Below are 115,343 nucleotides of genomic sequence, written 5' to 3'. Positions count from 1 at the left end.
CTCTTCCTGCGGGCCGCCCGCGCCTGGCTGGCCCGCGAGGGCGGCGGCCACGTCGTGATGTGCGGCGCCGGCATGACCGACACCAACTCCGCCCTCTGGGCCGACATGGAGTTCGCCTTCGGCGCCGACCGGGCCGCCCTCGGCGACCGCGTCCATCTGCTCGGCGTACGGCAGGACATGGAGAGCGTCTACGCCGGCTCCGACGTCGTCGCCCTCACCTCGTCCTCCGGCGAGGCGGCGCCGCTGTGCCTCATCGAGGGCATGATGTGCGGCGCGGTCCCGGTCACCACCGACGTCGGCGACAGCGCGTCCATCGTCGCCGGACACGGCTTCGTGACCCCCTTCGACCCCGACGCGATCGCCTTCGCCTGGTCCGCCGCCGTCACCGACCGCGCGGCCCTCTCCGACGCCCTCGCCGCGGGCCGTGAACGCTTCAGCCGTACCCGCATGATCGCCGCGTACGCCGACCTGCTCGATCACGTGGTCAACGACGTACACGACGAACTCAGCCCGGAACTCGGCTGACCGACCGGCCGGCACCGCGCACGCGAGGAGGGACCGCCGGTCCCCCAAGGCCCGGCGGCCCCTCCTCTCCCCTCCTGGTGCGGCCCCGGTCCGTCACTACCGGGGCAGCACCACGACATAAGCGGCGGGGTCACGGTCGCCCGCGGCCATCAGGGCCGTGCGGACCACCGCCGCCTGCTGCTCCATCGCGTCGCGCAGCTTCTTGGGCGTGACGTAGACGACCGTGATGCCCAGCCGCTCCAGGTGCTCGCGCTTGCGGGCGTACTCCGACCACAGCGCGTCCTCGTCCTGGCGCGGCGCCCGGGTGTCGAGCTCCACGGCGACCGCCTGCTCGGGCCAGTACGCGTCCAGGCCGCCGAGGTGGGGGCCACCCGGGAGGCGCAGGTCCACGTTCCAGACCGGGTCGGGCAGGCCGTACTCGCTCACCATCCGGTACAGCCGGTCCTCCGCGATCGCCCGCCCCTCGGCCACCAGCGAGTCCACCGCGTCCACCACGTGCGGCCGGCTCAGCAGTTTCGCCGCGTTCAACTCCCGTACCACCGCCGCCGGTTCGCAGTGCCCCGAGCGCACCGCCTCGGTCAGCAGCCGGCGCACCACGTCCGGGTCCGCGAGCTGGGACACCGCGTCGGCCAGCGCACGCGCCACCGGCGCGACCGGAACTCCCAGCCTCGGCTCGGGAGTCGGCAGCGCGGCGGTGCGCACGATCCTGGCGCAGCCCGTCGAGCGCAGCCGGCGCAGCCGGGGCACCAGGACGTCGATGCGGTCCAGGGACGGCAGCGGCGGCGCGGCGGAGAAGCCGTGCAGGGCCAGCGCGGCCAGGCCCGTGACCATCACCTCCGCGTACACCGGGCGGTGCGGCTCCTGCGGGCTCGACTGGGTGGGCACCCCGGGTGCCGACTCGCGGGCCGCGTACATCAGCACCGCGTGCAGCCGCTCCTCGCCGGTCGACGGGCCCGGGTGCAGCAGCACGACACCCGGCAGGAGCTGCTGCCAGGGGCCGTCGGGTCGGCACTGTTCGTTCGTCTCCGCGGCGGACACACCGTGCGAGCGGAGCTGGGCCGCCGTCATGACCCGACGGTGGACCTCGGCGAGGTGGTGGAGCGGGCGGGGGGAGAGCGGGGTGTTGTGGTTCATGACTGGGGGTTTCCCGCGCCGGAACCGCCTTTTAACCGCTGTTACACGCTCGTCGACAAATGCGGACAAGGCGGCACTAAAGGACGGGTGTTCGGATGCCGATAAGGCCCCGAAAACCCCTGGTCCGAACGGGTTGGACCAGGGGTTACGGGTGTGATTGACCGGATTCCGTAACGGTGACCGGCGGTCTAATAGTTGGCCAAAGCCTGGGCCTGCAGCGCCCGCGCCAGATCGTCCCGCGCCTCAAGGACCAGCCGCCGCAGCGCCGGCGCCGCCCCCTCGTGCGCCGCCAGCCACGCGTCCGTCGCGTCCAGCGTCGACTGCGCGTCCTCGGCCGTCGGGTACGCCGGGAACAGCCCCCGCACCACGTCCATCCCGATCTGGATCGACCGCTGCGCCCACACCCGCTCGATCGCCGCGAAGTACTTCTCCGTGTACGGTGCCGTCAGCTCTCGCTGCGAGGGCTGCGCGAAGCCCGCGATCGTCGCCTCCACCAGCGCGTTGGACAGCGCGTCCGACTCGACCACCTGGGCCCACGCCTGCGCCTTGACGGCCGCCGAGGGCCGGGCGGCGAGACAGCGCACCTGGTGCCGCTTGCCGGACGCCGTGTCGTCCCGGGCCAGTTCGGCGGCGAGCACCGACTCGTCCACGACCCCGTGCGAGGTCAGCGGCTCAAGGAACGCCCAGCGCAGCTCCTGGTCGACCGCGAGTCCGTCGACCGTCTCGGTGCCGTCCAACAGGCCCCGCAGCAACGCCAGATCATCCGGCTCCGACGCCACCGACGCGAAGAACCGCGCCCACGCCAGCTGCTGCTCACTGCCCGCCTCGGCCCCCCGCAGATCCCGCAGCGCGATGTCCGCCAGGATCTCCCCGCCGGTCCTGCGCCACCACGGCGGCGAGTAGTTCACCAGCGCCGAGTTCGCCCACGCGTGCAGCATCTGCAGCACGCCGATGTCGGTCTCCCGGCGCCCGAACCGCGCCACCAGGTCGATGAAGTCCGGCGCGGGCAGCAGCGCGTCCCGGGTCATGTTCCACAGCGCCGACCAGCACAGGGCACGGGCCATCGGGTCGGTGAGCGCGCCCAGGTGCTCGCGCAGGGTGTCCAGCGAGGTCGCGTCGAAGCGGGTCTTGCAGAACGTGAGGTCGTCGTCGTTGACGAGGATCAGCTCCGGGGCGTCCGCACCGGCCAGTTCCACCACGACCGTCCGCGGACCGTCGACGTCCACCTCGGCCCGCTCGTACCGCACGAGACGGTTGTCCTCCATCCGGTAGAGCCCCACCGCCACCCGGTGCGGCCGCAGCTCGGGGTGGGACTCGGCCGCGTCCTGGAGGACGGTCAGCTCGGCGATGCGGCCACCCTCGACGTCCAACACCGCTTGCGGGGTGAGGGAGTTGACCCCGGCGGTCTGCAGCCAGGACCGCGCCCAGGACGCCATGTCCCGACCGCTCGTCTCCTCAAGCACCGACAGCAGGTCACCGAGGCGCGTGTTGCCGTACGCGTTCCGCTTGAAGTAGCGTCGCGCGCCCTCCAGGAACGCGTCCTGGCCGACGTACGCGACCAACTGCTTCAGTACGGAAGCCCCCTTGGCGTACGTGATGCCGTCGAAGTTGAGCTTGGCGTCCTGGAGGTCGCGGATGTCGGCGGTGACGGGGTGCGTGGAGGGGAGCTGGTCGGCGCGGTAGGCCCACGCCTTGCGGCGGTTGGCGAAGCTGATCCAGGCGTCGGTGAAGCGGGTCGCGCCGACGCTCGCGAAGACGCCCATGAAGTCGGCGAAGGACTCCTTCAGCCACAGGTCGTCCCACCACTCCATGGTGACGAGGTCGCCGAACCACATGTGCGCCATCTCGTGCAGGATCGTGTTGGCCCGGCCCGCGTACGAGGCCTGCGTCACCTTGCCCCGGAAGATGTACTCCTCGCGGAAGGTGACCAGCCCCGGGTTCTCCATCGCGCCGAGGTTGTACTCGGGCACGAACGCCTGATCGTACTTCCCGAAGGGGTACGGGTAGTCGACGTGGTCGTGGAAGAAGTCCAGGCCCTGCTTGGTGATCAGGAAGATGTCGTCCGCGTCGAAGTAGGGCGCGAGTCCCTTGCGGCACAGGGCGCCGAGCGGGATCTCCAGCTTCGTACCGTCCTCGAAGACCCGCTCGTAGGAGTCGGTCACGTAGTGGTACGGGCCCGCCGTCACGCAGGTGATGTACGTCGAGATCGGCTTCGTCTCCGCGAACCGCCACACGCCGTCGGTCAGTGTGCCGGCTCCGTTGGACCACACCGTCCAGCCCTCCGGCGCCCGCACCTCGAAGCGGTAGGGGGCCTTGAGGTCCGGCTGCTCGAAGTTGGCGAAGACGCGGCGGGCGTCGGCCGGCTCGTACTGCGTGTAGAGGTAGACCTCGCCGTCCTCGGGGTCGACGAAGCGGTGCATGCCCTCGCCGGTGCGGGAGTAGGCGCAGCGGGCGTCGACGATCAGCTCGTTGTCGGCGGCCAGGTCCTCCAGCTGGATCCGTACGCCGTCGAAGACCGCGCCGGGGTCGAGATCCCTGCCGTTGAGGGACAGGGCCGTCACGCTCGGCGCGATCAGGTCGGCGAAGCTGGTGGCGCCCGGCTCGTTGCAGCGGAACCGGATCGTGGTCACCGACCGGAAGGTGCGCGGGTCGCCGTCCCCCTCGCCGACGGCGGAACGCAGGTCGAGCGACACCTCGTACCCGTCGACGGACAGCAGGGCGGCCCGCTCCCGGGCCTCGTCACGGGACAGATTCTCACCGGGCACGGAGGCACTCCCTCGGATGGTGTTCGCTATGTGGTCAGGACCGATCCTGTCATGCGCCCCTGACCGGGGGCACCCGGGAATGAGGTGGTCCGGGCCGGTGTTGCGAGGGGGAAACGGCCGTATTCCGAGGAGACTCATGTCCGAGACCACGACCACGCCCGCCAAGACCCCCGTGGACTTCTGGTTCGACCCGCTGTGCCCCTGGGCCTGGATGACCTCCCGGTGGGTGCTGGAAGTGGAGAAGGTCCGGGACATCGAGGTCCGCTGGCACATCATGAGCCTGGCGGTGCTCAACGAGCCCAAGCTGGACGAGCTGCCCGAGGAGTACCGCGAGCTGCTGTCCACCAAGGCCTGGGCCCCGATCCGCGTGGTCACCGCGGCCTGGCAGAAGCACGGCGCCGACATCCTCGGCCCGCTCTACACCGCACTCGGCACCCGCATCCACAACCAGGGCGAGGGCCCCACCCGTGAGGCGATCGCCGGCGCGCTCGCCGACGTCGGCCTGCCCGCCGACCTGATCGACTACGCCGACCAGGAGGACTTCGAGTTCGACGCCGAGCTGCGCGCCTCCCACAAGGAGGGCATCGACAAGGTCGGCCAGGACGTCGGCACCCCCGTCATCGCCGTCCCCGGCCCCGACGGCGAGCAGATCGCCTTCTTCGGCCCGGTCGTCACCCCCGCCCCCAAGGGCGAGGAAGCGGCCCGCCTCTGGGACGGCACGGTCGCGGTCGCCTCGGTCCCCGGCTTCTACGAGATCAAGCGCAGCCGCTCGGCGGGCCCGGACTTCAGCAACCTGTAGACGTCATTCAGGGGTGGTGACCTCCTCCTCGCGGAACTTCTCGGGGAGCTGGCCACCACCCTTGGCGTGGTGCACCGGCTGATACCAGAGACAGCCCTTTGCGGTGCAGCGCCAAAGATCCCCCACGTAGTGCCGCGCCCCCTTCTCCTCCCGGACGGCGCCCTTCTCGGCGGCATTCAACATGCGGAAGTCATGCCACCCACGACAGGTCGGGCACCATTTTCGGAATGTTCGGATCACGAACTCCTCCTCGCCACGCAAGGCCAGGCCGGTAGTACACCGCGAATCGCAGGCCCCCGCCCCCGAAATCACCGGCTCCGGTCGCGTGCCGCCGTCAGCCGACCGAGGTGGTCCTCGAAACCGACGGAGTAGTACGCCGCCCGGTCCGCGTCCGGCTCCACGATGCGCGTCGGGCGGGTCCAGGCGGCCGTGTCCAGGGGGATGCCGTGGCGCTCGGCCGCCGCCATGACCGCGCCGCGGGCGCCCACCTCGCCCTCGACCACCCGGAGCGGGCGGCCCAGGACGTCGGCCAGCAGGCGCATCCACGCGGAGCTGCGCGTGCCGCCGCCGCAGACGGCGAGGGTGCCGGTCAGGCCGGCCGCCGTCAGACAGTGCCGGGCCGCGTAGCCGATGCCCTCGCAGGTGGCGCGGATCAGGTCGCCCTTCGTGGACTCCAGGCTGACGCCGGTGAGTTCGGCGCGCAGCCGCGGCTCGACGAAGGGGGCGCGTTCGCCGGACGGCGCGAAGTACGGCAGCACCCGCACGCCGTGCGCCCCGGGCGGTGTCTCGGCGAGCAGCGCGTCGACCTCCTCGTGCCGGACGCCCGTCGTCGACAGCACCCAGTCCAGGGCCGCCGTGCCGACCATCGCCGGCATGGCGCGCAGCCGGTGCCCCGGCCGGTCGGTCGAGATGTACAGCCCGGCCGGCTCACCGGTCAGGTCCAGGTCGGTGGTGGCGACCAGCGCGGCCAGACAGGTACCGACGATGAGCAGACCGTCGCCGGGGGAGGTGACACCGGCACCGAGCGCGCAGGCCGGCAGGTCGTACGGGCCGTTCGCCAGCCGCGTCCCGGCCGGCAGGCCCTCGCCGCGCGCCTCGGCGGTCGTGATCGGGTCGCCGACGGGGGCGAGCAGACCGCGCCGGTGACCCAGGCCGAGCAGCTCGACGACCCCGTCGTCGTAGGTCCGCGTGCGCGGGTCGAGGAACGGCATCGAGGCGTCGGAGACATCCGTGCCGGCAGGCGCGCCGGTCAGCCGCCGGAACACCATGTCCTTGCAGTACAGGGCGGTGGCGGCGGCGTCGAGGGACTTGGGCTCGTGCCGGTCCAGCCAGGCCAGCAGGGGGCCGGGGCAGCCCGGGAACATGGCGCTCCCGGTGCGGCGGAACACCGTCTCGAAGGTGCCGTCCGCGAACCACCGGTCGAGCAGTTCGTGGGCCCGTCCGTCCATCCAGGAGAGGGCGGACCGGACGGGCAGACCCTGCTCGTCGACCAGCCAGACACCGTCGCCCTGCCCGGTGAGCCCCGCCAAGTCGACCGGCCCCGGCACCCGCACGGTCAGCCGCCCCAGCACTCCGACGACCGCCGAGTACACCTCGTACATGTCCTGCTCGACCCGGCCCTCGTGCAGCGCGAGGCCCACGGGGCTTGCCTCGACGGCCAGTTCACGACCGGCGTGGTCGAAGGCGGCGGCCTTCACGGCGGACGTGCCCACATCGATGCCGATGTACATGCCGGGGCCTCCTCGGGGCCGGGACGGTTCACGTCGTAAGTCGGCGGCCGTTCAGGTCAGTCGGTACGCCGACGGCCACTCACGTCAGTTGATGCGCCAACGGCTTCCCCCGCACCCACCGCCCCACCTCCTCCGCCGCGATGCGCGCGGCCTTCTCCGCCACGGCGCGCGCGGCCCCGCCCAGATGCGGCGTCATCACCACCCGATCGCCGAGCCCGAACAGCCGTGACCCCTCGGGCACCGGCTCCCGTTCGTACGTGTCGAGCCCGGCGGCCGACAACTGCCCGCTCTCCAGGGCGTCGCACAGCGCGCCCTCGTCCAGCAGCGGACCCCGCGCCGCGTTCACGACCACGGAACCCCGCGGCAGCAGGGCGAGTTCGCGGGAGCCGATCAGGCCGCGGGTCTCGGGGGTGAGACGGGCGTGCAGGGTGATCACCCGGGAGCGGCGCAGGAGTTCGTCGAGGGAGGAGACCCGCAGCCCGTGGATCTCACCGCGGACATACGGGTCGTACACCATCACCTGCGCCCCGAACGCGCACAGCACCCGGGCCACCCGGCTGCCGACGGCGCCGTAGCCGACCAGTCCGACGGGGAGGTCCTCCAGCTCCAGGCCGCTGTGTTCGTAGGTGTAGTAGGTCGCGCCCTGCCAACTGCCCTGCCCGGCAAGGAGGTTGTGCGCCTGCGGGATCCGGCGCAGGGTCGAGAGCAGCAGGCCGACGGCGAACTCGGCGGTGGCGGCGGCGTTGCGGCCGGGCGCGTAGGAGACGCGGACGTCGTGGATCCTGGCCGCGTCTAGGTTGACGTTGACCGGGCCGCCCCGGCACACGACGACCAGCCGCAGCCGCGGGGCGGACTCCAGGACGCGTTCGGTGACCGGCGCCATCTGGGTGACCAGCACCTCGCGGTCGTCGGCGAGCGCCTCGATCAGTCCGTCCTCGCTGCCGCTCGCCTCCTCGACCTCGGCGACCGGCCCGAACGCTTCGAGGGGCCACGGCAGCGTCAACTCCCGTACCGACACCTCCCGTTCGCGCACCTCGTCGGCCAGGGCGCGGCTGATCAGCGGTGGTACGACGAAGTGGTCACCGGCGGCCAGGACACGAACGGGGTTGTTCGTCTCGGGGACGGGGTTGTTCATGGCGGTGGCTCTCCCGTCGGGCAGACCTCGTAACGGACCTGGTGCTCGTCCAGCTCCCGCAGGGCCTCGGCCGGCGCCCCCTCGTCGACCAGGAGCAGGTCGAAGCGGGAGAGCGGGGCGACCCGGTGCAGGGCGGTCCGGGCGAGCTTGGTGTGGTCGATCAACAGGACGTTGCGGGCGGCCGAGTCGAGCATCGCCCGCTTCACCGACACGATGTGCTGCTCCTGGTGGTACGCGTAACCCCCGTGCACGGCCGACGTCGACGCGAAGCAGACGTCCACCCGCAGCGCCTGGACCGCCTCGACGCAGGAGACGCCGAGGAAGGAGGAGTGCAGGGGGTCGTAGTCGCCGCCGAGGGCCATCAGGTGGATACCGGGCTGGTCGGCGAGGAGGGTGATGGCCTCCAGGAAGTTGGTGACCACGGTCAGCGGGGTGATCTCGCCGAGACGGAGTCTGCGGGCCAGCTCCAGGGCGGTCGTGGAGTCGTCCAGCATGATCGCCATACCGGGTTCGAGGTGCTTCACCGCGCGGTCGGCGATCGCGGCCTTCTCGGCGTGCATGGTCTTCAGGCGGTACTGCACGTTCGACTCGAAGACACCGGACGGCTGCGCGGTCACCCCGCCCCTGAACTTCCGTACGATCCCCTGCCGTTCGAGCTCGTCGAGGTCACGGTGGATCGTCATCAGGCTCACGCCGAAGCGCTCGGCGAGGTCGGCGGCGGTCGCGGAACCCTCGGCGAGAACGAGTTCGGCCAGGGCCGTGCGGCGGACGGCGGGGCCCTGCTGTGCGCTGCCGGTCATGGCCCCCCGATTCGTGGTCATCCGTCGCCGTCATCCGTCGTACTGGACCGCCAACCGAGCGTGTAACGGCGAAAGTCGGCCGTCAATCCCTCGCGCGAGCGAAAAACTGGGGTCAATATCGATGATGGGTGTGAAGTTCACAGAGTCGGTCGTGACGCGTGGGAGGTCCGGATGGCGGCGGATGCGAGCGAGGCGTGGCTGGGCGTCGACCTGGGCACGCAGAGCGTCCGCGTGCTGCTGGTCACGGCCGACGGGACGGTCCTCGGCCGGGGCTCGGCACCGCTCGCCGGACGCCGGGACGGGGTGCGGCACGAGCAGGATCCGGAGGAGTGGTGGCAGGCGCTGCGCAGGGCGTCCCGGGCCGCACTCGCCGACCGGCTGCACGTACGCGTCGGCGGCCTCGCGGTGTGCGGGACCTCGGGCACGGTCCTCCTGACGGACGGCACCGGCCGCCCGGTGAGCCCCGCGCTCATGTACGACGACAGCCGCGCCACGACCCAGGCGGCACGGGCCCGGCGGGCAGGACTGGCGGTGCAGGACACGTGGGCGCTGCCGAAGGTGTTGTGGCTGGTGGGGGAGTACGGGGGTGAGATGGGCGGCGGTGCGAGGACAGGCGGTGCGGGGGCGGCCGGCGAGACCTCACCGAGCCGCCGTCCCCACCCTCGCCCTCATCTCCACTCCCGTCCCCATCCCCACCTCCGCCTGGTCCACCCGCCCCGCCCGCCCCGCCTCCGTCTGGCCCACCAGCCCGACCTGGTCGTCGCCCGGCTCATCGGCGAGCCGCCGCCCGCCGACTCCAGTCACGCCCTCAAGACCGGCTACGACCTGGAGGCCGGCACCTGGCCGGAGGCCGCGCTCGCCGAACTGGGCCTGCCCGACGAGCTGTTCCCCGATGTCGTACGCCCCGGTACGCGGCTCGGCGAGGTCACGTCGGCCGCCGCCGAGGCGACCGGCATCCCCGCCGGTACGCCCGTGATCGCCGGGATGACCGACGGCTGCGCGGCGCAGATCGCGGCGGGCGCGCTGCGGCCCGGCTCCTGGAACTCGGTGCTCGGCACCACGCTGGTCCTCAAGGGCGCGTCCGTCACGCCGGTCCGGGACGAGACCGGAGTGGTCTACAACCACCGTGCGCCGGACGGGACTTGGCTGCCGGGCGGGGCGTCGAGCGTGGGCGCGGGCGTGCTGACCGCGGCCTTCTCGGGCGCCGACCCGGCCGCGATGGACGCACGGGCGGCGGCTTACGAGCCGTCCGGCGCGGTGACGTACCCGCTGGTGTCGCCGGGCGAACGGTTCCCGTTCCTGGCGCCGGCCGCCTCGGCGATCGTGCTGGGCGAGCCCGCCGACACGGCCGACCTGTGGGCGTCCCTGCTGCAGGGCGTCGCCTTCGCGGAGCGGCTCTGCCTGGACTACCTGGACCATCTCGGCGCCCCGCTGGACGGCCCTCTCACCTTCACCGGGGGTGCCGCCCGCAGCGCGTACTGGAACCAACTGCGCGTCGACGTCCTGGGCCGCCCCGCCCGCGTGCCCCACCAGACCGAACCGGCCCTGGGCATGGCCGCGTTGGCCGCCCACGGCACCGGCCAGGGCCCCCTGCCGGAGGTCGCCGAACGCATGGTCCGCATCCACACGGTCCTCGAACCCGACCCCGCCCGCACGGCCCTGTTCGCCGGGCCGTACGCCCGCCTGATCAACGAACTGACGGCAAGGGGCTGGCTCCCGGCGCCGGTTGCGGCACACGCCCATGCCCGACTCAAGGGGACGGCGCCGGACTGACCCCTCGCCGCGAGCGGTCGTGGCCGGCCTCGGCCCGCAGCCCCCCCGCCCCATTTCTCCGCACGCGCCGCGTACGCGTACTCGCCCCGACCCTGGATACTCCGAAGCCATGAGCACCACCCTTCTGCTGGCCAGGCACGGGCAGACCGTCTGGCACGACGAGAACCGTTACGCCGGTGTCAGTGACATCCCGTTGACCCCCGTCGGGCGGGCACAGGCCGAGGCGTTGGGGCAGTGGGTCGCCACTCGTCCGGTCGACGCGGTGTGGACCTCCCCGCTGTCCCGGGCCGTGGCCACGGCCGAACCAGCCTGCCGTGCCCTCGGCTTGGTCCCGTCCCTCGACCCCGACCTGCGGGAGTGCGACTTCGGGGTGGTGGAGGGGCGCACGCTCGCGGAGTTCGCGGCGGCCTACCCGACGCGGGCCGAGGCCTTCCGCGTCGATCCGGCCGCCAACCCCTTCCCCGGCGCCGAGGACCCACGGGCCGCCGCCACACGCGGAGCGGCGGCCCTGCGCCGAATCGCCGCCGCGCACTACGGCGAACGTGTCCTGGTGGTCGCCCACAACACCCTGTTCCGCCTGGTCCTGTGCACTCTGCTGTCCATCCCGGCCAGGGAGTACCGCAGGGTCTTCCCGCGCCTGCGCAACGCGGCGATCACCGAACTCCGGGTCGGCATCACGGGATCGACGGCACTGCTCTCCCTCAACGTGCCCTGCGAACCGGACCAGCCGTAGATCCGCACGACCGTCGGTCCGGACACGGGAAGCCCCTGGGAGTCACGTCCTCCCAGGGGCTTCCGTCATTCCGCCTGCCGGGTGAAGGTTGAGAAGACGATCACGAGGCAGGACGCTCAAGGTGCCCTCAGGGGGCGAGCAGCAGCACGTCCGCGCGGGACCTGGCGGCCTCGTAACGCCGGGCCACGTCCTGCCAGTTGACGACCTGCCACATGGCCTCGATGAAGTCGACCTTCTGGTTGCGGTACTGGAGATAGAAGGCGTGCTCCCAGGCGTCGAAGACGAGGATCGGGGTCGCGCCCTGCCCGACGTTGCCCTGGTGGTCGTAGACCTGCTCGACGATCAGCCGCCCGCTGAGCGGCTCGTAGGCGAGGACACCCCAGCCCGAACCCTGCGTGGTCGCCGCCGCCTTGGAGAGCTGCGCCTTGAAGTGGGCGTACGACCCGAAGGACTCGGCGACCGCGTCCGCCAACTCGCCCACACCGTCCGCCGCCAGCGGCTCCCCGCCGCCGTCGCCGGTCATGTTGTGCCAGTAGATCGAGTGCAGGATGTGCCCGGAGAGATGGAAGGCCAGGTTCTTCTCCAGCCCGTTGATCGCCCCCCACGACTCCTTGTCCCGCGCCTCCGCGAGCTGCTCCAGCGTGTCGTTGGCACCCTTCACATAGGCCGCGTGGTGCTTGTCGTGGTGCAGCTCGACGATCTCGGGGCTGATCACGGGGGCGAGCGCGGAGTAGTCGTACGGCAGGTCGGGAAGCGTGTAGACGGGCATGGGTGGGTTCCCCTCCGAACCTCTTATTGCATATGATTTGCAACTACACGCTATCAGCAAGAGTGCCGGGTGGGGTGTCGGGGCGCGCGGCGCTGCCGGACGTACCCCACCCCCGCCAGCACCACCGTCATCACCCCGGTCGCATACAACTGCACCTGAGTCCCGGGCTCCCGGAGCATGAGGACGAAGATCGCCGCCATCCCGGCCATCGCGACCCACGTCAGCACCGGGAACGCCCACATGCGGACGGCCAGTTGATCGGGGGCCTCTCGGTTCAGCCGGGCGCGGAGGCGGAGTTGGGAGACGGCGATCAGGGTCCAGACGACCAGGATCACCGCGCCGATCATGTTGAGGAGCCAGGAGAAGACGTTGTCCGGGCGCCAGTAGCTGAGGACCACGCAGCCGAAGCCGAAGGCGGAGGAGGTGAGTACGGCGGTCCGCGGGACGCCGGCCGAGACGCGGCCCAGGGACTTCGGGCCGTGGCCCCGGGCCACCAGGGAGTAGGCGATGCGCGAGGAGCCGTAGACATTGGCGTTCATCGCGGAGAGCAGGGCGACCAGCATGACGACGTTCATGACCTGGGCGGCACCGGGGATGCCCAGCTGCTCAAGCGCGGCGACGTACGGGCCGTCCTCGACGAGCGACTTGGCGTCCCAGGGGACGAGGGTGACGATGACCGCCATCGAGCCGATGTAGAAGAGCGCGATGCGCCACATCGCCGTACGGACCGCGCTCGCCACACCCCGCACCGGGTCCTGCGACTCGGCCGCCGCGATGGTGACCGTCTCCAGACCGCCGTACGCGAAGAGCGAGGCGAGGACGCCGACGACCAGGCCCTCGCTGCCGTGCGGGAGGAAGTCGGTGAGGTGCGAGGTGCCGGGGGAGTCCGTGCCGGGGAGTGCGCCGGCGACGGCCAGTACGCCCAGGACCAGGAATAGGACGATCGCGCCCACCTTCAGGGCCGCGAACCAGAACTCGAACTCGCCGAAGTTCTTCACGGCGGCCAGGTTCGTGGCGCAGAAGACCGCCATGAACAGGGCGTCCCAGGCCCACTCCGGCGTCCCCGGCAGCCAGCCCGTGACGATCTTCGCGGCGCCGATGCCCTCCAGACCCACGGCCGTGCAGAGCAGCACCCAGTACGACCAGCCCGCGGTGAAACCCGCCCAGGGCCCGATCGCCCGCTCGGCGTGCGCCGAGAAGGAACCCGACGACGGATACGCCGCCGACATCTCCCCGAGCATCCGCATCACCAGCATCACGAGGAGGCCGGAGAGCGTGTACGCGACGACGATCGACGGACCGGCGGCGGCGATCCCGGCGCCGGAGCCCACGAACAGGCCCGCGCCGATCACCCCGCCGAGGGCGATCATCGACAGATGGCGCTGCTTCAGGCCATGCGAGAGGGGTGCGTCTGCGGGCCGGTCGGGGGGTGTGCGCGGGGCGGTGCTGCTGGGCGTGGGCGTGGGCGTGGACATGGGCGCGGTTCGTCCAAGGAGTGAGACGGCAAAAACGCCCACAGTCTGGGCGGCCTCCCCTCTCGGAAGGGGAGGCCGCCCACTATCCGGACGTGTGCGCCACGTGGTGTGACGGACTGCTTACACGGACCGCTTACGCGGCCAGTGGGATCGCTACGGGGGTGTAGTGCGAGGCGTCGCCCTCGATCGCGTAGCTCTCCTTGCCCTCGATGCCGACGGGCACGTCACCGGCGACGGTCACGCGGTTCAGGCGGCGCGGGAGACCGTCGTAGTTGTCGACGGCGCAGTGCTGGGTGATGCGGTTGTCGAAGAGGACGAGCTGGTTCGGGGACCAGCGGTGGCGCAGGATGTTCTCCGGGCGGGTGACGTACGACTGGAGCAGGTCGAGGATCTTGCGGGACTCGCCGACCGACAGGCCCACGATCCGCTGCGCGAACCCGCCGATGAACAGGCCGCGTTCACCGGTCAGCGGGTGGACGCGGACCACCGGGTGGGCCGTACGGAACTTGATGGACGTGAACTGGGCGCGCTGGGCGGCCTTGTCCTCGTCGATGTCCTCCACCGGCACCGCGTAGTCGTAGTCGTTGGTGTGCTCGGCCCACAGGGTGTCGGCCAACTCGCGCAGCGGCTGCGGCAGTTGGCGGTAGGCGGCGGCCGAGCTGGTGATCAGGGTCTCGCCGCCGTACGGCGGGAGCGTGATGCTGCGCAGGGTGCTGGCCTGCGGCGGGTTGAGGACGAAGGTGACGTCGGTGTGCCAGTGGTTGGCGCGGCCCTGCTCGCTGTCGACGGGCAGCACGTTCGGGGCACCGGCGACGGACGGCACGGTCGGGTGGGCGGTGGTGAGGTCGCCGAAGTGCCGGGCGAACGCCTCCTGGCCGGCGTCGTCGAGGTGGACGTCGTCGAAGACCAGGGCCTTGTGGGCGTTGAGGGCCTCGCGGAGGGCGGCGACCGTGTCCTGCGCCAACGGCTGGGAGATGTCGACGCCGGAGACGCGGGCGCCGATGTGGGCGGTGACCTTCTGGATGTCGAGTGTCATGACCTGGGCCTTTCAGACGAGAGCGGGTGTCTGGACGTACTGGTTGGCGGGGCGGGGGAGGCCGTAGCGCTCCCGGAGGGTCCGGCGGGGGCCGTACTCCTGGCGGAGCAGCCCGCGGGTGCGCAGGATCGGGACGACCTGGTCGACGAAGGCGTCGAGGCCCGAAGGCAGCACCGCCGGCATGATGTTGAAGCCGTCGGCCGCGCCCTGTGTGAACCAGGTCTCGATGGCGTCGGCGACCTGTTCGGGTGTGCCCGCGAAGGTGAGGTGCCCGCGCCCGCCGCCGAGCCGCCCGATCAGCTCCCGCACGGTGAGGCGGTCGCGCCGGGCGAGTTCCACCACGAGGGTGTAGCGGCTCTTGGCGCCCTCGACGGCGTCCTCGGAGGGCAGGTCGGCCGGCAACCGGGCATCCAACTCCAGCGAGCCGGCGGGCAGTTGCAGCAGCCGCTCCAGCCGGTCCACCCCGTGCTCGTACACGATGTGGTCCTCCAGCAGCCGCTCGTTCGCCCGCGCCTCCGCCTCCGTGGAACCGAGCACCGGCACGATCCCGGGCAGCACCTTGATGTGATCGGGGTCCCGACCGGCCGCCGCGGTACGGGACTTGAGGTCGGCGTAGAACGCCCGCGCGTCCTCGACGGTCTGCTGCGCGGTGAACACCGCCTCCGCGTACCGCGCGGCGAACGCCTTCCCGTCCTCGGACGAGCCCGCCTGCACGAGCAGCGGGTAACCCTGGGGCGAACGCGGCACGTTGAGCGCGCCCTCGACGCTGAAGTACGCCCCCCGATGCCGAGGCGGATGGATCTTCGCGTCGTCGCCCCACACCCCGGCGGCCTTGTCCGCGAGGATCGTGTCGTCCTCCCAGCTGTCCCAGAGCTTGAGCGCCACATCGAGGAACTCGGCGGCCCGCGCGTACCGTTCCGCGTGCGCGGGCTCGGCATCCAGCCCGAAGTTCCGAGCGGCCTCCGCCCCGGCCGTGGTGACGATGTTCCACCCCGCCCTTCCACCGCTGATGATGTCCAGCGAGGCGAACTTCCGGGCCAGGTTGTAGGGCGAGTTGTAGGACGTCGACGCGGTGGCGATCAGCCCGATGTGCTCGGTCGCCGTCGCGAGCGCGGTGAGCAGCGTGAGCGGTTCCAGCGCGCCGGCCGGCCGCTGCGCGAGGTTGTTCCAGAGCTGCGGCCCGTCGGCGAGGAAGAGTGAGTCGAAGGTCCCGCGTTCGGCGGTCCGGGCCAGCCGCACGTAGTGGTCGAGGCGGACGTGCGCGTAGGGGTCGCTCTCGGGGAGCCGCCAGGAGGCTTCGTGGTGGCCGGTGTTCATGAGGAAGGCGTTGAGGTGGAGTTGACGGGTCATCAGTGGACCTCCGTGACACCGAGTGCGGCGAGCAGTCGCTCTCGGTATTCGCTGAGCAGGGGATCGCGGTAGGAGCGGGGATGGGGACGGTCGATGGCCAGGTCGAGACCGACCCGCCCCGCATCAAGCACCAGCACCCGGTCCGCGAGGACGATCGCCTCGTCCACGTCGTGCGTGACCAGCAGGACCGAGGGGCGATGCCGTTCCCACAACTCCCTCAGCAGTGCGTGCATCTTGATCCGCGTAAGGGCGTCCAGCGCCCCGAACGGCTCGTCGGCCAGCAGGAGTTCGGGCTCCCGGACCAGCGAGCGGGCGAGTGCGGCGCGTTGTGCCTCGCCACCGGACAGTTCACCCGGCCAGGCCCGCTCCCGGCCGGCGAGACCGACCTCGGCGAGAGCGGCCCGGCCCCTCTCCTCGCCGCCCGTCCCCAGCAGTACGTTGTCCAGCACCCGCCGCCACGGCAGCAGCCGCGAGTCCTGGAAGACGACCGACACCCTTTCCGGGGCGGTGAGCCGCCCGCTCCCGGCGACCTCGTGGTCGAGGCCCGCGACGGCCCGCAGCAGCGTGGACTTGCCGGAGCCGCTGTGCCCGAGGAGGGCCACGAACTGTCCGGCGGGGATGTCGAGATCGAGGCCGTCGAGGACCGTACGCCCCTCGAACGACCGGGTGAGGCCGCGCAGTCGGACGGCGGTGGGACGGGTCAGTTGCTCAGTGTGCGGCGCCACGACAGCACCCTCCGTTCGATGAGACGGACCGCGCTGTCGGAGATCAGACCGAAGACCCCGTAGATGAGGAGGCCGACGAGGATGACGTCGGACTGGCCGTAGTTGGTGGCCTGGAACATCATGTAGCCGAGGCCGCTGGTGGCGTTGATCTGCTCCAGGACCACCAGGCCAAGCCAGGAGCCGGTGACACCGAGCCGGAGTCCCACGAAGAATCCGGGCAGCGCGCCGGGGATCACGATCTGCCGGACGAACTGGATCCTCGACAGGCCCTGGACCTCGGCGAGTTCGACGTAGCGGCTGTCGATGCCGGACAGCGCGGCGTGCGTGTTCAGGTAGATCGGGATGTAGACGACGATCGCGATGATGGCGACCTTGAAGGTCTCGCCGATGCCCAGCCAGAGGATGAACAGCGGGATCAGACCGAGGGTCGGGATCGCCCGGTTGAGCTGCACGGTCCCGTCGATCAGTGCCTCCCCGACCCGGCTGAGCCCCGACGCGAGGGCCAACAGCACCCCGGCGGTCAGCCCGATCGCGAAGCCGTACGCGGCCCGTTCCAGCGAGGTCAGCACATCGGTCGGCAGCGTGCCGTCGGTCCACAGCCGCCCGGCGGTCCGCGCCACCGTCCAGGGCGCCGGGATCGCCCCGGGGTCCAACTGCCCGGCCGCGGAGGCGATCGCCCACAGGCCGATGAACAGGGCGGGCCCGATCAGCCGGGCGGCGGGCAGCCGTCTGCCGGGGGAGAGCCGGCGCCGCCTGCGCACCCGGTGGACCGTGTCCTCGACGGCCACGGCGTCGGCGCTCACGGTGGTGGTGCTCACGGCGCTCACTTGCGGTACTCCGCCGGTACGGCCCGCGCGGCGATGGCCTCGAAGCGGCGGTCGAAGAGCGAGTCGACCTTGAAGCTCTTCACGAAGCCGCCCTCGGCGAGCAGATCGGCGGTCTCCTGCTCCCACTTCACCGACTCGTCCCAACTCGGCGGGAACAGGGGCTTGTTGGCGAGCTTGGTGATGCCCTCGGCCTGGGGGAGGGTCAGGTTCTGCGTCTTGACGTAGAACTCCTCGTTCCAGGTGTCGGGGTGCTCGTACTGCCACACCTGGCCCTGCGCCCACTGCGGGATGTATGCGGCGACCGCGGCCGCCTTCGCCGGGTCGGCCAGCACGGAGGCCGGCGCCCACAGCAGGTTGAGCAGGTCGACGACGTCCGTGTCGATGGTGCGGGCGCCCTTGGACCCGTACTGCTGGAGATAGGCGGGCGCCTGGCTGTTGCCGAGCGGGGCGACGTCCACCTGGCCCGACTGCAGGGCGGTGAAGAACTGGTTGCTGGTCAGCGGGACCAGCTTCACCTCGTCGTACTTGAGCCCCGCCTGCTTCAACGCCCGCAGCAGCACGACGCCTTGGGCCTGGCCCTGCGAGAAGGCGAGCTTGCGGCCCTTGAAGTCGGCGACCGTGCGGATGTCGCTGCCGGGTTTGGTGGCGAAGAGGTAGTTGGGCTTCCGGGTCACATTGATCGCGACGATTTTCGCGTCGAAGCCCTGATAGTGCGCCTGGATCGGTGGAATACCGGCGTTGTTGGCCAGGTCGAGGGACTTGGCGCGGAATGCGTTGATGACATCGGGACCGGCCCCGATGTTCAGCCAACTCGACACCGTGAACGGCAGCTTGGGCAGTTTCGCCAGCTTGAACTGCAGTTGCTGGGTGTTCAGATATGAGGAGATCTTCAGGCTGGTACCGGCCGGGACCTTCTCGGCGAGCGGGGCGGAGAGGTCGGCCGCCGACTTGGCGGAGGCCGTGGTGCCGCCCGCGCAGCCGGTCAGCCCGACCGCCGCGACACCGAGCGCGGAGGCCAGAAAGAGGCGTCGATCGACACCGGAAACAGTTGGAGAAGGCATGGGAGGGCTCCCTGAGCGCATAGACGTGTGCATAGACGTGTGCATAGGTGAGTGCATAGGCAGGAAGGCAGGCGGAATTCCGGGCACAGAAAGCCCGAGCAAGGGGAATTCACGCAGGAAGAGATACGCGCTCCGGGCGCGTCACCGCGTCAGCAACAAAGGGTGCGACAGGTCATGAGAACGATGCTCCTGGTCACCGGCGTTCCCTGTCAACATTCGGAGTTTCTGAATTAAGTAGCCTCAGGTCAGGCACTCAGCGGATCCCGGTACAGCACGTCGAGCACCACCGAACCGCCCGCCACCGCGAGCACGGAGTCCGGGAAACTCGTCGGCACGACGGACCCGGCACGCTCGTCGCCGACCCCTTCGCGCAGTGCGGCGAGGCAGTCCTCCCGGTGCATGACCCCGACCTCGGTCACCACCACCGTCTCCGGGTTGAGCACGTCGAGGAGCAGCCGTACCGCCCGGCCGACCGCGCCCGCCCGCTCCACCAGCAGCCGGACCGCTCGCGCGTCACCGGCCGCCGCCGCGGCGAGCACGTGCATCGGGTTCACCCCGTCGACGACACCGGCACGCCGGGCCCGCAGGCACAGTGTCCGTTCGCTCAACTCGGCCTGGAGGCAGCCCGTTCGGCCGCACTCGCACGGCTCCGTGCCGCCCGGCACCGGCAGATGCGCGATGACACCGGCCTGTGAACGCGGCCCGTGGTGCACCTCGTCGCCCGCCGCGAACGCCGAGTCGACGACGTTGCCGACGAACAGGTGCAGCACGCTCCGGCTGCCCCGCACCCGCCCGAACAGCCGCTCCCCGTTCACCAACGCCCGTGCGTGCCCGTCGACATGGACCGGCAGCCCGGTGCGCGCGCCGAGCATCTCCCGCACCGGGACGTCCCGCCAGCCCAGCAGGCCGTGCTCGACGACGGTCCCCGAATCGCGGTCCACCCAGCCGCCGACGGCCACCCCGACACCCAGCGGCCGGCTGCCGCGCGCCTCGGCGAGCAGCGCGTCCAGCCCCTCGGCGGCCCGCGCCAGCACCCACGCCGGATCGGTCCGCTCGTGCTTCAACTCCCGCCGGGCGACCACCTGTCCACGCAGATCCAGCAGCGCGACCGTGGTGTACGGCACCGCCACATGCACCCCGCCGACCACGAACCGCGAGTCGTCCAGGTCGACCGGCACATGCGGCCGCCCCACCCCCTTGGAGCGCCGGGGCGCCGACGCCTCGCGGATCAGGCCGAGTTCGGTGAACCGGGCGCAGTAGTCCGTCACCGACGCCGGCGACAGACCCGTGAGCCGGGCGATGGTGCTGCGCGCCACCGGCCCGTGCTCCAGCACGGACCGCAGCACGACACTCGCACTCGTCCGCCGCCGGTCGGGATCGGCGGCGCGTGGCAGGGAGGGCGTGGAAGAAGACGATGTGGAAGAAGACGATGTGGAAGAAGGGGGACTGGTGAGCATGGAGGCCATGGCGTTTTCATCCTCGGGAACGGGTCCGACAGTGCGCCGTCAGTCGATTCGAGGCGCACCGGATCCGCTCCGCCCGCCCCGCTAACTCCGGCGACAGCCGGACGCGCCGACGCGCCGCAGGTCGACATGGCGACGCGACGAGAAGTTCCGGGCCTGGGCATGCATGGGGGAAGGGTAGGCCAGAGAAGGTGAATCCGACCAGACCACTAGGATTCGTTTGGCGGGACCCGACAGCTCGGCTCACGGCCCCGGAGTGAGCGAAACGCCCCTGCCTCAGTGACGGGTATCACGCCGAACCCGGTGTAGTCGGCACTCTTTGTCCGAAGCCCACCAACACCCCGCACCCCCCTTTGTCGGGCGCGGACGGTGATCGGCCCCCGCGCCCCGGGTTAGCGTCACCCTGTCCCCGTCTGCCCCGAACCGCGGAGTCCCCATGAGCACCGCCACAGCCGCCCCCGTCGCCACCGGCAAGGTCATCGCCGACCTGCTCCCGGCCTCCCGCGTCCGCGACCTCGCGCTGGTGCTCGGCGGCGCCGCGCTCACCGGCCTCGCCGCCCAGATCGCGGTCCCCGTGCCGGGCTCCCCGGTGCCGGTGACCGGCCAGACCTTCGCCGCGCTGCTCGTCGGCACCAGCCTCGGCGCCCGCCGCGGGGTCGCCGCCCTCGCCGTGTACGCGCTGGCCGGTCTGGCGGGCATGCCGTGGTTCGCCGGCGGCACCTCCGGCGTCTCCGTCTCCTTCGGCTACATCCTCGGCATGATCCTCGCGTCCGCCGCCGTCGGCGCCCTGGCCCGCCGCGGCGCCGACCGCTCGGTGCTGCGCATGGCGGGCACGATGCTGCTGGGCGAGGCGATCATCTACGCCGTCGGCGTGCCGTACCTGGCCGTCGCCGCCGGGATGTCCGCGTCCGCCGCGATCGCGGCCGGCCTCACCCCGTTCCTGCTCGGCGACGCCCTGAAGGCGGCCCTGGCGATGGGCCTGCTGCCCACCGCCTGGACGTTCGCCAACAAGCGCTGACGTTCTGGCGGACGTTGTAGTCGTCAGCCGACGTTGTAGTTGTCGCGGAAGAGGTTCGCCGGGTCGTGGATCGCCTTCAGCCCGGCGAGCCTCTTCCGCGTCTCCGGGTCGTAGAGCCCTTCGGTCCGGTCCCCGGCGCCGAAGGCGAAGTTGAGCGCCCGGCCGAGGGTCGTGTCCGCCAGTGACGCGAACGCCGGGTCCAGCAGCGCCCGCCCGGTCTCCCGGTCGCCGACCGCCAACAGCCGTACCAGGAACCGCCCTTCGCGATACGGCACCGAGTTCGGCGCGGGCCGGGCGAGCGCCCCGCCCAGATGGTTGAGCTGCACGACGCACATCGGACCACCGGCGTCGGGCCCGGTACGGGCGAGCACTTCGGCGACCCGGTCCACGTCCACCTCGCTCAACACCGCGCTGTCCCCGTAGTACGCGTGCGGAAAGTCCGGGTCGCTGTGGATGGAGTGGCTCTCGGCGTACGGGAGTTCACGCAGCGAGTCGGCGAGTGTGGGCCCCAACTCCCGCAGCGGCGCGACGAGTTCCTCGCCGTCGGCCCCGGTGTGCGCCACCCGCACGGAGACCGCGTACCGGCCGCGCAGGTGCGGAGGCAGCGCCGGCAGATCCGGATACGGTACGGCGGCCAGGGACGAGGTCAGCGTGTCCGGCACCGACCGCGTCCACTCCTCGTACGCCCGCAGCACGGCCGCCGGATCGACCTCGCGGCCGTCGAACGCGAGCGAGCCGCCGTAGAGGGTGCGCACGGGGACGAGGTCGATCTCCAGGCCGGTGACGATCCCGAAGTTGTGGCCGGCGCCGAGCAGGGCCCAGTACAGGTCGGGGTCCGTCTCCCGGGTCACGTGCCGCGGTCGCCCGTCGGCGGTCACGACGTCCAGGGACCGCACATGGTCGGCCGCGTACCCGAACTCCCGGGCCAGCAGCGGGAGTCCGCCGCTCAGCGTGTACCCGACGGCACCCACGCCCGGCGCGGAGCCGTTGAGCGGGGCCAGCCCATAAGGCGCGGCGGCCTCGACCACCTGCTTCCAGCGCACGCCCGCCTCGACGCGGACGGTACGGGCCTCGGGGTCCACGCTCACCCCGTCCATGCGCCGGGTCGTGACCAGCACCTCGCCCTCGGACGCGCCGGGCAGCCCGTGGCCGGTGGCCTGTACGCCGATCGGCAGCTCCCGATCCGCCGCGTACCGCACGGCGGTGATCACGTCGTCGGCCGAGGCGGCACCGAAGACCACGGCCGGGCGGCGGGTGAACCCGGTCTGGAAACCGGCGAGTTCCTCGTCGTAGCCGGGCTCACCGGGGTGCAGGACGAGCGGGTCGGAGGTGTTCTCGACGATGTTCATGACGCCGATCGTGCCGGGAAAACCTGACAACGGCCGTCAGCTTTTCCGGCCGTACGCAGGAAAGTCGAGACAGTCAGGAGAAGGCCGGGGCAGCCAGGTGAAGGCCGGGGCACTCGCGCGCCCCGGCCCTGAACCGCTCGCTCAGGCGCGCCGCGCCGACGGCCGCCTCGTGGACCACCATAGACCGGCCGCGCCGGCCGCCAGCAGGGTCGCGCCCGCCGCCCCCAGCGGCAGCACGTCACTGTCGGGACCGGTCTTCGGCAGCTCGTCGCCGCCCGGTGCCACCGGCTTGTTGTCGGTGCCGAGGAGCAGTGGGGTGGCCGGGGCGTTCGGCGACGGGTTCGTCGTACCGAACGGGACCGGGCCCTGCTGCCAGTACGTCTTCTTGCCGTCGCCGGTCTGCACCGGCAGACAGATCTTGCCGGTCTTGCTCAGGTCGTACGTGGCGTCCACCGCGTACGACTTCGACTTTCCGGCCGCGAGATTGTCAATGGGACAGGCGAAACCGCTGTTCGAACCCTCCGGAAGATTTGCTTTGTCGATCTGGGAACAGCCTTGAACGTTTTTGACCGTGAGGCCGTCGAAACCGACGACCAATAGCTGGATCTTTCCGCTGTCCTTGGTCCCCTCGTTCTTCACCGCGGCGGTGATCGCCGTCTTTTGTGAGCCGTTGTCGACCGAGATCTTCGAGGGCAGGGTAGTGGTCAGCTTTACACCTGCGGGTGCCTCGTCGACGGCCTTTCCGCCCTTGCCGCTGCCGGGACCCTGATCGTCCGCACTGGCAGAGAAGGAAAGGATCATCACCGTCGAGAAAGATGCCGCGACCAGCGATCCCACGATGGTCGTCGCGCGACGAGAACTCATGTTCACATCCCCCTTGGCTGCGCCTGAATTCGCAGTACTTGAAGAGCTACCACAAGATTTCTCACCACTATGCTGGTACGGCATGAAGTGTGACCATTGTGTATCCGTGGACGAACGGTGGGGATAGCTGAGGGGGTGCAGCGGATTGCCGGGGAATACGGGAAACACGAGAAGCGGTGGTGTTCCAGGGTTGCTGGTGACGGGGCGCTATCGCCTGGTCGAAAGTATCGGCCAGGGGGGAATGGGGCGTGTGTGGCGAGCCGCCGACAAAATACTCGACCGCCCGGTCGCCGTCAAGGAGATGCGCATAGACGGCCTGGACGCGGAGGACACCAGGACCCGGCGCGAGCGCACCCTGCGCGAGGCCCGGGCCACCGCCCGGATCGACCATCCCAACGTCGTGCGCGTGTACGACGTGGTGGACGAGGGCGAACGCCTGTGGATCGTCATGGAGTTGGTCGTCGGCCGCTCCCTGGAACAGATGACCGCGCAGGACGGTCCCCTCAACCCGCGCCGGGCCGCCCGCATCGGCGTCGGCCTGGTCACCGCGCTGCGCCAGGTGCACGAACGCGGCGTCCTGCACCGGGACATCAAGCCGGGCAACGTCCTGGTCGAGGACGCCGGACAGCGCGTCGTCCTCACCGACTTCGGCATCGCCGCGATGCAGGACGCCAAGGCACTGACCATGGTCGGCATGCTCGTCGGCTCGCCCGACTACATGGCCCCCGAGCGAATATCCGGTCGCCCCCAGGGCCCGCCGTCCGACGTCTGGTCCCTCGGCGCGACGCTGTGCGCGGCACTCGGCGACCGCTCACCCTTCTCCCGCGACACCACCCTGGCCACACTCCACGCGGTCCTCTACGAGGAGCCCGTACTGCCCGCCTCGGCGGGCCCGTTGCGAGACGTCCTGGCCGCGCTTCTGGAGAAGGACCCCTCGACCCGCCCGGGCCTGGACGAACTGGAAGCGGCCCTGCGCCCGGTGGCGTTCCCGACGACCATGCCGACGATGCCTGTTGGCGGGGGAGAGGAGCCGGCGGGAGAAAGGGAGGCGGAGGAGGTAGGGGAGGCGGAGGAAGTACGAGAGGCAGAGGAGGTACGAGAGGAGGCTGAGGGAGGGGAAGAGGAACCGGCGCGCGCGGAGGAGCCTGACGAGCCGCAGCCGACCCCGGAGCCCGCGCCGGCCACCCCGGCCCACGTCCGGACCCGGGTCCTCCGCCAACTGCGCGACCCACGGCTGCCCGGACCCATCGAGGACGCCCCGCCGACCCAGCGCCCCGCAATCGCCCCCTCCGCCGCCGAGAACCGGGCGGACACCCACGACTTCCGGGTCTCCAACGCCTCCACCGAAGTCCCGTCCGAACTCCGCTCGGAACCACCCGCGGGCCCGATCACCCCACAGGCCACAAGCGTCTCCCTGACCCGAGCCCATGCACCGACCCAGCGCCGCCCAGCCTCCGCCGCCCGTACCGCCGCGCCCCGCCCCGACCTGGGCCCCCACCCTCTCCGCACACCCGCGGCCGACCTTCCCGACCCCGCGGTCCCGGCTACCCCAAGTCGCGGCCGTCGCCGTGCAGTTGTCGTGGCCGCCGTCGGAGTGGTCACCGCCGGCACCATCGTCGCGGCAGTCCTCCTGGCCAACTCCGGCTCACCGGGCGGCGATCAGGCGGACTCCTCCACGTCCCCGCAAGCCTCCGCCTCGTCCTCCCTCTCCGCATCCACCTCTCCCAGCGTTCCCGCCGGCCCGACGCCCACCGTCGAAGGCACCGCCCGCCCCCAGAGCCTCCCGCCCGGCGCACACCGCGAAGCCGGTGGGTTCGCGTGGGCGACACCCACCGGCTGGCGGCGAGATCTGAAGACGGGGGCGGAGGTGCACTACACCTCGCCGGACGGCGGGCAGGAGCTGGTGGGCAAGTCGGCCATCGCCCGCGGCGATCTGATGCGGAGCTGGGAGACCTCGGAGCAGAACGCCCACCAGGGCCAGGGCTACCAGAAGATCCGGCTGGAGAAGACGACGTTCCGCGGCAACCCGGCGGTCGTGTGGGAGTACACCTTCACACTCAAGGGCGTGCAGTGGCACGCCCGGTTGCTGGGCTTCGACCAGGAGGGAAGGTCGTACCAGATCAACACCTGGTACCAACCGCCGATCGAAGCCCAGGCCTTGGAGACCTACAACCGGGTCAGGGACAGCTTCACGGTGCTTTGACCTTGGCCGGCGTCTCGGCGGGCACGCCCTCGGCGGCCGTCGGGGCGCCTCGCCGCACCCTCTCCTTGATGAAGGCGATGGCGAGCACGACCGCGGCGACCAGCAGCGACAGCAGCACGGTCTCGCGTCCGTCGTGCTCGGTGTCCGCGAGCATGTAGCCGAGCACGAACACGATCAACGCGGCGGTCGCCCAGGTCAGATACGGGTACAGCCACATCTTCACGACCAGCTTCTCCGGCGCCTCGGCCTGGATGATCCGCCGCATCCGCAGCTGCGAGAAGCAGATGACCAGCCAGACGAACAGAGCCACCGCGCCACTGGAGTTGACCAGGAAGAGGAAGACCGAGTCCGGGAACTTGTAGTTGAAGAACACGGCGACGAAGCCGAAGACGACGGAGCAGACGATCGCGGTCAGCGGCACACCGCGCGAGGTCGTCTTCGCGAACGCCTTCGGCGCGTCCCCGCGCTCACCGAGCGAGAAGGCCATGCGGGAGGCCGTGTAGAGGCCGGAGTTGAGACAGGACAGTACCGACGTCAGCACGATGAAGTTCATGATCTGGCCGGCGTGCGCGATACCGAGCGAGTCGAGCGCGGCGACGTACGAGCCCTGCTCCTTGATCGACGCGTCGTCCCAGGGGAGCAGGGTCACGACGATGAAGATCGAGCCCAGGTAGAAGACGCCGATGCGCCAGATGATGCTGTTGGTCGACTTGGTGACCGCGCGCTGCGGGTCCTCGGACTCGCCGGCGGCCAGGGTGGCGATCTCGCTGCCCATGAAGGAGAAGACGACGAGCAGTACGCCGGTCAGGATGGCGCCGGGGCCGTGCGGCAGGAAGCCGCCGTGGTCGGTGAGGTTGCCGAGGCCCGCCTTGTCGCTGTCCACGCCCGGCAGCACGCCGAACACCGCGAGCGCGCCGACGATGATGAACGCGCCGATCGCGACGACCTTGATCCCGGCGAACCAGAACTCGAACTCGCCGTAGGAGCCGACCGAGACCAGGTTGGTGGCCGTCAGCACCACCATCACGATGAGCGCCCAGCCCCACTGGGGCACGGCCGGGATCCAGCCCTCCAGGATCTTGGCACCGGCGGTGGCCTCCACCGCGAGCACCACGACCCAGAAGAACCAGTACAGCCAGCCGATGGAGAACCCGGCCCAGCGGCCGAGCGCCCGGTCGGCGTGGGCCGAGAAGGAGCCGGAGGTGGGGTTCGCGGCGGACATCTCGCCGAGCATCCGCATCACGAGGACGACGAGCGTGCCGACGAGGGCGTACGACAGCAGGATGCCGGGGCCCGCGGTCGCGATGCCGGAGCTGGAACCGACGAAGAGGCCGGCGCCGATGACGCCACCGATGGCGATCATCGACAGATGCCGGTTCTTGAGTCCGGCCTGCAGACCAGTCATGGGGGGAATTCCTTTGCGCCGGGTGAGCGGTCTCCCGTACCGGGGGGTGTACGGGTCGGTCCAGTGAATCGGAGGTGAATGGATTCGTGAACCTCTGAATCCAGATCGTTACTTGAGGTTTTCTTGAGGTTCCGTGGTGGGGGGTGTATTTTTCCGACTGGACACCCGGCGCTGCTTCCCTGAAACAGCCGTGTCACACTCGGACCATGCGTGTGTATCTCGGTTCCGACCATGCCGGCTTCGAACTCAAGAACCACCTCGTGGAGTGGCTCAAGGCGGCAGGGCACGAGCCCGTCGACTGCGGCCCGCACATCTTCGACGCCGAGGACGACTACCCGCCGTTCTGCCTGCGCGCCGCGGAGCGCACGGCGGCCGACCCCGAGGCCCTCGGCATCGTGATCGGCGGCTCGGGCAACGGCGAGCAGATCGCCGCGAACAAGGTGAAGGGCGTCCGTGCGGCCCTGGCCTGGAGCGAGGAGACCGCCTCGCTCGGCCGGCAGCACAACAACGCGAACGTCGTCGCCGTGGGCGCCCGTATGCACACCGCGGACGAGGCCACGAAGTTCGTCGAGACCTTCCTGGGCACCCCGTTCTCCGAGGGCGAGCGGCACATCCGCCGGATCGAGATGCTCAACGCGTACGAGACGACGGGCGAACTGCCCCCGATCCCGGCGCACCACCCGCAGCAGGGCTGAGTCGCACTATCGGGCCGCCCCCGGGGACCGGGTCCCCGGGGCTGGAAAGGAACAGGCACCGTGCCAGAGGGGCACACGATCCACCGGCTGGCGTCGGACTACGCCAACCGCTTCTCCGGCACGGCACCGCGCGTGACCAGCCCCCAGGGCAAGTTCTCGGACGCCGCCGCACTCCTCGACGGCGCCGCACTCACCCGCACCGAGGCCCACGGCAAGCACCTCTTCCTGGGCTTCCGCGACAGCGACTGGGTCCACATCCACCTCGGCCTGTTCGGCAAGGTGAACTTCGGCGACGCGCCCGCTCCGCCGGCCACCGACACGGTCCGGCTGCGGCTCGCGAACACCACGTCGTACGTCGATCTGCGCGGCCCCACCACCTGCGCGCTGATCACGGACACCGAGAAGCACGCGATACACGAGCGCCTGGGCCCCGACCCGCTGCGCGCCGACGCCGACCCGAAGGCGGCGTACCGCCGGATCTCCCGCAGCCGTACGACGATCGCCGCACTGCTCATGGACCAGAAGGTGATCGCGGGCGTCGGCAACGTCTACCGCGCCGAGGTCCTCTTCCGGCACGGCATCGACCCCTACCGCGTCGGCAAGGACGTCACCCCGGCCGAATGGGACGCCGTCTGGGGCGACTTGGCCGACCTCATGCGCGAGGGCGTCCGCAACAACCGCATCGACACCGTCCGCCCGGCACACCTGCCGGAGGCGATGGGCCGCCCGCCGCGCGTCGACGACCACGGCGGCGAGGTGTACGTCTACCGCAGGGCGAACCTGCCCTGCCACATCTGCGGCGGCGAGATCAGCACCGCCGACCTCGCCGCCCGCAACCTGTTCTGGTGCCCCGACTGCCAGCAGAAGTGAGCCTGTTGCGGTGAGCCGCGCGTCCTGGACGTGACGTCATGGAGACCGCCGTCTAGAACCCGTGCGGCAGCCACGGCGTCACCGTGGACGCGAACGCGAGCGACGCCTCCGCCAGCGCGCCGGGCCGCAGCTCCCGCACCCGGCCGGCCCCGGCGAGTGCGCCCAGGGTGACGCCGCCGAGGTAGGTGGCCCCCAACTCCCGTACGGACAGCGCGAGATCGGCCCGGTCCTCGGTGCGTGTGCAGGACGCGCCCTTCGGGTCGCCGGACAGCCGCCAACGGCCCGTGTTCCAGGGGCAGAAGGCGTCCTCGACGTCCAACACCACGTCCACCGGCGCCTGGTAGGTGCGCGCCTCCAGCGCCGCCCCGACGTCGACCAGCCGCACGTGCAGCGAGTCACGGATGCGCAGCCCGCAGCGGCGGATGTCGGACACCATGTACAGCCACGGCTCGTCCAGCGGGCGCCCGCGCGCGACCAGCGACGACGTGAGATCGATCTCGAACAGGAACCGCCACAGCGCGGCGTGCGCCGCCGGGTCGAGGGCCTCCGCGTCCTGCACACCCACCGTGCCCTTGGGGCCTGCGGTCTCCCAGTCCGGCTTCACCCGGAACCGCGCGTACCCGACGACCTCGCCGTCCCGCTCCGCGAGCACGCACTGCAGCGGTGACGCGCCCGCCCGCTCGCGCTCCGGGTCGAGCAGCCAGAGCCGGTCCCAGCCCGGCAGCCGGGCGAGCATGCCGGGCCGCCCGGACACCGTGCGCGCGTACACGGCCTCGCAGGCTTCGAGGGCGTCGGCCGGAGCGGCGTACCGCAGGCGCACCTCGTCGGTGCCGGGCGGCACGGTCAGCCGGACCCGACTGGTTTCCACCTCGACGTTGGCGTGGTGCGTGCCGATGTCGTACCCGAACCGCCCGTAGATCGCGGGCTCGGAGGCCGTCAGCACGGCCAACGGCTCGCCCCAGGACCGTACGTCGTCCAGCTGGCGCCGCATCATCGACGTCAGCACTCCGCGCCGCCGGTGCGTGGCGGCCACGGAGACCATGGTGACGCCGGCCGCCGGCACCGGGGCGCCGCCCGGCACGGTCAGCCGGAAGCTGAAGGCACCCGCCGTGCCGACGCACGCGTCACCGTCCCAGGCGCCGAGGGAACGGTCCGTCTCGGTGCGCTCGCGCCACAGCGCCCGTTCCTCCGGTGATTCCTGCACCCCGCCGAAGGCGCGGATGAGGTTCTCGTACCACTTGTCCCAGTCGTCCTGCCGCAGCACTCGCAAGTCAGTCCCCATGAACCATCCCTATCAGGGCATTGAGTGACGAGCCAGGGAATTTCTCCTTGGCGGCGACGGATCGCCTTCTGGTGAAGTTCACTGTGAAGTTGAGCCTCGGACGGGGGACAAGTGGGACCTCCCGTGCCAAGCGGCTGGTCCGATGGATAGGGTCCCGAACTAATGGCAGCAGGACGAGAGCGGCGCGCGGAAGCCGACACGTTCACGGCCCGGTTGAAGATGCAGTGGCACCGGGCTCGCGTCGGCATGCGCAGAAGCGCCGTGGACTACTTCCGCGGCGACGGCTCCGACTGGGTCGCGCTGGCCGGACTGCTGCTCACCGTCCCGATCATCGCGGCCACGACCCTCGCCAACTCGGTGTGGTGCTCGCCGGCCGCGCTGGTCCTGCCGATCGTCGCGGGCGGTCTGCTGCTGCGCCCGGCGAGCCTGCTCGCGCTGTACGCCGCGGCGGCCACCGCGCTGATCGTGGAGTCCGTGCAGCTCGGTCCGTACACCGAAGGGCCGTCCCGGGTCACGCCGGGTGTGGTGCTGGTGGTCGCCGCGTGCGGGTTCTTCGGGCTGCTGGTCGCGCAGTTCCGCAGCCGGGTGGGCGTGCCGTGGCGGCGTGGCGGGACGATGCTGTTCGACCTGCGTGAACGGATCCGGGTGCAGAGCAAGCTGCCCACGCTGCCGGACGGATGGCACCGGGAGATGGCCCTGCGGCCCGCGGGCGGTCAGTCCTTCTCGGGCGACTTCGTGGTCGCGGCCCGGACGAACGGCGGCCGCACGATGGAGGTCGTCCTCACCGACGTCTCCGGCAAGGGCATGGACGCAGGCTCGCGCGCCCTGTTGCTGTCGGGCGCGTTCGGCGGCCTGCTCGGCTCGCTGCCCCCGCACGCCTTCCTTCCGGCCGCGAACGGCTACCTCCTGCGCCAGGACTGGGACGAGGGCTTCGCGACCTCCATCCACCTGGTCCTGGACCTCGACTCCGGCGACTACGAGCTCTACTCCGCGGGCCACCCGCCGGGGCTCCAGCTCAGCGCGGGCAGCGGACGCTGGGAGGAGAAGGCCGCCGACGGGCCGCTCCTGGGTGTGTACGACGGTGCCCAGTTCGACCCTGTGAAGGGGTCGCTGCGCCCCGGGGACGTGTTGATGCTGTTCACAGACGGTCTGGTGGAGACCTCCGAGCGCGACATCGTCGAGGGCATAGACCGCCTCACCGGCGAGGCCGACCGCTATGTCGCGGGCGGCTTCCACGGCGCGGCCTGGCACCTCATCGAGGCGGTGGCGAAGGACGTGAACGACGACCGGGCGCTGCTGCTGGTGTGCAGGGAAGGTCCGACGGCGGCAGCGAGGCCTGCCTAGCCTCCAGGCGGCACCCCGTCAGCGCCGGGCCGCGCGACCCACCCCTGCCCGAGCACCACCACCGGACACCTGCCAAAAAGCCGCACGGTGGGGTTTTCCCCCGCCCGGATCCGCCAGCCGCCCTCATCGTCCCGACCCTCCTCCGCTCCGTACGTTCGAGACATGTCATCGGACCGGAAGAAATCAGGCATGCCAGATATCTCGGGCGAGTGGGCCGTGGAACTGCACGGAGTGACCCGCCGCTACGGCCGAGGCGGCACCGCCGTCCACGCCCTGCGCGGCATCGACCTCACCCTCCCGCGCCGCAGCTTCACCGCCGTGATGGGCCCCTCCGGCTCCGGCAAGTCCACGTTCCTGCAGTGCGCGGCAGGCCTCGACCGCCCGACCCGGGGCACCGTCCGCCTGGGCGGCACGGAGATCACCGGCATGAAGGAGAACAAGCTCACCGCGCTGCGCCGCACCCGCCTCGGCTTCGTCTTCCAGGCCTTCAACCTGCTCCCGTCCCTCACGGTCGAGCAGAACGTCGTCCTGCCGACCCGACTGGCAGGCCACCGCCCTGACCGCCGCCGCGCCGCCGAGGTGCTCGCCCAGGTCGGCCTGGCCGACAAGGCCCGCCGCCGCCCCGGCCAGCTCTCTGGCGGACAGCAGCAGCGCGTCGCGATCGCCCGCGCCCTGGTCACCCGCCCCGACGTGGTCTTCGCCGACGAGCCCACCGGCGCCCTGGACACCACGACGGCCGCCGAGATCCTCGCCCTGCTCCGCGACGCCGTCGACACCCACGGCGCCACCGTCGTCATGGTCACCCACGACCCGACGGCCGCCGCCTGGGCCGACCGTGTCCTGTTCCTGGCGGACGGCGAGATAGCCGACCACCTGGACCGCGCCCCGGCCACCACGATCGCGTCCCGCATGACAGCCCTCACCACCCGCCCGACGTACGCACCGGCGGCGGCGTGATGTTCGCCCCCAACGGCCTCGCCCGCGCGGCCCTCCGTTTCCGGCCCTCGGCCTTCGTGGGGACGTTCATCGCGCTCGCGATGGCCGCGATGATCGCGTCGGGCTGCGGCATCCTCTTGGAAACCGGCGTACGGGCCAAGGTCCCCGCCGGCCGGTACGCCGACGCGCCCGTCGTGGTCGCCGCCGACCAGCGCGCCCACTACGGGCACGGTGACGACGCGGACAGCGAACCGATCACCGACCGCGCCCGCCTCGACGACTCGCTCGTGGCAGCGGCGGCCTCGGCGCCCGGCGCCCGTACCGCCGTCGCCGACGTCACCTTCTCCGTCGGCGGTCCCAACGGCCCGCTCACCGCCCACAATTGGGCCTCGACCACCTTCACCGGCGAGCAGCTCGCCGCCGGCCGCGCGCCGCACTCCGGCGAGGTCGTCCTGGGCGGGAAGACGGCCTCCGTCGGCGAGCGCGTCAGCCTCAACACCCCTGACGGCACCCGCACTTACCGCGTCTCCGGCACCACCGGCACCCGGGACGCCACCGCCTGGCTCGCCGACTCCGACGCGCTGCGGGTCTCCGGTCACCCCGGCCGGATCGACGCCGTGGCGGTGCTGCCGAAGCCCGGGGTCAGTACGGGGACCCTCAAGTCCCAGGTGGCGCACGCCCTCGGCGGGCGGGCCGAGGTGCACACCGGCAACGACCGCGGCGGCGTCCAGGACCCGACGCTGGCCGAGGCCAAGGAGACCCTCATGGGCATCGGCGGCTCCTTCGGCGGCGTCGCCACGATGGTCGGCGTCTTCACCGCGGCCGGCACCGTCGCGCTCGCCGTGGGCCAACGCGCCCGCGAGTTCGCCCTGTTGCGCGCCCTCGGTACCACCCCGCGCCAGATCCGCCGCACGATCGCCACCGAGACCCTGCTGATCGCCCCGCTCGCCGGCGCCCTCGGCTGTCTGCCCGGAATCGCCCTGGCCACCTGGTGGTTCGGGCAGTTGAAGGCCAAGGGCGCGGTTCCGGATGCCGTCGACCTGTCCGTCTCCTGGATCCCGCTCGTCTCCGCGACCGGCGCGGTCCTGCTCACCGCCCTCGGCGCCGGATACATGGCCGCGCACCGCAGTTCCCGCATCAAGCCGGGCCAGGCGCTGACCGAGGCGTCCGTGGAGCGGCTGCGGCCCGGCTGGATCCGCACACCGCTCGGCATCGCCGCCGCGGCCGGCGGCTGCGTCTGCGCGGGCCTGTCCGCCTCCCTCACGGGCGAGGACGCGGCCAACGCGGCCCTGGGCATCGTCTGCCTCTTCATGCTCGCGGTGGCGCTGCTGGGCCCCTTCGTGGCCCGCGCCTGCGCCGCCCTGTTCGGCCTCCCGCTGCGCGGCGCCGGCGCCCCCGCAGCGCTGGCCGCCGCCAACTCCCGTACCAACGCCCGCCGGTTGGCCTCCGCGATCACCCCGATCGTGCTCGCGATGGCCTTCTCCTCGGTGCTGGTCTTCATGCACACCAGCGAGGAACGCGTCACCGCCGACCAGCAGCACGCCGGCCTCCTCGCCGACCACGTCGTCACCGCCGACCCGGGCCTTACCCCCGCCGCCGTACGCCAGGCCGGGCGCACCCCCGAAGTCACCGCCGCCGTCGGCCTGTTGAAGACCTCCGTGCTCGTCCCGATCACCGGCGGTCTGGACTCGGCCACCGCACAGGGCGTCACCGGCTCCGTCCGCGACCTGGCCGCCGTACAGGATCTGGACGTCGAGCACGGCCGACTCTCCCTGGAACCGGGGGAGATCGCCGTCGACGCCTCCCTCGCCGACAGCGCCGACGTCAAGGTCGGCGACCGGCTCGCCCTGCGCCTGCCCGACGGCACCAAGGCCTCGCCGGTGGTCGTGGCGACGTACGGACGCGGCATGGGGCTGTCCCAGGTCACCATGGCCCGCGCCGACCTCGCCACCCACGTCAGCTCCGCCTTCGACACCGAACTGTGGACCAAGGGCGGTACGGAGCAGGGCCTGAAGGCGTACGGCACGGTCCTGGACCGCGGCGACTACACCACCGCCCAGTCCGTGGACCGTGAGCTCAACGCGTGGGCGAACGGAGTGATGGCCGGCGTCCTCGGCGGCTTCGCGGCCGTCGCCGCCGTCAACACCCTGGTGATGACCGTCCTCGACCGCCGCGACGAACTCGGCACGCTCCGCCTCATCGGCTCCACCCACCGCCAAGTGCTGCGGATGATCCGCTGGGAGGCCCTCCTGGTCGCCCTCGCGGGCATCGCCCTGGGCACGGCCATCGCCCTCGCCACGCTGGTCCCGATGATGAACGGCCTGACCGGGCAAGGGCCTTACATACCCCCGCTGATCTACGGCTCGTTCGCCGGCGCGATCGTCGTCCTCGGCCTGACCGCCGCGACCCTTCCCGCCCGCGCGGCCCTGCGCAAGGGGACACTGGACGGGTGACCAGCACCGATCCGATGACCCTGGCCGAGGTCGAGGCCACCGCCCGCGCCGCCCACGAGGGCCAGACCGACAAGGCGGGACGGCCCTACGCCGAGCACCTGCGGGCCGTCGCCGAGGGCGTACGCGCGCGTGGTGGCGACGACGACCAGATCGCGGCGGCCTGGCTGCACGACGCCGTCGAGGACGACGCGCGCTCCGCGCACTGGCTGGAGGGGGCCGCGCTGAGCCGGCGTACGAAGGACATCGTGCGCGCGGTCACCAAGCGGGCGGGGGAGGCCCCGGAGGCGTACGCCCGGCGCATCCTCGACACCCCGGGCGCCCTGCTGGTGAAGCGGGCCGACCTGGCGCACAACGCGGACCCGGCCCGCCTCGCCCGCCTGGACGACGAGGCGACCCGGACACGACTGACCGAGAAGTACGCACGCATGCGCGCACTTCTCGGTCTGGAGGGTGACTGAACCGGGGGACCGGCTACGCGGAGACCTTCTCGCGCTGCTCCCGCTGTTCCCGCGTCTCGCGGTCGCGTGCCGCCTCCGCCGGGTCGGGCCTGAAGGCCCACTTCATCTCGGGCTCCATCGCGAACTTGAAGACCTTTCGCACCGGCGCGGTGCACAGCGCGGTGACGACGGCGCCCGCGACGAGCGTCGCGAAGATCTCGCCGAGCGGCCGGTGCAGCCACTTCGGGTCGAACCAGCCGTAGTACTCACCGGCCTTGATGACGAAGCCGTGCAGCAGATAGCCGTAGAGCGTGCCCGCGCCGAGCGTCGTGAACCACATCCGGCGGCCCGGCACCCAGGCGAAGAAGCAGGCGGTCAGCAGCACCGAGCAGCCGAACAGGGCGAGCACCATGACCGGGCCCGACCACCAGGGCGCCACCAACTCCTGTGCGGCGTCGCGGTGGTAGAACCACGCGGTGTTCATGCGCGGCACCGCCCACCAGCCCACGGCCAGCGCGACGACGAAGACCGGCACGGCCACGATCCGCATCGTCCGCGTGCGCACCATCCGGAAGTGCTCCGGCTTCAGGCACAGCCCCAGCACGAAGAACGGCAGGAACTGCAACACCCGCTGCAGGTCCAGGTCGTCGCCGATCTCCGGCGAGACGGACGCGAACATCGCGACGCCGAGCGCGACCGGCAGCGGCCAGCGGATGCTCTTCCACAGCGGGGTGGTCAGCCGCCAGATGAACAGCGCGACCAGGAACCAGGTCAGGAACCACGGGTCGAGCAGCGTGACCTTCATGCCCGGGTCGTCATTGCCGTAGCGCTGGAAGAGGCTGTACGCCGTCTCGAAGATCACGTACGGGACCAGGACGCCGGTGACCAGCCGCCGGAGGCGGTCGGGGCGCATGTCGAAACTGCGGGAGAAGAAGCCGGAGATGATGATGAACGCCGGCATGTGGAAGGCGTACACGACGGTGTAGGCACCCTCGAGGATGCGGCTGCCGCCCTTCAGCGGCTCCCACGAGTGGCCCATGGCGACCAACACGATCGCCAGGTACTTGGCGTTGTCGAAGAACGCGTCGCGCTGTTTGTCGGGTGTGCGCCGTGTCGCCTCTTGGAACATCTGAGGCACCTTAGCGGCGACCCCGGCTATTCGTAAAACTCGCCGCGTTATTCCTGGTTAAGGCCTTGGATGCCCTCCCGCCGCCCGTCTTGTCACGTTTAATCCCGACGAAATGACGCATAGAGGCCACGGTCAACTCCCGTGAAATACCTGCTCGAAATGCCTGCGAACACACTGTGTGGGTATGGAAACCATGCTGCCGAATTCCCAGTTGGGGCGCGCCGGGGCTCATGGTCAAGGCAAAGGTCAGGCACAGGAGTGGCCGACGATGCCTCACGCGCCGCATACCTGGGCCGGGTTGGTGGCACGATGGTCCTGGCGGGGTGCGCGAGGTCGCGTCCCCCGGGCCGGGTGAGCGGACCGACCGAGGGTGTGATGAGTTGTGGCCATTTCGCTGTCAGTGGTGTTGCTGTTGGCGATCATCCTGGTGGTGTTGCTCAGGGGGGGATCGATCAAGGCGGGCCCGGCGGTAGTCGCCGTGCTGTTCGGCTTCTTCCTCGCCTCGACCGGCATGGCCGACGACATCCAACGGTTCCTGAACTCCATAGCGGAGACCATCAACTCGATCCAGTTCTAGGTCTCCGGTTCCAGCTCTCTCGTTCCGGGTCCGCCCGGAACTCGGCTCTGTGCTGCCCTCGGTGACGGGCCGAGGGCGAGGTCCACGCGCGCGAAAACACCTCAGGGCCCGGTTCGGGTGAACCGGGCCCTGAGGTCGTATGGAGCGGGCGACGGGAATCGAACCCGCGTAGCCAGTTTGGAAGACTGGTGCTCTACCATTGAGCTACGCCCGCGCAACGCGCGCCGCAGGTCGGAGCGACCGCGGCACACAAGGCATCGTAGCGGGTCACCACGCCTCGTCGCACACCCCGTTTCCCGTCCGTACCGGTTAGTGACCGGCGCTGGTGAAATGCGGCGGTCCCATGGCCTGCGGGCATGTACCCTACGTGTCGCACCAGACGGGGTGTGGCGCAGCTTGGTAGCGCGTCCGCTTTGGGAGCGGAAGGCCGTGGGTTCAAATCCCGCCACCCCGACCAGCTGCCGGTCGACACCGGCGCACTCACGCGATCACGTCCGGTGATCGAGTCCCTTGATCGCCTTTGGGGCGTGTCGCCGCTGCCGTTACTATGCAAGCTGCATGCCCGTGTGTCTCTGCAGCCGGGCACGATCCCTAAAGTCAGCCCCAAGGAGACCCAACCGTGAAGAGCGCCGTCGAGACCCTGAACCCGACTCGGGTTCGGCTCAGCATTGAGGTGCCCTTCGAGGAGCTCAAGGACAGCCTCGACGCGGCGTACAAGAAGATCAACCAGCAGGTCACGGTGAAGGGCTTCCGGAAGGGCAAGATCCCGGCGCGCGTCATCGACCAGCGGTTCGGCCGCGGTGCGGTCCTGGAGGAGGCGGTCAACGACGCCCTCCCGAAGTTCTACACGGAGGCGGTCAACGAGGCCGAGCTCAATGTCCTGGGCCAGCCCGAGGTCGACATCACCGACCTGAAGGACGGCGAGACGCTGAACTTCACCGCCGAGGTCGACATCCGCCCGGCCCTCGAGATCCCGGACTACTCCGGCATCGAGGTCGAGGTGGACGCCGTCGAGGTCACCGAGGAGGACATCGACCAGTCGGTCGAGCAGCTCCGCGAGCGCTTCGCGTCGACCTCCCCGGTCGAGCGGGCCGCCGAGGACGGCGACGTCGTCACCATCGACCTGGAGGCCAAGGTCGGCGGCGAGGTGCTGGAGGACGGCATCGCCAGCGGCGTCTCCTACACCATCGGCTCGGGCGAGCTGCTGGAGGGCATCGACGACGCCGTCAAGGGCCTGGAGGCCGGTGGCGAGGCCACCTTCGCCTCCGAGCTCAAGGGCGGCTCCGCGGCCGGCCAGGAGGCTGAGGTCACCGTCAAGGTCACCCAGGTCGCCGCCCGTGAACTGCCCGAGCTGGACGACGAGTTCGCGCAGCTCGCCTCGGAGTTCGACACCCTGGAGGAGCTGCGGGCGGACAGCCGCAAGCGCCTCGAGAACATGAAGCAGTACGACCAGGCCACCCAGGCCCAGGAGCGCGTGCTCGACAAGCTCCTGGAGCTCGTCGAGGTGCCCGTCCCCGAGAAGCTGCTCGAGGACGAGATCAACACCCGCAAGCACAACCTGGAGCACCACCAGCTCGGTCAGATGGGCCTCGACCTCCCGAAGTACCTGGAGATCCAGGGCAAGACGGAGGAGGAGTTCGAGACCGAGACCAGTGAGGCCGCGGTCAAGGGCATCAAGACCCAGTTCGTCCTCGACGAGCTGGTCAAGCAGGAGAAGCTGAACGTCAACCAGGAGGAGCTCACCGAGCACCTCATGCGTCGCGCGGCCTCCTCCGGCATGTCCCCCGACCAGTTCGCCCAGGCCGTCGTCGAGGGCGGCCAGGTGCCCCTCCTCGTCGGCGAGGTCGCCCGCGGCAAGGCCCTGGCCATCGTGGTCGAGGCCGCCACGGTCAAGGACACCAACGGCGAGGTCATCGACCTCGACGACGAGGACGAGACCGCCGAGACGGTCGAGGCCCCCGAGACGGCCGAGGCCGCCACCGAGGAGACCCCGGCCGAGGAGAAGACCGAGGGCTGAGCCCACGGCGCCTTGTAGGGCGTAGGACGGGCCCTGGGGAGCTTTGACCCCGGGGCCCGTTCGCCTACCCGGAGCCGACCGTCCGCCGTGGACAGCTACGCCCCCGGCGAACACCACCCTTCCCGGGATTCACCGGACGGGCCTGCGCGTTAGGGTCCATGAGTACGGGGGCCGGAGAGTCCCTTTTGCAGCCCCCCGGACGGGAACACGTGAAGACGGCCCGGCGCCGTCGTAAGACGAGCAGGTGGATACGTGACGAATCTGATGCCCTCCGCCGCCGGCGAGCCTTCCATCGGTGGTGGCCTCGGCGACCAGGTCTACAACCGGCTGCTCGGCGAGCGGATCATCTTCCTCGGCCAGCCGGTCGACGACGACATTGCCAACAAGATCACCGCGCAGCTGCTGCTTCTCGCCGCTGACCCGGACAAGGACATCTACCTCTACATCAACAGCCCCGGCGGCTCGATCACGGCCGGCATGGCGATCTACGACACCATGCAGTACATCAAGAACGACGTGGTGACGATCGCCATGGGCCTCGCCGCCTCCATGGGCCAGTTCCTGCTCAGCGCGGGCACGCCCGGCAAGCGCTTCGCGCTGCCGAACGCCGAGATCCTGATCCACCAGCCGTCCGCCGGCCTGGCCGGCTCGGCCTCCGACATCAAGATCCACGCCGAGCGCCTGCTGCACACCAAGAAGCGCATGGCGGAGCTGACCTCCCAGCACACCGGTCAGTCGTTCGCGGAGATCACCCGCGCTTCGGACCGCGACCGCTGGTTCGACGCCGACGAGGCCAAGGATTACGGCCTCATCGACGAGGTCATCACGACGGCAGCCAACATGCCGGGCGGCGGCGGCACCGGGGCCTGAGGCCCCCTGCAAGCCCACAGCCGACCGCCTCAGCCCCTAGGAGAGAGACAGTGAACGACTTCCCCGGCAGCGGCCTGTTCGACCGCACGCGCGCCGAGTACACGGGTCCCACGGCGGAGTCCCGTTACGTCATCCCGCGCTTCGTGGAGCGCACCTCGCAGGGCGTGCGCGAGTACGACCCTTACGCGAAGCTCTTCGAGGAGCGCGTGATCTTCCTCGGCGTCCAGATCGACGACGCCTCCGCCAACGACGTCATGGCGCAGCTGCTGTGCCTGGAGTCGATGGACCCCGACCGGGACATCTCGGTCTACATCAACAGCCCCGGTGGCTCCTTCACGGCGCTCACGGCCATCTACGACACGATGCAGTTCGTGAAGCCCGATGTCCAGACGGTCTGCATGGGTCAGGCGGCCTCCGCCGCCGCGATCCTGCTCGCAGCCGGTACGCCGGGCAAGCGCATGGCGCTGCCGAACGCGCGCGTGCTGATCCACCAGCCCTACAGCGAGACCGGCCGCGGACAGGTCTCCGACCTGGAGATCGCCGCCAACGAGATCCTGCGGATGCGCGCGCAGCTGGAGGAGATGCTGGCCAAGCACTCCACCACGCCGATCGACAAGATCCGCGAGGACATCGAGCGCGACAAGATCCTGACCGCCGAGGAGGCGCTCTCCTACGGTCTGATCGACCAGATCATCTCCACCCGGAAGATGAACAACGCCGCCGTCTCCTAGACGGAAGGCTGTATCGTCTGCCGCCCCTTGGCATGGTTGATGTGCTTTGACACGCTGCACGTCAAAGTGAACCGCGCCAAGGGGGGCCCGAACGGGGGGCCCGGCAAGGTACCGTCGGATTAAGGCAGCACCAGGAGCCGCTGGATCTAGGCGTCTCCCAGGCGAAGGGGAAGCACACCGTGGCACGCATCGGTGACGGCGGCGATCTGCTCAAGTGCTCGTTCTGCGGCAAGAGCCAGAAGCAGGTCAAGAAGCTCATCGCAGGGCCTGGTGTGTACATCTGCGACGAGTGCATCGATCTCTGCAACGAGATCATCGAGGAAGAACTCGCGGAGACCAGTGAGGTCCGCTGGGAGGAACTCCCCAAGCCGCGGGAGATCTACGAGTTCCTGGAGGGCTACGTCGTGGGCCAGGAGCCCGCGAAGAAGGCCCTGTCCGTCGCGGTCTACAACCACTACAAGCGCGTCCAGGCCGGCGAGAACGGTGGCGCCAACGGCCGTGACGACGCGATCGAGTTGGCGAAGTCCAACATCCTTCTGCTCGGTCCCACGGGCTCCGGCAAGACCCTGCTCGCCCAGACCCTGGCCCGCATGCTGAACGTGCCGTTCGCCATCGCGGACGCCACGGCGCTGACGGAGGCGGGTTACGTCGGCGAGGACGTCGAGAACATCCTCCTGAAGCTGATCCAGGCGGCGGACTACGACGTCAAGAAGGCCGAGACCGGGATCATCTACATCGACGAGATCGACAAGGTCGCCCGTAAGAGCGAAAACCCGTCGATCACCCGCGATGTCTCCGGCGAGGGCGTTCAGCAGGCCCTCCTGAAGATCCTTGAGGGCACCACGGCCTCGGTGCCGCCGCAGGGCGGACGCAAGCACCCGCACCAGGAGTTCATCCAGATCGACACGACGAACGTGCTGTTCATCGTGGGCGGTGCCTTCGCCGGTCTGGAGAAGATCATCGAGTCGCGGGCCGGCGCCAAGGGCATCGGCTTCGGCGCGACGATCCACTCGAAGCGGGAGCTGCAGGCCAAGGACCAGTTCGAGGACGTCATGCCGGAGGACCTGGTCAAGTTCGGCATGATCCCCGAGTTCATCGGCCGCCTCCCCGTCATCACCTCGGTCCACAACCTGGACCGCGAGGCGCTGCTCCAGATCCTGATCGAGCCGCGCAACGCGCTGATGAAGCAGTACCAGCGTCTCTTCGAACTCGACGGCGTGGAACTGGACTTCGAGCGCGAGGCCCTGGAGGCCATCGCCGACCAGGCCATCCTCCGCCAGACCGGCGCCCGCGGCCTGCGCGCCATCATGGAGGAAGTCCTCATGTCCGTGATGTACGAGGTTCCGTCCCGCAAGGACGTGGCCCGAGTCGTCATCACGGCGGACGTCGTCCACTCCAACGTGAACCCGACCCTCATTCCGCGGGACGCGCGGAACGGACGGGGTCCGGGGGAGCAGAAGACGGCGTAACCGCCGCGCGGCACAGCACGCATCGAAGGGGCCCCGGTCAACTGACCGGGGCCCCTTCGATGTTGATACCTACCGCGTCAGGCCTTCACGCGGACGTCGTTGCGGAGCTTCGCCGTCAGGGAGGCCACGTCGGTGACCGAACCGCCGTCGCCGCTGGCGAGTTCGGCGAGGCCGAAGGACGTGACCGCGGCGACCGTGCTGTGGTCACCCCAGATGCACATGGGCATCTTGATGGTCTTGGCCGCACCGGCGCTCGTGCTCGACGAGTCGTTGTTCGTGATCTCGGCGACCTGGCACTTCATGATGCCGTTCTCGAACCCGGCCGGCGTGACCTTCGCCGGGCTGCCGACCAGCTTGCCGGTGCTGTCGCCGCTGCCGTCGTCCTTCTCGGACTCGGTCTTCAGCTTCGCGAACATGGCGTCGACGACGGCCTCGGGGTCGTCGATGGTGCCGTAGACGCCGCTGAAGGAGAGGTTCTTGGCGCTGAGCCCCGTGCCCTTCGCGTAGCCCGCGCTCGCGTCCTTGGGGTCCTTGACCCCCCACTTCTCGAAGTCCGCCTTGTCCTTGGCGGTCATCTCGTCAGCGGAGTCTGCGTCCGACTTCTTGTACTCGCCGTTCAGCACGGTCGCCGGCGTCGTCAACTTGTGCGCCCCGTCGTCCTTGACGCCTCCCGAGCCGCTGCCGCCACCCCCGCCGATCACGAAGTACGCCCCGACCGCGATCGCCGCCACGACCGCCACCGCGCCGATGATCAGGCCCGTCTTCTTGCCGCCGCCACCGGAGGCCGGCGGCTGCGGCGGGTAGGGCTGCTGGCCGTACGGGTTGGGCTGCGGGGGTACGCCCTGCGGGGGCTGCTGCGGGTAGCCGTAACCGGGCTGCGGCTGGGCGGGCGGCTGCTGGGGGTAGCCGTAGCCGGGCTGGGGCGCCTGCGGCTGCTGCTGGCCGTAAGGGCCCTGCTGACCGTACGGACCGGGCTGCTGGGGCTGCCCGCCGTACGGGCCCGGCTGGTTGTGACTCATTCCTGGGTTCCCCTCCAGATGTTTATGTGGCCCTGACATCCTGGCGCAGGCACCGGGACCGCACTGCATCGGGGGCCGCACCGTTACAGAACAAAGGCGTTTCGGGACACGCCCGCGACACCCCTAAACTGGGCCCGTGACCGAGAATGCTCAGCAGCAGCCCACAGCGCCCGACACCGAACTGCCGACCCAGTACGCGCCGGCCGACGTAGAGGGACCGCTGTACGAGCGCTGGGTAGAACGGGGTTACTTCGCCGCCGACGCGAAGAGCGAGAAGCCGCCGTACACCATCGTCATCCCGCCGCCGAACGTCACCGGCTCCCTCCACCTGGGCCACGCCTTCCAGCACACGCTCATGGACGCCCTCACCCGCCGCAAGCGCATGCAGGGCTTCGAGGCGCTGTGGCTGCCCGGCATGGACCACGCCGGCATCGCCACCCAGAACAAGGTCGAGCAGCAGCTCGCCGAGGAGGGCAAGTCCCGCCAGGACCTGGGCCGCGAGGAGTTCGTCGAGCGCGTCTGGCAGTGGAAGGAGGAGTACGGCGGCAAGATCCTCGGCCAGATGCGCCGCCTCGGTGACGGCGTCGACTGGAGCCGCGAGCGCTTCACCATGGACGAGGGCCTCTCCCAGGCCGTCCAGACCATCTTCAAGCGGCTGTACGACGACGAGTTGATCTACCGCGCCGAGCGCATCATCAACTGGTGTCCGCGCTGTCTGACGGCCATCTCCGACATCGAGGTGGAGTACCAGGAGGACGACGGCGAGCTGGTCTCCATCAAGTACGGCGAGGGGGACGAGACGCTGGTCGTCGCGACCACCCGCGCGGAGACGATGCTCGGTGACACCGCCGTCGCCGCCCACCCCGACGACGAGCGCTACAAGCACCTCGTCGGCAAGAGGATCAAGCTGCCGCTGACCGACCGTACGATCCCCGTCGTCGCGGACACGCATGTCGACCCCGAGTTCGGCACGGGCGCCGTCAAGGTCACCCCGGCCCACGACCCCAACGACTTCGCGATCGGCCAGCGCCACGGCCTGGAGTCGATCACGGTCATGGACGAGCGCGCGGTCATCACGGTCCATGGTCCCTTCGCGGGCCTGGACCGCTTCGAGGCGCGCAGCGCCATCGTCGCCGCGCTGCGCTCACAGGGCCGGATCGTCGCCGAGAAGCGCCCCTACGCCCACTCCGTCGGCCACTGCTCGCGCTGCCGGACCACGATCGAGCCGCGCCTGTCCATGCAGTGGTGGGTCAAGGTCGGCCCGCTCGCCCAGGCCGCCGGTGACGCGGTCCGCGACGGCCGGGTCAAGATCCACCCCGAGGACATGTCGAAGCGGTACTTCGACTGGGTCGACAACATGCACGACTGGTGCATCTCACGCCAGTTGTGGTGGGGCCACCGCATCCCCGTCTGGTACGGCCCCGAGGGCGAGGTCGTCTGCGTCGGCCCCGACGAGGAGCCGCCGACCGGCGAGGGCTGGCGCCAGGACACGGACGTCCTGGACACCTGGTTCTCGTCCGGCCTGTGGCCCTTCTCCACCCTCGGCTGGCCCGAACAGACCGCGGATCTGCGGAAGTTCTACCCGACCGACGTCCTGCTGACCGGCCACGACATCATCTTCTTCTGGGTCGCCCGGATGATGATGTTCGGCCTCTACGCGATGGACGGCGAGGTCCCCTTCAAGACGATCGCGCTGACCGGCCTGGTCCGCGACGAGCGCGGCAAGAAGATGTCGAAGTCCTTCGGCAACGTCGTCGACCCGCTCGACTGGATGGACAAGTACGGCTCCGACGCCGTCCGCTTCACCCTGGCCCGCGGCGCCAACCCCGGCACCGACGTGCCGATCGGCGAGGACTGGGTCCAGGCGTCCCGGAACTTCGCGAACAAGATCTGGAACGCCACGCGCTTCGCGCTGATGAACGGCGCGACGATCGAGGGCCCGCTGCCGGCTCCTTCGGAGATGTCGGCGACGGACCGCTGGATCCTGTCCCGCCTGAACAAGACGGTGGCCGAAGTCGACGCGTTCTACGACGACTTCCAGTTCGCCAAGCTCTCCGACGCGCTGTACCACTTCGCGTGGGACGAGGTCTTCGACTGGTACGTCGAGCTGTCCAAGACGACGTTCCAGGCGGGCGGCGAGGCGGCGGAGGTCTCGAAGCGGGTCCTGGGCGAGGTCCTCGACGTCACCCTCAAGCTGCTCCACCCGGTCGTCCCCTTCGTCACGGACACCCTGTGGACGACCCTCACGGGCGGCGAGTCGGTCGTGATCGCGGACTGGCCGGGCGACAGCGGCTTCCGTGACGAGGCCGCCGAGCGCGAGATCGAGACCCTCCAGGCCGTCATCACCGAGGTCCGCCGCTTCCGCGCCGACCAGGGCCTCCAGCCCGGCCAGCGCGTCCCGGCCCGCCTCACCCTCGACGGCACGGACCTCGCCCCGCACGAGGCGGCCATCCGTCAGCTCCTGCGCCTCCAGCCGGAGGGCGACGCCTTCACGGCCACGGCGACGCTCCCGATCTCCGGTGCCGAGGTGGCCCTCGACCTCTCCGGCACGATCGATGTCGCCGCGGAACGCAAGCGCCTCGCGAAGGACCTCGCGGCCGCCGAGAAGGAGAAGGCCCAGGCCACCGCCAAGCTCGGCAACGAGGCCTTCCTGGCCAAGGCCCCGGACAACGTGGTCGACAAGATCCGAGGCCGCCTGACCAAGGCGGACGAGGACATCGCCCGCATCAAGTCCCAGCTGGACAGGCTGCCCCAGGCGTAAGCAGGCTTGTACGGCAGTGAAGGCCCCGGTACCGAAAGGCGCCGGGGCCTTCATGCCGTCTGCTTTAGGGGCGCGGGGAACTGCGCGACCAGCCACAACGCACCCGCACCCGCCGACCAAGCCCACCCACCCCACTCCCTGGGCGCACTGTCGGTCCGCCTCCGTAGACTGGCCCCGTGAGCGACACCGACCCCTTCGACGAGATCATCGCCAACGAAACCGACCGCGACCCCGACCTCGCGGTCATCGAGGCCGGCAGCCGCACCCTGCGTACCCAGGGCGCACCGCCGGAGGCAGACGTGCCGGCGCGTCCCGAGGACCCCGAGGTCGACAAGGCCCTGCGCGCGGTCGAGGCGGACCTCGCGACCCGGTGGGGCGAGACCAAGCTGGAGCCGTCGGTCACCCGCATCGCCGCGCTCATGGATCTCCTGGGCGACCCCCAGCGCTCGTACCCCTCGATCCACATCACCGGTACGAACGGCAAGACGTCCACGGCCCGCATGATCGAAGCCCTCCTCGGCGCCTTCGAGCTGCGCACCGGCCGTTACACGTCCCCGCACGTCCAGTCCGTCACCGAGCGGATCAGCCTGGACGGCGCCCCGATCTCCGCCGAGCGCTTCATCGAGACGTATGAGGACATCAAGCCGTACGTCGAGATGGTCGACGCGCAGCAGGAGTTCCGCCTGTCCTTCTTCGAGGTGCTCACGGGCATGGCGTACGCCGCCTTCGCGGACGCGCCGGTCGACGTGGCCGTCGTCGAGGTCGGCATGGGCGGCACGTGGGACGCGACGAACGTGATCGACGGTGACGTCGCCGTCGTCACCCCCATCGACCTGGACCACACCGACCGGCTCGGCGAGACGCCCGGCGCGATCGCGCAGGAGAAGTCCGGTGTCATCAAGCAGGACGCGACGGTCATCCTGGCCCAGCAGCCGGTGGACGCGGCCCAGGTGCTGCTGAAGAAGGCGGTCGACGTCGACGCCACCGTGGCCCGCGAGGGCCTGGAGTTCGGCGTCGTCGCCCGCCAGGTCGCCGTCGGCGGCCAGTTGGTCACCCTGCGCGGTCTGGGCGGTGAGTACGGCGAGGTGTACCTCCCGCTGCACGGCGCCTACCAGGCGCACAACGCGGCGGTCGCCCTCGCCGCCGTGGAGGCGTTCTTCGGCGTCGGCTCCCAGCGCCCCGAGCCGCTCGACCTCGAAACGGTCCGCAAGGCCTTCGCGGCGGTGTCCTCGCCGGGCCGCATGGAGGTCGTACGCCGCTCGCCCACCGTCGTACTGGACGCGGCCCACAACCCGGCCGGCGCGCGCGCCACCGCCGAGGCGGTCGGCGAGGCCTTCGACTTCAGCCGGCTGATCGGCGTGGTCGGGGCGAGTGGCGACAAGAACGTGCGGGGGCTGCTGGAAGCCTTCGAGCCGATCTTCGCCGAGGTCGTCGTCACGCAGAACTCCAGCCATCGCGCGATGGACACCGACGAGCTGGCGGGCATCGCCGTCGAGGTGTTCGGCGAGGACCGCGTCCAGGTCGAGCCGAGGCTGCCGGACGCGCTGGAGGCGGCGATCACGCTGGCCGAGGAGGACGGCGAGTTCGCGGGCGGCGGCGTGCTCGTGACCGGCTCCGTCATCACCGTGGGCGAGGCCCGACTGCTCCTGGGGAGGGGCTGACAACCCGTGCGTACGCTCTGTTCCTCCACCCTGATCGGCGAGTTCTTCGTGATCGGCTTCGCCGGTCTGGTGGCCATGAAGGACCCCGACCTGTCCATGTCGGCCGTGTGGACGGTCAGCGGCATCGCGATGCTCCTGTCCGTCCTGCTGTGCGCCGTGGTGACCCGCCCCGGCGGGATTGCCATGGGCTGGGCGCTGCAGATCGCCCTGATCGCGTCCGGCTTCATCGTGCCGTCGATGTTCGTCCTCGGGGCGATCTTCGCGGCCCTGTGGTGGGCGTCGGTGCACTACGGCAGGAAGATCGACGAGGCGAAGGCGAGATTCGCCGCGCAGGCGGGCTCCTCTACACCTGACGCTGTGTGACAACGGCCCCGACACGCCCTGTAATCTTCGAACACCCCGCACGATTCTTGATCCATAGGAGCCCGCCGTGACTCAGCGCACCCTCGTCCTGCTCAAGCCCGACGCGGTCCGCCGTGGCCTGACCGGCGAGATCATCGGCCGCATCGAGCGCAAGGCCGGCTGGCAGATCACCGCGCTGGAGCTGCGCACCCTGGACCAGGAGACGCTGGAGCAGCACTACGGCGAGCACAAGGGCAAGCCGTTCTACGAGCCGCTGGTGGAGTTCATGGCCTCCGGTCCGGTCGTCGCGCTGATCGTCGAGGGTGACCGGGTCATCGAGGGTGTGCGCGCCCTGGCAGGACCGACCGACCCGATCGCCGCCGCCCCCGGTTCCATCCGCGGCGACTTCGGCGTGATCGTGCGGGAGAACCTGATCCACGCCTCCGACTCGGAGGAGTCCGCCGAGCGCGAGGTGAAGATCTTCTTCCCGGGCCGTGGATAGGGATTCTTTTGGATCAGGTCGGCATGGGCGCTGGCGATCGGGGGAACGCGTGCCCCCGAACGCCCGTCTCCACAAGCGGAGCCGCGCATCATCTGCTGACAATGGCGAAGACCCTAACGCAGTGTTCGCGAAGGCGCGTCTACGATGGAAGCCTTCACGTCACTGCACCCACTTCGCCGACCTGAAAAGCCCTCAAAAGCTCCCAGGAAGGCCAGACGAATCCTGATGGGGAACTCAATGTCGTTCATCGGCCGTGACATGGCTGTCGACCTCGGGACCGCCAACACGCTGGTGTACGTCAGGGGTCGCGGGATCGTACTCAACGAGCCGTCCGTGGTCGCGATCAACACCAACACCGGTGGAATTCTTGCGGTCGGCTCCGAAGCCAAGAAGATGATCGGGCGGACACCGGGCAACATCGTTGCCGTGCGTCCGCTGAAGGACGGTGTCATCGCCGACTTCGAGATCACCGAGCGCATGCTCCGCTACTTCATCCTGAAGATCCACAAGCGGCGCTATCTCGCCCGTCCCCGTGTCGTCGTCTGTGTGCCCTCGGGCATCACGGGCGTCGAGCGCCGTGCCGTCATCGAGGCGTCGTCCCAGGCCGGCGCCCGCCAGGTGCACATCATCGAGGAGCCCATGGCCGCGGCCATCGGTTCCGGCCTGCCGGTCCACGAGGCCACGGGCAACATGGTGGTGGACATCGGCGGCGGCACCACGGAGGTCGCGGTCATCTCGCTCGGTGGCATCGTCACCGCCCAGTCCATCCGCGTCGCGGGCGACGAGTTGGACAACGCGATCATCCAGCACATCAAGAAGGAGTACTCGCTCCTTCTGGGTGAGCGGACGGCTGAGCAGATCAAGATCACGATTGGTTCCGCGTACGACCTCGACGACGACCAGCACACCGAAATCCGCGGCCGGGACCTGGTCTCCGGCCTGCCCAAGACCGTTGTCATCTCGGCGGCCGAAGTCCGCAAGGCGATCGAAGAGCCCGTCAACGCGATCGTCGACGCGGTGAAGACGACCCTCGACAAGTGCCCGCCGGAGCTGTCCGGCGACATCATGGACCGCGGGATCGTCCTGACCGGCGGCGGAGCCCTGCTGCGCGGCCTGGACGAGCGGCTGCGCCGGGAGACCGGCATGCCGATCCACATCGCCGAGGACCCGCTGGACAGCGTGGCGCTCGGTTCCGGCAAGTGCGTCGAGGAGTTCGAGGCACTTCAGCAGGTTCTCGACGCCTCCCCGCGCAGATGACGTAACTCTTCGATTCCGCCGTACGAGACGATCTCCTCTCGTGCGGCGGATCGTTGATATAGAGGCATAAGCTCGCGCATAAACAACCACCTGCATGGCACACACACCCCCTGCACATTCCTACGAGGAAGGCACGGCCGCCGCACGTGAGGGACACACGAGAGAGCCGGCTGCTCCTGGTGCTGCTGATCGCCGTCGCGTTCGCGCTGATCACGGTGGACATCCGCGGTGGAGAGGATTCGCCGGTCGACGGTGCCCGCCAGGCCGCGGCCACGGTCTTCGGCCCGATCGAGAACGGTGTGTCGTCAGCCGTCGACCCGGTCGGCAACGCGGTCTCCGCGATCCGTGACTCCGGCGACCGGCACGACCGGCTCGCCCGTCTGGAGCAGGAGAACGCGGCCCTCAAGGCGAAGCTCGGCAGCGACGACCGCAACGCCAGCCGCCTCAAACAGCTCGACAAGATGCTGAAGGTCGCCGGCGAGGGCCAGTACGGCATCAAGGGCGCCCAGGTCATCGGCATAGGAGCGGCCCAGGGCTTCTCCTGGACCGTCTCCATCGACATCGGTGCCAACGACGGCATCAAGCGCGACATGACCGTCCTCAACGGCGACGGTCTGGTCGGCCGCGTGACGACCGTCGGCCCCAACACCTCCACCGTGCTGCTCGCCAACGACCCCGACTTCACCGTCGGCACCCGCATGGAGGACAGCGACGAACTCGGCTTCGCCTCCGGACAGGGCGACCGCCCGCTGCGCGTCGAACTCCTCAACGGCAAGGCCGAGGTGAAGAAGGGCGACCGGCTGGTCACCTTCGGCTCCCAGGCCGACAAGCCCTTCGTGCCGGGCGTCCCGGTCGGCATCGTCTCCCGCGTCGAACCCTCCGCGGGCGGCCTGACCCGCACCATCTACGTCACGCCGTACGTCGCCTTCACCAAACTCGACGTCATCGGCGTCGTCGTGGAGGCCCCCAAGCAGGACCCGCGTGACGCGGTGCTCCCGAAGAAGCCCAAGCCGACCCCCACCCCGACGGTCACCGTCACGGTCACCCCGTCCGCAGGCGCACCCGTCGACGGTCAACAGCAAGAGCAGCAGTAGGAGCTGAGTCACCCCCATGCGCGTCAACCGGATCCTGCTCTCCTCGGCCCTGGTCGTCGTCGCCCTGGTGCTCCAGGTGAGCGTCCTCGCCCGCCTCCACCTCCCGGGTGCCGTCCCCGACCTGCTGCTCCTGACCGTCCTCGGCCTCGCCATGGTCTACGGCCATGTCGGCGGCGCCCTCGTCGGCTTCGGCGCCGGCCTGCTCGCCGACCTCGCGCCACCCGCCGACCACGCGGCCGGCCGCTACGCCCTGGTGCTGTGCGTCGTCGGCTATCTCGCCGGGCTCGCCAGACCGGAGAACGGCCGGCTCAAGTCGGCGACCGGCCCCATGGTCGTCGTGGTCGCCGCCGCGGTCGGCTCGACCCTGCTGTACGCGGGCGTGGGCGCTCTGGTCGGCGACACCGCCGCCCGCCATGTCGGCCTGCCCAGCCTGCTGTTCTCGGCCGCCCTGTACGACCTGCTGCTGGCCCCGTTCGTCGTGCCCGGCATCATGGCGCTGGCCCGGAAGGCGGAGAACGACCCGCTCGCCGAGACCAACTCCGCGGCGAACAAGGCCACCGACATCTCCTCCGGCTGGCTGTCGGCCGGCACCGGCCTGAAGATCGGCGGCCAGCGCGGCGGCCTCGGCGGCCTGAAGACCAAGGCGCGTGCCCGCACCACCCGCGTGGGCCGCATCAAGGGGGTCAAGCGGCTGTGAGGGCGCGGGAGTTGGCGGCCTTTCACAGGTACGTCGGATATGACACAGACACACACTGAGAGGGGGAGGCAGCCGCAGTGACCAATATCCCCGAGACCGGTCGGACCCCACGCGTCCAGATCAGGCTCGTCGTCATCCAGATCCTCGTCCTCTCCCTGCTCGGCACCCTCGGCGGACGCCTGTGGTACCTGCAGATCCGCGAGGGCAACGAGTACGCCAAGGAGGCGTCGGGCAACCACGTCCAGCAGGTCGTCGAGCCGGCCGTACGCGGCTCGATCCTGGACGCGCGCGGTGTGCCGCTCGCCGACAACGAGACCCGGCTGGTGGTCTCCGCCTCCCGCACCGACCTGCTGAAGATGAAGGACGACGGCAGGGCCGTCCTCACCAAGCTGGCCGGCGTCCTCGGGATGAAGCCCGAAGAGGTCATCCAGAAGGTGCGGCTGTGCGACGCGCAGACGCCCAAGCCGTGCTGGAACGGCTCGCCCTACCAGCCGATCCCGATCACCGACGAGGCCACCGCCAAGCAGGCCCTGCAGATCCGCGAGCGCGCCGAGGACTTCCCCGGCATCACCGCCGAGCCGGAGGCCGTGCGCCGCTACGCGAGCCCCGGCAAGTCCAACACCGCCCAGGTCCTCGGCTATCTCTCGCCGGTCACCGACGACGAGATCACCAAGGCCCAGGACACCGACTCGCCCTACCTGCGCTCCGACCAGGTCGGCCGCTCGGGCCTGGAGCGCCAGTACGACAAGGAACTGCGCGGCAAGGCCGGCGTCACCCGCTACGAGGTCGACAACCTCGGGCGCGTCATCGGCAAGGCCGAGGCGGACGCCGCCGAGCCCGGCGCCAACCTCGTCACCAGCATCGACGCCCGCGTCCAGCGGGTCGCCGAGTACGAGCTGGACAACGCGATGAAGATCGCCCGCGGCCAGTTCGACAAGATCACCGGCGAGAACTACAAGGCCGACTCCGGTGCCGTGGTCGTCATGGAGGCCAAGACCGGCCGGGTCGTCGCCATGGCGTCCGCGCCGACCTACGACCCGAACGTCTGGGTCGGCGGCATCTCCGCCAAGGACTACAAGAAGCTCACCGGCAAGAACTCCGACTACCCGCTGCTGAACCGCGCCATACAGGGTCAGTCCGCGCCCGGTTCGACCTTCAAGGTGGTCTCCACGGCCGCCGCGGTCGAGGCCGGCTACGAGTGGGACGGCGGCTACCCCTGCACCAGTTCGTACTCGGTCGGCGGCCAGGTCTTCAAGAACTTCGAGGGCGAGAGCTTCGGCCCCATCTCGCTGGGCCGCGCCCTGGAGGTGTCCTGCGACACCGTCTTCTACGGCCTCGCGGACCGCGAGTGGAAGAAGGACGGCGGCATCAACCCGAAGAAGGGTGAGCCCAAGGACTACTTCTACAAGGCGGCCCACCAGTTCGGCCTCGGCAAGGAGACCGGCATCGACCTCCCGAACGAGGTCACCGGCCGCGTCCCGGACCGCCAGTGGAAGCTCGACTACTGGAAGGCCAACAAGGTCGGCTGGTGCAAGTCCGGTAAGAAGGACGGCAGTTACGTCGAGAAGATCGCGTACGAGAACTGCCTCGAAGGCAACAAGATGCGCGAGGGCGACTCGATCAACTACTCCATCGGCCAGGGCGACACCCTCGTCACGCCGATCCAGGAGGCCGCGATCTACGGCGCCCTCGCCAACGGCGGCACCATGTACCAGCCCACCATCGGCAAGGCGATCGTCAGCCCCGACGGCAAGACCGTCCAGGAGATCAAGCCGAAGTCCGTGGGCAAGCTGCCGGTCAACCAGGCCACCATCAAGGGCATGGACAGCGCCCTTGCCGGCGTGGTCACCCGCGGTACCGCCGCGTGGAAGTTCGGCGGCTGGCCGCAGGACAAGATCCCGCTGCACGCCAAGACCGGTACCGCCGAGGTCTACGGCAAGCAGACCACGTCCTGGCTCGCCACGTACTCCAAGGACTACACGGTCATCATGACCATCGCCCAGGCCGGTACCGGTTCGGGCGCCTCCGGTGAGGCCGTGCGCGGGATCTACAACGCCCTCTACGGCGTCCAGGCCGACGGCACGATCGACAAGAAGAAGGCGATGCTGTCGACCCCGCAGAAGGGGCTGCCGAAGGTCAGGACGGACGGCACGATCGACTCCCCGAAGATCGCCAAGGACCCGGTCAAGGAGCTCAAGGCGACCGACGGGGGCACGGCCGCGCCGGACGAGACACAGCCCGGCGCGACCACCAACACGCCGACGACGAACCAGAACACGCGAAGGCGACCCCGTAAGCGAGGCAGCCGGAGGATGCTCACATGACCGGCAACAGCTTCTCCGTCTCCGGCTACGGCCCCGAGCGCGCCGGCTGGACCCGGCTCCTGGCCCGCGACTCGCTGGCCCGCCGGCTCGACTGGCCGATACTGCTGGCCGCGCTCGCCCTGTCGATGATGGGCGCGATCCTCGTCTTCTCGGCGACCCGCAACCGCACCGAGATCAACCAGGGCGACCAGTACTACTTCCTCATCCGGCACCTCATGAACACCGGCATCGGCTTCTGCCTGATGATCGGCACCGTCTGGCTCGGCCACCGCACCCTGCGCACCGCCGTCCCGATCCTCTACGGCGCCTCGGTCTTCCTGATCCTGCTGGTGCTCACCCCGCTTGGTTCCACGGTCAACGGCGCGCACTCCTGGATCGTGCTCGGCGGCGGCTTCTCGCTCCAGCCCTCGGAGTTCGTGAAGATCACGATCATCCTCGGCATGGCGATGCTGCTGTCCGCGCGGGTCGACGCCGGCGACAAGAAGTACCCCGACCCCCGTACGGTCCTGCAGGCCCTGGGCCTGGCCGCCGTACCGATCCTGGTCGTGCTGCTCATGCCCGACCTCGGCTCGGTCATGGTCATGGTGATCATCATCCTCGGCGTGCTGCTCGCCTCCGGCGCCTCCAACCGCTGGGTGTTCGGGCTGATCTCCACGGGTGCGCTGGGCGCGATCACGGTCTGGCAGCTGCACATCCTGGACGACTACCAGATCAACCGCTTCGCCGCCTTCGCCAACCCCGACCTCGACCCGGCGGGCGTCGGCTACAACACCAACCAGGCGCGCATCGCGATCGGCTCGGGCGGGCTGACCGGCTCCGGGCTGTTCCACGGCTCGCAGACCACCGGCCAGTTCGTGCCCGAGCAGCAGACCGACTTCGTCTTCACGGTCGCGGGGGAGGAGCTCGGCTTCGTCGGCGCGGGCCTGATCATCGTCCTGCTCGGCGTCGTGCTGTGGCGGGCCTGCCGCATCGCCCGGGAGACGACCGAGCTGTACGGCACGATCGTGGCCGCCGGGATCGTGGCCTGGTTCGCCTTCCAGGCCTTCGAGAACATCGGCATGACCCTCGGCATCATGCCGGTCACCGGCCTGCCACTGCCCTTCGTCTCGTACGGCGGCACCTCGATGTTCGCGGTGTGGGTGGCGGTGGGGCTGTTGCAGTCGATCAGGGTGCAGCGACCGATGTCGGCGTAGGCAATCGCCCGTTGACCCTGAGTTTCCCCGGGATTCACCCATGATGGGCCCTGACGCTCGGCAGGGAATCCCATTACATTCAGGTCATGGCGGACACAAAGCGTGAGATCGAGCGGAAGTACGAATCCGACGACAGCGGGTTGCCCGACCTGACCGGCGTCGCCGGTGTCGCGGCCGTCCTCGACAAGGGCGTCGCCCACCTGGACGCCACCTACTACGACACCGCCGACCAGCGCCTGGCCGCCGCCGGAATCACCCTCCGCCGCCGCACCGGCGGCTCGGACGCCGGCTGGCACCTCAAGTTCCCGGTCGCCCCCGACATCCGCGACGAGATCCACGCCCCGCTCGCCGACACCCTCCCGCGCAGCCTCGAAGGACTGGTCCGCGCCCGCGTCCGGGACGCCGAGCTGATCCCGGTCGTCCGGCTGCGCTCCGACCGCGACCTGCGCCACCTCGTCGACGCCGACGGCCGCCTCCTCGCCGAGGTCAGCGTGGACGCCGTACACGCCGAGGGGCTCGCGCCCGGCGCCGGCACCGCGCAGTGGACCGAGCTGGAGGTCGAGCTCGCCGACGGCGGCGACCCGGCCTTCCTCGACAAGGTCGACAAGCGGCTGCGCAAGGCGGGCGTACGACCCTCCAAGTCCTCCTCCAAGCTGGCCCGGGCGCTGGCCGAGACCGGACCGAAGAAGAAGCGCGGCAAGAAGCAGCAGCCGTCGCAGCCCTCGCCCGCGGAGCCCGTGACCGCCGGCGACCACGTCCTCGCGTACGTCCGCGAGCAGCGGGACGCGATCCTCGACCTCGACCCGGCCGTACGACAGGACGCACCCGACTCCGTGCACCGCATGCGCGTCGCCACCCGCCGGACACGCAGCGCCTTCCGCTCGTACGGGAAGGTCCTCGACCGCACCGTCACCGACCCGATCGGCGAGGAACTGAAGTGGCTGGCCGGCGAACTCGGCGTCGACCGGGACCGCGAGGTGATGACCGAGCGCCTCTCCGCCGCCGTCGGCGCCCTGCCCCGCACCCTCGTCTACGGCCCCCTCCGCACCCGCCTGCGCACCTGGGCCAACGCCCGCCGCGGCGGATCGCGCCGCCGCCTGACCGGCGTACTGGACTCCAAGCGCTACCTGGCCCTGCTCGACGCGCTGGACGCCCTGGTCGCGGACCCGCCGCTGCTGGCGGACGCCGCCGGGAAACCGGAGAAGGTGATCGCCAAGGCCGTGCGCAAGGACTTCGGGAAGCTGTCGGTCCTGGTGGAGCAGGCCCTCGACCTGGAACCCGGCGCCGAGCGCGACGTGGCGATCCACGAGGCGCGCAAGAAAGCCAAGCGCGCCCGGTATTCGGCCGAGGCCGCCGCGCCCGCCCTCGGATCTCCCGCGTCCGCCCTGGTCAAGTCGATGAAGTCGGTGCAGAGCCTGCTCGGCGACCACCAGGACAGCGTGATGACCCGCCAGACCCTGCGCGAGCTGGCCGCCGTGGCGCACGCCGCGGGGGAGAACACCTTCACGTACGGGCTGCTGCACGGGCGCGAGGAGCAGGTCGCGGCGAGCGTCGAGGCGCGGCTGCCGGAGGCGTGGGCGGGGATCAAGGCGTCCGCGGCGTTCTGATCGGTGAAGAGGCCCTGGGCGCTCCTGGGCGCTCTTGGCGGTCGGGGAGGTCCCGAGGTCGCGTTAGGCTGGATGGTCACCCCAGTCCTTTCAGTCCAGCCCACGAAGGTGCGCGAGATGCCTGCCGAAGTCGCTGCGGCCGCAGAGTCCGTGTTTCCGCAGCTCGAAGCCCTGCTCCCGCATGTGCAGAAGCCGATCCAGTACGTCGGCGGTGAGCTCAACTCCACGGTCAAGCCGTGGGAGTCCTGCGATGTCCGCTGGGCGCTCATGTACCCGGACGCGTACGAGGTCGGGCTGCCCAACCAGGGCGTCATGATCCTCTACGAGGTCCTGAACGAGCAGCAGGGCACCCTCGCCGAGCGCACGTACAGCGTGTGGCCGGACCTGGAGGCTCTGATGCGGGAGCACGGCGTCCCGCAGTTCACGGTGGACAGCCACCGCCCGGTGGGCGCCTTCGACGTGTTCGGGCTCAGCTTCTCCACGGAACTGGGCTACACGAACATGCTCACGGCCCTGGACCTGGCCGGGATCCCCCTGGAGTCCAAGAACCGTACCCTCGACGACCCGATCGTCCTGGCCGGCGGCCACGCGGCCTTCAACCCCGAGCCGATCGCGGAGTTCATCGACGCGGCGATCATCGGCGACGGCGAGCAGGCGGTCCTCGACATGACGAGGATCATCCGCGAGTGGAAGGCGGAGGGCCGCCCCGGCGGCCGCGAGGAAGTCCTCCTCCGCCTCGCGAAGACGGGTTCGGTCTACATCCCCGCGTTCTACGACGTCGAGTACCTCGCCGACGGCCGTATCGCCCGCGTGGTCCCCAACCGGTCGGGCGTCCCGTGGCGCGTCTCCAAGCACACGGTCATGGACCTGGACGAGTGGCCGTACCCCAAGCAGCCGTTGGTCCCCCTGGCGGAGACCGTCCACGAGCGCATGTCCGTCGAGATCTTCCGCGGCTGCACCCGCGGCTGCCGCTTCTGCCAGGCCGGCATGATCACCCGCCCGGTCCGCGAGCGCTCGATCACGGGCATCGGCGAGATGGTGGAGAAGGGCCTCAAGGCGACGGGCTTCGAGGAGGTGGGCCTGCTGTCGCTGTCGTCGGCCGACCACTCGGAGATCGGCGACATCGCGAAGGGCCTGGCGGACCGGTACACGGAGGACAAGATCGGCCTGTCCCTCCCGTCCACCCGCGTCGACGCCTTCAACGTGGACCTGGCGAACGAGCTGACGCGCAACGGGCGGAGGTCCGGGCTCACCTTCGCCCCGGAGGGCGGCTCGGAGCGCATGCGCAAGGTCATCAACAAGATGGTCACGGAGGAGGACCTCATCCGGACCGTCTCCACGGCGTACGGCAACGGCTGGCGCCAGGTGAAGCTGTACTTCATGTGCGGCCTGCCGACGGAGACCGACGAGGACGTCCTCCAGATCGCCGACATGGCGATGAACGTGATCGCCGAGGGCCGCAAGGTCTCCGGCCAGAACGACATCCGCTGCACGGTCTCGATCGGCGGCTTCGTCCCCAAGCCCCACACCCCCTTCCAGTGGGCCCCGCAGCTCTCGGCGCAGGAGACGGACGCCCGCCTGGGGAAGCTCCGCGACAAGATCCGCGGCGACAAGAAATACGGCCGCTCGATCGGCTTCCGCTACCACGACGGCAAGCCGGGCATCGTGGAAGGCCTCCTGTCGCGCGGCGACCGCCGCATCGGCGCGGTCATCCGCGCGGTCTACGAGGACGGCGGCCGCTTCGACGGCTGGCGCGAACACTTCTCCTACGACCGCTGGATGCGCTGCGCGGACAAGACGCTGCCCGCCTTCGGCGTCGACGTCGACTGGTACACGACCCGCGAGAAGACCTACGAGGAGGTCCTCCCCTGGGACCACCTGGACTCGGGCTTGGACAAGGACTGGCTCTGGGAGGACTGGCAGGACGCCCTCGACGAGACGGAGGTCGAGGACTGCCGGTGGACGCCTTGCTTTGACTGTGGGGTGTGTCCGCAGATGGACACTTGGCCACAAGTAAGTAACAGCGGGAAGAAGTTGCTGCCGCTGACGGTCAAGAAGGACGGTCCGACCAGCGGACACACGCACTGACGTGAGTGAGGCGTTGGGGCGGATCGCGGAGGTGTTGGGGGACGGCGGCGAGGACGAGGTTGCTGCCGTCCTGGGGGCGCTCAGTGCTCAGCGTGGGCGGCAGGGGATCGTGCGCGAGACGCCGAGAACGCCGTTGCCGCTCTCTGGGGGCTGTTCGACCGTCCACTCCGAGGTGGAGTGGGTCTAGGGCTGACAAGCCTTGAGGAGCGCGATCTGCGTCGGCAGCCGCCCGCCCAAATGGCTGCCTCCAACTCGCGAGGTGATCTCAGGTGAGGCGTCTGCGACGAGTGGTGGTTCAGGGCACTGCTTGGTCGGCTCGCCCCGACCTCTGTGCGCAACTGGCCGGCCCCCTTGGACGTCTCTTCTTGGTATGACGTCCCTGCCCGCCGCGCCGCCCTGGCCGCACTGCGCACAGGGCGTCGGAATGGATGATCCGGTCGGCTGCCGCGGTCTCCGGATCGAGCCGCTCGGGCGGTGCCTGCGCCATCTCACCGATCGCGAACGCGCCGCTTACTTCAGCGGCCTTGGCCCCGGCAGCGCAGTGGATCACCGAGGCACTGAGCTGGACGCGCTCCTGCTCACGCAGCTGCTAGACGCCTTACGTGATCCTGTCACTAGAGCTGTCCGACTCGGTCATGCCGACTTCCGGTCAGCGACTTTCGAGGGCACCGCCGATTTCCGGTCGGCGATCTTCGAGACCAACGCCGACTTCCGGTCAGCGACTTTCATGGGCACGGCCAACTTCGTGTCCGTGACCTTCAAGAGCAATGCCTGGTTCGGGTCGGCGGCCTTTGCGGGCGTCACCTGGTTCGAGTTGACGAGGTTCGCGGCCGTTGCCGGATTCGCAGCGGTGACCTTTAAGCACGATGTTGCGTTCGTGTCGCCGACCTTCGAGGGTGCTGCCCGGTTCGAATCGGCGACCTTTGAGGGTTACACCGACTTCCGGACGGCGACTTTCAAGGATCATGCCCGGTTCAGGTCGGCAGTCTTCAAGAGTGACGCTCGGTTCACAGAAGTGTTCTTTAAGGACGCTGCCTTCAAGTCGGCTGTCTTCGAGTGCAACGCCTGGTTCAGATCGGCGACCTTCGAGGGCGACGCTCGATTTGGGTTGGCGATCTTCGAGGGCGACGCCGACTTCCGGTCGGCAGTCTTCAAGGGCAACGTCCGGTTCACGTCAGCGGTTTTCAAGCGATCGGCTGGTCTGGGACCGTTGGTGTGGGCAGGGGAGGTGACTCTGTCCGGGGCGGTGTTCAGCTGCCCCGTAACCATTGCGATCGCCGCGCGACGTCTGGAGTGTTGGCGGACGCGTTGGTCGTCAACGGCTGCGTTGCAGCTGCGGTACGCCACAGTCGACTTCGCCCACTCTGTCTTCGAACACCCGCTCACGATCATTGCGGAGCCCGATCTCTTCCGCCTATCTGACGGAACGTTGGTGGACGAACAAGTTCTCTCCAGGGCTCCCGAAGCCACAGTTTGGGTGGCTTCGCTTCGAGGCGTGGATGCTGCCCACCTGGTCCTCGCCGACGTCAACCTGTCGCGTTGCCTGTTTACAGGGACTGTTCATCTGGACCAGCTGCGGCTGGAGGGTACTTGCTCCTTCGAGGTGGTCCCACCCCGTACGCACTGGTGGAACGGGCGCCCTGTGTGGTTCACGCAGCGCCGCACCCTCGCCGAAGAACATCACTGGCGTTCCGGTCGACCGGGGGCGATCCGGGGGTGGAACACGGCTGTGTTTGGTACTGGGCACGTCGGGCCGGCGCAGCTAGCTCCGGTGTACCGGGCTTTGCGTAAGTCTTTCGAGGATGGGAAGAACGAGCCGGGGGCTGCCGACTTTTATTACGGTGAGATGGAGATGCGGCGCCATGACTCCAGCACCTCCCGTGCCGAACGCCGCCTGCTCACCGCCTACTGGGCGCTCTCTGGCTACGGGCTGCGAGCCACTCGGGCTCTGGTTTGGCTGTTGTTGGCCATGACTGCAACGTTGCTGGCGATGATGCTGTGGGGCCTGGCCGTCGACGATCCGAAGCCGGTCTCTACGGGGAAGGTGACCGGTCAGGACATCCGGCTCACCACCGACACCCCCAACCCGGCCAACCCCATCGGCCCACTACAGGAACGGATATCGAGCGGGCGGTTCGAGAAGGGCCTCCGCGTGGTGATCAACGCGGTGGTCTTCCGCTCATCCGACCAGGATGTCACCTCCGCCGGGACCTACATCGAAATGCTCTCCCGTCTGACGGAGCCAGTCCTCCTGGGTCTGGCCGTCCTCGCGGTCCGCAATCGAGTGAAGCGGTAGCAACCGGCGCCACTGTCGAGTGCAAGGCCGCCAGTGGATTTCCCTAGCCCCGTGCCTGCAGATGGATACTTGGCCACAACTGAGCGACAGCGGGAAGAAGCTGCTGCCCCTGACGGCCAAGAAGGACGCTCCGACCAGCGGACATAACCACTGAGGTGAGTGAGCCTCTGGAGCGGATTGTTGATGCCCTGGCGGCGGCGAGCGAGGACGATGTAGCCGCCGCGCTCCGTCATCTCGGGGTCCTGGAGGCGCGGCACGTCCCTCAGGAGGCCCCGAGAACGCCACTGCCGGGGCCTGGGAGCCGTGTGGGCATCCACTCCGAGGTGGAGTGGGTTTAGCGCGGCGTGCGCTGCTTGCGGCAGCGCTCAGAGGCCGCCGTTGGATCTGAGGTCTTGAGTCACCTGCTTCCAGTGGTCCGGGCAGTAGACGTTCACGGCCGTTACGAGTAGCTCGTTGGCGTCCGCCTGCTTCAAGCCCCAGTGCTGGCCGGCTGGGTACAGGTCGTCCCCGTGCAGATCAAAGAGATCTCCCACGCTGTGCCCTTGAGTCAGGCCGTTGCACCACTTCGGCGGGAAGTCGAGAAGCTCCTGATCCGTTGGCTTGCCCTCGGCGTACGGCATGTCTCGGGCTGCCTTGAGATAGCGGTCTTCTTTGCTGGCGGTTGGCGTGCCCTTCGGGTGTGCGTCGTGGTGTCTGGCGTCGTCTCTGCTTCCGCAGGCGGTGAGACTGGCGAGTAGCGCGACGGCGAGCAGCATGGCGGTGCGAGTCATAGGTCCCCCCAGATCTATTGATGCTGACGAGGATCATGCCGTGGCTGTGTCCCCTGACGCGAGTGAGGAGAATGCTGCGCTGTGTGAAGGCACTCCGGATCGAATGCTGACGGCGTGTGTTGACGCTTCCGCGATGCTTCCGCGCGCCGGTGAATTTCCCTAACGCCGTGCCTGCAGATGGATACTTGGCAACAACTGATCGACAGCGGGACGAAGTTGCTGCCGCTGACGGTCAGGAAGGACGCTTCGGCCAGCGGACACGTGCACTGACGTGCTGTCGTCCGCCTCGACGGCCCGGCCGGCCCCGACGACGAACCTCCGGCTTGGGGGAGTGCGGAACTGCTCATCGACGCCGTGCAGGCTTCGGCTGGTCGAATTTCGGTCCGCACTCCCTACAGCCCGGCCGTTGGTGAGTTGGCGTTGCGCTGGGGCGCACAACTCGACGCTCGGCCCCTGCGAGTCGGCGGTAGCGGGCCAGACGATGACGCAGTTGCCGCGTACGTGGCCAAGTACGTCACCAAGGGAGCGAGCGAGACAGGCGCTGGCACTGACCACACGGTCACTCACTGGGCTGACATCGAGTCGGCGCCCGTCAGCGAACACGTCCGCACTCTCATGAGGGCTTGTTGGCACCTCGGCAGCCTCCCTGAGTACGAACCCCTCCGTCTCCGCGCCTGGACCCACACTCTCGGCTACCGGGGCCACATCCTCACCAAATCTCGTACGTACTCGACGACATACGCGGCGCTCCGGGCCGGGCGCGCCCAACACGTCGGCCATCCCGACATCCCCGACGCGACGACGGATAGGAGCTGGCGTTATATCGGCTCAGGACACACCTCTGGTGCCGCGCTGATTGCAGCTGGGGTCGCCGAAGATCTCGAACTTTCCCGACGTCTCGCCGTCGAGGCGGGCGTAGAGGGGAGGTGGGGGCGATAGCTGATGCATTCGAGCATGATGTCCGGCTTTCGAGCGCGGCGTCCCCGCGAGACTCTTCTGTTCTTGAAATGAAGAGCATGGTCGAGAGCGAGATCGTCATTGTGGATGACGACGGTAATGAGGAACCATTTGATCCCTCAACATGGTTCGAGTGAGGCTGCGGAAACGCCAGACGCGATAAGAGGCTGCATGTTCAATTGAGCCTGGAGTTTATTGACGCCCTCAATTCTCATCCCGTCTTTGTGGGTTGCAAGGGGAGCCAGGCGGGCAGGGTTTTCCCGTCCTCGGCATCTCAGCCCGAAGTCATAGCCGCGAATGGTACCGACCAGACGGTTCAACCAAACAGATGCTCGGAGGTTCTCCAGGTGAGCGCTGACGGTGGCGGACCAGGAACGGGCGATTCCTTGCCTCCTTCAAGTGGTGAGGCAGTTGATGCGGAGTACGTTCGGCGCGTGTACGAACGTGCGATGGACTGGTACAAGGTTGCTGAATCGAAGGCCCAATTTGTTCTCACCGTGAACGGCCTATTGGTGACCGCGATTTTCAGCATCACCGCCGGACATATCTCGGACGGGCGGGAGATGGCTAAAGTGGCAGGAATCGAAACGTGGTGCTTCTTTCTTTTCTCCACTGGTGCGCTTCTCGGAGCAGTGGCATGCGCGGCAGCGTGCCTGTGGTCGCGCCACGGGTCTAACTATAAGGGGACCTTTGCTCTCCTTGGTATGAACCCGGAGGACCCTACTTCTTATCGTCCGGAGGTGCTTTGGTATTTTGGGGATCTGGCCCATCTGGAGATGGAGCCGGCCGCTGCCTTGATTAGCCGAGCGGACCGCAAGTTCGAGATAACTACCCTCTCGTACAATGTGGTCCACTTGGCGCGAATTGTGCTCCGTAAGCATCGATTCATGAATGCTGGATGGGCGTTGACTGCATTGGCTATTGCGTCGCTAATTCTTGGTGGAGTCAGTGTTTTTGTGCGGGCTCAAACTTAGTGATGTCACCCGCACAATCCCGTGGCTTCTGTGCTCTCTCGCCCGAGCCTCGCTGTCAGAGGGCCTGCGCGAAGTCGTCCTCTCGGATCACGAGCCGCTCGCGCACGTCCTTCGGGATCAGGAGGCGCAGGTGGACCTTCGGTGCCCGAACCTTCGGCACCTTCGTGCGTGTGACCTCGCACCGGATGCCGACGCGATACAGGTCCGCGGCCATGGCCTCCATCCCGCCCTCCTGCCAGTGCTCGCGGAACGTCTTTCCGTCGTGGACGTTGACCCACCGGTCCTTCGCCGTCTCGGGGTCGATGGCCTCCAACTCCGCAATGAGCTTGTCCAGCGTCGCTTCTGCCTGCTCTTTGGTGAACCGCGTCTTCGTGTAACGGCCCCCGGGCTCCAGCTCCTTCATGTACAGCGCGATGGCCCCTTGAAGGCGCTTGATCTCCCGCCGTACCTCGGCGCCTTCGGCGTACTGGCGAACCTGTACGGGGAAGTCCCCGAGAACCTTGAGTACGTCTTCCACGAGGCGTTCGTAGACCTGGTTGGGGTTCGGTGCGCCGAGTCCACCGCTCTTGCAGTTGCGGCACCGCAGGTAGTGGTAGGTCCCGAAGCCGTTGTTCGTGATCTGTACGGTCAAGTTCGTCTTGCAGTCCGCGCACAAGAGGACGCCCAGGAACTGAGTCGCTCCGCCGACACGGCGCGGGGGCTGGTTCTTCTTGCGCTTGTCGAGAGCTGCGCCGAGGGTCTCGAACTCCTCCTCCGTGAAGATCGGAGGAGCCACCTTGATGGGCTTGCCGTCCTTGCCGAGGATCGGCTTCGAGCGTCGTTGTCCTCCCTGCTTGTCCTCTTCTACCCGGTAGCCGAGGAGCGCGGGGTTGCGGAGCCGGCGATGGAGCGTTGCCACGGTGAGGCCCTGGCTCATGAGGCCGGACCGCTTCAGGCAGCGGACCATGAACCGGGCGGAGCGTCCTCGAAGCGCCATGCGGCGAGCCCAGTGCAGTGCCCGGTGAGCCTCGGGGTCGATGACGAGACCGAACTTCCCTGAGTCGTTCTCGCCGCAGATGGATACTTCCATTCAAATCGGGCCTACGGGCAGGAAGTTGCTCCCGTTGACCGTGAAGGGCGGGGCGGGGGATTCGGGTGGGCATGTGCACTGAGGTGGGCGGCCTCGGGGTGTGTTCGTCGGGAAGGTGACGGGGAGCCAACCGGCGCTTGCCGGTGGCACGTTGAGGTTCAGGGTGTCGGTTACCGGATAAAGTCGGTATGTCACAACTGGTTGCGGGGGCGGCCGGGGTTGGGTCGGCGTTGCCGACGTCCTGGGGGAAGGCCTGAGCGCATGAGTCGTCGCTCTGCTGGTTTCGTCAACACGTGGGCTGAGGCGCAGCGTCAGTACCAGCGGCAGATCGAGGCCGAGCAGCGGCGACAGCGCGAGGAGCAGCGGCTGGCGCGGGACTACCAGCGGCGTGCGGCTCAGGGGCATCGGGAGTACCGGCAGGCGGAGGCCAGGCGGCGGACGGCGGAGCTGGACGCGCGGGTGGCGGTCCTGCAGGGGCTGCTGGCCGAGGGATGCCGGGCGGCCGCCTTCAGGGCGGCGTCCTTGTTGCGGGCGGTGGACGTGCCGCCGTCCGACCCGGGTCGGCTCGCCTGGCCCGTGCAGATGCCGGATCCACGGCAGTACCAGGCGCACGGCGGCTGGACCGCCAACCGGCGCGCGCAGGCGGAGGCCGAGGCGCGGGCCCGCTTCGAGTACGACCTGCACGCGGCGCAGGCCGCCGAGGCGCAGCGGCAGCAGCAGTTGGCCGCCTTCCAGCGGGAGCACGGGCAACGGGTCGAGGCCCAACGAGCCGACGTACGACGGCACAACGCGGGCATCGACGAGGTGACCGCGGGTGTCCGGCGGGGCGAACCCGACTGCGTGGTCGAGTACTTCTCGGCCGCCCTCTACTCCTCGACCGCCTGGCCGGAGGGTTTTCCTAGGCAGGTGGCCGCGGCCTTCGACGCGTCGGCGCGGCAGTTGGTGCTGGACTGGGAGCTGCCCGGGCTCGACGTCGTACCGGATGCGAAGTCGGTGCGCTATGTACCGTCCCAGGACGAGGACAAGGAGACGGCGCGTTCCGTGACGCAGCGCCGGGCGCTGTACCGCGAAGTGCTGGCGCAGAGCGTGCTGTTGGTCCTGCATCAGGTCTTCGCCGCGGACGAGCATCACGTCCTGGACTCGGTGGCCCTGAACGGTTTCGTGGACGCGCCCGACCCCGCGACGGGCCGGCAGTCCCATCTCTTCCTGGCCACCGTCATGGCCCAGCGATCGGCCTTCACCGACCTGCAGTTGGAACAGGTGGACGCGAGCAGTTGTCTGACTACGGCGCTCCGGGGGCAGCTCACGCCCCGGCCCGACCAACTCGCCTCCGTGCGGCCGAGCCGCCGGCCCCAGGACGCCGGCGACCAGGTCGTCACCCATGGCGGCGGTGTCGAGGAGCCGGACCTGTACGGCATGGACCCGATCGCCTTCGAGTCCCTCGTCGCCGACCTGCTCCGCGCCATGGGCATGGAGGCGGTGACGACACAGCGCTCGAACGACGGTGGCGTGGACGTCGACGCGCTGGATCCGACGCCCATCCGGGGCGGCAAGATCGTCGTCCAGGTGAAGCGGTACCGCAACACCGTGCCGCCCACCGCGGTGCGCGATCTGTACGGCACGGTCCAGGACGTCGGTGCCAACAAGGGCGTACTGGTGACGACTTCGGGCTTCGGCCCGGGCTCGCACACCTTCGCCCGCGGCAAGCCGCTGGAGCTGATCGCGGGTGGCGAACTCGTCGACCTGCTGCACCGGCACGGACTTCGCGGACGCCTGGGGGAGAGCGGGCGACCCGTGCCCGCGCAGAGGACGGCTCCGGCCGGTCCCGGGACTCCGGCCGGTCCCGTGCCTGTGCCCGACGACTACAACGTGCTGGGCATGACGTGGTCCGGCACCGTCGCGTTGGACGTCTGCGCCCTCGTCTGCCGTGGCGATCGCGTCCTCAGCGAAGACCACTTCGTCTTCTTCAACAACCCGCGGAGTCCGGACGGTTCGGTGCGTGCCGTGCCGGCCGCGGCGCCGGACAAGGCGGCGATCCGTGTCGCCTTCGACGCGCTGCCGGCCGACGCCGATCGGTTCGTGCTGGTCGCGGCCGTCGATCCGGAGGTGAACCCGGATGCCGATCTGTCCGGGTTCACCGAGGCCTGCATCCGGTTGCTGGACCCCGCGTCGACCGAACTGGGCCGACTCGAAGTCTCCGACGGCCGCTCCGGCGAGACCGCGTTGGTGCTCGGCTCCTTCCGCCGCAGACCCGGTGGTGACTGGGACTTCGTGCTGGGCGGACGGGGCTACCCGGGAGGCCTGGAGCAGCTCGTCCAGGACTACGGCATCGAAGTGGAGTGACGCGCACGGAGGTTGGGCGAGCCACTTGTCCGGAGGGTGCGCGGGTCGCTCGGCGTCCGTGACCGGTTCAGCCGGCGTCCGAGTCAGGGCCGTAGAACGCGGCGATGTCCTCGGACTTCGCCCAGCGGCTGTAGGTGGGGGACTGGGGCCAGTTCTCGGGGGAGTCCTGCCATTCCTCCTGGCGGCCGTACGGGAGGAGGTCGATCAGGGCGAAGGTGTGGGTGAGTTGCTCGGTGCCGCGGCCGGTGGTGTGCCAGGTGCGGTAGACGGTGTCGCCGTCGCGGAGGAACACGTTGACCGCGAAGCCGCCGTCGGGGGGTGCGCCGACGTCGGCGCCGAAGGAGCTGTTCGCGGTGGAGTACCACGTCATCCGGTTGCCGACCCGCTGCTTGTAGGCGAGTGCTTCCTTGATCGGGCCCTGGGTGACGATGACGAATCGCGCGTCGTAGTTGTCCAGGAACTCCAGGCGGGTGTACTGCGAGGTGAGCCCGGTGCAGCCGGGGCACTGCCACTCCTTGCCGGCGAACCACATGTGGTTGTAGACGATCAGCTGGCTCTTGCCGTCGAAGACGTCCGCCAGCCGGACGGGGCCGTCCTCGCCCTCAAGGGTGTAGTCCGGCATCTCGACCATCGGCAGCCGACGACGCTCCGCGGCGATGGCGTCGAGCTCCCGCGTCGCGGCCTTCTCGCGGGCGCGGAGCGCTTCGAGCCGTTGTTCCCAGGTCGCGGTGTCGACGACGGGTGGCAGGGCGGCTTTGGTGGTCATGGTCCCCTCACAGAGCTCGGGCGCAGCTTTCGCTCGTGGAGAGGTAGACCTCGCGGGGCCGCGGAACTCATCGGTCGGTGGGCGATGAATTCCGGGCGGGGGTGAGCTGGCGGGCTGTCCGGCGGGCGTGAGGGCGTAGACGACACCGTGCTGGGGCGTCGACACCGCGCGGCGCTCGACGATGCCCGCCTCCACCAGCTCCTTGAGCCGGGTGGAGAGCACGTTCGTGGGGATGCCGGGCAGTCCGGGCCGTCGACGAGGGTGCGGACGAGGGCACGGACGAGGGTGCGGACGAGGCGGGCGCGGGTGTGGTCGCCGATCCGGCCGTTCCGGGATCGCGTATCGGGTTCCGCCAGGTTCCCGAGGACAGGACGGTCAAGAACCGGCTGCACTACGCCACGTTCGCCGACCCCGAGGGCAACGAGTTCGACGTGATCGCACGCTGATCGCCGTTGGCCCTCAGGGTCGGCTCGCCCCTGCTGGGGCTAGGGCCTGGTCGCTCGGACGACGGCCGAGTGCATGCCGTCGGCGACGGGGTGGGTGGGTGTGATGTCGACGTCCGTGAAGCCCGCCGCTTCGAGGCCCTCGCGGTACTCCGTGAAGGACAGGGCGCCGGCGACGCAGCCGACGTAGTCACCGCGTTCGGCGCGTTGGGCGGGCGTCAGGGTGTCGTCGGCGATCACGTCGGAGATGCCGATGCGGCCGCCCGGCTTCAGTACGCGGAAGGTCTCGGCGAAGACGGCGGGCTTGTCGACGGACAGGTTGATCACGCAGTTGGAGATGACGACGTCGACGGTGTTCGCGGGGAGCGGGATCGACTCGATCGTGCCCTTGAGGAACTCGACGTTCGTCGCCTTCGCCAACTCGGCGTTGGCCAGGGCGAGTTGGAGCATCTCGTCGGTCATGCCGAGGCCGTAGGCCTTGCCGGTGGGGCCGACGCGGCGGGCGGAGAGCAGTACGTCGATGCCGCCGCCGGAGCCGAGGTCGAGGACGCGTTCGCCTTCCCGGAGTTCGGCCACGGCGGTGGGGTTGCCGCAGCCGAGGGAGGCGGCGACGGCCTTGGCCGGCAGGGCGTCGCGCTCGTCGGCGTCGTAGAGGGTCGAGCCGAAGTTCGCGTCGACCTCGGCGGGCTGCGGGCCGCAACAGGCGGTACGGCCTTCGGTGACGGCGGTGGCCGCTGCGGCGTAGCGCCGGCGGACGGTCTCGCGCAGGTCGGTGGACTGATCGGGCATGGGGCACTCCTGAACGGTTTGTATTGACGTTCGTCGATGCAACCCTGCGCCTTGGATTGAAGGACGCCAATGTAGACGTATGTCGAAACAGGAGTTGAAGATCCTCGGCCAGGACGAGGACGAGGACGAGGACGAGGACGAGGGCGAGGGCGAGGGCGAGGACGCCGCCGGCGACGGCTGCTGCGAAGGGCTTGCGTCGGCTCCGCTGGACGAGGACCGCGCGGCCGAACTGGCAAAGATCTTCAAGGCCTTGGGTGATCCCGTGCGGCTGCGGTTGCTGTCGATGATCGCCTCGCGCGGGGCGGGTGGTGAGGGCGGTGAGGTGTGCGTGTGCGAGCTGACGCTCGCCTTCGAGCTGTCCCAGCCGACGATCTCGCATCACCTGAAGTTGCTGCGGCAGGCGGGGCTCATCGACTGTGAGCGGCGGGGGACTTGGATCTATTACCGGGTGCTGCCGGGGGTTCTGGACCGGGTGGCCGGCTTCCTGACCGCACCCCGGCTCCGGTCCGCCGAGATGTCCGCGTGACCGCTCCCGGCGACCGTCCGTCCGTGCTGTTCGTCTGCGTCCACAACGCGGGCCGTTCCCAGATGGCCGCGGCCTTCCTCGCCCGCCTCGCCGGTGACCGGATCGAGGTCCGATCGGCTGGCTCGGCGCCTGCCGACACCGTCAACCCGGCCGTGGTGGAGGCGATGAGGGAAGTCGGCGTCGACATCTCCGCGAACACGCCGAAGGTGCTCACCGGCGATGCCGTGCGCGCGTCGGACGTCGTGATCACGATGGGGTGCGGCGACACCTGCCCCGTCTTCCCGGGCAAGCGGTACCTCGACTGGCAGCTCGACGACCCGGCCGGTCAGGGGGTTGCCGCGGTGCGTCCGGTCCGGGACGGGATCGAGCGGCGGATCCGGGGGCTGGCCGCCGAGTTGGGGAGCTGAGGGGTGGCCAGGGGGCGGGTGGCAAGGTGGTCGACGTGAGGGGCGTCCTTCGGCCGGTACAGGAAGATCGTCGAACTCCTGGAGGGCCCGCCGGGAGGCTCCCGCGCTAGGCGATCGGCGCCAAGTGGGACAAGTGGGTTCCGTAGAACCTCGTCAGTTCCGTGACCGCCTCTGTGACCGGGCCGTCCTTGTCGTACAGGTCGACATGCGTCGCCCCCTCGATCCAGTGGAGTTCCTTCGGGCCCGTCGTCTTCTGGAAGGCCTCCCCGCTCATCCAGGACGTCACCGCCTCGCGGCCGGCGATCAGGAGCAGGGGGCGGGACAGGAGCGGGAGGGCGTGGAAGGCGTCGAAGAGGGCGAGATGGTCGACGCTCGTCCAGGTCAGGGACTTGGCCGAGCGGGGGTGGGCGGCGCGGGGGGTGCAGTAGTACTCCCAGCCTTCGTACACGTGGGGGCCGGCCTTGCGGGCCTCCTCCTCGGTGGCCGGGAAGAGGGGGAAGGTCGGCAGGGTCTCGCCGTGCGCCTCCGCCGTGCGGGCCGCTGCAGCCGCCGACAGCATGCCCTGGAAGACCGCCGGGTCCTGGGCGCCGTCCGCGCCCAGGCGGAACTGACGGGCGATGTCCGCGGCGCTCACCGTGGCGATTGCCCGGACGCGCTGGTCGGTGGCGGCGGCCGTCAGGGCGTAGCCGCCCGAGGCGCAGATGCCCAGGGCGCCGATGCGGTCGGGGGCCACGTCGGCGCGGGTGGTGAGGTAGGAGACCGCGGCCTTGAGGTCCTCGACCCGCTGGGCCGGGTTCTCCAGGCTGCGCGGCTCGCCCTCGCTCTCGCCCTGGTGGGCCGCGTCGAAGGCCAGGGTGACAAAGCCCTGCTCGGCGAGACGGCGTGCGTACAGGCCCGCCGCCTGTTCCTTCACGCCGCTGCCGGGATGGCCGACGACGATCGCCGGGAGGGGGGTGGGTGTATCGCCGGCGGGGGAGGGGGCGGAGCCGGGGGTGTAGAGGTGGGCGGCGATCTTCAGGCCCGCGCTGAGGAAGGTGACGTCCGTTCGCATGGGGTCCGTTCGCATGGGGTGTCCTGCTCTTTCGGTCGCGTCGAAACGGTGGCTTCGTCATTCACCGTCGCGCCGGGCGGCACCCCGGTGCCAGGGACGACCCTGCCTATGCAAGCCAGTACCAGGCACACGGGACCGATCGCGCGGACACTGGACCCATGGTGGAACTCCCTGGCAACGAGCTCGGCGCCTTCCTGCGCTCCCGTCGTGCCGCCCTCGATCCGCGCGAGGCGGGGATGCCGGACGACGGGCGGTTGCGGCGGGTGCCGGGGCTGCGGCGGGAGGAGTTGGCCCAGCTCGCGCACGTCAGTGTCGACTACGTCGTACGGCTGGAGCAGGGGCGTACCCGGCGGGTCTCGCGGCCGGTGCTCGACGCGCTCGCCGAGGCCCTGCGGCTCGCTCCGGACGAACGGGACTACCTGTTCGCCGTCGCGGATCTCACCGATGTCTCCGCCGCGGGGCCCGTGCGGCGGCGGGCCGCCCGTACGGAAGTGGCGCCCCGGCTGCGGCAGTTGCTGGACACCATGCCCGACGTACCCGCGATGGTTCTGAACCGGCGGATGGACGTGCTCGCCTGGAACCGCGGGGCAGCCGCCCTGCTGACCGACTTCGGTGGAGTGCCCCTGCCCGAGCGCAACCTGATCCGGCTGACCTTCCTCGACGACGACTTCCGGGCCCTGTACGGGGACTGGCCGCGGGCCGCCCGTGAATGCGTCGCCGTGCTGCGCATGGAGGCCGGACGCACCCCGGACGACCCCGCGTTGGCCGCGCTGGTCGGTGAACTCGGCGTCCGCGACCCGGACTTCCGCGTCTGGTGGGCCACCCACCAGGTGCGCGGGCCGCGCCGGCTCACCAAGGTCTACGTCCACCCCGTCGCCGGCACGCTCACCCTCGACGTCCAGCAGTTCTCCGTCGACACCCATCCCGACCAGCAACTGGTCGCCTACACGGCACAACCCGACTCGCCCTCCTACGAGGCCCTGCGCTTCCTGCTGCAGTGGTCCTCGACACGCACCGACACCAAACCGTGAGCAGCCGGACCGGCCGACGCGCGCATCCGTAATAGGGGCCAGTGCGTCTACGTCGGTATGGACCTGGAGAAATCTCCCGCCGACCGGCCCGCCCGGCAGACGCCCGAGGGGTGTCTCGTCGTGGCGATACGCCTGCCCGTGCGGATCGTCGCGCTCGTGCTGATCGTGCCGGTGCGGATGGTGTGGGACGCGCTCGTGGTCGCCTGGCGGTTCCTGACGGACACGGTGTTCCGGCCGGTGGGGCGAGCCCTGGGGTGGCTCGCGCGGGCCGTCTTCGTCTGGCCGTTCGTGGGGCTGTGGCGGTACGGGGTCGTGCCTCTGGGGAAGGCGCTCGGGTGGCTGTTCGGTGTCCTGGTCGTCGTGCCGCTGGTGTGGCTGTACCGGTCGGTGCTGACGCCGGTGGGGCATGGCCTGGTCTGGGCCGTGCGGAGCTTCGGGGACGGACTGGTGTGGGTGTACGCACGCGTGCTCACGCCTCTCGGGCACGGCGTGGTGTGGGTCCTCCATGGCGTGGTGTGGGTTCTCACGCCGTTGGGGCGGGCGGTGGTGTGGTGCGCCAAGGGGCTCGCGTGGGTCGCGAGCACGATCGTCACCGGGATCGGCGTCGGCCTGTCCGGGATCGGCGTCGGGCTGTACTGGATCGCGCGCGTGCTGCTCGTTCTGCCCGCGCTGGCGTTGTGGCGGTGGGTGTTCGTGCCCGTAGGGCGGGCGCTCGCCGTCGTCGGGCGCGAGGTGGCGGACGCGGTCGGGCACGCGTGGCGGGTCGCGTCCCGGATCTCGCTCGCCGTCGGACGGTTCCTTGGCACCCTCTTCCGGTGGATCTTCGTCGAGCCCGTGCGGTGGGTGTACCGGACGGTGCTGACGCCGGTCGGGCACGTCGTCCGGGACGCCGTGGTGCGGCCCGTCGCCGAGGTCGCGCGCACGGTGGGGCGGGCCGGCAGGGAGGCGCTGGCCGCCGCCCGCGAGTCCGTGCGGCAGGCGCGGGCCGACTTCCGGCGGATGCTCTTCGGAGAGCCCGCGCCCGTCGAGGCGGTCGGCCGTCGGGAACCGTCGGGGCCCGAGACACGTACTCTAGGTAGCAGTACGACCGCACTCACGAAGGACTGAACGACACTGGGCAAGCGACAGCCCGAAGGCCCACCGCCCGCACCTGCGGTGCAGCGCATCCGACTGCGCTACACCAAGCGCGGCCGCCTCCGGTTCACCAGCCATCGTGACTTCCAGCGCGCCTTCGAGCGTGCGTTGCGCCGTGCCGAGGTGCCGATGGCCTACTCGGCGGGGTTCACACCGCATCCGAAGGTGTCGTACGCCAATGCCGCACCCACCGGCACGGGCAGTGAGGCGGAGTACCTGGAGATCGCGCTCACCGCCGCGCGCGATCCGGAGAAACTGAGAGCGCTGCTGGACGAGTCGATGCCCACCGGACTCGATGTCGTGGACGCGGTCGAGGCCCGGACCTCCGGGCTCGCGGACCGGCTCACGGCCTCCGTGTGGGAGCTGCGGCTGGACGGTGCGGATCCGGCGGAGGTCGAGCGGGCCGTCGTTGCGTTCAATGCCGCCGGTGCCGTCGAGGTCCAGCGCATGACCAAGAACGGTGTTCGAACCTTCGACGCCCGCTCCGCGGTCGTACACTTGGAAACGCACACTTCGCAGGCTGATAGGCCGACGGACCAGCCCTGTGCGATACTGCGGCTGGTTGTTCGGCACGTGACGCCTGCCGTACGACCCGACGACGTCCTGTCCGGTCTCCGCGCCGTGGCCGACCTGGCGCCGCCGGTCCCCGCAGCGGTGACCAGGCTGGCGCAGGGGCTGCTCGATGAAGAGACCGGCACGGTGACCGACCCGCTCGCGCCCGACCGCGAGGCTGCGACGGCTGTAACCACGGCCGATTCCGCTGCCACCGCGAAGGCGCCGGTGTAAGGAAGGTCCCGCGAAGGACGGACGTCGTAGCGCCGCCCTCGTACTCGGGAGCCACCTGGGTCGGGCAGTGCACTGACCACAAGACTTTCGCCAGGCCGTACGCAACATGGCGTACGGAACCGGCGAGACAGGACACTAGAGAGTTCCCGTGCGGCGCCCGCGCCCCGGACGGCGGCACCGCGCATCGCGCGAGCCGCGGACGTCAGCGGTGGTCGATGCCATCGACACCGGACCAGGTGCGGCGCCCGGGAGCCTGACGGGAGAAACGCCCGCATGCTCGAACCGACCGAACCCACCGAGGGTTCCGAACAGAACACCCCCAGCGACACACTGCCGCCGCGTCGTCGGCGCCGTGCCGCTTCCCGACCCGCAGGTCCGCCGGTCGGCGGTGCCGCCGAGGCTCCGGAAGACGTTGTCGCGCCGGCCATACCGGCCGAGGACGACGAGAAGGTCGACGAGACCCTTGAGGTAGCGGCGACCGAGGAGACCGAAGACACGGACGAGGCTGCCGTCGCGGAAGCCGCCGTGGAGGAAGCCGCGCCCGCTGCTCGTCCGCGTCGTCGTGCGACCCGTCGGGCCTCCGCGCCCGCCGGTGCGCCGGTGGCGGCCGAGGCGGCCGAGACCGTGGTGCCCGCGACCGTCGTCGAGACGGCCGAGGCACCTGCAGTGGCCGCGCCCGAGAGCGCCGACGAGGCGGACTCCGACGAGGACGCCGCTCCGCGCCGTACCCGCCGTCGTGCCACCCGCCGGGTGTCCGCGCCCGCCGGTGCGCCGGTGGCCGCCGAGACGGCCGAGACGGTGGTGCCGGCCACGACCGCGGCGGCGCCCGCCGCCGATGAGACTCCCGTTGCCGCCGAGGTTGCGGCCGAAGAGGCCCCGGACGCCGGTCGTCCCCGCCGTCGCGCCTCGCGCCGGGCTTCCGCGCCCGCCGGTGCGCCGAATGTGGACGCCGCTGCCGAGGCCGACGTAGCTGACGCGACTGTCGAGGCGCCTGCCGCCTCCGCCGAGGCCGACGCCGGTTCCGCCTCCACTGACGAGGACGCCGCTCCCCGTCGTACCCGCCGTCGCGCCACCCGCCGGGTGACCGCGGCCGCAGGTGAGCCTGCCGAAGGCCGCACCGACGAGGTGGCCGAGCCGGTGGAGACCGCGGCCGCGCCCGTGAACGGGCGTGACACCGAGACCGTTTCCGCCGAGGCGCCCGCCGCCGAAGCCCCCGCTTCCGCTTCCGCCGACGAGGACGGCGCCCCCCGTCGTGCCCGTCGACGGTCCGCCCGTAAGGCCGCCGGTGGGTTCGCCGCGCCCGCGGCGGTCGCCGACGCGACCGGGGGCGAGGACGAGACGTCGCGCCGGCCCGCGCGACCCGCGGTCGCCGTGTTCCAGGCACCCGTGTTCACCGAGCCCAGGTTCCAGACGCCCGAGCGTGCCGCGGCCCAGGCCGCTGCCGAGGCCACGGACGTCGACGAGCCCGAGGAGCAGGCCGAGGAAGTCGTCGAGGAAGCGCCCGTCGCACCGCGCCGCCGCCGTCGTGGCCGGGGTGCCGCGGTCGCCGAGGAGACCGTGACGCGGACCGTCGAGCCCGTCGTCGAGGACGAGCCGGAGGAGGTCGACGAGTCGGCCGAGGACGCCGTCGACGACGACGATTCCGAGGACACCGGTTCGCGCCGGCGCCGTCGCAGGGGCGGCCGTCGCCGTCGTCGCGGCGAGTCCGCCGAGAACGGTGGCGAGGACGACGTGGACGAGTCCGACGAGCCCGCCACCGCGCACGACAACGAGCAGACCGACGAGGACGACGACGAGTCCGACGACGAGGCGCAGGGCGGCGAGTCCGGTGGCTCCAGCTCCAGCAGCCGTCGTCGTCGCCGGCGCCGTCGCCGGGCCGGAGACAGCGGTACGGACATCGAGCCCACCGAGGGCGACCCGGAGCGCACCGTCGTCAAGGTGCGCGAGCCGCGCAAGCAGTCCGAGCCGTCCGACGAGGTGCAGTCCATCAAGGGCTCGACCCGTCTGGAGGCCAAGAAGCAGCGCCGCCGCGAAGGCCGTGAGCAGGGGCGCCGACGCGTCCCGATCATCACCGAGGCCGAGTTCCTGGCCCGCCGCGAGGCCGTCGAGCGCGTGATGGTGGTCCGCCAGTACGGCGACCGTACGCAGATCGGCGTCCTGGAGGACGGCGTGCTCGTCGAGCACTACGTCAACAAGGAGCAGGCCACCTCGTACGTCGGCAACGTCTACCTGGGCAAGGTCCAGAACGTGCTGCCGTCGATGGAGGCCGCCTTCATCGACATCGGCAAGGGCCGCAACGCCGTCCTGTACGCCGGTGAGGTCAACTTCGAGGCGCTGGGCATGGCCAACGGGCCGCGCCGCATCGAGGCCGCCCTGAAGTCCGGCCAGTCCGTGCTCGTCCAGGTGACGAAGGACCCGATCGGCCACAAGGGCGCGCGTCTCACCAGCCAGGTCTCCCTCCCCGGGCGCTACCTCGTGTACGTCCCCGAGGGCTCCATGACCGGCATCAGCCGCAAGCTGCCCGACACCGAGCGGGCCCGGCTGAAGACCATCCTCAAGAAGATCGTCCCCGAGGACGCGGGCGTCATCGTGCGCACCGCCGCCGAGGGCGCGAGCGAGGACGAGCTGCGCCGCGATGTCGAGCGGCTGCAGGGTCAGTGGGAGGACATCCAGAAGAAGACGAAGAACGGCGGCAGCTCCAACGCGCCGACGCTCCTGTACGGCGAGCCGGACATGACCGTCCGGGTCGTCCGCGACATCTTCAACGAGGACTTCACCAAGGTCGTCGTCAGCGGTGACGAGGCGTGGGACACCATCCACGGCTACGTCTCGCACGTCGCCCCCGACCTCGCCGACCGGCTGTCGAAGTGGACCTCCGAGGTCGACGTCTTCGCCACGTACCGGATCGACGAGCAGCTCGCCAAGGCCCTGGACCGCAAGGTCTGGCTGCCCAGCGGCGGTTCGCTGGTGATCGACCGGACCGAGGCGATGGTCGTCGTCGACGTCAACACCGGCAAGTTCACCGGTCAGGGCGGCAACCTCGAAGAGACCGTCACGCGCAACAACCTGGAGGCGGCCGAGGAGATCGTCCGCCAGCTGCGGCTGCGCGACCTCGGCGGCATCATCGTCATCGACTTCATCGACATGGTCCTGGAGTCCAACCGGGACCTGGTGCTGCGGCGCCTGCTGGAGTGCCTGGGCCGGGACCGTACGAAGCACCAGGTCGCCGAGGTGACCTCGCTGGGCCTCGTACAGATGACCCGCAAGCGGGTCGGCCAGGGTCTGCTGGAGTCCTTCTCCGAGACCTGCGTCCACTGCAACGGCCGCGGTGTCATCGTGCACATGGAGCAGCCGAGCTCCGCCGGTGGCGGCGGCAAGCGCAAGAAGCGCGGGCGCGGCGGCGACGGGCACACGCACGAGCACGAGTCCGCGGGCACCGTGGACACGCACGAGGAGACCGAGGCCGAGGTCGCCGCCGAGGTGGCCGAGCCGATCGCGCTCGACGGACCCGCGTTCACGCCCGACGAGGAGCTGTACAGCAGCGTCGCCGAGGCGGAGGCCGCGGTCCGCAGCGGCCGTTCGCGGCGCCGCGCCGGCCGACGCGCGTCGGCCCCGGCGGGTGCGCCCCGCCGGGAGAACAGGTCGGACGAGCACAGGTCCGACGAGTACCGGGCGGAGCAGCCCGCGGCCGAGGTGCCGACGGCGCAGTCCGTGACGGCCGAGGCCGCCGCTCAGCGTCCGGTGCGGTCGGAGTCGGCCGCCGAGGCGCTCGCCGAGCCCGCCGCCGTGGCGGACCCGGTCGTTCCGGCCGAGGCCCCCGCAGCCGACGAGGCCGCGCCCAAGGGACGTACCCGTCGTCGCGCCACCCGCAAGGTGTCGGCGCCCGCCGGTTCGCCCGCGGGAGCGGAGACCTCCGTGGTGACGGTCACCGAGACGGCGCCCGAGCGGCAGCCGGAGGCGGCTCCCGCCGCGGCCGAGCAGCCCGAGGCGCCGGTCGAGACCGCTGCCCCGGCCCGCCCGCGCCGCCGCGCCGTCCGCAAGGCCACCGCGCCCACCGCGTCCGAGGAGGCGGCCGTCATGGTCGTCCCGTCGGCGGAGGCGCCGGCCCCGGTCGCCGCCGAGGAGTCCGCGGAGGCTCCGGCGGCCGAGAAGACGGCCCGCAAGACGGCCAAGAAGGCCACGGCGAAGAAGGCCGCGGCCAAGGCGACCGCCACCAAGAAGACCGCGGCCAAGAAGACGGCCGCGAAGAAGGCGACGGTCAAGAAGGCGGCCAAGGCGGCCACCGCCAAGAAGTCCGCGTCGAAGAAGACGGTGGCGGCGGAGCAGTCCCCGTCGGGTGTGTCGGTCTCTACGGAGGACTGACGCGCTTACTCCGCAACGAGGTTGACGGCCCGTCCGGTTGCTACCGGGCGGGCCGTCGCCTTTGCTGAGCGCTGACGGGGGACGCGGACATCGCAGGCCGGCTCCTGGAAACGGGCCTGGGACGAAGGAGGTTGTGGTGACAGGCGACTGGGAGTGGCTGAGGGGTTCGCAGCCGTCCAGCGAGGTGCCCGAGCAGCTGTGCGCGCCGACGGCATCGCCCGCCCTCAATCTCGGTGTGCAGGTGATCGGCAGCAACATCGTCGGCAACGACGTGGTCGAACTTGCCGCGCGATACATGGCTGAACATGCCCGGCTCGAACTGTGGATGGGAAGTCACGAGCCGCCCTTGGGCTTTCGGCAACAGTTCGCACGAAGCCGGGCCTCTTCCGAGGCGCTGCTTGTGGCCTACGAGGCATGGGTCGCGTTCGAAACCGCCTACCGGGCGTCCGGCAAGAAGGTCGACCAGGTGCGCGACGGGCGAGAGAGGCTGAAGGCAGCCCTGCGCGGGGCCACTGACGCTCTCATACGTGCCAGGATCGAATAGCTGAGAAGGACGGGTGTTTCCTCCCGTCAGTCCATCCTTGGCGCTTCAGCGGACGGTGGGCCGCCGACGTCGCCGGCCGGGGTTCGCGCTGGACACCATCAGCGGCTTCGCCCGCCAGCAGGGCGCGTCTGGTCGGCCGAGGTGCGCCTCGGCTCCTTCACGCGGCTCGGCGACTTCGAGCCGGCCCGTCAGGAAGAGGCGGAGGAGCGGCTCCGGACGGGCGGTCCGACCGCTCTGTGGGAGCTGGCCAGGGCACAGTCCGAGCGGTACCGGCGGGTGGCGGAGCTGCTCGTCGCATAGGGCCGAATAGGAATGACGGCGCCCAATACAGCGTTGGCGGTGTTTTGAGTCCGCATTTCTGGTGACCTCGACCACGAACCATCCTTCGGCAGGCAACCATGTGAACGAGCGGTGAATCTACCTTCTTGTAGCGCGGCTATGATGTGACCGAGATTGATGCTTAATTCAGACAAACGGGGATTTATCACGTGAAGGCTCTCGTGCTCTCCGGAGGAGCGGGTACCCGCCTCCGTCCGATCACCCACACCTCTGCCAAGCAGCTGGTGCCGGTGGCGAACAAGCCTGTGCTGTTCTATGGACTGGAGGCGATCGCCGAGGCGGGGATCAGAGAGGTCGGGATCGTCGTCGGGGACACCGCGGAGGAGATCCGGGAGGCCGTCGGTGACGGCTCGCAGTTCGGGATCGAGGTCACCTACATTCCGCAGGAAGCGCCCCTCGGGCTGGCCCACGCCGTGCTCATCGCGCAGGACTTCCTCGGTGACGACGACTTCGTGATGTACCTCGGTGACAACTTCATCGTCGGCGGCATCACGGGCCTGGTGGAGGAGTTCCGTACCGAACGGCCCGACGCGCAGATCCTGTTGACCAAGGTTCCCAACCCGACCTCCTTCGGTGTCGCCGAACTCGACGCCGCCGGGCGGGTGGTGGGGCTGGAGGAGAAGCCGAAGGAGCCCAAGAGCGATCTGGCGCTCGTCGGTGTCTATCTGTTCACTCCGGCCGTGCATGAAGCCGTGCGGTCCATCGAGCCTTCCTGGCGTGGCGAGTTGGAGATCACGCACGCCATCCAGTGGCTGATCGACGACAAGCGTGACGTCCGCTCCACCACGATCTCCGGGTACTGGAAGGACACCGGCAACGTCACCGACATGCTGGAGGTCAACCGGTCCGTCCTGGAGACCGTGCAGCCGCAGATCGACGGCACGGTCGACGAGGAGAGCGAGATCATCGGCCGGGTACGGATAGAGGCGGGCGCCTCCGTCAGCGGCAGCCGGATCGTCGGTCCCGCGATCATCGGCGCCGGCTCGGTGGTCAACCACGCCTACATCGGCCCCTTCACATCCGTCTCCGAGGACTGCAGGATCGAGGACAGCGAGATCGAGTACTCCATCGTCCTGCGCGGTTCGTCGGTGACCGGCGTGCGCCGCGTGGAGGCCTCGCTCATCGGGCGCGACGTCGAGGTCACGCCCGCGCCCCGCAACCCGTCGGCCCACCGGCTCGTGCTCGGTGATCACAGCAAGGTGCAGATCTCTTCATGACGGTCCCTTCGGCCCCCTCCTCCTCTCCCACCCGCATCCTGGTGACCGGCGGTGCCGGGTTCATCGGCTCGCACTACGTCCGCACCGTCCTCGGCCCCCAGGGCCCGGGCGATGTCGCGGTCACCGTGCTGGACAAGCTGACGTACGCCGGCAACCCGGCCAACCTCGACGAGGTGCGCGCGCACCCGGGGTTCGCCTTCGTGCAGGGCGACATCTGCGACCCCGAGCTGGTCGGCAAGCTGATGGCCGAGCACGACCAGGTCGTGCACTTCGCGGCCGAGTCGCACGTGGACCGATCCATCGACGGCGGCGCGGAGTTCGTACGCACCAACGTGGTCGGCACCCACACGCTGATCGACGCGGCGCACCGGGCCGGCATCAAGACCTTCGTGCACATCTCCACCGACGAGGTCTACGGCTCGATCGACGAGGGCTCCTGGCCCGAGACGCACCCGCTGGAGCCCAACTCGCCCTATTCCTCGGCGAAGGCGTCCAGCGATCTGATCGCGCTGTCGTACCACCGCACCCACGGCCTGGACGTCCGTGTCACCCGCTGCTCCAACAACTACGGGCACCACCACTTCCCCGAGAAGGTCATCCCGCTCTTCGTGACCAACCTCCTCGACGGCAAGAAGGTCCCGCTGTACGGCGACGGCGGCAACGTCCGCGACTGGCTGCACATCGACGACCACGTCCAGGGCATCGAGCTGGTGCGGACGAAGGGTCGCGCCGGCGAGGTCTACAACATCGGTGGCGGGACCGAGCTGTCCAACAAGGAGCTCACCGGGCTGCTGCTCAAGGCCTGCGGCGCCGACTGGGAGACCAGCGTCGAGTACGTCGAGGACCGCAAGGGCCACGACCGCCGCTACTCCGTCGACTGCACGAAGATCCGCGAGGAGCTCGGCTACGAGCCGCGCAAGAGCTTCGAGCAGGGCCTCGCGGAGACGGTCCAGTGGTACCGCGACAACCGCGCCTGGTGGGAGCCGCTGAAGGAGCGGGCCGCGCTGTGACCCCTCCGCTGCAGAAGCAGACCTGGCTGGTCACCGGTGCCGGCGGCATGCTCGCCCAGGACGTCCTGGCCCGCCTCGCCGCCGACGGCATCCCGGCGGTCGCCGCCGGCCGCGCCGACCTCGACCTCACCGACCCGGCCTCGGTGCGCACGGCCCTGGCCGCACACCGTCCCGCCGTGGTCGTCAACTGCGCCGCCTGGACGGCCGTCGACGACGCCGAGTCCCGCGAAGGCGAGGCCCTGCGCGTCAACGGCGACGGCGCTCGCCACCTGGCCGAGGCGTGCGCGGCCGACGGGACCGTACTCCTCCAGGTCTCCACGGACTACGTGTTCGCGGGCGACGCCGAGAAGCCGTACCCCGAAGACGCGCCCACCGGGCCCCGCGGCGCCTACGGCCGCACCAAGCTCGCGGGCGAGCGCGCGGTCCTCGACACCCTCCCGGACACCGGCTACGTCGTGCGCACGGCCTGGCTGTACGGCGCGGGCGGCGGTAACTTCGTCCGTACGATGATCAAGCTCGAAGGCGTCAAGGACACCCTCGACGTCGTCGACGACCAGCGGGGCCAGCCCACCTGGACCGCCGACCTCGCCGAGCGCCTGGTCCGCCTGGGCCAGGGCGCCCTCGCCGGCACCGCACCGGCCGGCGTCTACCACGGCACCAGCTCCGGCGAGACGACCTGGTACGGCTTCACCCGGGCCATCTTCGAGCGGCTCGGCGCCGACCCGGAGCGGGTCCGGCCCACGACGAGCGCGGCCTTCGTGCGCCCCGCGCCCCGGCCCGCGTACAGCGTGCTGGGCCACGACCGGTGGGCGGCGGCCGGCATCGAGCCGATCCGCGACTGGCGCGAGGCGCTGACCGAGGCGTTCCCCGCGCTCGTGAAGGCCGAACGGGGTTGACGATCACGACGGAGGGGCCCTTCGCGGACGTACGTGTCGGCGAAGGGCCCCTCTGTCGTACAACCGAAGACCGCGCCGGGAGGTCCGAGTGCACATGAAGACAAGGCATGTCGCGGGCGCCGTCCTGATACTGCTGCTGTCCGCCTGCGGGTCGGGCGGAGCGGACGAACCGCCGGCACCTGGCCCCTCGGTCCACGCCGACTTCAACGGTGACGGGTACGGCGACCTCGTCGTCTCCGACACCACCGCGACCGTGAACGGGAAGTACGCCGCCGGATACGCGGCCGTCCTGCGCGGCTCCGCGCAGGGCCCGCGGCTCAAGGGGCGGCAGGTCGTCACCCAGGACGGGCTGGGGCTCGGCAAGGCGGGCGAGGGCGGCGGCTTCGGCAGCTCAAGCAGCAGTCTCAGCGCCGACCTCGACGGTGACGGGCGGGCCGACTTCGTCACCCAGGCGGGCCGGAGGACCATCTTCGTCGTCTGGGGGAGCGGCAAGGGGCTCTCCGGCGCGGCCCGGCTGACGGGTTCCGCGCCGCTCACCGGAGATGTCGACGGGGACGGGCACGCCGATCTGGTCCTGTCCGGGAGCGCCGGGAGCCACGACAACGCCGTACGGGTGCTTCTGGGGCCGTTCGACCGCAAGGGCGTGCCGAACAGCACTGTCTCCGTCGACCTGACGCCCAGCGACCCGGCGCACTACGACGCGGTGCCCGCCGCCCTCGGGGACGTCACGGGGGACGGCAAGGACGATCTCCTGGTCTCCTGGGGGATCCTGGTGGACGAGTCACCCGTCGCGGAGGCCACCTATCTGTACCGGGGCGCCGCGGGCGGGAAGTTGTCCAAGGGGCCGCGGCTCACGGACGAGCGGGGCGAGGACTTCTACGGCTCCTCGCTCAGGACGGCGGACATCGACAAGGACGGGTACGCCGACGTCGTGGCGGGGCTCGCCTGCGAGATGCGGGGCGACCCCATGCCTCCGGAGGGCGGCAGCCGGTTGGATGTGCTGTACGGAGGGCCCTCGGTGCGAAGCCGGCGGTTCACGGCGGAGACGGCGGGGCTGCCGGTCCAAGGACCCTTCTCCTTCTGCTCGTTCGGTGGCCGGCCCGCGGTCGGTGACGTGGACGGGGACGGGTACGCCGATGTGGTGTTCTCGGCCGAGGTCGAGAAGGGCACGAAGCAGGAGCTCCTCGTCCTGAGAGGGAGTGCCGAGGGACTCACTCTCAAGGGGGCGCAGGCCCTGCCCGGTGACTCGGCCGTGCTGCTCGACACCGACCGCGACCGGGCGGCCGAACTGGTGGTCGAGGATCAGGGAGAGATCCGGGTGCTGCGCGGTGGACCGGACGGCGTCGACACCTCACCGATGCTCACGATCAAGGCGACCGACCTGGACCTCGGACCGGAGGTAACGGTGCCGGGGCGCGGCCTCCGGCCGATCGGATGAACAAGGGGGAATGACGAGAGGGGTCCTCGCGGACGCATCCGCGAGGACCCCTCTTCGTGTGCCGCCTCTTGTGCGTCGGCTCAGCCGCGCAGCTCCGCGTAGTACGCCTGGCACGCCTCGTACGACGGCAGCAGACCCCGCGCCTGCGCCTCGGCCAGCGTCGGTGCGGCCGCGTCCTTCTCGGAGAGGACCGGCTCCACCGTCGTCGGCCACTCGATGGCCAGGTCGGGGTCGAGCGGGTGGATACCGTGCTCGCGTTCGGGGGCGTAGCCCTCGGAGCACAGGTAGACCACGGTCGCGTCGTCGGTCAGCGCCATGAAGGCGTGCCCGAGTCCCTCGGAGAGGTAGACGGAGTGGTGGTCCACGTCGTCGAGCCGTACGGCCTCCCACTGCTTGTAGGTGGGGGAGCCGGTACGGATGTCGACGATGACGTCCAGGATCGCGCCGCGCACGCACTTCACATACTTGGCCTGGCTGGGCGGTACGTCGGCGAAGTGGACGCCGCGCAGGGTGCCGCGGCTGGAGACCGAGCAGTTGGCCTGGGCCAGGTTCAGCCGGTGGCCCGTGGCCTCGGCGAAGTCCGGCCCCTTGAACCACTCGTGGAAGCTGCCGCGCGCGTCCGGGAAGACCTTCGGCTCGTGGATCCAGGCGCCGGCGATGCCGAGCTGCCTCATGTCGTTCACATCCTTGGTGTGCTGAGTCGTGCCGTGTGTCCGGGGTGTGGGCGTGGTCAGCCGACGAACTTCGCCGCCAGCCGGCGGACCTTCTTGCGGGCGGAGGAGGGGAGCCGGCGCACGATCGGGCCGCCGACGGCGCGCAGCCTGCGGCGTACGGTCGCCTTGCGGCGCCTGACCACCGTCGCGCGCACCAATTCCGGGTCCACGACCGGGAGTTCCGTGCCGAGCCGCAGTCGCCCGCCGCCGTTGACGGTGACCTTGCAGAGGTCGAGGGCGGGGTTCTTGTCTCCGTCCAGCCGCACGGAGGCCTGCCAGCGTCCGGCGGGCGCCGTCACGCGCTCGGGCAGGACGAGGTGGCTGCGGCCCTCTATCGGGACGACCTCGGCCGGCATCACGTGCGTCCGGCCGCCGTCGGCGGTCAGCACCAGCTCCGTCTTCAGCGGCGCGGTCGCCGGACGGGCGAACACGTCGAGCCGCAGCTCCGGCCGGCTGCCGGGCATCCGGAGCACCGGACGGCCCTCCAGGTACTCCACCAGCCTCTTGCTGCGGCGGGCCACGTCGAGCGTGAGGTTGCCGTGCGGGTCGGTGAAGTACGGGATGACCGGGCGGGCCGGGGAGCCGAGCAGCGCCGGGCGGCACTCCGCGTCGACCTGCGGCGCGCGGTCGGCACCCAGCCGGGCCTTGCGGACCAGACCGAGACCGCGCACCGGGACCCACACGTCCCAGAAGCCGCGCGAGACGGGACCACGGCCCTTGGCGCCCTGCGGGTTGACCTGACCGGTGCCGCTCAGGACCACCTCGCAGGCGCCGTCGCCCAGTTCCTCGACGGCGGAGGTGAACTCCATCGCGCAGGGCCACTCGACGGCCGTCTCGCGGTTGCGCAGCGACATCTCGGCCTTGTACTCGTCCAACTCGGCGGTGACGTCGACCAGTTCGCCCTCTCCCAGCAGCCCGTCGGTGTACTCGGGGTGCAGGTAGAAGCGGCCGTCGCGGCGCAGCACCTTGAGCGGCTCGCCGTCCTCGCCCTGGAGCAGCCGGGCGGTGACCGTGACGGCCAGCTTGCCGTTCGGCTTCCACTTGACGTCTTCGAGGCGGGCCGTGCCCTTGACCCCGCGGGCGAACTCGGCGAGCCGCAGCAGGCCCTGGCGGTCGTCGCGGCGCAGCAGCGTGGAGCGGATGCGGGAGATCGCGCCGAGCCCGTCGTGCACGCCGTCGCCCATGAAGTCCTTGGCCAGCGGCTGGATGGCGTCGACCATCTCGTCGAGGTAGGCCTGCTCGTACTTCAGGACGTTGGGCTCGCTGATCCGGCCGAGCATCTCCACCCGGTAGAAGCGCCGCAGCAGCATGTCCCGGAATTCACCGGGCTCGGTGTTGGCGATGACGACGTCGAGGACCTCGCGGAGGTTTCCGTAATAGCCGGAGGGAACCGGCCTGGTGGAGCCCGCGTTCTTTCCGTCGTCGCGCTTCGAGTAGTAGTAGCAGGTGTAGCTGCCGAGAATGGAGACGACCTTCGCGGGGAAGTACGTCTCCATCATGTAGAGCTGGTCCTCCAGCCGCCGCTTTCCCTCGGGATAGGCGATGTTGTTCTCGCGGAGAAACTCGGTGCGGAACATCTTGTGCGGCGTGAGGCTGTCGTACAGGGGCGCGTCATGGATGGTGCACTTCTCCCGGTCGACCCGGAAGACCCCGTGCGGCACACCGCGGAAGTTGCTGGCCACCTTGCCGATGACGATGTCCGACCCGTTGCGGTGACCCATCTCGTACAGTCGCCGCAGCGCGTCGGAGGCCAGGTAGTCGTCCTGGTCGACGAACTGGACGTACTCGCCCTTCGCCTCTCCCACGCCGATGTTCCGCGGCTTGCCCGGCCAACCCGAATTCGGTATGTGGACGACCCGGAAATGCGGGTGCTGCGCGGCAAGGGAATCCAGTTCGGCGGGGGTGTCGTCGGTGGACCCGTCATCGACGAAGATGACTTCGAACTCGTCGACGGAGAGGGTCTGCTTCAACAGTGAGTCGATGCAGGGCTGAATGTACTTTCCCGGGTTGTACACCGGGATGATGACGCTCACCTTGGTCGGCATCTGGGGAACCTGTTCTCCTGTCGGGTAGCCCTGCGGGTAGTGGCTCTCACGTGGACGTGCGGTGGCCAAGATGTGTATGGCTGGAGTCACAGAGTAGCCGCAGCGCTTTGGGGTACAAGAGGGGGATTCCGACCCTCCGGTTCCGCGTCGGATCCCGGGCGGTCCCGGGGCGGACCTGGCCCGGTTTGACCAGGCCGCGAGCGGGCCCGTAGCCTAGACCGTCGGCGTGTCAGAACAGAGGCATGCCACATCCCCGTAAACCTCTTACCTTCCGGACGCCTCGGCGACCGGGAGAGGCTGTCCGTGTTCGTACCGGACTGCTGGCCTGCGGGGGTGCCGTTCTCCGAGCGAAAGAGAGATCCGCGTGTACGCCATCGTGCGCAGCGGTGGTCGCCAGCACAAGGTTGCTGTCGGCGACATCGTTGAGGTTGACAAGATTTCCACTGCCAAGGTTGGCGACACGGTCGAGCTCTCGACCCTGCTCGTTGTCGACGGCGACGCTGTGACCAGCGACCCGTGGGTGCTGGCCGGCATCAAGGTCCAGGCCGAGATCGTGGACCACCACAAGGGTGTGAAGATCGACATCCTTCGCTACAAGAACAAGACCGGCTACCGCCGTCGTCAGGGCCACCGCCAGCAGTACACGGCGATCAAGGTCACTGAGATCCCCGCGGCTGCGAAGTAAGGGACTGAGGAGAAATGGCACACAAGAAGGGCGCATCGTCCACCCGGAACGGTCGCGACTCCAATGCCCAGCGGCTCGGCGTGAAGCGCTTCGGCGGTCAGGTCGTCAACGCGGGTGAGATCCTGGTCCGCCAGCGCGGCACGCACTTCCACCCCGGCTCCGGCGTCGGCCGTGGCGGCGACGACACGCTGTTCGCGCTGAACTCGGGCGCGGTGGAGTTCGGTACCCACCGTGGCCGCAAGGTCGTGAACATCGTTCCGGTCGCCTGAGGCTCAGGCACCTGATCGGAAGCTTTCGCGAGGCGGACCTCACTTCCCTGGTGGGAAGCGGGTCCGCCTTTCGCGTGTTAGTCAAGAGACACTGTTGTACGTAACTGGAGGCACATCCCATGACCACCTTCGTGGACCGCGTCGAGCTGCATGTCGCCGCGGGTAGCGGAGGCCACGGCTGTGCCTCCGTCCACCGTGAGAAGTTCAAGCCGCTCGGCGGTCCGGACGGCGGCAACGGCGGAAGGGGTGGGGATGTCATCCTCATCGTCGACCAGTCCGTGACCACGCTGCTCGATTACCACCACTCCCCGCACCGCAAGGCCACCAACGGCAAGCCCGGCGAGGGCGGCAACCGCTCCGGCAAGGACGGCCAGGACCTGGTCCTGCCGGTGCCGGACGGCACGGTCGTGCTCGACGGCGCGGGCAACGTGCTCGCCGACATGGTCGGCCACGGCACCTCGTACATCGCCGCGCAGGGCGGCCGCGGCGGCCTCGGCAACGCGGCGCTGGCCTCAGCCCGCCGCAAGGCCCCCGGTTTCGCGCTGCTCGGCGTGCCCGGTGACTTCCAGGACATCGTCCTGGAACTGAAGACCGTCGCCGACGTGGCGCTGGTCGGCTACCCGAGTGCCGGCAAGTCCTCGCTGATCTCCGTGCTGAGCGCGGCCAAGCCGAAGATCGCGGACTACCCCTTCACGACGCTGGTCCCGAACCTGGGCGTGGTGACCGCCGGCGAGACCGTCTACACCATCGCCGACGTGCCCGGGCTCATCCCCGGCGCCAGCCAGGGCAAGGGCCTCGGCCTGGAGTTCCTGCGCCACGTCGAGCGGTGCAGCGTGCTCGTGCACATCCTGGACACCGCGACGCTGGAGTCCGAGCGCGACCCGATCTCCGACCTCGACATCATCGAGGAGGAGCTGAAGCAGTACGGCGGTCTCGACCGGCGCCCGCGCATGGTCGTCCTCAACAAGATCGACGTACCGGACGGCAAGGACCTCGCCGAGATGGTGCGGCCGGACCTGGAGGCCCGTGGCTACCGCGTCTTCGAGGTGTCGGCGGTCGCGCACACGGGGCTGCGTGAACTCTCCTTCGCGCTCGCCGAGTTGATCGCCGAGTCGCGGGCCGCCAAGCCGAAGGAGGAGGCGACCCGGATCGTCATCCGCCCCAAGGCGGTCGACGACAGCGGCTTCACCGTCGTGTCGGAGGAGGACGGTCTCTTCCGCGTGCGCGGCGAGAAGCCCGAACGCTGGGTCCGCCAGACCGACTTCAGCAACGACGAGGCCGTCGGCTACCTCGCCGACCGGCTCAACCGCCTCGGTGTGGAAGAGGCGTTGATGAAGGCGGGCGCCCGCTCCGGCGACGGCGTCGCCATCGGTCCCGAGGACAACGCGGTCGTCTTCGACTGGGAGCCGACCATGATGTCGGGGGCGGAGATGCTCGGACGACGGGGCGAGGACCATCGCTTCGAAGCGCCGAGGCCTGCGGCGCAGCGGCGTCGGGACCGGGACGCCGAGCGCGACGAGGCGCTTCAGGAGTACGGGGATTTTGATCCGTTCGAGTAGGAGTACCGGGCGTTCGGGGGCGCCGTCTGCTGGGGGCTGCCGCCCCCGGACCCCCGCTTCGGCCTGAACGGCCTCGTCCTCAGACGCCGGACGGGCTGGATTTGCCGACCTGCGCCGACAAGCGCTCTCGTGTCGCCCAACACGACGACCCCCGTCGGTGACACTTCCCTCGGCACCACCAGTACGAGGCGAAGTGTCTGTCTAGTTGTCATGTGCACGAATGCCCGTGTTCAGCGCGTGGACCTCCCGCCTGCGTGAGCCTCTAGGTGTCCAAGAGGCCGGCGAGGCAAGGGAGTTCACCCGTGACCGGAGCAATCTCGCCTGACCGGCGCCGATTTCTGACCGCGGGGGCCGCCGTTCTCGGCGCCGCCGCCTCCGCCCAGGTCTGGCTGCCCGGTACCGCCCGAGCGGCCGAAACCGCGTTGCCCGACGGGGTGTTCAGCCTCGGTGTCGCCTCCGGGGACCCGCTGCCCGACGGGGTCGTGCTGTGGACCCGGCTCGCCCCGGACCCGCTGCACGGTGGCGGTATGCCCGACAGCGTGGTCCCGGTGGAGTGGGAGATCTCGGAGAGCGACCGGTTCCGCAAGGGGGTGCGGCGGGGCGTCGCCCTGGCCCGGCCCGAGTACGGGCACAGCGTCCACGTGGATGTACGGGGGCTGCGCCCGGGCCGCGCGTACTGGTACCGCTTCCGGGTGAGCGGCCAGCTCTCGCGCACCGGCCGGACCCGTACCGCCCCCGCGCCGCACAGCACCGGCGGCTCGCTGCGGGTCACCCTCGCCTCCTGCCAGAACTGGCAGAACGGCTGGTTCACGGCGTACGCCGACATGCTCGCCCAGGACCCCGACGTCGTGCTCTTCGTCGGCGACTACATCTACGAGTCGGCGCCGGTCTCGACCGGGCCGCGCCGGCACGAGGGCACGGGGGAGCCGTACACCCTGGTGCAGTACCGCAATCGGTACGCGCAGTACCGCAGCGACCCCGATCTCGCCGCGATGCACGCCAGCGCCCCCTGGGTGGTCACCTTCGACGACCACGAGGTCGACAACGACTTCGCCGGCGAGATCCCGCAGGACCCCGACAAGCAGACCCACGACGCCTTCGTGGCCCGGCTGACCGCGGCCTACCAGGCCTACTACGAGCACATGCCGGTGCGTGCGAGCGCCGTCCCGAGCGGGCCGCACATCCAGATGTACCGCCGCCTGGAGTTCGGGCGGCTGGCCCGGCTGAACGTCCTCGACACCCGTCAGTTCCGCAGCGACCAGGCCACCGGCCAAGTCGGGGCGCAGGACCCGTCGTCGACCATGCTGGGCGCGCAGCAGAAGCAGTGGCTGCTCGACGGGCTGCACGGCTCACCGGCCCGCTGGAACCTCATCGCCTCGCAGATCATGATGGCCGAGACCGACCTCCAGGTCGGCGAGGGCAAGCTCTGGTACTACGACGCCTGGGACGGCTACCAGGCCGAACGCAACGCCCTGATGGGGGAGTTCGCGCACGTCCGCAACCCCGTCGTGCTCACCGGCGACCGTCATCTGACGATGGTCAGCGACCTGAAGAAGGACTTCGCCGACCCTGATTCCGCGGTCGTGGGCGCCGAGTTCGTCGGTACGTCCATCTCCAGCAACGGTGACCAGAACCAGGCCGCGTTCCACACCGAGTGGGACCCGCGGATGCCGGACAACCCGCACTGGAAGCTGATCGACGCCCACCGCGGCTACCACCTCTTCGACATCCGGCGCGACGCCATCGACGCGAAGGTGAGAGTGGTCGACACGGTTCTGCGGCCGCGGGCGACGCCGAGCACGCTGGGCCGGCTGCGGGTGGAGGCGGGGCGGCCGGGGGTCGAGTTGGTGTGACCTCCGGATGAGGGAGCCTGGGGCTCATCCGTGTCCCAGGCGACTCTCAGTCCAATCTCAGGTACTGCTCTTACTCTCCGTTAACCATGGAGATCGACTGTACGAGTGATGACGACAGGGTGAACGGCGGTCGCGCCGGTCTCGCCCCGCTGCCGGCAGGAACCCGGCTGCTGCACATCGGCCCGCACAAGACCGGGACGACCTCGATCCAGGGTGCGCTGTTCGCCGCGAAGGACCAACTGCCCGGCCACGGGGTCGTGTTCCCGGCGAGCACCAGACACCCGATGGAGGCCGCGCTGGCCGCCTGCGCCCGGCCGGCGATGATGGGCGACATCGCCCCCACCGACAAGCACTGGACCCGGCTGCTGGACCAGGTGGCCGCCACCAAGGCGAGCACCTCGGTGGTGAGCAGCGAGTTCTTCGCCGACGCCGAGGACGACGCGACCGTACGGCGGATCGTGGAGCAGCTCGGCGGGGAGCGCGTGCACATCCTGGTCACGCTGCGCCCGCTGGCGAAGATCATGCCCTCGCAGTGGCAGCAGTACGTGCAGAACGGTCTGCGCATGGGCTACGAGAACTGGCTGGAGCACATGCTTCGCAAGGCTCCGTACGAGAAGCCCAACCCCAGCTTCTGGCGCCGGCACCGGCACGACCGGCTGGTCGAGCGGTGGGCCCGGGTGGTCGGTCCTGAGCGCGTCACCGTCGTCGTGGTGGACGACGGCGACCGGGACGGTCTGATGCGCACCTTCGAGGTGCTGTTGGGACTGCCCACCGGGTTGCTGCAGCCGGTTCCGGACGCGGCGAATCGTTCCCTTACCCTCGCCGAGACCGAAATGCTGCGGAATCTTAATATGGAATTCCGCGGCAATGGACTTCCCGACGAGCTGTATTCCAAGCTCGTGCGCAACGGCGCGGTGATGCATATGAAGAACTCGTGCAGTCCCGCACCCGAGGACGTGAAGATCGGCACCCCCCGCTGGGCCCTTGAGGCGGCCGCCGGGATCGGCGCCGAGATGGTCGGGCGGATCGGCGCGACGGGCGTACGCCTCATCGGTGATCCGGCCGTTCTCTCGGCCGTGCCGAAGGCGCCCGCGTGGGAGGCGCCGGCCGAGCCGCGGATCGCCCCCGAGGTGGCCGCCCAGGCGCTCTACGGCGTGCTCGCCGCGGCCGCCGCGGTGCCGGTCAGACACACCGCGGCGGCGAAGGCGCGCACGGTTCACCAGACGTCCTCCAAGGAGCTGGTGAAGGTGCTCGGGCACCGCTGCCTGAAGAAGCTGCGGCGCCACTGAGGCGCTCCGGCGTCACGCTGAGCGATGACCGGCCCCTGTGGAGTTACTCACAGCAATAAAGCGGGAACCCGGACAAGGGTTCCCGCGTCACCAGCAGTGCAAGGTGAATGGCAGGTAGCGCGCACATATGCAGCGAACGGCGCTCGCCTTGCACTGCGGTTACCGCAAGTGGGACCATTTCTCCGTTCCCAATCGCCCAAGGTAGGTCCTCTGTGTCACAGCACATAGCCAAGCCCCGTACCACCGCAGTGATCCTGGCCGGTGGTACCGGCCAGCGCGTGGGTCTGTCGATCCCCAAGCAGCTGCTGAAGATCGCCGGCAAGGCAGTCATCGAGCACACCCTCACCACCTTCGAGAGGGCTGACTCGATCGACGACATCATCGTGCTGATGGCGCCTGGGTACGTGCCCGACATCGAGAAGATCGTCGCCAAGGCCGGCTTCACCAAGGTCAAGAAGATCATCGAGGGCGGCTCCACGCGGAACGAGACCACCGAGCGCGCCATCGAGGCGCTCGGCGAGGGCCTGGCCGAGGGCGAGGACCTGAACGTCCTCTTCCACGACGCCGTACGCCCCCTGCTGTCGCGGCGCGTCATCGACGACTGCGTGGTCGCGCTGGAGCGCTTCCAGGCCGTCGACGTCGCCATCCCGTCCGCGGACACCATCATCGTGACCCGCACGCACGGCGACGACGGCGAGTTCATCACCGAGATCCCGGACCGCGCCCGGCTGCGCCGCGGCCAGACCCCGCAGGCCTTCAAGCTGACGACGATCCGCCGCGCCTACGAGGTCGCCGCCGGTGACCCCAACTTCCAGGCCACGGACGACTGTTCGGTCGTGCTCAAGTACCTGCCGGACGTGCCGATCCACGTCGTCGCGGGCGACGAGTACAACATGAAGGTCACCCAGCCCGTCGACGTCTTCATCGCCGACAAGCTCTTCCAGCTCGCCTCCACCGCCACGCCCGAGCAGATGGACGAGGCGACCTACCGCGAGCTGCTCACCGGCAAGACGGTCGTGATCTTCGGCGGCTCCTACGGCATCGGCAAGGACATCGCCGCGCTCGCCGAGTCCTACGGCTCCAAGGTGTACGCGCTGGGCCGCTCCACCACCGGCACCCACGTGGAGAACCCGGAGGAGGTCGACGACGCGCTGTCCAAGGCGTACGCGGAGACCGGCCGGATCGACTACGTGGTGAACACCGCGGGCGTGCTGCGCATCGGCAAGCTTGCCGAGACCGACAACGCGACCATCGAGGAAGCGCTGAAGGTCAACTACCTGGCGCCGGTGCAGATCGCTCGTTCGGCGTACAAGTACCTGGCCGAGACCAAGGGCCAGCTGCTGCTGTACACCTCCAGCAGCTACACCCGGGGCCGCGCCGAGTACAGCCTCTACTCCTCGACCAAGGCCGCCATGGTGAACCTCACCCAGGCCCTGTCCGACGAGTGGGCCGGTGACTCCATCCGGGTCAACTGCGTCAACCCCGAGCGCACCGCGACGCCCATGCGCACCAAGGCCTTCGGCCAGGAGCCGACGGGCAGCCTGCTGTCCTCCGAGGCCGTCGCGCGCACCTCGCTCGACGTGCTGCTGTCCGAGCTGACCGGGCACGTCATCGACGTCCGCCAGCAGGACCCGACGGCGGGCGCGGCGCAGGCCTCCGGGTTCGAGGCGGCGCTGGCCTCGGTGCTCGACCGCCAGGACGGCGTGTAATAATTGGCGCCAATTCTTCTTCGTCGGTAATTCAGGCCTCTGAGATTGCTCGTTAACCGAGCGTTCGCAGAGGCCTGAATCCGTACCTCTGGCGAATTACTACCGAATTACCACAAACCCTGCGCACCCCCAGACCAAACGGCACTCCCTCGCAGAGCAGGTTCTCAGTGATATCCACCGCTATTCGCGTCGCCCGGGTCGGCAGCGCGGCCGAGCTGGCCGCGGCGGCCCTGATGATGCTCGGCTACCCCGCCCTCATGCTGGCCGCGCTCGTCCCGAACGTGTACGCCTTCGCGGCAGCCGCCGCCGTGACGTACCTGGCGGACCACTATCTGCACCGCAAGGGCAGCTACCTCGTCAACCGGCTCAGCAAGGTCCGCGCCGGCCTGTCGATCCGCTTCCTGATCAGGCAGCTCCTGCTGATCCTGCTGCTGGCCCGCATGGACCTCGCGGACAACCTGATCTACTACGGCGCCATAGCGTGCTTCATCGCGTTCTACGGGCTCCAGGCCCCGCACGGCGCGCTGGTCACGCTGATCCGCAACCGCCGCCGGATGCCGGTCGCCACCCGCAACGTCGACCTCAAGTCGCGCATCCGCATCCCGGACGCCCCGCCGCCCGGCCTGCTGAACCGCTCGGCCGAGAAGATGCTCCACATCGACCTCGCGGCCGTCGTCGGCATCCTGGTCTCCTGCGCCGTGGACAACTCCGTCGCCGGCTTCGTCGGCATCGGCATCACCCTGCTCCTGGGCTCCCTCTACGTCCTCGCGCTGGTGCCGTACGTCCGCGGCAGCAAGATCCCGCCGAACGCGGAAAAGGTGCTGGCCGCCGTCGACGAGTGGCTGCGCGAGTACCGGCCCGAGACGGTGCTGTACTTCTCGGGCTCCAAGGACTCCACGTACCAGCTCAACATGTGGCTGGAGACGATGGAGGAGCTGGACTCCAAGCCGCTGATCCTGCTGCGCGAGCGGGTCATACTGCAGAGCCTGGCGCCCACCACGGTCCCCGTCATCTGCGTGCCCGGCGGTGTGCACCTGATGAACATGGACCTGAACACCGTGCGCGTCGCGCTGTACGCGGCGAACGTCGGCAAGAACATCCACCTGCTGCGCGTGCCCACCATGAAGCACGTCTTCATCGGCCACGGCGACAGCGACAAGCTGGCCAGCGTCAACCCGTTCAGCAAGGTCTACGACGAGGTGTGGACCGCGGGCCGGGCCGGCCGCGACCGCTACGCCATCGCCGACGTCGGCGTCCGCGACGAGGACATCGTGGAGGTCGGCCGCCCGCAGCTGGCGCCGATCGAGACCCGGCAGGGCGCGGTGGGCGACCGTATGCCCACCGTCCTGTACGCGCCCACCTGGGAAGGCTGGGACGGCGACCCCGGCAACACCTCCCTCGTGCTGGCCGGCGAGAACATCGTGAAGAAGCTGATCAAGGCCGACCCGCCGGTCCGCGTCCTGTACAAGCCGCACCCCTTCACCGGCACCGTCTCCGCCGCGGCCGGCGCCGCGCACCGGCGCATCACGGCCCTGGTCGAGAAGGCCGCCGTCCAGCGCACCGCCGACTCCCGCTTCACCGCCGACGCGGCCGAGCAGGAGCGGGCCACGGCCGACCTGGCCCGTATCGAGGCCCGGATCGCCGAGCTGTCCGGCACCGGCGGCGAGAAGGGCGACGAGGCCGAGGCCACCCGCGACGGCGTGGTCGACGTCGAGAAGCACGCGGAGGTCGCCCGGCTGCGCGCCGAGTGGAACGACGCCTACTGGCGCTCCTTCGGCAGCTTCGAGCACCGGGTCGTCACGGGCGCCGAGCCGCGTCTGTACGACTGCTTCAACGTGTCCGACGCGATGGTCTCCGACATCTCCAGCGTGGTCTCCGACTTCATCGCGAGCGGCAAGCCGTACGCGGTCACGGACTCCGCCGAGCTGGGCGTGGAGGAGTTCAAGCGGCAGAACACCGCGGTGCGCGCGGCCGTGATCCTCTCCAACAAGGCCGCCGAGCTGGGCGAGCTGCTGGCCGCGGTCCGTGACCCGGCCGCCGACAAGCTGGCGGCGGACCGCAAGGAGCTCAAGCAGTACCTGCTCGGCCCGGACGAGCCGACCTCCATCGAGCAGTTCAACACCGCGGTGGCGGACCTGGCCCTCAAGGCCGGCACCCGCAACCTCGGCCAGGAGTCCCACAACGCGGCCGGTGTCCCCGGCGCCGACGAGCTGTCCGACCAGCTCTCCCCGGCCCAGCCGGTGCCGGCCGCCGGAGAGGCGGACGGCGCCCCCCGCTGACGCCCGCACCGCACATCGACGACTGCGCCACGGTCATGTGACCTGAGTCACGAATGCACCACCGAGAGACAACCGCTACCGAGCCGTATCCATCTAGTAGGTAGCGAATATGTCCCATCGGGGGAAATGCTCGGTGAATCAGGGGGAAACGTGACCGTGGCGCAGCCTGATGTGAGCGTGGTCATCGGGGCGTACGAAGCGATGCCGTACCTGGAGGAGTGCCTGGCCTCCGTCGAGGCGCAGAGCATCGACCCGGCGCGCGTCGAGGTCATCGCGGTCGACGACGGTTCTGCCGACGGCACGGGGGAGTGCCTGGAGGCCTTCGCGGCCCGGGCACCGATGCCGGTCACCGTGATCCGGCAGGACAACTCCGGCGGCCCCAGCGGCCCGCGCAACGTGGGTCTCGGCAAGGCCGCCGGGCGCTACGTCTTCTTCCTCGACGCGGACGACCGGCTCGGTACCGAGGCGCTGGAGCGGATGGTCGCGGCGGCCGACCGCAACCGCACGGACGTGGTGCTGGGCCGGGTCGAGGGCGTCAACCGCAAGCCGCCGCAGACGATGTGGGACCGGTCCTTCGACCGCACCGACGTCTTCTCCTCCAACATCAAGTTCACGCTGAGCGCGCAGAAGCTGTTCCGCCGGGATTTCCTGGAGCGGCACGGCATGCGCTTCGACGAGTCGCTGTGGACCGGTGAGGACGCGCTGTTCACCATGGAGGCGTATCTGCGGGCGGACGGCGTCTCCGTGATCGCCGACTACACCTGCTACTACCTGGTGGGCCGCGAGGACGGCAAGCACGTGACGAAGACCGGGAGTTACATCCTGCGCTTCGACTCCGCGCGCGCCCTGATGAACCTGATCGCCGAGCACGTGCCCCCGGGGGAGCGACGCGACGCGCTGCTGGTCCGCCCCTTCCTGGTGACGCTGCTCCCGCAGTTCGGCCCCAAGTACCTGAGGAACAGCGAGAAGGCCAGGCGGCACAAGTTCGAGCTGGCGAAGCCGCTGATCGAGGAGTACTGGAGCGAGGGCATCGCCGCCCGGCTCCGGGTCGAGGAGCGCCTCAGACTGCACCTGGTGGCCGAGCAGCGGCCTGAACTCCTCCTGCCGGTCATCGAGTTCGTACGGGACGAACAGGAGGCGGCCAATCTCCTGGAGCACAAGGGCCACCACCTCTACTTCGCCTACCCGTACTTCCGTGACGCGGAGGTGGGCATACCCGACTGGATATACCTGGCCGCCCCGCGCGAGGCCCGCGGCTTCCCCGGCTACCGCGAGCACTCCGTCGGCTCCGTGCTGAAGCGGGCGGCCAAGAAGGCCCGCAGGGTGCTCGCCACGCCGAGCGGGACGGCCCCGGCCGTATAGCGACGGCAACGGCCGTACAGCCAGGGGCTGTACGGCCGTATCGGCTGCTGTCGCGACTTCTACTTGCCCGACTGCAGTGCCCGGCGGATCGGGCGGGCCACCACGCGGCGGGCCCGGCGGTAGACGGACGGGGTCGCGACCGCCTTCGGCGCCGCCGCCTTGGCCGCCTTCGCCGCGCCGCGGGCCAGGTCGCGCTTCAACTGGGCGTTGTCCAGGGACAGTTCGGTGATACGGCTCTGCAGCCAGCCGAACCGGGTCGTCAGCGAGGAGACGTCCGCGTCGTTCCAGGGGCGGATGCCGGCCGGGAAGGTCAGCTCCTTCATGCGGGCGTCGTAGGCCGCGCCACCGTCGCCGTGTGTGAACGTGTTCTCCAGGCCGTTGCGGTCCAGGAAGGACGTGAACCGCTCGAAGCGCTCGTGATGGTTGCCGACCAGGCCGCTGAAGTCGGCCTCCGCGTACAGCGCGGCCGGGTCCGCTGCCTCGGGATTCTCGCGCAGCTCGTCGATCCGGCGGTGCGGGATCTCGAAGTACCGGCACAGCTCCAGCGTCCGCGAGTCGCTGCACAGCACCGTGGCGGGCGTGCCCGCGAGCAGCGCCGCGATGTTGCCGTGGATGCGGGAGCCGAAGGAGAAGTCGTAGTCGCGCAGGTCGTCGATCCAGGTGATCGGGTCGATGTAGACGCGCGCCTTGTCCTCCCGGTACATCGGGTGGTCGGGGTGCGTCGGCATCGCGGTCACCGTCGCGTTCGGGTGGGACAGGTCCCGCCAGTGCAGCTGCTGCGCGTCGCTGAGGTTCTGGCCGATGAAGGTCAGGTGCGGATAGCGGGCGTGGGCGCGGGCGATGACCTTGTCCAGGCCCTGCTTCTGCACCGCGCTGTGCGAGCCGTTGACCGCGATCCGGGACGCGGCGGTGAGCTCCGACGCCCCCTTCTGCACGGTCAGTTCCTTGCCGTACATGAACAGCGAGGGGCAGCCGATCAGTTCGACGTCCTGGAAGCCCAGGTCGCGCAGGTACGTCTCGGTGAACTCGCCGCGCACCCCGATCGAGGCGCTGCGGTCGAGGACGGCGGAGACGAAGCCGCGCACCGTCTCCTCCATCGGCTTCAGCCGCGCCGCGTTGTAGTTCAGGCCCGCCTGTGCGCCGATGCCCAGCACCACGACCGGGATCTTCAGCCGGGATATCAGCCGGGTCAGCCGCTGCAACTGGGGCTCGAAGGAGGGCCGGAACGCGTTGGCGAGGGGCACGACGAAGGCGTCGTACTCCTCGTTGATGCGGTCCGCCGCCGCGATGTCGGTCCGGATCCCGTTCGAGACCACCTCGGTGTCCGGCGTCTGAAGGATCTTGTGGGAGGCGTCGCTGAAGATCAGGTTGCCCGAGTTTGTGGCGAAGACGTCTTGGTGGAGGGCCTGTTCGACCGGCACGACGTCGTACGGGCTCTTGCCCGACCTGAGGAGTATGCGCTTCACGCGGCGAACTGTAGGTGGCACAGAGTTCAACTTATGTTTGTGTCGCCTTTAATTTCTATAAGCAACCAGTGCAACCTTTTTGCCGTAAGCGGGGCGTGAGGATGCCGTTACTCGACGGTGTCCGGGGACTGGAATGCCGCGCGGCGGGAAGCCCCGTTCGCGTAGATTGCCGGGCGGTGCAGCCCGAGCGTGCGAGGGGACGGAAGAGCAAGGTGGCAGGGGCAAGGCAGGCCGTGGCGCAAGCCCGCAGGATCGTCGTCAAGGTGGGCTCCTCGTCGCTGACCACCGCGGCGGGCGGCCTGGACGCCGACCGGGTGGACGCGCTCGTCGACGTCCTCGCCAAGAGCCGCGGCGGAGGGGAGCGCGAGGTCGTCCTCGTCTCCTCCGGTGCCATCGCCGCCGGCCTGGCCCCGCTGGGCCTGCGCCGCCGCCCCCGGGACCTGGCCCGCCAGCAGGCCGCCGCCAGCGTCGGCCAGGGCCTCCTGGTCGCCCGCTACACCGCCTCCTTCGCCCGCTACGGCGTCCGCGTCGGACAGGTCCTGCTCACCAGCGACGACATGAGCCGCCGCGCCCACCACCGCAACGCCTCCCGCACCCTCGACAAGCTGCTCGCGATGGGCGCGCTCCCCGTCGTCAACGAGAACGACACCGTCGCCACCGACGAGATCCGCTTCGGCGACAACGACCGCCTCGCCGCCCTCGTCGCCCACCTCGTCCACGCCGACCTCCTGGTCCTGCTCTCCGACGTCGACGGCGTCTACGACGGCGACCCCAGCAGGCCCGGCACCTCGCGGATAGCGGAGGTACGCGGACCCGAGGACCTCGCGCACGTCGAGATCGGCAGCTCCGGCAAGGCCGGGGTCGGCACCGGCGGCATGGTCACCAAGGTCGAGGCCGCCCGGATCGCCGCCGCCGCCGGCATCCCCGTGGTGCTGACCAGCGCGGTGCACGCGGCCGAGGCGCTCTCCGGCCGCGACACCGGCACCTACTTCCACGCCACCGGCAAGCGCTCCGCCGACCGGCTGCTGTGGCTCCAGCACGCCTCCACCCCGCAGGGCTCGATCACCCTGGACGACGGCGCGGTACGGGCGGTCGTGGAGCGGCGCACCTCGCTGCTGCCGGCCGGGATCGCCTCCGTCGAGGGCGAGTTCAGCGCCGGCGACCCGGTCGAGCTGCGCGACGGCACCGGGCGCGCGGTGGCCCGGGGGCTCGTCAACTTCGACGCCAAGGAGATCCCCCAGTTGATCGGACGTTCGACGCGGGAGCTCGCGCGCGAGTTGGGTGCCGCGTACGAGCGGGAGGTCGTACACAGGGACGACCTCGTCGTCCTGCACCCGTAATTGGGCCGAAACGTCCGCCCCCCGGTGGTGGACGTTCCGCAAAAGTGCCACGCGGCGGCCCCCGGCCTGCTCAACTTTGTCTCAGGGACACAATCCGCGCGAGCACCGCTCGACCTTTGGTGAAGGAGGCCGTCGTGAGACGAGTGCGCCCCGGGGCCGCCTCCCGCGCGACCGGCGAGGAGCGGGCCCTGACCAGCGTCGCGGCCGGCGAGCGGTACGCGGAGCCGGCGGACCTGCCGCGCCTGTGGCACATCACCCTCAGCGTCTCCGGCGACGAGACCCCGCTCACCGAGGTGCGCCGGGGCCTGGAACAGCTGGCCCACGACCATCCCTTCCTGCTGACCAGCCGCTACGCCAACGACCACGCGGAGATCCGCTACTGGGAGGAGGCGCGCGACCTGCACGACGCGGCCGCCGTCGCGCTGCGCCTGTGGGGCGAGCACCGCCAGACCGCCAAGCTGCCGCCCTGGGAGATCGTCGGCCTGGAGGTCATCGACCGCCAGACCTACCACCAGCGCCTGGCCGAGGGATACGGCCCACCGCCCGCGAGCCCGGTGGGGGTTCACCCCTTTTGAACCCGTCTCGGGGTGTGGAATACACGCTGGACGCACCCGTCCGGAGCACTACGCTGCGGGCATGACCACGCTTTCGCCGTACGACTCCATGTCCCCGGTCACCCGGGCCGCCTACCGCGCCAAATCCGCCGCCGCCGACCTCGCCCCGCTGCCGCGCGCGGTGAAGGACGACGCGCTGCTCGCCGTCGCGGACGCGTTGGAGGTCCGCACGAGCGAGATCGTCGAGGCCAACGCCAAGGACATCGCCAAGGCCCGGGCGGCCGGCACCAGCGAGGCGGTCATCGACCGGCTGACGCTCACCCCGGAGCGGGTGCGCGCCATCGCCTCCGACGTACGCGACGTCGTCGCGCTGCCCGACCCGGTCGGCGAGGTCGTCCGCGGCTCGACCCTGCCCAACGGCATCGACCTGCGCCAGGTCCGCGTCCCGCTCGGGGTCGTCGGCATCATCTACGAGGCCCGCCCGAACGTGACGGTCGACGCCGCCGCCCTCTGCCTGAAGTCCGGCAACGCGGTCCTGCTGCGCGGCTCGGCCTCCGCCTACGAGTCGAACACCGCCCTCGTGCGGGTGCTGCGGGACGCCGTGGGCGGCGCCGGACTGCCCGCCGACGCCGTGCAGCTGGTGCCCGGCGAGAGCCGCGAGAGCGTGCGCGAGCTGATGCGCGCCCGCGGCCTGGTCGACGTGCTCATCCCGCGCGGCGGCGCCTCCCTGATCCAGACCGTCGTCGCCGAGTCCACGGTCCCCGTGATCGAGACCGGCGTCGGCAACTGCCACGTCTACGTCGACGCCCACGCCGACCTCGACATGGCCGTCGACATCCTGATCAACTCCAAGGCCCAGCGGCCCAGCGTCTGCAACGCCGCCGAGACCCTCCTGGTCCACCAGGACATCGCCGCCGAGTTCCTGCCGCGGGCCCTGGACGCCCTCGCCGAGGCCGGGGTGACCGTGCACGCCGACCCGCGGGTGCTGGCGTACGCGAAGGACTCCGAGGCGACCGTCGTCGAGGCCACCTTGGAGGACTGGGACACCGAGTACCTCTCCTACGACATCGCCGCCGCCGTGGTGGACTCCCTCGACAAGGCCGTCGAGCACATCCGGCTGTGGAGCTCAGGGCACACCGAGGCCATCGTCACCACCTCCCAGCAGGCCGCCCGCCGTTTCACCCAGCTGGTCGACTCCACCACGGTCGCCGTGAACGCCTCCACGCGCTTCACCGACGGCGGCCAGTTCGGCTTCGGCGCGGAGATCGGCATCTCCACCCAGAAGCTGCACGCCCGGGGCCCCATGGGCCTGCCGGAGCTGACCAGCACCAAGTACATCGTCACCGGCGACGGCCACATCCGGCGCTGACCCCCGGCCGACGGGGCGTCTCAGCAGGCGGATGAATTTCCATACCGTCTGCCCAAATTGACCCCCCAGGTCTACTCTGGAGAGGTGCCGGAGGACGTGGGGGGCACGCCGTTCCCTGACGGCTGGGAGCCCGACGACGACCACGACCGCGGAATGTCGGACGAAGAGTTCGCATCCGTGGTCTTCGACGAGGCCTTCGTACGAGCGGCCGTGGTGCACGAGCCGACCGCCGTCGAACGCCTGCTGGCCGCTGCCCAGGCGAGAGCAGAGGCCTCCGAGGCGGAAGCCCGCCGGACGCACGGCACGGGCGAGCGCTACGAGGACGGGTACGGCGCCGGCGGCCGCACCGGTTTCGGCCAAGATCCCGAACTCGACGACCTGGACGACACCGACGACACCGAGGGCTGGGCACGTCGCTACGGCGCCCCGGGGACGTACGGCAAACAGGTCCGCTGGCATCGTCCCGTCGCCTGGATGCTCGCCCTCGTGATGGGCATCGGCATGGTCGCGCTGGCCTTCTCGGCGGTCTACCGGGGTGCCTCCTCGGGCGGCAGCCGCGACCGGGTGCCGGCGCCCGCCTCGACCGGTCTGGAGCAGGGCAGCGCACCGCCGCCGTCCGCCTCCGCCGACTACTCCCAGCCAGCCGTCTCGGTGATCCCGCGCACGCCCTGAGCGGTCCCCGGCCGTCGGTGTGCGGTCCTGGTGAGAACCTGTCAGAAGTTGTCGCACATCAGGGCGTTTACCTGAGCCTCCTGAGACCTACCCTGAAGATATGGGCGGGCCTGGAAACCCACCTGAGGGGACTCCCGAGGGCGGCCCCGGAGGTGGTGAGGACGAGTACCGATCCGTCGTCTTCGACGAATCGTTCGTCCGTGCTGCCCGGCTCCAGGAGTTCTCCGCGCAGGAGCGCATCGCCGACCACGCGCCCGCCGTCCGCCGCCGCCCGCCACTGCGCCGGGGCCTGTCCCGGCAGGCGCTGGCCCTGGTCCTGCTGATCGCCGTGGCCTTCGGCACCGCGATCTACATGGGCGTACGGCATCCCTACCAGTCACCCGCGACCGCGCAGCCCGTCGAGCCCCTGCGGATGACCGTCATCCCGCTCGCCCCGCAGAGCGAGGTGCCCGGAGCGGCCGATGCCGAGTCGCTGTACGCGCACAGCCCCGCCGCGCAGTACCTGGTCGGCGCCGAGGGAATCCCGCTGCCCGCCTCGCGGCGCACCGCGCACTTCTCGGACAGCCAGGTCGTCACCGCGCTGACCACGGCCAAGGACTACCTCGTACGGTCCTCGCTCTACCCCGACGTGATCAGCGGGCAGGACGTCCGCCCTGTACGGGTCATCCTCGACGGCGCCCAACTCGACCAGTTCGACCAGAGTTTCGAGCACCCGACCGCCGACGGGCGGCACGCGCCCACCGGATGGCTGGTTCGCTTCGACGCGCGCGAGGCGCAGCTCGCCGACCGGAAGATCCGGGTCCAGGGCACGCTCCAGGCCGCCGAGACGGACTCCTCCACCCTTGAGGTCACCGCCGACCACACCTTCGTCTACGCGCTGCGGCCGGCCGGCGCCGACGCCAAGACCCCGGCCTCGCTCTTCACCGTCCGGCGCGAGCTGCAGTTCCGCTTCGACCGCGACGATCTGCGCCTGCACCAGGCCCAGTTGGTCGTCTCCTACGTCCAGGCCGGCCCGCTGTCCTGCACCGAGGACTCGACCAACCACCTCCACCCGCTGCTGGCCGGCGAGACGGCGAAGGCGGGCGGCCCGGCGGGCACGGACCCGTACGCCACGGGCAGCGCGACGGCGCTGTGCGGGACGCTGGCGACGAGCGCGCAGCCCAAAATCTGAGAGCCGGCGGGGCATACGCCTCGCCGGCCCTGAAGCTCTCGGTTCCGCCCTCTGTCAGTCGCCGTCCCGCGGCGGGGTGTCCTTCGGGGGCTGCTCCGTGGGAGGGGTGTCGGTGGGCGGCCCGTCCGCCGAGCCGTTCTCCCCCGGGGTCGAGTTCCCGAAGCCGCCGAAGCCTCGGCGGACCCGGCCGCCCAGGTCGCCGGCGCCGCCCGCGATGTCGCTGACGAGCTTCATCAGCGGGTCCTTGGAGCTCTTCACATTGCTCGCGTAACTCGCGGCGGACTCGCGGAAGGAGTCCGTGACCGAGGTGTTCTTGTCCTCGTCGCGGCGCGGGTAGTGCCCGTCCATCAGCCGCTGGAAGTCGCGGGACTCGGCCCACTTCTTCAGCTCGGCCGCGCGGACCGTGGTGAAGGGGTGGGTGCGCGGCAGCACGTTCAGGATCTTCAGCACGGAGTCGCGCAGGTCGCCCCCGGCCTCGTACTCCTCGGCCTGCTTCAGGAAGGCGTCCACGTTCATCTCGTGCAGGTGGTTGCCGCCCGCGATCTTCATCAGGCCGCGCATCGAGGCCGTCACGTCCTGGCCGACCAGCAGGCCCGCCCGGTCCGCCGACAGCTCCGACTTGCGGAACCACTCGCGCAGCGCCGTCACGATCGCCATGATCGCCACGTTGCCCAGCGGGATCCACGCGACCCGGAGCGCAAGGCTGGTCAGGAACAGCAGGATCGTGCGGTACACCGAGTGCCCGGACAGCGCGTGGCCCACCTCGTGGCCGACGACCGCCCGCATCTCCTCCTCGTCGAGCAGCTCGACCAGGCCGGTGGTGACGACGATGATCGGCTCGTCCAGGCCGATGCACATCGCGTTGGGCTGCGGGTCCTGGCTGACGTACATCGGCGGGACCTTCTCCAGGTCCAGGATGTAACACGCGTCCCGCAGCATGTCGTTGAGGTGGGCGAACTGCTGGTCCGACACCCGCACGGAGTCGGACAGGAACAGCAGCCTGAGACTGCGCTCGGGCAGCAGCCCGCTGAGCGCCTTGAAGACCGTGTCGAAACCGCTGAGCTTGCGCAGCGCCACCAGGGCGGAGCGGTCGGCCGGGTGCTCGTACGCACGCGAGGAGATACCCGGGAAACGCCTGCGCTGCCTGCTCGGCACGTTCTCGTGTCCGTTGTGCTCGTGGCTGTCGTCGGACATGTCTTCCCCCAGCTGCCTGTGAGTGGCCCTTTGCTGACCCTTGTGCGGTCCTTTGCGCCCCCGAAGCCGGTCCCAGCCTAGGCGGAGTTACGGTGGACGGGCACTACACCGAAGGAGTCCCCGCATGCCGCACAACCCCCCGGCCGCCTGGCTCACCGAGGCCGCGAACGCGGCCGAGCAGCAAGGGGCCGGGAATCTGCTCCGGGTCGTACTGATCGTGATGATGCTGGGCTGTGTGCTGACCGCGTGGTTCCTGCTGCGTGGCTACAAGCGGAAAGACGACTGAGAACCCTCCGGAGTTCCCCTTCGGTCCCCGCGGACTTCCCCAACGGCGGAGTCGGCGTGATCGCCGCGCGGCCGCCCGCTTACCATGGGCCCGACGTCTCTGTCCGCCCACACCGGATTGGTCCTGCCGAAGATGAGCTTCCACAGCACCGCAGCCCAGTTGGCCACCCTCGCAGCCGAGGGCGAGGAGCACGGCGGCAACCACGAGAGCCTCAGCCCCTACGTGACCGGCGGCGGCGCCTTCCTCCTCCTGCTGCTCCTGCTGTGGATCACCACCCGCTTCAACCGTGACCGCTGAGCTGCCGGACGGGATCCTCAGGCCGGGCCGGTAGGGTCTGCAGGCATGGGAGAGCAGGACATGCCTACCGGTCCCGGCAACGCGCCGTCGAACCCCGGCAAGCGCCGCCTCGGCGTCATGGGCGGAACGTTCGACCCGATCCACCACGGGCACCTCGTGGCGGCCAGTGAGGTCGTCGCGCAGTTCGCCCTGGACGAGGTGGTGTTCGTCCCGACCGGCCAGCCGTGGCAGAAGACCCACCGCGACGTGTCCCCGGCCGAGGACCGCTATCTGATGACCGTCATCGCGACGGCGGAGAACCCCCAGTTCTCGGTGAGCCGTATCGACATCGACCGCGGCGGCCCGACCTACACCGTGGACACCCTGCGCGACCTGCGCGCGCTCAACCCGGACGCGGACCTCTTCTTCATCACCGGCGCCGACGCCCTGGGCCAGATCCTCACCTGGCGCGACTCGGAGGAGCTGTTCTCCCTCGCGCACTTCATCGGCTGCACCCGGCCCGGGCACCAGCTGACGGACCGTGGACTCCCCGAGGGTGGTGTCTCTCTCGTGGAGGTTCCCGCGCTCGCCATCTCCTCGACGGACTGTCGTGCGAGAGTCGCCAAGGGAGACCCCATCTGGTACATGGTGCCGGACGGAGTCGTGCGCTACATCGACAAGCGCGAGCTGTACGGCGGCGAGTGAGCCGAGAGGGGCACCGGTGAACGACCGATACGACCCGGGGTACGGGGGCGACCAGTACGAACTCGTCGGCTACGACGAGTACGGACAGCCCGTGTACCGCCAGGTCACGCCGCAACAGCAGGCTCCGCAGCAGCCGTACGACCCGTACGCGCAGCAGCAGGGCTACGGCTACGACCCGTACGCGACGGGCCAGCAGGGTCAGGTGGACCAGACCGGCCAGACCGGCCAGACGGGCCAGCAGTCTGCCGCGCCGTCGTACGACCCGTACGGCACCGGCCAGCAGCCCGTCACGCCGTCCTACGACACCTACGGCGGCGGCGCCTCCTACGACCCCTACGGCCGGGCGGCGACCAGTGGGCAGCAGCCGCGGACCGCCGAGCAGACCGCCTACATCCCGCAGCAGGCGGGCCCGCCGGAGGCGGACGAGGAGACCGAGGGCCCCGCGCGGGCCGACCGGGACTACCGCACCGAGCAGTTCGCGTTCGTGGAGGAGCCCGACGGCAACTCCGAGGACGTCATCGACTGGCTCAACTTCACCGAGAACCGCACCGAGCGCCGCGAGGAGGCCAAGCGCCGCGCCCACAGCCGGCTGGTCGCCCTGGTCGTGGTCCTCGCCGTGGTCGTGGCCGGCGGGGTCGGCTACCTCTGGTACGCCGGGAAGCTGCCCGGTCTGTCCGAGTCGGACGACACGAAGACCGGCACGGCGACGTCGGTGGCCGCCCAGAAGCGGGACGTCATCGTCGTACACCTGCACAACACCAAGAAGGGCGGCACCTCCACGGCGCTGCTCGTCGACAACACCACCACCAAAGAGGGCACCACCGTCCTGCTGCCCAACTCCCTGTCCGTGACGGACGACGACGGCAACTCGACCACGCTCGCCAAGTCCGTCGACGGCGACGGCTCCTCCGGCACCCGGGACGCGCTCGACACGGTCCTGGGCACCGACATCGAGGGCACCTGGCGGCTGGACACCCCCTACCTGCAGAACCTCGTCGACATGGTCGGCAACATCGACGTCGACACCAACGCCGACGTCCCCGACCCGGCCGCCACCAAGAAGGGCACCGCGCCGCTCGTCAACAAGGGCAAGGACCAGACCCTCACCGGCACCATGGCCGTCGCCTACGCCACCTACCGCGGCACCGACGAGGCCCAGAACGCCCAGCTGGAGCGGTTCGGGCAGGTCATGCAGGGCGTACTGCGCAAGGTCTCCTCGGACGCGGGGGCCGCGACGGTCACCGTGCAGACGCTGGCGCAGATCCTCGACCCCTCGCTCACCGACAAGGACCTCGGCACCTTCCTCGCCAAGCTGTCCGACCTCGCCAAGAGCGGCGACTACAAGACCGCGCTGCTGCCCGTCCAGAACGACGGCACGCTGAGCGCCCAGACCAGCGCCAGCGTCGTCAAGGACGTCCTCGGGGGCAGCGCCAAGAGCCCCGACCAGGGCTCGGCGGTGCGGGTGTCCGTGCAGAACGCCAGCGGCGTCAAGGGCAACACCGAGAAGGCCCGGGTCGTCCTCCTCAACGGCGGCTTCACGTTCCTGGAGGGCGGCACCCCGGCGGGCACCCAGGCCGCCACCAAGGTCGTCTACGCCGACGCCGCCGACAAGGACAACGCCACCGAGGTCGCCAAGACCCTCGGCCTGTCCACCTCGGCGGTCGGCAAGGGCGACGCCTCCGCGAGCGCGGACGTCACGGTGATCCTGGGGCAGGACTACAAGCCGTCGTCGGCCGACGGGACCTAGCAAAGGGCGTGGTGCCCCGCGTGATCCAACAATCACGTGGGGTACCCCCGGCGGTCCGTGAGACCCTTGGGGTCAAGTGCCCGCCGACCGAAAGCCACGTAGTGACCGCCACGGACCGCTCCACCGAGCTCATCACCGCCGCCGCTCAGGCGGCCGCCGACAAGCTCGCGCACGACATCATCGCCTACGACGTCAGCGACGTGCTGTCGATCACGGACGCCTTCCTGCTGGCCTCCGCGCCCAACGACCGCCAGGTCAAGTCGATCGTCGACGAGATCGAGGAGCGGCTCAACAAGGAGCTCGGCGCCAAGCCGGTGCGCCGCGAGGGGGACCGCGACGCCCGCTGGATCCTGCTGGACTACGTCGACATCGTCGTCCACGTGCAGCACAGCGAGGAGCGTGTCTTCTACGCTCTGGAGCGGCTGTGGAAGGACTGCCCCGAGCTGAAGCTGCCGGCCGACGCCGAGGCCACCCGCGGCAAGGCCGCGGAGCACGCCAAGGTGCGCGCCGCCGAGGAGGCGGCCGACCAGGGCGGTGACTGGTGATGAGCGCCACAGGTGAGGTCGCCGCGGGCCGTCCCGGCCGGGGCCGCCGCGTCATCCTGTGGCGGCACGGCCAGACCTCCTGGAACGTGGAGCGCCGCTTCCAGGGCACCACGGACGTCCCGCTCACCGAGACCGGCGTCTCGCAGGCCCGTCGTGCCGCCCGGCTGCTCGCCTCGCTGAACCCCGACGCGATCGTGGCCTCCGACCTCCAGCGCGCCGCGAACACGGCGGCCGAGCTCGTCGAGCTCACCGGCCTGGAGGTCACCCACGACGAGGGGCTGCGCGAGACCTACGCGGGCGTCTGGCAGGGGCTGACCCACGAAGAGATCATCGGGCGGCACGGCGAGGAGTACGCGGCGTGGAAGCGCGGCGAGCCGGTCCGTCGCGGTGGCGGTGAACTGGAGTCCGAGGTCGCCGACCGGGCCGCCCCCGTCGTGCTGAAGCACGCCGAGAAGCTGCCCGACAACGGCACGCTCGTCGTGGTCAGCCACGGCGGCACGATCCGCACCACCATCGGCCGCCTGCTCGGCCTGGAGTCCCACCACTGGGAGAGCCTCGGCGGCCTCTCCAACTGCTGCTGGTCCGTCCTCGGCGAGGGCGCCCGCGGCTGGCGGCTGATGGAGCACAACGCCGGCACGCTGCCGGAACCGGTGCTCGGCGACGACGACTGACGCCCTGCCGGACCCCCTGGCACCGGATTTCACTTTCCGGCAGGTCGCAGGCTAAAGTTCTTCTTGTTCGCCCCGCCGGTCGGGGAGGACGCGAGGGGCTATAGCTCAGTTGGTAGAGCGCCTGCATGGCATGCAGGAGGTCAGGAGTTCAATTCTCCTTAGCTCCACAGGAGACGATCCGACAAGATCCCGTCCCCCGCGAGGGGGGCGGGATTTTTCGTCACCGCTCTCTTGAGCGCTTCGAGGTCCGCAGGCGTATACCTCTTTGAGAGGGCGCCCCGGGTGAGCCGTGTCCGGACTGGTACTGAGGCGTCGCTGACCGTATAGGTCCGGCCGTGGCAGAATCAAACGGCCGGAAGGGGTCGCGGCCCGACGGGAGGGAGCAGTGATGCCTGCGAGCATCCTCAGGGAGGTCGGCCACCTCCTTGATGCAGCATCGACACGGGACACGGTCACCCGGCTCAGCTGCCCTTCCTGTGGTTCCGCGCATGTCGCGCAAGTCCTCGGCGACAATGGCGGAATCTCCTACGTGTGCACGGCCTGCGGCCACAGCTGGAGCTGATCGATGGGTGCACACAGGCGAAAGTGCGACTGGTGCGGCAGTGGGACGCCGATCGTCCGCGACATGGAACCGGTCAATCCCGACTACCAGTACTGGTGCGAGGAGTGCGCGCGGGCGCTGATCATAAAGGGCGACCCGATCGAGACGTACCGCGAACTGGAGGGCGAGCCGATCTACGGCCGTCTTCTGGAGGAGCACTGCACGCTCAAGCGGTTCTACTCGTTCGTCACGGCTTGACGTCGGCCGGGACTCCCCAGGGAGGTCCCGGCGAGAACGAGGAAGGCGCAACCGGCTGCCCCGTAGAGGGCCGACAACATCAACTCGATGCCGCCCTGGTGCAGTTCGGGCCGCCCGAGCCCGTGCGGCACGCACCACACCCAGTGGTGCGACCAGGACACCGGGCTCACCAGCAGCGCGGTCACCGCGCAGGCGGCCACCGCCCACTCCCGTCGCCCGCGCAGGGCCTGGTTCGTGGTCTCCTCGGCATGCCCCACCCGCCCCGTCTCGAACAGCGCGCGGCTGCAGAACTGCCAGGAGTCGTACGGCAGTACAGCCGCCGCGAGCAGCGTCGCGCCGGCGAACGAGAGGGCCGCCCCGCGCGCGTGCCGCAGCCAGGGGCCCCCGCCGCCGTGCCGCAGGCGGGCCACGAGACCGGCGGCGAGCAGGAACGCCGCGACGAACAGCGCGGGCGTCAGCTTGATCGCCGTCGCGAGACCGATGCCGAGCCCGGCCGTGCGGTCCCCGGAACGCCGTGACAGATCCCACAGCACCAGGACGGCGAGCAGCAGGTTGACCTGTCCGTAGCGCAGGGTCGTCCACACCGGCTCGCACCAGACGGCGAGCGCGGACACCCACCAGACGCTCTCCACGCGCGTGTGCCCGACGAGCCGCAGCGAGAGCCGTACGAACGCCACCAGGAGGACGAGGTTCGCGGCGGTCGCCAGGGTGCGCAGGCCGGCCGTGTCGAGCAGCGTCAGCGGGGTGAACGGCAGGGCCGCGAACGGCGGGTACGTGGTGGGCGGTTGCGCCGCGGTCGTGCGCAGCGCGTACAGGTCGCCGCCCGCGCGCACGGTGGCCCCCTCCGCGCGCTACACCATGAGGTCGATCATCGACACGTGCGCGGCCCGCTGGGCGAGCCGGAACGCGGTGAAGGAGACCGCGCAGACGCCCAGGGCGGGCGGCACCCGGCGCCGGATTCCGGAGAACGCGATCACGGTCACGGTCACGAAGGGCGACATTAGCCCTCGTACGCTCCCGTACCCGTGCGGAACGGAAACGATTTGGTGCTCCACCCGGTCCACCGTGTAATGTTGGCGCCGCCGCCAGGGACACCCGGGTGGAACATCGCGGAACATCGCATGGGGCTATAGCTCAGTTGGTAGAGCGCCTGCATGGCATGCAGGAGGTCAGGAGTTCAATTCTCCTTAGCTCCACAGAAGTTGGACATTTTCCCAGCAGTTGAACGCAGAGGGCGGGCCATCCGATCGGATGGCCCGCCCTTTTGCGTGTCAGCGGCCGAGGGCGCGGCGGCCGCGGCCCTGGGAGAGGACCGGGAGGTTGCGGGCGGGTGCCTGCGGACGGGTGTCCTCCTCGATGCGCAGGGCGAGCGCCGGGCAGCGGCGCACCGCGCGCAGCGCCTTCGCCTCCGCGTACTGCGGCACCTTCGCCTGGGCGACCGTGGGGAAGCCGTCGGCGCCGAGCTGGAACACCTCGGGGAGGATGTCCGCGCACAGGCCGTGGCCCCGGCACAGCGTCCAGTCGACGTAGATCTTCTGCCGGCTGCCGCCGCTGTCCTCTCCGGCGTCCGCGCCGCCGGTGATGCCCGCGGGTGTCCTGCCTCCCTCGAAGAGCGGCAGAACGCCCTCCACGGGCCGTCCGCAGCCGTTCCCGAGGACGTGTGCCGCGAGGTCGTCGGTGAACGCCTTGATGGTCGACTCCAGGAACATCGCGGAGCCGTCGGGGTGGGAGCAGGCGCCGCGCCGTTTCACGTTCTTGGCGACCTGCTTGAGCGCTTCCAGGGCGGCCGGGCCGCCGCCGTTGATGATGTCCTCCATGCCGCGCGCGGCGGCGGGCAGGCCGAGGTAGCAGGGACCGCACTGTCCCGCGCTCTCCTCCGCCAGCCACTGCGCCACGCGCAGCGACTCGCCCAGCGGACAGGTCTCCTGGGTGATCGGCAGGATCGCGCCGGCACCGAGCGCACCGCCCACCGCGTCCAGGGAGTTGCGGGAGACGATCGCCTCGTTGACCGTCGCCGCGTCGATCCACTTGCCGTGGTAGCCGCCCGTCAGCACACCCTGCGGCACCGGCGGGGCGCCGGCCAACTGCAGGACGTAGCGCAGCGGTACGCCCGTGGGGACCTCGATCACCATCGGGCGCGCGACCGCGCCGGAGACCGTCAGCATGACGGTGCCCGGCTCGTCGTACAGACCGGTGTTGCCGTAGCGCTCCGGGCCGATACGGGCGGCGATCGCCAACTGGGCGAACGTCTCGGCGTTGGAGAGCAGGGTCGGGGCGCCGCCGACGCCGTTCTGCGAGGCGCTCACCTTGCGGCCGGGCGGGATCGCCGGACCGCCGTCGATCGAGCGGATCAGCGACGCGGCGGCGCCGGTGACCATGCGGACCGGGTTGCGCTGGACGAACGCCTTGAGCGCGGAGCGACGGCTGTTGCTCAGGCCGCGTTCGGCGAGCGCGGCCTCCATCGAGCGCTGCGTCGACTCCCGGGTGACCCCCACCACGAGCGTGCGGGCGCCCAGGGCCTCGGCGACCAACAGGGCGCCGTCCAGGATGAGGTGCGGGGCACGGTTGATGAGCACCGTGTCCTTGCGGCAGGCCGGCTCGTCCTCACTGCCGTTGACGACGACGACCGGCCGTACGCCGCGCTTGATCGCCGTTTCGGCGACCGAGCGCAGCTTCTTGTGGAAGGGGAAGCCCGCGCCGCCGCGGCCCTTCAGGTTGATGTTCTCGGCGAGCTTCGCGAGTTGCTCGCCGCCCAGGGGTTCGAGCGGGCCGTGCACCTTGAGGTGCATGGGCAGGTCGAGTCGTTCGACAAGGTCGAAGCCTGACGTGAGTTGGGGAAGCCCGACCACGCGGACTTCTGGTACGTCGGGCAGGGCCTCGTTCACCTATAGCCTCCGGAAGGCGTGTTCCAAGGTTCGCCCGATCCCGGCGCGTCGAATGACGAGCCGGGTGATGGTTCATTGGCGGGACCGCTGTTGTACGTGTCGTCCGGGTTATACGTGCCATAGGCACCAGTTGACTCACCGGTGTTGTACGCATCACTTCCGCCGTACCCGGGGTTGCCCGGATTGCCATAGGTCGGGATGTTGTATCCCGTGTCCTGGAACGGGTCGTATGCCGACGGGGGCGCCTCACCGAGCGGCGGCGGGGTCGGGACGGGCCAACTGCCCGAGGCGTTCGTGCCGTTGTCGACCCGCTGGAACGACCCCGTGTCCTGCACGTCCATGGGCAGGTTCATGCGGGCGGTCTGGTCGAAGGGCTGCTGGCCGGTCTGCGGGGGCGTGACGGCCCGGTAGGCGGCCGCGAAACCGCCGGTGGACTCCGGGCTCATGGTGCGCGACGGGGCGTCGTAGTAGGAGGGGGACGGGCGGTTCGCCGGGTCGGTGGGCGACGCCATCGGCGCCCTCGTGTTCTCGTAGCCCGGCAGTGCGGAGCCGGAGCGGGAGCCTGCGGAGGTCTCCGCCATCCGGGCCCGGCTCGCTTCGAGTTCCTCGCGCCCGGGCCGCTCCTCTGTACCGAGGACGGCCATGATCCGGTCGGTGACCTTGCGCTTGACCGGCCGTGGCGCCGCGCGCAGCGCCAGTGCCGCGATGACGGCGATCAGGCAGAGGCTGTACATGATCGTGAACTGGGACTTCGCCGCGCGACCCGCGTAGAGGCCGTGCACCAGCGAGAGGCCCCAGGCCGGGTACGCCAGCATGTGCATCGCGCGCCAGCGGGCCGCGACCGGGGCCGGGGCCGCGAAGTTGCTGCGCAGGGCGCCGGTGACGCCCACGAAGATCATCAGCAGGCCGGCCAGCGAGCCCATGCCGATCAGTCCGGCGCTTCCGGTGACGCCGAGCGAGAACGGGACGAGCGCGGCGATCAACTGGGTGTGGTCCAGCGCGATCTTCGTGGTGATGTGCAGCAGCAGGAACGCGATCGAGGCGACCGAGGTCGTCCGGTGCACCGCCTGCCCGATGATGCGTTGGCGCGTGTTCAGCAGGATCCGGTCCTGGGCGACCAGGCCCCAGATCACCGAACAGCTGAGCGAGACGAGGCACAGCACTCCCGCGCCGAAGTTCAGGAAGTCGCGGAAGCGGTCACCTCCCACCAGCACGATCACGGGTATGAGGAGCAGGACGAGAGCGGACGCCACCCCATAGGCCGACCGGCCTGGCTTGGGGAGCGAGCTGTTACTACGACGAGCGTTCATGGGGGCAACTCCGAGCAGTTCGGGAAAGCGGTCCCGCTGCCGCACTCTAAGTGGAGCCATACCGATCGGTACGAGGTTTGAGTTATTGCGTTGTTATAAAAGGCCACGCGCCTGTTGTGATGTCCCTTAGCATCTGTTACGCGAAGTAACCGTTGGCCATAGATCAGTTTCAACCGTGCGGCGGTCGTGTCTACAAGCCATACGGAAGCGCGTCGCGGCGTGCTCAAGTGCTGCGGTACTCTGACCGCATGCGTGCCGTACGCCTTCTGCTTAGCGGGCCGCGCTGATCAGTCCCGACCGCCACAACCGGCAGGTCGGCATCGGCGTGGCATCCCCTCCTGTGCGAGGGGATTTTTCATTTGGTGGATGTAACAGCCTGGACGATACAGCCGCCGGCAGAGACGATCGATGGAGCTTTGAGGATCATGAGCGAGACGAACCCCGCTGCCGCCTCCGAGGTGGCGGCGCCGCACCGCTACACGGCTGCCATGGCCGTTGACATCGAAGCACGCTGGCAGGACTTCTGGGACGCCGAGGGCACGTACGCGGCGCCGAACCCCAAGGGTGACCTGGCCGGAGACCCGGCGATCGTCGCGCGGCCCAAGAAGTTCATCATGGACATGTTCCCGTATCCCTCCGGTGCGGGCCTGCACGTCGGCCACCCGCTGGGCTACATCGCGACCGACGTCTTCGCCCGCTTCCAGCGCATGACCGGGCACAACGTCCTGCACACCCTGGGCTTCGACGCCTTCGGCCTGCCCGCCGAGCAGTACGCGGTGCAGACCGGCACGCACCCGCGCGTGTCCACCGAGTCCAACATCCAGAACATGAAGTCCCAGCTGCGCCGGCTGGGCCTGGGCCACGACAGGCGCCGGTCGTTCGCCACGATCGACCCCGAGTACTACAAGTGGACCCAGTGGATCTTCCTGCAGATCTTCAACTCCTGGTACGACACCGAGGCGGACCGGGCCCGGCCGATCGCCGAGCTGATCGCCCAGTTCGAGACCGGGGAGCGTGCGGTACCCGGCGCAGACGGCACCACGCGCGCGTGGCAGGAGCTGAGCGGCGCCGAGCGCGCCGACGTCCTGGGCGAGTACCGCCTGGCGTACGCCTCGGACGCGCCGGTCAACTGGTGCCCCGGTCTGGGC

Annotated in this window: 98 protein-coding genes, 4 tRNA genes and 3 pseudogenes (2 of these 105 running past the window's edge); 70 read left to right on the top strand and 35 right to left on the bottom strand. The window is 69.9% G+C overall.

The genetic code is table 11. The features are described from left to right. Positions 1-525 carry the 3' portion of a glycosyltransferase gene (locus tag M2283_RS15130; RefSeq protein ID WP_280876708.1) on the top strand. Its footprint begins 696 nt before the window's first position, so the window shows 525 of its 1,221 coding nt (coding positions 697-1,221); its start codon lies off the left edge, out of view; it ends in the stop codon at positions 523-525. A 96-nt stretch (positions 526-621) separates the two neighbouring features. Here M2283_RS15130 and M2283_RS15125 read toward each other — a convergent pair whose 3' ends face one another. Both M2283_RS15125 and pepN read right to left on the bottom strand, forming a co-directional pair. Further along, positions 622-1,659: a hypothetical protein gene (locus M2283_RS15125; protein ID WP_280876707.1), complete on the bottom strand. Its 1,038-nt coding sequence runs from the start codon at positions 1,657-1,659 to the stop codon at positions 622-624. 188 nt (positions 1,660-1,847) lie between these two features. Then, entirely contained in the window at positions 1,848-4,424 is a 2,577-nt protein-coding gene (gene pepN, locus M2283_RS15120) for an aminopeptidase N (RefSeq protein ID WP_280876706.1), read from the bottom strand. 136 nt (positions 4,425-4,560) lie between these two features. Between pepN and M2283_RS15115 the strand changes: the two genes are divergently transcribed. Next, positions 4,561-5,223: a DsbA family protein gene (locus M2283_RS15115; RefSeq protein ID WP_280876705.1), complete on the top strand. Its 663-nt coding sequence runs from the start codon at positions 4,561-4,563 to the stop codon at positions 5,221-5,223. A gap of 3 nt (positions 5,224-5,226) precedes the next feature. Here M2283_RS15115 and M2283_RS15110 read toward each other — a convergent pair whose 3' ends face one another. The 4 genes from M2283_RS15110 to M2283_RS15095 form a co-directional block, all read right to left on the bottom strand. Next, positions 5,227-5,406, bottom strand: coding sequence for a hypothetical protein (locus M2283_RS15110; protein ID WP_280876704.1), 180 nt, complete (start codon positions 5,404-5,406; stop codon positions 5,227-5,229). A gap of 125 nt (positions 5,407-5,531) precedes the next feature. Then, on the bottom strand, positions 5,532-6,953 hold the full coding sequence (locus M2283_RS15105) for an FGGY-family carbohydrate kinase (RefSeq protein ID WP_280876703.1): 1,422 nt from the start codon (positions 6,951-6,953) through the stop codon (positions 5,532-5,534). Positions 6,954-7,032: 79 nt separating this feature from the next. Next, complete coding sequence (locus M2283_RS15100) at positions 7,033-8,088, bottom strand: 2-hydroxyacid dehydrogenase (RefSeq protein WP_280876702.1); 1,056 nt, start codon at positions 8,086-8,088, stop codon at positions 7,033-7,035. Next, positions 8,085-8,909 carry a DeoR/GlpR family DNA-binding transcription regulator gene (locus M2283_RS15095; protein WP_432423079.1) on the bottom strand — a complete coding sequence of 275 codons (825 nt, stop codon included), beginning with the start codon at positions 8,907-8,909 and terminating at the stop codon, positions 8,085-8,087. The genes M2283_RS15100 and M2283_RS15095 overlap by 4 nt, the downstream gene beginning before the upstream one ends. Before the next feature lie 150 nt (positions 8,910-9,059). Between M2283_RS15095 and M2283_RS15090 the strand changes: the two genes are divergently transcribed. After that, on the top strand, positions 9,060-10,661 hold the full coding sequence (locus M2283_RS15090) for an FGGY-family carbohydrate kinase (protein WP_280876701.1): 1,602 nt from the start codon (positions 9,060-9,062) through the stop codon (positions 10,659-10,661). 109 nt (positions 10,662-10,770) lie between these two features. Continuing rightward, entirely contained in the window at positions 10,771-11,394 is a 624-nt protein-coding gene (locus M2283_RS15085) for a histidine phosphatase family protein (protein ID WP_280876700.1), read from the top strand. 127 nt (positions 11,395-11,521) lie between these two features. On the opposite strand, the gene M2283_RS15080 is transcribed toward M2283_RS15085, so the two are convergent. The 8 genes from M2283_RS15080 to M2283_RS15045 all read right to left on the bottom strand — a co-directional run bounded on the left by M2283_RS15080 (position 11,522) and on the right by M2283_RS15045 (position 20,094). After that, entirely contained in the window at positions 11,522-12,163 is a 642-nt protein-coding gene (locus M2283_RS15080; protein ID WP_280876699.1) for a superoxide dismutase, read from the bottom strand. A 53-nt stretch (positions 12,164-12,216) separates the two neighbouring features. After that, the gene (locus M2283_RS15075) at positions 12,217-13,638 is read right to left on the bottom strand and encodes an amino acid permease (RefSeq protein ID WP_280876698.1); all 1,422 of its coding nucleotides are present in this window, start codon (positions 13,636-13,638) and stop codon (positions 12,217-12,219) included. A gap of 133 nt (positions 13,639-13,771) precedes the next feature. Then, entirely contained in the window at positions 13,772-14,674 is a 903-nt protein-coding gene (locus M2283_RS15070; protein WP_280876697.1) for a TauD/TfdA dioxygenase family protein, read from the bottom strand. A gap of 12 nt (positions 14,675-14,686) precedes the next feature. Further along, positions 14,687-16,024 carry an LLM class flavin-dependent oxidoreductase gene (locus M2283_RS15065; protein ID WP_280876696.1) on the bottom strand — a complete coding sequence of 446 codons (1,338 nt, stop codon included), beginning with the start codon at positions 16,022-16,024 and terminating at the stop codon, positions 14,687-14,689. Then, positions 16,024-16,749, bottom strand: coding sequence for an ABC transporter ATP-binding protein (locus tag M2283_RS15060; RefSeq protein ID WP_280876695.1), 726 nt, complete (start codon positions 16,747-16,749; stop codon positions 16,024-16,026). Before M2283_RS15060 ends, M2283_RS15065 begins: the two co-directional genes overlap by 1 nt. Beyond that, positions 16,725-17,576 (bottom strand): ABC transporter permease, encoded by an 852-nt coding sequence (locus M2283_RS15055; RefSeq protein ID WP_432423078.1) that lies wholly within the window; start codon positions 17,574-17,576, stop codon positions 16,725-16,727. The genes M2283_RS15060 and M2283_RS15055 overlap by 25 nt, the downstream gene beginning before the upstream one ends. Beyond that, positions 17,573-18,637 (bottom strand): ABC transporter substrate-binding protein, encoded by a 1,065-nt coding sequence (locus M2283_RS15050; RefSeq protein WP_280876693.1) that lies wholly within the window; start codon positions 18,635-18,637, stop codon positions 17,573-17,575. The genes M2283_RS15055 and M2283_RS15050 overlap by 4 nt, the downstream gene beginning before the upstream one ends. A gap of 245 nt (positions 18,638-18,882) precedes the next feature. Continuing rightward, positions 18,883-20,094, bottom strand: coding sequence for an ROK family protein (locus M2283_RS15045; protein WP_280876977.1), 1,212 nt, complete (start codon positions 20,092-20,094; stop codon positions 18,883-18,885). A gap of 442 nt (positions 20,095-20,536) precedes the next feature. Here M2283_RS15045 and M2283_RS15040 point away from each other — a divergent pair, with 442 nt between their 5' ends. Then, a complete protein-coding gene (locus M2283_RS15040) occupies positions 20,537-21,118 on the top strand; it encodes a biotin transporter BioY (RefSeq protein WP_280876692.1) in 582 nt (193 codons plus the stop codon). A gap of 23 nt (positions 21,119-21,141) precedes the next feature. Here M2283_RS15040 and M2283_RS15035 read toward each other — a convergent pair whose 3' ends face one another. Beyond that, positions 21,142-22,467, bottom strand: a complete 1,326-nt coding sequence (locus M2283_RS15035; protein WP_280876691.1) for an FAD-binding oxidoreductase — start codon at positions 22,465-22,467, stop codon at positions 21,142-21,144. Positions 22,468-22,608: 141 nt separating this feature from the next. After that, a complete protein-coding gene (locus M2283_RS15030) occupies positions 22,609-23,331 on the bottom strand; it encodes an LPXTG cell wall anchor domain-containing protein (RefSeq protein WP_280876976.1) in 723 nt (240 codons plus the stop codon). A 241-nt stretch (positions 23,332-23,572) separates the two neighbouring features. Here M2283_RS15030 and M2283_RS15025 point away from each other — a divergent pair, with 241 nt between their 5' ends. Beyond that, positions 23,573-25,534, top strand: a complete 1,962-nt coding sequence (locus tag M2283_RS15025; RefSeq protein ID WP_432423077.1) for a protein kinase domain-containing protein — start codon at positions 23,573-23,575, stop codon at positions 25,532-25,534. Here the strand turns inward: M2283_RS15025 and M2283_RS15020 are convergent. After that, complete coding sequence (locus M2283_RS15020) at positions 25,521-26,939, bottom strand: amino acid permease (RefSeq protein WP_280876689.1); 1,419 nt, start codon at positions 26,937-26,939, stop codon at positions 25,521-25,523. The two genes, M2283_RS15025 and M2283_RS15020, sit on opposite strands and share 14 nt — an antisense overlap. 206 nt (positions 26,940-27,145) lie before the next feature. Here M2283_RS15020 and M2283_RS15015 point away from each other — a divergent pair, with 206 nt between their 5' ends. Both M2283_RS15015 and M2283_RS15010 read left to right on the top strand, forming a co-directional pair. Then, positions 27,146-27,634 (top strand): ribose-5-phosphate isomerase, encoded by a 489-nt coding sequence (locus M2283_RS15015; RefSeq protein ID WP_280876688.1) that lies wholly within the window; start codon positions 27,146-27,148, stop codon positions 27,632-27,634. A 60-nt stretch (positions 27,635-27,694) separates the two neighbouring features. Further along, positions 27,695-28,504: an Fpg/Nei family DNA glycosylase gene (locus M2283_RS15010; protein WP_280876687.1), complete on the top strand. Its 810-nt coding sequence runs from the start codon at positions 27,695-27,697 to the stop codon at positions 28,502-28,504. Between the two features lie 52 nt (positions 28,505-28,556). On the opposite strand, the gene M2283_RS15005 is transcribed toward M2283_RS15010, so the two are convergent. Further along, positions 28,557-29,786, bottom strand: coding sequence for a GNAT family N-acetyltransferase (locus M2283_RS15005; protein ID WP_280876686.1), 1,230 nt, complete (start codon positions 29,784-29,786; stop codon positions 28,557-28,559). 162 nt (positions 29,787-29,948) lie between these two features. Here M2283_RS15005 and M2283_RS15000 point away from each other — a divergent pair, with 162 nt between their 5' ends. The 4 genes from M2283_RS15000 to M2283_RS14985 all read left to right on the top strand — a co-directional run bounded on the left by M2283_RS15000 (position 29,949) and on the right by M2283_RS14985 (position 34,977). Continuing rightward, positions 29,949-31,130 (top strand): PP2C family protein-serine/threonine phosphatase, encoded by a 1,182-nt coding sequence (locus M2283_RS15000; protein ID WP_280876685.1) that lies wholly within the window; start codon positions 29,949-29,951, stop codon positions 31,128-31,130. A gap of 189 nt (positions 31,131-31,319) precedes the next feature. Further along, positions 31,320-32,087 (top strand): ABC transporter ATP-binding protein, encoded by a 768-nt coding sequence (locus M2283_RS14995; protein ID WP_280876684.1) that lies wholly within the window; start codon positions 31,320-31,322, stop codon positions 32,085-32,087. Beyond that, entirely contained in the window at positions 32,087-34,519 is a 2,433-nt protein-coding gene (locus tag M2283_RS14990; RefSeq protein ID WP_280876975.1) for an ABC transporter permease, read from the top strand. The genes M2283_RS14995 and M2283_RS14990 overlap by 1 nt, the downstream gene beginning before the upstream one ends. A gap of 14 nt (positions 34,520-34,533) precedes the next feature. Continuing rightward, entirely contained in the window at positions 34,534-34,977 is a 444-nt protein-coding gene (locus M2283_RS14985) for an HD domain-containing protein (RefSeq protein WP_280876974.1), read from the top strand. A 13-nt stretch (positions 34,978-34,990) separates the two neighbouring features. Here the strand turns inward: M2283_RS14985 and M2283_RS14980 are convergent, their stop codons facing one another. After that, complete coding sequence (locus M2283_RS14980; RefSeq protein ID WP_280876683.1) at positions 34,991-36,085, bottom strand: acyltransferase family protein; 1,095 nt, start codon at positions 36,083-36,085, stop codon at positions 34,991-34,993. 382 nt (positions 36,086-36,467) lie between these two features. Between M2283_RS14980 and M2283_RS14975 the strand changes: the two genes are divergently transcribed. Further along, positions 36,468-36,662: a hypothetical protein gene (locus tag M2283_RS14975; protein ID WP_280876682.1), complete on the top strand. Its 195-nt coding sequence runs from the start codon at positions 36,468-36,470 to the stop codon at positions 36,660-36,662. A 140-nt stretch (positions 36,663-36,802) separates the two neighbouring features. Here the strand turns inward: M2283_RS14975 and M2283_RS14970 are convergent. Beyond that, positions 36,803-36,876 (bottom strand) — tRNA-Gly (locus M2283_RS14970). A 166-nt stretch (positions 36,877-37,042) separates the two neighbouring features. Between M2283_RS14970 and M2283_RS14965 the strand changes: the two genes are divergently transcribed. From M2283_RS14965 to clpX, 5 genes are all read left to right on the top strand, one after another. Next, positions 37,043-37,119 (top strand) — tRNA-Pro (locus M2283_RS14965). A gap of 162 nt (positions 37,120-37,281) precedes the next feature. Further along, positions 37,282-38,679: a trigger factor gene (tig, locus tag M2283_RS14960; RefSeq protein ID WP_280876681.1), complete on the top strand. Its 1,398-nt coding sequence runs from the start codon at positions 37,282-37,284 to the stop codon at positions 38,677-38,679. A 264-nt stretch (positions 38,680-38,943) separates the two neighbouring features. Then, the gene (locus M2283_RS14955) at positions 38,944-39,549 is read left to right on the top strand and encodes an ATP-dependent Clp protease proteolytic subunit (protein ID WP_280876973.1); all 606 of its coding nucleotides are present in this window, start codon (positions 38,944-38,946) and stop codon (positions 39,547-39,549) included. A gap of 50 nt (positions 39,550-39,599) precedes the next feature. Then, positions 39,600-40,280, top strand: coding sequence for an ATP-dependent Clp protease proteolytic subunit (locus tag M2283_RS14950; RefSeq protein ID WP_280876680.1), 681 nt, complete (start codon positions 39,600-39,602; stop codon positions 40,278-40,280). A 179-nt stretch (positions 40,281-40,459) separates the two neighbouring features. Further along, entirely contained in the window at positions 40,460-41,749 is a 1,290-nt protein-coding gene (clpX, locus tag M2283_RS14945; RefSeq protein WP_280876679.1) for an ATP-dependent Clp protease ATP-binding subunit ClpX, read from the top strand. A gap of 77 nt (positions 41,750-41,826) precedes the next feature. Here clpX and M2283_RS14940 read toward each other — a convergent pair whose 3' ends face one another. After that, positions 41,827-42,768 (bottom strand): hypothetical protein, encoded by a 942-nt coding sequence (locus M2283_RS14940; protein WP_280876678.1) that lies wholly within the window; start codon positions 42,766-42,768, stop codon positions 41,827-41,829. A 136-nt stretch (positions 42,769-42,904) separates the two neighbouring features. Here M2283_RS14940 and M2283_RS14935 point away from each other — a divergent pair, with 136 nt between their 5' ends. From M2283_RS14935 to M2283_RS14875, 13 genes are all read left to right on the top strand, one after another. Continuing rightward, positions 42,905-45,529 carry a valine--tRNA ligase gene (locus tag M2283_RS14935; RefSeq protein WP_280876677.1) on the top strand — a complete coding sequence of 875 codons (2,625 nt, stop codon included), beginning with the start codon at positions 42,905-42,907 and terminating at the stop codon, positions 45,527-45,529. Between the two features lie 176 nt (positions 45,530-45,705). Further along, positions 45,706-47,190: a bifunctional tetrahydrofolate synthase/dihydrofolate synthase gene (gene folC / locus M2283_RS14930; protein WP_280876676.1), complete on the top strand. Its 1,485-nt coding sequence runs from the start codon at positions 45,706-45,708 to the stop codon at positions 47,188-47,190. Between the two features lie 6 nt (positions 47,191-47,196). Beyond that, positions 47,197-47,553: a DUF4233 domain-containing protein gene (locus M2283_RS14925; protein WP_280876675.1), complete on the top strand. Its 357-nt coding sequence runs from the start codon at positions 47,197-47,199 to the stop codon at positions 47,551-47,553. Positions 47,554-47,620: 67 nt separating this feature from the next. After that, positions 47,621-48,034 carry a nucleoside-diphosphate kinase gene (gene ndk / locus M2283_RS14920; protein WP_280876674.1) on the top strand — a complete coding sequence of 138 codons (414 nt, stop codon included), beginning with the start codon at positions 47,621-47,623 and terminating at the stop codon, positions 48,032-48,034. 237 nt (positions 48,035-48,271) lie between these two features. Then, positions 48,272-49,291 (top strand): rod shape-determining protein, encoded by a 1,020-nt coding sequence (locus M2283_RS14915; protein ID WP_280876673.1) that lies wholly within the window; start codon positions 48,272-48,274, stop codon positions 49,289-49,291. Positions 49,292-49,437: 146 nt separating this feature from the next. After that, complete coding sequence (mreC, locus tag M2283_RS14910) at positions 49,438-50,385, top strand: rod shape-determining protein MreC (RefSeq protein WP_280876672.1); 948 nt, start codon at positions 49,438-49,440, stop codon at positions 50,383-50,385. Positions 50,386-50,401: 16 nt separating this feature from the next. Further along, positions 50,402-51,082 carry a rod shape-determining protein MreD gene (gene mreD / locus M2283_RS14905; RefSeq protein ID WP_280876671.1) on the top strand — a complete coding sequence of 227 codons (681 nt, stop codon included), beginning with the start codon at positions 50,402-50,404 and terminating at the stop codon, positions 51,080-51,082. A 77-nt stretch (positions 51,083-51,159) separates the two neighbouring features. Beyond that, the gene (gene mrdA, locus M2283_RS14900) at positions 51,160-53,406 is read left to right on the top strand and encodes a penicillin-binding protein 2 (RefSeq protein WP_280876670.1); all 2,247 of its coding nucleotides are present in this window, start codon (positions 51,160-51,162) and stop codon (positions 53,404-53,406) included. After that, positions 53,403-54,599 carry a rod shape-determining protein RodA gene (gene rodA / locus M2283_RS14895; RefSeq protein WP_280876669.1) on the top strand — a complete coding sequence of 399 codons (1,197 nt, stop codon included), beginning with the start codon at positions 53,403-53,405 and terminating at the stop codon, positions 54,597-54,599. Before mrdA ends, rodA begins: the two co-directional genes overlap by 4 nt. An 86-nt stretch (positions 54,600-54,685) precedes the next feature. Beyond that, positions 54,686-56,206 carry a CYTH and CHAD domain-containing protein gene (locus M2283_RS14890; protein WP_280876668.1) on the top strand — a complete coding sequence of 507 codons (1,521 nt, stop codon included), beginning with the start codon at positions 54,686-54,688 and terminating at the stop codon, positions 56,204-56,206. A 117-nt stretch (positions 56,207-56,323) separates the two neighbouring features. After that, a complete protein-coding gene (locus tag M2283_RS14885) occupies positions 56,324-58,294 on the top strand; it encodes a TIGR03960 family B12-binding radical SAM protein (protein ID WP_280876667.1) in 1,971 nt (656 codons plus the stop codon). Position 58,295: 1 nt separating this feature from the next. After that, complete coding sequence (locus M2283_RS14880; protein WP_280876666.1) at positions 58,296-58,481, top strand: hypothetical protein; 186 nt, start codon at positions 58,296-58,298, stop codon at positions 58,479-58,481. A gap of 237 nt (positions 58,482-58,718) precedes the next feature. Then, entirely contained in the window at positions 58,719-60,590 is a 1,872-nt protein-coding gene (locus tag M2283_RS14875) for a pentapeptide repeat-containing protein (protein WP_280876665.1), read from the top strand. Between the two features lie 365 nt (positions 60,591-60,955). Here the strand turns inward: M2283_RS14875 and M2283_RS14870 are convergent, their stop codons facing one another. After that, positions 60,956-61,345 carry a hypothetical protein gene (locus M2283_RS14870; RefSeq protein WP_280876664.1) on the bottom strand — a complete coding sequence of 130 codons (390 nt, stop codon included), beginning with the start codon at positions 61,343-61,345 and terminating at the stop codon, positions 60,956-60,958. A 300-nt stretch (positions 61,346-61,645) separates the two neighbouring features. Between M2283_RS14870 and M2283_RS14865 the strand changes: the two are divergent. Both M2283_RS14865 and M2283_RS14860 read left to right on the top strand, forming a co-directional pair. Continuing rightward, positions 61,646-62,299: pseudogene (locus M2283_RS14865) on the top strand (replication initiator); the annotation flags it as partial. Positions 62,300-62,766: 467 nt separating this feature from the next. Continuing rightward, positions 62,767-63,291 carry a hypothetical protein gene (locus tag M2283_RS14860; protein WP_280876662.1) on the top strand — a complete coding sequence of 175 codons (525 nt, stop codon included), beginning with the start codon at positions 62,767-62,769 and terminating at the stop codon, positions 63,289-63,291. Between the two features lie 55 nt (positions 63,292-63,346). Here the strand turns inward: M2283_RS14860 and M2283_RS14855 are convergent. Beyond that, positions 63,347-64,339, bottom strand: a pseudogene (locus tag M2283_RS14855) (recombinase zinc beta ribbon domain-containing protein); the annotation flags it as partial. A gap of 282 nt (positions 64,340-64,621) precedes the next feature. Between M2283_RS14855 and M2283_RS14850 the strand changes: the two are divergent. Further along, on the top strand, positions 64,622-66,703 hold the full coding sequence (locus tag M2283_RS14850; protein ID WP_280876661.1) for a restriction endonuclease: 2,082 nt from the start codon (positions 64,622-64,624) through the stop codon (positions 66,701-66,703). Between the two features lie 67 nt (positions 66,704-66,770). Here M2283_RS14850 and M2283_RS14845 read toward each other — a convergent pair whose 3' ends face one another. Beyond that, positions 66,771-67,469 carry a DUF899 domain-containing protein gene (locus M2283_RS14845; protein WP_280876660.1) on the bottom strand — a complete coding sequence of 233 codons (699 nt, stop codon included), beginning with the start codon at positions 67,467-67,469 and terminating at the stop codon, positions 66,771-66,773. 126 nt (positions 67,470-67,595) lie between these two features. Continuing rightward, positions 67,596-67,703 (bottom strand): annotated as a pseudogene (locus tag M2283_RS51930) (winged helix-turn-helix transcriptional regulator); the annotation flags it as partial. Between the two features lie 74 nt (positions 67,704-67,777). On the opposite strand from M2283_RS51930, the gene M2283_RS14840 reads away from it, so the two are divergent. Next, a complete protein-coding gene (locus M2283_RS14840) occupies positions 67,778-67,915 on the top strand; it encodes a hypothetical protein (RefSeq protein WP_280876659.1) in 138 nt (45 codons plus the stop codon). 39 nt (positions 67,916-67,954) lie between these two features. On the opposite strand, the gene arsM is transcribed toward M2283_RS14840, so the two are convergent. Beyond that, on the bottom strand, positions 67,955-68,701 hold the full coding sequence (gene arsM, locus M2283_RS14835; RefSeq protein WP_280876658.1) for an arsenite methyltransferase: 747 nt from the start codon (positions 68,699-68,701) through the stop codon (positions 67,955-67,957). 79 nt (positions 68,702-68,780) lie between these two features. Between arsM and M2283_RS14830 the strand changes: the two genes are divergently transcribed. Beyond that, positions 68,781-69,227: an ArsR/SmtB family transcription factor gene (locus M2283_RS14830; RefSeq protein WP_280876657.1), complete on the top strand. Its 447-nt coding sequence runs from the start codon at positions 68,781-68,783 to the stop codon at positions 69,225-69,227. Next, entirely contained in the window at positions 69,224-69,634 is a 411-nt protein-coding gene (locus tag M2283_RS14825; RefSeq protein WP_280876656.1) for an arsenate reductase ArsC, read from the top strand. The genes M2283_RS14830 and M2283_RS14825 overlap by 4 nt, the downstream gene beginning before the upstream one ends. A gap of 106 nt (positions 69,635-69,740) precedes the next feature. On the opposite strand, the gene M2283_RS14820 is transcribed toward M2283_RS14825, so the two are convergent. Continuing rightward, the gene (locus M2283_RS14820) at positions 69,741-70,700 is read right to left on the bottom strand and encodes an alpha/beta hydrolase (RefSeq protein WP_280876655.1); all 960 of its coding nucleotides are present in this window, start codon (positions 70,698-70,700) and stop codon (positions 69,741-69,743) included. Positions 70,701-70,843: 143 nt separating this feature from the next. Here M2283_RS14820 and M2283_RS14815 point away from each other — a divergent pair, with 143 nt between their 5' ends. The 10 genes from M2283_RS14815 to M2283_RS14770 all read left to right on the top strand — a co-directional run bounded on the left by M2283_RS14815 (position 70,844) and on the right by M2283_RS14770 (position 83,442). Continuing rightward, positions 70,844-71,716 (top strand): helix-turn-helix transcriptional regulator, encoded by an 873-nt coding sequence (locus M2283_RS14815; protein ID WP_280876654.1) that lies wholly within the window; start codon positions 70,844-70,846, stop codon positions 71,714-71,716. Positions 71,717-71,773: 57 nt separating this feature from the next. Further along, on the top strand, positions 71,774-72,823 hold the full coding sequence (locus M2283_RS14810; protein ID WP_280876653.1) for a hypothetical protein: 1,050 nt from the start codon (positions 71,774-71,776) through the stop codon (positions 72,821-72,823). Between the two features lie 48 nt (positions 72,824-72,871). Then, positions 72,872-73,636, top strand: a complete 765-nt coding sequence (locus M2283_RS14805) for a TIGR03936 family radical SAM-associated protein (protein WP_280876652.1) — start codon at positions 72,872-72,874, stop codon at positions 73,634-73,636. A gap of 273 nt (positions 73,637-73,909) precedes the next feature. Next, positions 73,910-77,998 carry an Rne/Rng family ribonuclease gene (locus M2283_RS14800; RefSeq protein WP_280876651.1) on the top strand — a complete coding sequence of 1,363 codons (4,089 nt, stop codon included), beginning with the start codon at positions 73,910-73,912 and terminating at the stop codon, positions 77,996-77,998. Positions 77,999-78,134: 136 nt separating this feature from the next. Continuing rightward, positions 78,135-78,542, top strand: coding sequence for a hypothetical protein (locus tag M2283_RS14795; protein ID WP_280876650.1), 408 nt, complete (start codon positions 78,135-78,137; stop codon positions 78,540-78,542). A 141-nt stretch (positions 78,543-78,683) separates the two neighbouring features. Next, positions 78,684-78,842 (top strand): hypothetical protein, encoded by a 159-nt coding sequence (locus tag M2283_RS14790; RefSeq protein ID WP_280876649.1) that lies wholly within the window; start codon positions 78,684-78,686, stop codon positions 78,840-78,842. Positions 78,843-79,030: 188 nt separating this feature from the next. Further along, on the top strand, positions 79,031-80,098 hold the full coding sequence (locus tag M2283_RS14785; RefSeq protein WP_280876648.1) for a glucose-1-phosphate thymidylyltransferase: 1,068 nt from the start codon (positions 79,031-79,033) through the stop codon (positions 80,096-80,098). Further along, positions 80,095-81,108: a dTDP-glucose 4,6-dehydratase gene (rfbB, locus tag M2283_RS14780; RefSeq protein WP_280876647.1), complete on the top strand. Its 1,014-nt coding sequence runs from the start codon at positions 80,095-80,097 to the stop codon at positions 81,106-81,108. The genes M2283_RS14785 and rfbB overlap by 4 nt, the downstream gene beginning before the upstream one ends. Next, positions 81,105-82,004 (top strand): dTDP-4-dehydrorhamnose reductase, encoded by a 900-nt coding sequence (gene rfbD, locus M2283_RS14775; RefSeq protein ID WP_280876646.1) that lies wholly within the window; start codon positions 81,105-81,107, stop codon positions 82,002-82,004. The genes rfbB and rfbD overlap by 4 nt, the downstream gene beginning before the upstream one ends. A 94-nt stretch (positions 82,005-82,098) precedes the next feature. Then, positions 82,099-83,442 carry an FG-GAP repeat domain-containing protein gene (locus tag M2283_RS14770; RefSeq protein WP_280876645.1) on the top strand — a complete coding sequence of 448 codons (1,344 nt, stop codon included), beginning with the start codon at positions 82,099-82,101 and terminating at the stop codon, positions 83,440-83,442. Positions 83,443-83,522: 80 nt separating this feature from the next. On the opposite strand, the gene rfbC is transcribed toward M2283_RS14770, so the two are convergent. Both rfbC and M2283_RS14760 read right to left on the bottom strand, forming a co-directional pair. After that, positions 83,523-84,116: a dTDP-4-dehydrorhamnose 3,5-epimerase gene (rfbC, locus tag M2283_RS14765; protein ID WP_280876644.1), complete on the bottom strand. Its 594-nt coding sequence runs from the start codon at positions 84,114-84,116 to the stop codon at positions 83,523-83,525. 56 nt (positions 84,117-84,172) lie between these two features. After that, entirely contained in the window at positions 84,173-86,200 is a 2,028-nt protein-coding gene (locus tag M2283_RS14760) for a glycosyltransferase family 2 protein (protein WP_280876643.1), read from the bottom strand. 364 nt (positions 86,201-86,564) lie between these two features. Between M2283_RS14760 and rplU the strand changes: the two genes are divergently transcribed. From rplU to M2283_RS14720, 8 genes are all read left to right on the top strand, one after another. After that, positions 86,565-86,885: a 50S ribosomal protein L21 gene (gene rplU / locus M2283_RS14755; protein ID WP_006374708.1), complete on the top strand. Its 321-nt coding sequence runs from the start codon at positions 86,565-86,567 to the stop codon at positions 86,883-86,885. Positions 86,886-86,899: 14 nt separating this feature from the next. Then, on the top strand, positions 86,900-87,154 hold the full coding sequence (gene rpmA / locus M2283_RS14750; protein ID WP_280876642.1) for a 50S ribosomal protein L27: 255 nt from the start codon (positions 86,900-86,902) through the stop codon (positions 87,152-87,154). A 119-nt stretch (positions 87,155-87,273) separates the two neighbouring features. Further along, positions 87,274-88,713, top strand: coding sequence for a GTPase ObgE (obgE, locus tag M2283_RS14745; protein WP_280876641.1), 1,440 nt, complete (start codon positions 87,274-87,276; stop codon positions 88,711-88,713). A 302-nt stretch (positions 88,714-89,015) separates the two neighbouring features. Then, positions 89,016-90,566, top strand: a complete 1,551-nt coding sequence (locus M2283_RS14740) for an alkaline phosphatase D family protein (protein ID WP_280876640.1) — start codon at positions 89,016-89,018, stop codon at positions 90,564-90,566. An 86-nt stretch (positions 90,567-90,652) separates the two neighbouring features. Continuing rightward, entirely contained in the window at positions 90,653-91,855 is a 1,203-nt protein-coding gene (locus M2283_RS14735; protein WP_280876639.1) for a hypothetical protein, read from the top strand. 212 nt (positions 91,856-92,067) lie between these two features. Further along, a complete protein-coding gene (locus M2283_RS14730) occupies positions 92,068-93,564 on the top strand; it encodes a bifunctional cytidylyltransferase/SDR family oxidoreductase (protein WP_280876638.1) in 1,497 nt (498 codons plus the stop codon). Positions 93,565-93,731: 167 nt separating this feature from the next. After that, complete coding sequence (locus M2283_RS14725; RefSeq protein WP_280876637.1) at positions 93,732-95,843, top strand: hypothetical protein; 2,112 nt, start codon at positions 93,732-93,734, stop codon at positions 95,841-95,843. A 150-nt stretch (positions 95,844-95,993) separates the two neighbouring features. After that, positions 95,994-97,205: a glycosyltransferase family 2 protein gene (locus tag M2283_RS14720; RefSeq protein ID WP_280876636.1), complete on the top strand. Its 1,212-nt coding sequence runs from the start codon at positions 95,994-95,996 to the stop codon at positions 97,203-97,205. 59 nt (positions 97,206-97,264) lie between these two features. On the opposite strand, the gene M2283_RS14715 is transcribed toward M2283_RS14720, so the two are convergent. Next, positions 97,265-98,671, bottom strand: coding sequence for a polysaccharide pyruvyl transferase family protein (locus M2283_RS14715; protein ID WP_280876635.1), 1,407 nt, complete (start codon positions 98,669-98,671; stop codon positions 97,265-97,267). Between the two features lie 233 nt (positions 98,672-98,904). Here M2283_RS14715 and proB point away from each other — a divergent pair, with 233 nt between their 5' ends. From proB to M2283_RS14690, 5 genes are all read left to right on the top strand, one after another. After that, positions 98,905-100,011 (top strand): glutamate 5-kinase, encoded by a 1,107-nt coding sequence (gene proB, locus M2283_RS14710; protein ID WP_280876634.1) that lies wholly within the window; start codon positions 98,905-98,907, stop codon positions 100,009-100,011. A 134-nt stretch (positions 100,012-100,145) separates the two neighbouring features. After that, positions 100,146-100,586: a hypothetical protein gene (locus M2283_RS14705; RefSeq protein ID WP_123999925.1), complete on the top strand. Its 441-nt coding sequence runs from the start codon at positions 100,146-100,148 to the stop codon at positions 100,584-100,586. Positions 100,587-100,647: 61 nt separating this feature from the next. Next, on the top strand, positions 100,648-101,934 hold the full coding sequence (locus M2283_RS14700) for a glutamate-5-semialdehyde dehydrogenase (RefSeq protein WP_280876633.1): 1,287 nt from the start codon (positions 100,648-100,650) through the stop codon (positions 101,932-101,934). Positions 101,935-101,991: 57 nt separating this feature from the next. Continuing rightward, positions 101,992-102,606: a hypothetical protein gene (locus tag M2283_RS14695; protein WP_432423076.1), complete on the top strand. Its 615-nt coding sequence runs from the start codon at positions 101,992-101,994 to the stop codon at positions 102,604-102,606. Between the two features lie 100 nt (positions 102,607-102,706). Beyond that, positions 102,707-103,777: a hypothetical protein gene (locus tag M2283_RS14690; protein WP_280876631.1), complete on the top strand. Its 1,071-nt coding sequence runs from the start codon at positions 102,707-102,709 to the stop codon at positions 103,775-103,777. Positions 103,778-103,831: 54 nt separating this feature from the next. Here the strand turns inward: M2283_RS14690 and M2283_RS14685 are convergent, their stop codons facing one another. Continuing rightward, entirely contained in the window at positions 103,832-104,971 is a 1,140-nt protein-coding gene (locus M2283_RS14685; protein WP_280876630.1) for a M48 family metallopeptidase, read from the bottom strand. A 124-nt stretch (positions 104,972-105,095) separates the two neighbouring features. Here M2283_RS14685 and M2283_RS14680 point away from each other — a divergent pair, with 124 nt between their 5' ends. From M2283_RS14680 to M2283_RS14645, 8 genes are all read left to right on the top strand, one after another. Then, positions 105,096-105,257 (top strand): hypothetical protein, encoded by a 162-nt coding sequence (locus tag M2283_RS14680; RefSeq protein WP_280876629.1) that lies wholly within the window; start codon positions 105,096-105,098, stop codon positions 105,255-105,257. A gap of 132 nt (positions 105,258-105,389) precedes the next feature. Then, positions 105,390-105,554: a hypothetical protein gene (locus M2283_RS14675; RefSeq protein ID WP_280876628.1), complete on the top strand. Its 165-nt coding sequence runs from the start codon at positions 105,390-105,392 to the stop codon at positions 105,552-105,554. A 45-nt stretch (positions 105,555-105,599) separates the two neighbouring features. Continuing rightward, on the top strand, positions 105,600-106,238 hold the full coding sequence (gene nadD, locus M2283_RS14670) for a nicotinate-nucleotide adenylyltransferase (protein WP_280876627.1): 639 nt from the start codon (positions 105,600-105,602) through the stop codon (positions 106,236-106,238). A gap of 16 nt (positions 106,239-106,254) precedes the next feature. Further along, complete coding sequence (locus tag M2283_RS14665; protein ID WP_280876626.1) at positions 106,255-107,985, top strand: LCP family protein; 1,731 nt, start codon at positions 106,255-106,257, stop codon at positions 107,983-107,985. Between the two features lie 101 nt (positions 107,986-108,086). Then, entirely contained in the window at positions 108,087-108,530 is a 444-nt protein-coding gene (gene rsfS, locus M2283_RS14660; protein WP_280876625.1) for a ribosome silencing factor, read from the top strand. Next, positions 108,530-109,201 carry a histidine phosphatase family protein gene (locus M2283_RS14655; protein ID WP_280876624.1) on the top strand — a complete coding sequence of 224 codons (672 nt, stop codon included), beginning with the start codon at positions 108,530-108,532 and terminating at the stop codon, positions 109,199-109,201. Before rsfS ends, M2283_RS14655 begins: the two co-directional genes overlap by 1 nt. 94 nt (positions 109,202-109,295) lie before the next feature. After that, positions 109,296-109,368, top strand: a tRNA-Ala gene (locus M2283_RS14650). A 398-nt stretch (positions 109,369-109,766) separates the two neighbouring features. After that, on the top strand, positions 109,767-110,000 hold the full coding sequence (locus tag M2283_RS14645; RefSeq protein WP_003976229.1) for a hypothetical protein: 234 nt from the start codon (positions 109,767-109,769) through the stop codon (positions 109,998-110,000). On the opposite strand, the gene M2283_RS14640 is transcribed toward M2283_RS14645, so the two are convergent. Next, positions 109,979-110,833: a glycosyltransferase 87 family protein gene (locus M2283_RS14640; RefSeq protein WP_432423075.1), complete on the bottom strand. Its 855-nt coding sequence runs from the start codon at positions 110,831-110,833 to the stop codon at positions 109,979-109,981. The two genes, M2283_RS14645 and M2283_RS14640, sit on opposite strands and share 22 nt — an antisense overlap. 18 nt (positions 110,834-110,851) lie before the next feature. Next, complete coding sequence (locus M2283_RS51925; protein ID WP_432423074.1) at positions 110,852-110,989, bottom strand: hypothetical protein; 138 nt, start codon at positions 110,987-110,989, stop codon at positions 110,852-110,854. A gap of 134 nt (positions 110,990-111,123) precedes the next feature. Here M2283_RS51925 and M2283_RS14635 point away from each other — a divergent pair. Next, a tRNA-Ala gene (locus tag M2283_RS14635) sits at positions 111,124-111,196 on the top strand. A 75-nt stretch (positions 111,197-111,271) separates the two neighbouring features. On the opposite strand, the gene M2283_RS14630 is transcribed toward M2283_RS14635, so the two are convergent. After that, on the bottom strand, positions 111,272-112,885 hold the full coding sequence (locus tag M2283_RS14630) for an NADH-quinone oxidoreductase subunit NuoF family protein (protein WP_280876623.1): 1,614 nt from the start codon (positions 112,883-112,885) through the stop codon (positions 111,272-111,274). After that, a complete protein-coding gene (locus M2283_RS14625) occupies positions 112,882-114,195 on the bottom strand; it encodes a cytochrome b/b6 domain-containing protein (protein WP_280876622.1) in 1,314 nt (437 codons plus the stop codon). Before M2283_RS14625 ends, M2283_RS14630 begins: the two co-directional genes overlap by 4 nt. A gap of 425 nt (positions 114,196-114,620) precedes the next feature. Between M2283_RS14625 and leuS the strand changes: the two genes are divergently transcribed. Next, positions 114,621-115,343 carry the beginning of a leucine--tRNA ligase gene (leuS, locus tag M2283_RS14620; protein ID WP_280876621.1) on the top strand. Its footprint extends 2,160 nt past the window's final position, so only the first 723 of its 2,883 coding nucleotides appear in the window; it begins with the start codon at positions 114,621-114,623; its stop codon lies beyond the right edge, outside the window.

This window comes from Streptomyces pseudovenezuelae, from assembly GCF_029892565.1.
Lineage (GTDB): Bacteria > Actinomycetota > Actinomycetes > Streptomycetales > Streptomycetaceae > Streptomyces > Streptomyces pseudovenezuelae_A.
This window is presented reverse-complemented; position numbering and strand designations above follow the sequence as displayed.

Coding starts and splice junctions, on each gene's coding strand:
- M2283_RS15125 (WP_280876707.1), bottom strand. CDS start 1,659: ATGAACCACAACACCCCGCTCTCCCCCCGCCCGCTCCACCACCTCGCC.
- M2283_RS15115 (WP_280876705.1), top strand. CDS start 4,561: ATGTCCGAGACCACGACCACGCCCGCCAAGACCCCCGTGGACTTCTGG.
- M2283_RS15110 (WP_280876704.1), bottom strand. CDS start 5,406: ATGTTGAATGCCGCCGAGAAGGGCGCCGTCCGGGAGGAGAAGGGGGCG.
- M2283_RS15105 (WP_280876703.1), bottom strand. CDS start 6,953: ATGTACATCGGCATCGATGTGGGCACGTCCGCCGTGAAGGCCGCCGCC.
- M2283_RS15100 (WP_280876702.1), bottom strand. CDS start 8,088: ATGAACAACCCCGTCCCCGAGACGAACAACCCCGTTCGTGTCCTGGCC.
- M2283_RS15095 (WP_432423079.1), bottom strand. CDS start 8,909: ATGACCACGAATCGGGGGGCCATGACCGGCAGCGCACAGCAGGGCCCC.
- M2283_RS15090 (WP_280876701.1), top strand. CDS start 9,060: ATGGCGGCGGATGCGAGCGAGGCGTGGCTGGGCGTCGACCTGGGCACG.
- M2283_RS15085 (WP_280876700.1), top strand. CDS start 10,771: ATGAGCACCACCCTTCTGCTGGCCAGGCACGGGCAGACCGTCTGGCAC.
- M2283_RS15080 (WP_280876699.1), bottom strand. CDS start 12,163: ATGCCCGTCTACACGCTTCCCGACCTGCCGTACGACTACTCCGCGCTC.
- M2283_RS15075 (WP_280876698.1), bottom strand. CDS start 13,638: ATGTCCACGCCCACGCCCACGCCCAGCAGCACCGCCCCGCGCACACCC.
- M2283_RS15070 (WP_280876697.1), bottom strand. CDS start 14,674: ATGACACTCGACATCCAGAAGGTCACCGCCCACATCGGCGCCCGCGTC.
- M2283_RS15065 (WP_280876696.1), bottom strand. CDS start 16,024: ATGACCCGTCAACTCCACCTCAACGCCTTCCTCATGAACACCGGCCAC.
- M2283_RS15050 (WP_280876693.1), bottom strand. CDS start 18,637: ATGCCTTCTCCAACTGTTTCCGGTGTCGATCGACGCCTCTTTCTGGCC.
- M2283_RS15045 (WP_280876977.1), bottom strand. CDS start 20,094: ATGCTCACCAGTCCCCCTTCTTCCACATCGTCTTCTTCCACATCGTCT.
- M2283_RS15040 (WP_280876692.1), top strand. CDS start 20,537: ATGAGCACCGCCACAGCCGCCCCCGTCGCCACCGGCAAGGTCATCGCC.
- M2283_RS15035 (WP_280876691.1), bottom strand. CDS start 22,467: ATGAACATCGTCGAGAACACCTCCGACCCGCTCGTCCTGCACCCCGGT.
- M2283_RS15030 (WP_280876976.1), bottom strand. CDS start 23,331: ATGAGTTCTCGTCGCGCGACGACCATCGTGGGATCGCTGGTCGCGGCA.
- M2283_RS15025 (WP_432423077.1), top strand. CDS start 23,573: ATGGGGCGTGTGTGGCGAGCCGCCGACAAAATACTCGACCGCCCGGTC.
- M2283_RS15020 (WP_280876689.1), bottom strand. CDS start 26,939: ATGACTGGTCTGCAGGCCGGACTCAAGAACCGGCATCTGTCGATGATC.
- M2283_RS15015 (WP_280876688.1), top strand. CDS start 27,146: ATGCGTGTGTATCTCGGTTCCGACCATGCCGGCTTCGAACTCAAGAAC.
- M2283_RS15005 (WP_280876686.1), bottom strand. CDS start 29,786: ATGGGGACTGACTTGCGAGTGCTGCGGCAGGACGACTGGGACAAGTGG.
- M2283_RS15000 (WP_280876685.1), top strand. CDS start 29,949: ATGGCAGCAGGACGAGAGCGGCGCGCGGAAGCCGACACGTTCACGGCC.
- M2283_RS14995 (WP_280876684.1), top strand. CDS start 31,320: ATGCCAGATATCTCGGGCGAGTGGGCCGTGGAACTGCACGGAGTGACC.
- M2283_RS14990 (WP_280876975.1), top strand. CDS start 32,087: ATGTTCGCCCCCAACGGCCTCGCCCGCGCGGCCCTCCGTTTCCGGCCC.
- M2283_RS14985 (WP_280876974.1), top strand. CDS start 34,534: ATGACCCTGGCCGAGGTCGAGGCCACCGCCCGCGCCGCCCACGAGGGC.
- M2283_RS14980 (WP_280876683.1), bottom strand. CDS start 36,085: ATGTTCCAAGAGGCGACACGGCGCACACCCGACAAACAGCGCGACGCG.
- M2283_RS14955 (WP_280876973.1), top strand. CDS start 38,944: ATGCCCTCCGCCGCCGGCGAGCCTTCCATCGGTGGTGGCCTCGGCGAC.
- M2283_RS14940 (WP_280876678.1), bottom strand. CDS start 42,768: ATGAGTCACAACCAGCCGGGCCCGTACGGCGGGCAGCCCCAGCAGCCC.
- M2283_RS14915 (WP_280876673.1), top strand. CDS start 48,272: ATGTCGTTCATCGGCCGTGACATGGCTGTCGACCTCGGGACCGCCAAC.
- mreD (WP_280876671.1), top strand. CDS start 50,402: ATGCGCGTCAACCGGATCCTGCTCTCCTCGGCCCTGGTCGTCGTCGCC.
- rodA (WP_280876669.1), top strand. CDS start 53,403: ATGACCGGCAACAGCTTCTCCGTCTCCGGCTACGGCCCCGAGCGCGCC.
- M2283_RS14890 (WP_280876668.1), top strand. CDS start 54,686: ATGGCGGACACAAAGCGTGAGATCGAGCGGAAGTACGAATCCGACGAC.
- M2283_RS14885 (WP_280876667.1), top strand. CDS start 56,324: ATGCCTGCCGAAGTCGCTGCGGCCGCAGAGTCCGTGTTTCCGCAGCTC.
- M2283_RS14875 (WP_280876665.1), top strand. CDS start 58,719: ATGGATGATCCGGTCGGCTGCCGCGGTCTCCGGATCGAGCCGCTCGGG.
- M2283_RS14870 (WP_280876664.1), bottom strand. CDS start 61,345: ATGCTGCTCGCCGTCGCGCTACTCGCCAGTCTCACCGCCTGCGGAAGC.
- M2283_RS14860 (WP_280876662.1), top strand. CDS start 62,767: ATGGACTGGTACAAGGTTGCTGAATCGAAGGCCCAATTTGTTCTCACC.
- M2283_RS14850 (WP_280876661.1), top strand. CDS start 64,622: ATGAGTCGTCGCTCTGCTGGTTTCGTCAACACGTGGGCTGAGGCGCAG.
- M2283_RS14845 (WP_280876660.1), bottom strand. CDS start 67,469: ATGACCACCAAAGCCGCCCTGCCACCCGTCGTCGACACCGCGACCTGG.
- arsM (WP_280876658.1), bottom strand. CDS start 68,701: ATGCCCGATCAGTCCACCGACCTGCGCGAGACCGTCCGCCGGCGCTAC.
- M2283_RS14830 (WP_280876657.1), top strand. CDS start 68,781: ATGTCGAAACAGGAGTTGAAGATCCTCGGCCAGGACGAGGACGAGGAC.
- M2283_RS14820 (WP_280876655.1), bottom strand. CDS start 70,700: ATGCGAACGGACCCCATGCGAACGGACGTCACCTTCCTCAGCGCGGGC.
- M2283_RS14815 (WP_280876654.1), top strand. CDS start 70,844: ATGGTGGAACTCCCTGGCAACGAGCTCGGCGCCTTCCTGCGCTCCCGT.
- M2283_RS14810 (WP_280876653.1), top strand. CDS start 71,774: ATGGACCTGGAGAAATCTCCCGCCGACCGGCCCGCCCGGCAGACGCCC.
- M2283_RS14800 (WP_280876651.1), top strand. CDS start 73,910: ATGCTCGAACCGACCGAACCCACCGAGGGTTCCGAACAGAACACCCCC.
- rfbB (WP_280876647.1), top strand. CDS start 80,095: ATGACGGTCCCTTCGGCCCCCTCCTCCTCTCCCACCCGCATCCTGGTG.
- M2283_RS14770 (WP_280876645.1), top strand. CDS start 82,099: ATGAAGACAAGGCATGTCGCGGGCGCCGTCCTGATACTGCTGCTGTCC.
- rfbC (WP_280876644.1), bottom strand. CDS start 84,116: ATGAGGCAGCTCGGCATCGCCGGCGCCTGGATCCACGAGCCGAAGGTC.
- M2283_RS14760 (WP_280876643.1), bottom strand. CDS start 86,200: ATGCCGACCAAGGTGAGCGTCATCATCCCGGTGTACAACCCGGGAAAG.
- rpmA (WP_280876642.1), top strand. CDS start 86,900: ATGGCACACAAGAAGGGCGCATCGTCCACCCGGAACGGTCGCGACTCC.
- obgE (WP_280876641.1), top strand. CDS start 87,274: ATGACCACCTTCGTGGACCGCGTCGAGCTGCATGTCGCCGCGGGTAGC.
- M2283_RS14735 (WP_280876639.1), top strand. CDS start 90,653: ATGGAGATCGACTGTACGAGTGATGACGACAGGGTGAACGGCGGTCGC.
- M2283_RS14700 (WP_280876633.1), top strand. CDS start 100,648: ATGACCACGCTTTCGCCGTACGACTCCATGTCCCCGGTCACCCGGGCC.
- M2283_RS14690 (WP_280876631.1), top strand. CDS start 102,707: ATGGGCGGGCCTGGAAACCCACCTGAGGGGACTCCCGAGGGCGGCCCC.
- M2283_RS14685 (WP_280876630.1), bottom strand. CDS start 104,971: ATGTCCGACGACAGCCACGAGCACAACGGACACGAGAACGTGCCGAGC.
- M2283_RS14680 (WP_280876629.1), top strand. CDS start 105,096: ATGCCGCACAACCCCCCGGCCGCCTGGCTCACCGAGGCCGCGAACGCG.
- M2283_RS14675 (WP_280876628.1), top strand. CDS start 105,390: ATGAGCTTCCACAGCACCGCAGCCCAGTTGGCCACCCTCGCAGCCGAG.
- nadD (WP_280876627.1), top strand. CDS start 105,600: ATGGGAGAGCAGGACATGCCTACCGGTCCCGGCAACGCGCCGTCGAAC.
- M2283_RS14655 (WP_280876624.1), top strand. CDS start 108,530: ATGAGCGCCACAGGTGAGGTCGCCGCGGGCCGTCCCGGCCGGGGCCGC.
- M2283_RS14645 (WP_003976229.1), top strand. CDS start 109,767: ATGGGTGCACACAGGCGAAAGTGCGACTGGTGCGGCAGTGGGACGCCG.
- M2283_RS14625 (WP_280876622.1), bottom strand. CDS start 114,195: ATGAACGCTCGTCGTAGTAACAGCTCGCTCCCCAAGCCAGGCCGGTCG.